The organism is Ruegeria sp. (genome assembly GCF_965221235.1).
Classification (GTDB): Bacteria; Pseudomonadota; Alphaproteobacteria; order Rhodobacterales; family Rhodobacteraceae; genus Ruegeria.
Genome location: NZ_CBDCRS010000004.1, coordinates 965,291 through 1,078,906 on the forward strand (window position 1 = coordinate 965,291; position 113,616 = coordinate 1,078,906).

The 113,616-nt window shown below is 58.3% G+C and carries 109 protein-coding genes, 3 tRNA genes, 1 pseudogene and 1 riboswitch (2 of these 114 only partly in view); of the genes and pseudogenes, 64 read left to right on the forward strand and 49 right to left on the reverse strand.

What is annotated here, in order from left to right:
* The 6 genes from ACOQOY_RS07865 to ACOQOY_RS07890 form a co-directional block, all read right to left on the reverse strand.
* Positions 1-19, reverse strand: partial view of a DnaT-like ssDNA-binding protein gene (locus ACOQOY_RS07865; RefSeq protein WP_420584906.1) — the 5' portion only. 500 nt of this gene lie to the left of the window's left edge; the window shows 19 of its 519 coding nt (coding positions 1-19); it begins with the start codon at positions 17-19; its stop codon lies off the left edge, out of view.
* 26 nt (positions 20-45) lie between these two features.
* Entirely contained in the window at positions 46-297 is a 252-nt protein-coding gene (locus ACOQOY_RS07870; protein WP_420584907.1) for a hypothetical protein, read from the reverse strand.
* Between the two features lie 7 nt (positions 298-304).
* The gene (locus ACOQOY_RS07875; protein ID WP_420584908.1) at positions 305-535 is read right to left on the reverse strand and encodes a hypothetical protein; all 231 of its coding nucleotides are present in this window, start codon (positions 533-535) and stop codon (positions 305-307) included.
* 67 nt (positions 536-602) lie between these two features.
* Positions 603-1,025 carry a hypothetical protein gene (locus ACOQOY_RS07880; protein WP_420584909.1) on the reverse strand — a complete coding sequence of 141 codons (423 nt, stop codon included), beginning with the start codon at positions 1,023-1,025 and terminating at the stop codon, positions 603-605.
* A 58-nt stretch (positions 1,026-1,083) separates the two neighbouring features.
* Positions 1,084-1,818 carry a phage major capsid protein gene (locus tag ACOQOY_RS07885; RefSeq protein ID WP_420584910.1) on the reverse strand — a complete coding sequence of 245 codons (735 nt, stop codon included), beginning with the start codon at positions 1,816-1,818 and terminating at the stop codon, positions 1,084-1,086.
* 146 nt (positions 1,819-1,964) lie between these two features.
* Positions 1,965-2,408, reverse strand: coding sequence for a hypothetical protein (locus ACOQOY_RS07890; protein WP_420584911.1), 444 nt, complete (start codon positions 2,406-2,408; stop codon positions 1,965-1,967).
* Between the two features lie 498 nt (positions 2,409-2,906).
* On the opposite strand from ACOQOY_RS07890, the gene ACOQOY_RS07895 reads away from it, so the two are divergent.
* Complete coding sequence (locus ACOQOY_RS07895; RefSeq protein ID WP_420584912.1) at positions 2,907-3,176, forward strand: helix-turn-helix domain-containing protein; 270 nt, start codon at positions 2,907-2,909, stop codon at positions 3,174-3,176.
* Positions 3,177-4,050: 874 nt separating this feature from the next.
* On the opposite strand, the gene ACOQOY_RS07900 is transcribed toward ACOQOY_RS07895, so the two are convergent.
* Positions 4,051-4,808, reverse strand: a protein-coding gene (locus ACOQOY_RS07900; protein WP_420583776.1) for an IS5 family transposase whose coding sequence is annotated in 2 segments (ribosomal slippage) — positions 4,051-4,472 and positions 4,472-4,808 — 759 coding nt in all. Because the reading frame shifts where the segments join, the coding sequence is not laid out codon by codon here.
* Between the two features lie 147 nt (positions 4,809-4,955).
* On the opposite strand from ACOQOY_RS07900, the gene ACOQOY_RS07905 reads away from it, so the two are divergent.
* Positions 4,956-5,906, forward strand: coding sequence for an SDH family Clp fold serine proteinase (locus tag ACOQOY_RS07905; protein WP_420584913.1), 951 nt, complete (start codon positions 4,956-4,958; stop codon positions 5,904-5,906).
* 233 nt (positions 5,907-6,139) lie between these two features.
* Positions 6,140-7,114: a hypothetical protein gene (locus tag ACOQOY_RS07910; protein WP_420584914.1), complete on the forward strand. Its 975-nt coding sequence runs from the start codon at positions 6,140-6,142 to the stop codon at positions 7,112-7,114.
* 64 nt (positions 7,115-7,178) lie between these two features.
* Here the strand turns inward: ACOQOY_RS07910 and ACOQOY_RS07915 are convergent, their stop codons facing one another.
* Complete coding sequence (locus tag ACOQOY_RS07915) at positions 7,179-7,364, reverse strand: hypothetical protein (protein ID WP_420584915.1); 186 nt, start codon at positions 7,362-7,364, stop codon at positions 7,179-7,181.
* 225 nt (positions 7,365-7,589) lie between these two features.
* Here ACOQOY_RS07915 and ACOQOY_RS07920 point away from each other — a divergent pair, with 225 nt between their 5' ends.
* From ACOQOY_RS07920 to ACOQOY_RS07980, 13 genes are all read left to right on the forward strand, one after another.
* Positions 7,590-7,898, forward strand: a complete 309-nt coding sequence (locus ACOQOY_RS07920) for a hypothetical protein (protein WP_420584916.1) — start codon at positions 7,590-7,592, stop codon at positions 7,896-7,898.
* Between the two features lie 478 nt (positions 7,899-8,376).
* A complete protein-coding gene (locus ACOQOY_RS07925; RefSeq protein WP_420584917.1) occupies positions 8,377-8,529 on the forward strand; it encodes a hypothetical protein in 153 nt (50 codons plus the stop codon).
* On the forward strand, positions 8,526-8,777 hold the full coding sequence (locus ACOQOY_RS07930) for a hypothetical protein (protein ID WP_420584918.1): 252 nt from the start codon (positions 8,526-8,528) through the stop codon (positions 8,775-8,777). Before ACOQOY_RS07925 ends, ACOQOY_RS07930 begins: the two co-directional genes overlap by 4 nt.
* Positions 8,774-9,484, forward strand: coding sequence for a ribonuclease H-like domain-containing protein (locus tag ACOQOY_RS07935; RefSeq protein WP_420584919.1), 711 nt, complete (start codon positions 8,774-8,776; stop codon positions 9,482-9,484). The genes ACOQOY_RS07930 and ACOQOY_RS07935 overlap by 4 nt, the downstream gene beginning before the upstream one ends.
* 2 nt (positions 9,485-9,486) lie before the next feature.
* Positions 9,487-10,134: an RAD52 family DNA repair protein gene (locus ACOQOY_RS07940; RefSeq protein WP_420584920.1), complete on the forward strand. Its 648-nt coding sequence runs from the start codon at positions 9,487-9,489 to the stop codon at positions 10,132-10,134.
* Entirely contained in the window at positions 10,134-10,640 is a 507-nt protein-coding gene (gene ssb / locus ACOQOY_RS07945) for a single-stranded DNA-binding protein (RefSeq protein WP_420584921.1), read from the forward strand. Before ACOQOY_RS07940 ends, ssb begins: the two co-directional genes overlap by 1 nt.
* On the forward strand, positions 10,640-11,113 hold the full coding sequence (locus ACOQOY_RS07950) for a hypothetical protein (protein WP_420584922.1): 474 nt from the start codon (positions 10,640-10,642) through the stop codon (positions 11,111-11,113). The genes ssb and ACOQOY_RS07950 overlap by 1 nt, the downstream gene beginning before the upstream one ends.
* Positions 11,110-11,493, forward strand: coding sequence for an HNH endonuclease (locus ACOQOY_RS07955; protein WP_420584923.1), 384 nt, complete (start codon positions 11,110-11,112; stop codon positions 11,491-11,493). Before ACOQOY_RS07950 ends, ACOQOY_RS07955 begins: the two co-directional genes overlap by 4 nt.
* Positions 11,494-11,619: 126 nt before the next feature.
* Entirely contained in the window at positions 11,620-11,892 is a 273-nt protein-coding gene (locus tag ACOQOY_RS07960) for a DUF2312 domain-containing protein (protein ID WP_420587224.1), read from the forward strand.
* A 3-nt stretch (positions 11,893-11,895) separates the two neighbouring features.
* Entirely contained in the window at positions 11,896-12,282 is a 387-nt protein-coding gene (locus tag ACOQOY_RS07965; protein WP_420584924.1) for a recombinase family protein, read from the forward strand.
* A gap of 12 nt (positions 12,283-12,294) precedes the next feature.
* Positions 12,295-12,585, forward strand: coding sequence for a hypothetical protein (locus ACOQOY_RS07970; protein ID WP_420584925.1), 291 nt, complete (start codon positions 12,295-12,297; stop codon positions 12,583-12,585).
* Between the two features lie 12 nt (positions 12,586-12,597).
* Positions 12,598-12,837, forward strand: a complete 240-nt coding sequence (locus ACOQOY_RS07975; protein WP_420584926.1) for a hypothetical protein — start codon at positions 12,598-12,600, stop codon at positions 12,835-12,837.
* A 253-nt stretch (positions 12,838-13,090) separates the two neighbouring features.
* A complete protein-coding gene (locus ACOQOY_RS07980; RefSeq protein ID WP_420584927.1) occupies positions 13,091-14,176 on the forward strand; it encodes a tyrosine-type recombinase/integrase in 1,086 nt (361 codons plus the stop codon).
* Positions 14,177-14,438: 262 nt separating this feature from the next.
* Here the strand turns inward: ACOQOY_RS07980 and ACOQOY_RS07985 are convergent, their stop codons facing one another.
* The 3 genes from ACOQOY_RS07985 to ACOQOY_RS07995 all read right to left on the reverse strand — a co-directional run bounded on the left by ACOQOY_RS07985 (position 14,439) and on the right by ACOQOY_RS07995 (position 17,339).
* The gene (locus tag ACOQOY_RS07985) at positions 14,439-14,939 is read right to left on the reverse strand and encodes a hypothetical protein (protein WP_420584928.1); all 501 of its coding nucleotides are present in this window, start codon (positions 14,937-14,939) and stop codon (positions 14,439-14,441) included.
* Positions 14,940-15,249: 310 nt separating this feature from the next.
* On the reverse strand, positions 15,250-16,206 hold the full coding sequence (locus ACOQOY_RS07990; RefSeq protein WP_420584042.1) for an IS1595 family transposase: 957 nt from the start codon (positions 16,204-16,206) through the stop codon (positions 15,250-15,252).
* 182 nt (positions 16,207-16,388) lie between these two features.
* On the reverse strand, positions 16,389-17,339 hold the full coding sequence (locus ACOQOY_RS07995; protein WP_420584929.1) for a GlxA family transcriptional regulator: 951 nt from the start codon (positions 17,337-17,339) through the stop codon (positions 16,389-16,391).
* Positions 17,340-17,474: 135 nt separating this feature from the next.
* On the opposite strand from ACOQOY_RS07995, the gene ACOQOY_RS08000 reads away from it, so the two are divergent.
* The 4 genes from ACOQOY_RS08000 to ACOQOY_RS08015 are packed head-to-tail and all read left to right on the forward strand — an operon-like array spanning position 17,475 to position 21,947.
* Positions 17,475-18,185 (forward strand): GntR family transcriptional regulator, encoded by a 711-nt coding sequence (locus ACOQOY_RS08000; RefSeq protein WP_420584930.1) that lies wholly within the window; start codon positions 17,475-17,477, stop codon positions 18,183-18,185.
* Between the two features lie 7 nt (positions 18,186-18,192).
* Positions 18,193-19,110: a dihydrodipicolinate synthase family protein gene (locus ACOQOY_RS08005; RefSeq protein WP_420584931.1), complete on the forward strand. Its 918-nt coding sequence runs from the start codon at positions 18,193-18,195 to the stop codon at positions 19,108-19,110.
* A 3-nt stretch (positions 19,111-19,113) separates the two neighbouring features.
* The gene (locus ACOQOY_RS08010) at positions 19,114-20,610 is read left to right on the forward strand and encodes an aldehyde dehydrogenase (protein WP_420584932.1); all 1,497 of its coding nucleotides are present in this window, start codon (positions 19,114-19,116) and stop codon (positions 20,608-20,610) included.
* Positions 20,607-21,947, forward strand: coding sequence for an NAD(P)/FAD-dependent oxidoreductase (locus ACOQOY_RS08015; RefSeq protein ID WP_420584933.1), 1,341 nt, complete (start codon positions 20,607-20,609; stop codon positions 21,945-21,947). Before ACOQOY_RS08010 ends, ACOQOY_RS08015 begins: the two co-directional genes overlap by 4 nt.
* Here the strand turns inward: ACOQOY_RS08015 and ACOQOY_RS08020 are convergent, their stop codons facing one another.
* From ACOQOY_RS08020 to ACOQOY_RS08035, 4 genes are all read right to left on the reverse strand, one after another.
* Positions 21,948-22,682, reverse strand: coding sequence for an SDR family NAD(P)-dependent oxidoreductase (locus ACOQOY_RS08020; RefSeq protein WP_420584934.1), 735 nt, complete (start codon positions 22,680-22,682; stop codon positions 21,948-21,950). It lies immediately after the preceding gene.
* Positions 22,679-23,410 (reverse strand): SDR family NAD(P)-dependent oxidoreductase, encoded by a 732-nt coding sequence (locus ACOQOY_RS08025; protein ID WP_420584935.1) that lies wholly within the window; start codon positions 23,408-23,410, stop codon positions 22,679-22,681. Before ACOQOY_RS08025 ends, ACOQOY_RS08020 begins: the two co-directional genes overlap by 4 nt.
* 68 nt (positions 23,411-23,478) lie before the next feature.
* Positions 23,479-25,026 (reverse strand): trimethylamine methyltransferase family protein, encoded by a 1,548-nt coding sequence (locus ACOQOY_RS08030; protein ID WP_420584936.1) that lies wholly within the window; start codon positions 25,024-25,026, stop codon positions 23,479-23,481.
* 149 nt (positions 25,027-25,175) lie between these two features.
* Positions 25,176-26,999: a BCCT family transporter gene (locus ACOQOY_RS08035; RefSeq protein ID WP_420584937.1), complete on the reverse strand. Its 1,824-nt coding sequence runs from the start codon at positions 26,997-26,999 to the stop codon at positions 25,176-25,178.
* 374 nt (positions 27,000-27,373) lie between these two features.
* Here ACOQOY_RS08035 and ACOQOY_RS08040 point away from each other — a divergent pair, with 374 nt between their 5' ends.
* The 7 genes from ACOQOY_RS08040 (at position 27,374) to ACOQOY_RS08070 (ending at position 34,163) form a co-directional block, all read left to right on the forward strand.
* The gene (locus tag ACOQOY_RS08040; protein ID WP_420584938.1) at positions 27,374-28,279 is read left to right on the forward strand and encodes a LysR substrate-binding domain-containing protein; all 906 of its coding nucleotides are present in this window, start codon (positions 27,374-27,376) and stop codon (positions 28,277-28,279) included.
* 99 nt (positions 28,280-28,378) lie between these two features.
* The gene (locus tag ACOQOY_RS08045) at positions 28,379-29,533 is read left to right on the forward strand and encodes an aromatic ring-hydroxylating oxygenase subunit alpha (RefSeq protein WP_420584939.1); all 1,155 of its coding nucleotides are present in this window, start codon (positions 28,379-28,381) and stop codon (positions 29,531-29,533) included.
* A gap of 33 nt (positions 29,534-29,566) precedes the next feature.
* Positions 29,567-29,806: a hypothetical protein gene (locus tag ACOQOY_RS08050; protein WP_420584940.1), complete on the forward strand. Its 240-nt coding sequence runs from the start codon at positions 29,567-29,569 to the stop codon at positions 29,804-29,806.
* 113 nt (positions 29,807-29,919) lie between these two features.
* Positions 29,920-31,392 (forward strand): flavin-containing monooxygenase, encoded by a 1,473-nt coding sequence (locus ACOQOY_RS08055; RefSeq protein ID WP_420584941.1) that lies wholly within the window; start codon positions 29,920-29,922, stop codon positions 31,390-31,392.
* A 312-nt stretch (positions 31,393-31,704) separates the two neighbouring features.
* Positions 31,705-32,748, forward strand: coding sequence for an IS110 family transposase (locus ACOQOY_RS08060; protein WP_420584942.1), 1,044 nt, complete (start codon positions 31,705-31,707; stop codon positions 32,746-32,748).
* Between the two features lie 329 nt (positions 32,749-33,077).
* Entirely contained in the window at positions 33,078-34,004 is a 927-nt protein-coding gene (locus ACOQOY_RS08065; RefSeq protein WP_420584943.1) for an alpha/beta fold hydrolase, read from the forward strand.
* A gap of 82 nt (positions 34,005-34,086) precedes the next feature.
* Positions 34,087-34,163: transfer RNA gene (locus tag ACOQOY_RS08070), tRNA-Met, on the forward strand.
* A gap of 129 nt (positions 34,164-34,292) precedes the next feature.
* On the opposite strand, the gene ACOQOY_RS08075 is transcribed toward ACOQOY_RS08070, so the two are convergent.
* Positions 34,293-35,219 carry a response regulator gene (locus tag ACOQOY_RS08075; RefSeq protein WP_420584944.1) on the reverse strand — a complete coding sequence of 309 codons (927 nt, stop codon included), beginning with the start codon at positions 35,217-35,219 and terminating at the stop codon, positions 34,293-34,295.
* A 556-nt stretch (positions 35,220-35,775) separates the two neighbouring features.
* Here ACOQOY_RS08075 and ACOQOY_RS08080 point away from each other — a divergent pair.
* Positions 35,776-36,516: an acyl-homoserine-lactone synthase gene (locus ACOQOY_RS08080; protein WP_420584945.1), complete on the forward strand. Its 741-nt coding sequence runs from the start codon at positions 35,776-35,778 to the stop codon at positions 36,514-36,516.
* A 290-nt stretch (positions 36,517-36,806) separates the two neighbouring features.
* Positions 36,807-37,928, forward strand: coding sequence for a response regulator (locus tag ACOQOY_RS08085; protein WP_420584946.1), 1,122 nt, complete (start codon positions 36,807-36,809; stop codon positions 37,926-37,928).
* Between the two features lie 14 nt (positions 37,929-37,942).
* On the opposite strand, the gene ACOQOY_RS08090 is transcribed toward ACOQOY_RS08085, so the two are convergent.
* Positions 37,943-39,277 carry a cytochrome P450 gene (locus ACOQOY_RS08090; RefSeq protein WP_420584947.1) on the reverse strand — a complete coding sequence of 445 codons (1,335 nt, stop codon included), beginning with the start codon at positions 39,275-39,277 and terminating at the stop codon, positions 37,943-37,945.
* Positions 39,278-39,542: 265 nt separating this feature from the next.
* Here ACOQOY_RS08090 and ACOQOY_RS08095 point away from each other — a divergent pair, with 265 nt between their 5' ends.
* Positions 39,543-40,994, forward strand: coding sequence for a sensor histidine kinase (locus ACOQOY_RS08095; protein WP_420584948.1), 1,452 nt, complete (start codon positions 39,543-39,545; stop codon positions 40,992-40,994).
* 402 nt (positions 40,995-41,396) lie between these two features.
* Here the strand turns inward: ACOQOY_RS08095 and ACOQOY_RS08100 are convergent, their stop codons facing one another.
* The gene (locus ACOQOY_RS08100) at positions 41,397-41,906 is read right to left on the reverse strand and encodes a ZrgA family zinc uptake protein (protein ID WP_420584949.1); all 510 of its coding nucleotides are present in this window, start codon (positions 41,904-41,906) and stop codon (positions 41,397-41,399) included.
* A gap of 237 nt (positions 41,907-42,143) precedes the next feature.
* Here ACOQOY_RS08100 and ACOQOY_RS08105 point away from each other — a divergent pair, with 237 nt between their 5' ends.
* The 11 genes and pseudogenes from ACOQOY_RS08105 (at position 42,144) to speB (ending at position 54,370) form a co-directional block, all read left to right on the forward strand.
* Positions 42,144-43,415 carry an imelysin family protein gene (locus ACOQOY_RS08105; protein ID WP_420584950.1) on the forward strand — a complete coding sequence of 424 codons (1,272 nt, stop codon included), beginning with the start codon at positions 42,144-42,146 and terminating at the stop codon, positions 43,413-43,415.
* Positions 43,416-43,540: 125 nt separating this feature from the next.
* Positions 43,541-43,618, forward strand: a pseudogene (locus tag ACOQOY_RS08110) ((2Fe-2S)-binding protein); the annotation flags it as partial.
* Between the two features lie 84 nt (positions 43,619-43,702).
* On the forward strand, positions 43,703-44,806 hold the full coding sequence (locus tag ACOQOY_RS08115; protein WP_420583443.1) for an IS4 family transposase: 1,104 nt from the start codon (positions 43,703-43,705) through the stop codon (positions 44,804-44,806).
* Positions 44,807-44,984: 178 nt separating this feature from the next.
* Positions 44,985-45,470 (forward strand): bacterioferritin, encoded by a 486-nt coding sequence (gene bfr / locus ACOQOY_RS08120; protein WP_420584951.1) that lies wholly within the window; start codon positions 44,985-44,987, stop codon positions 45,468-45,470.
* Positions 45,430-46,971: a di-heme oxidoredictase family protein gene (locus ACOQOY_RS08125; RefSeq protein WP_420584952.1), complete on the forward strand. Its 1,542-nt coding sequence runs from the start codon at positions 45,430-45,432 to the stop codon at positions 46,969-46,971. Before bfr ends, ACOQOY_RS08125 begins: the two co-directional genes overlap by 41 nt.
* A gap of 3 nt (positions 46,972-46,974) precedes the next feature.
* Positions 46,975-47,985, forward strand: a complete 1,011-nt coding sequence (locus ACOQOY_RS08130) for an imelysin family protein (RefSeq protein WP_420584953.1) — start codon at positions 46,975-46,977, stop codon at positions 47,983-47,985.
* Positions 47,986-47,988: 3 nt separating this feature from the next.
* On the forward strand, positions 47,989-49,071 hold the full coding sequence (locus tag ACOQOY_RS08135) for a DUF1513 domain-containing protein (RefSeq protein ID WP_420584954.1): 1,083 nt from the start codon (positions 47,989-47,991) through the stop codon (positions 49,069-49,071).
* 99 nt (positions 49,072-49,170) lie between these two features.
* A complete protein-coding gene (speA, locus tag ACOQOY_RS08140) occupies positions 49,171-51,060 on the forward strand; it encodes a biosynthetic arginine decarboxylase (protein ID WP_420584955.1) in 1,890 nt (629 codons plus the stop codon).
* Between the two features lie 14 nt (positions 51,061-51,074).
* Positions 51,075-52,286 carry a saccharopine dehydrogenase family protein gene (locus ACOQOY_RS08145; protein ID WP_420584956.1) on the forward strand — a complete coding sequence of 404 codons (1,212 nt, stop codon included), beginning with the start codon at positions 51,075-51,077 and terminating at the stop codon, positions 52,284-52,286.
* A gap of 75 nt (positions 52,287-52,361) precedes the next feature.
* Positions 52,362-53,531, forward strand: a complete 1,170-nt coding sequence (nspC, locus tag ACOQOY_RS08150; protein ID WP_420584957.1) for a carboxynorspermidine decarboxylase — start codon at positions 52,362-52,364, stop codon at positions 53,529-53,531.
* Positions 53,528-54,370: an agmatinase gene (gene speB / locus ACOQOY_RS08155; RefSeq protein WP_420584958.1), complete on the forward strand. Its 843-nt coding sequence runs from the start codon at positions 53,528-53,530 to the stop codon at positions 54,368-54,370. The genes nspC and speB overlap by 4 nt, the downstream gene beginning before the upstream one ends.
* Here speB and ACOQOY_RS08160 read toward each other — a convergent pair.
* On the reverse strand, positions 54,367-54,957 hold the full coding sequence (locus ACOQOY_RS08160) for an HD domain-containing protein (protein ID WP_420584959.1): 591 nt from the start codon (positions 54,955-54,957) through the stop codon (positions 54,367-54,369). The two genes, speB and ACOQOY_RS08160, sit on opposite strands and share 4 nt — an antisense overlap.
* Positions 54,958-55,058: 101 nt before the next feature.
* On the opposite strand from ACOQOY_RS08160, the gene ACOQOY_RS08165 reads away from it, so the two are divergent.
* Positions 55,059-55,886, forward strand: a complete 828-nt coding sequence (locus tag ACOQOY_RS08165; RefSeq protein ID WP_420584960.1) for a LysR family transcriptional regulator — start codon at positions 55,059-55,061, stop codon at positions 55,884-55,886.
* Here the strand turns inward: ACOQOY_RS08165 and lptF are convergent.
* Positions 55,883-57,022: an LPS export ABC transporter permease LptF gene (lptF, locus tag ACOQOY_RS08170; RefSeq protein WP_420584961.1), complete on the reverse strand. Its 1,140-nt coding sequence runs from the start codon at positions 57,020-57,022 to the stop codon at positions 55,883-55,885. The two genes, ACOQOY_RS08165 and lptF, sit on opposite strands and share 4 nt — an antisense overlap.
* A 193-nt stretch (positions 57,023-57,215) precedes the next feature.
* Between lptF and ACOQOY_RS08175 the strand changes: the two genes are divergently transcribed.
* On the forward strand, positions 57,216-57,428 hold the full coding sequence (locus tag ACOQOY_RS08175) for a DUF1127 domain-containing protein (RefSeq protein WP_420584962.1): 213 nt from the start codon (positions 57,216-57,218) through the stop codon (positions 57,426-57,428).
* A gap of 92 nt (positions 57,429-57,520) precedes the next feature.
* Here ACOQOY_RS08175 and ACOQOY_RS08180 read toward each other — a convergent pair.
* Positions 57,521-57,596: transfer RNA gene (locus tag ACOQOY_RS08180), tRNA-Trp, on the reverse strand.
* Between the two features lie 142 nt (positions 57,597-57,738).
* On the opposite strand from ACOQOY_RS08180, the gene ACOQOY_RS08185 reads away from it, so the two are divergent.
* Positions 57,739-58,443: a lysophospholipid acyltransferase family protein gene (locus tag ACOQOY_RS08185; protein WP_420584963.1), complete on the forward strand. Its 705-nt coding sequence runs from the start codon at positions 57,739-57,741 to the stop codon at positions 58,441-58,443.
* On the opposite strand, the gene ACOQOY_RS08190 is transcribed toward ACOQOY_RS08185, so the two are convergent.
* The 5 genes from ACOQOY_RS08190 to ACOQOY_RS08210 form a co-directional block, all read right to left on the reverse strand.
* Positions 58,440-58,685 carry a MoaD/ThiS family protein gene (locus ACOQOY_RS08190; protein WP_420584964.1) on the reverse strand — a complete coding sequence of 82 codons (246 nt, stop codon included), beginning with the start codon at positions 58,683-58,685 and terminating at the stop codon, positions 58,440-58,442. The genes ACOQOY_RS08185 and ACOQOY_RS08190 overlap by 4 nt on opposite strands.
* On the reverse strand, positions 58,678-60,933 hold the full coding sequence (locus ACOQOY_RS08195; RefSeq protein WP_420584965.1) for a xanthine dehydrogenase family protein molybdopterin-binding subunit: 2,256 nt from the start codon (positions 60,931-60,933) through the stop codon (positions 58,678-58,680). Before ACOQOY_RS08195 ends, ACOQOY_RS08190 begins: the two co-directional genes overlap by 8 nt.
* On the reverse strand, positions 60,933-61,412 hold the full coding sequence (locus ACOQOY_RS08200) for a (2Fe-2S)-binding protein (protein WP_420584966.1): 480 nt from the start codon (positions 61,410-61,412) through the stop codon (positions 60,933-60,935). Before ACOQOY_RS08200 ends, ACOQOY_RS08195 begins: the two co-directional genes overlap by 1 nt.
* A complete protein-coding gene (locus ACOQOY_RS08205) occupies positions 61,409-62,275 on the reverse strand; it encodes an FAD binding domain-containing protein (RefSeq protein ID WP_420584967.1) in 867 nt (288 codons plus the stop codon). Before ACOQOY_RS08205 ends, ACOQOY_RS08200 begins: the two co-directional genes overlap by 4 nt.
* Before the next feature lie 128 nt (positions 62,276-62,403).
* A complete protein-coding gene (locus ACOQOY_RS08210; RefSeq protein ID WP_420584968.1) occupies positions 62,404-65,616 on the reverse strand; it encodes a reductive dehalogenase in 3,213 nt (1,070 codons plus the stop codon).
* A 75-nt stretch (positions 65,617-65,691) separates the two neighbouring features.
* Here ACOQOY_RS08210 and ACOQOY_RS08215 point away from each other — a divergent pair, with 75 nt between their 5' ends.
* Entirely contained in the window at positions 65,692-66,594 is a 903-nt protein-coding gene (locus ACOQOY_RS08215; protein WP_420584969.1) for a LysR family transcriptional regulator, read from the forward strand.
* Between the two features lie 2 nt (positions 66,595-66,596).
* On the opposite strand, the gene ACOQOY_RS08220 is transcribed toward ACOQOY_RS08215, so the two are convergent.
* From ACOQOY_RS08220 to ACOQOY_RS08230, 3 genes are all read right to left on the reverse strand, one after another.
* Complete coding sequence (locus ACOQOY_RS08220; protein WP_420584970.1) at positions 66,597-67,868, reverse strand: NAD(P)/FAD-dependent oxidoreductase; 1,272 nt, start codon at positions 67,866-67,868, stop codon at positions 66,597-66,599.
* Positions 67,869-68,080: 212 nt separating this feature from the next.
* Positions 68,081-69,238, reverse strand: coding sequence for an acyl-CoA dehydrogenase family protein (locus ACOQOY_RS08225; RefSeq protein ID WP_420584971.1), 1,158 nt, complete (start codon positions 69,236-69,238; stop codon positions 68,081-68,083).
* Between the two features lie 97 nt (positions 69,239-69,335).
* Entirely contained in the window at positions 69,336-69,899 is a 564-nt protein-coding gene (locus tag ACOQOY_RS08230) for a TetR/AcrR family transcriptional regulator (RefSeq protein WP_420584972.1), read from the reverse strand.
* Positions 69,900-70,141: 242 nt separating this feature from the next.
* On the opposite strand from ACOQOY_RS08230, the gene ACOQOY_RS08235 reads away from it, so the two are divergent.
* The 7 genes from ACOQOY_RS08235 to ACOQOY_RS08265 all read left to right on the forward strand — a co-directional run bounded on the left by ACOQOY_RS08235 (position 70,142) and on the right by ACOQOY_RS08265 (position 78,562).
* On the forward strand, positions 70,142-70,621 hold the full coding sequence (locus tag ACOQOY_RS08235) for a DUF1348 family protein (RefSeq protein ID WP_420584973.1): 480 nt from the start codon (positions 70,142-70,144) through the stop codon (positions 70,619-70,621).
* An 11-nt stretch (positions 70,622-70,632) separates the two neighbouring features.
* Positions 70,633-71,253, forward strand: coding sequence for a pyridoxamine 5'-phosphate oxidase family protein (locus ACOQOY_RS08240; RefSeq protein ID WP_420584974.1), 621 nt, complete (start codon positions 70,633-70,635; stop codon positions 71,251-71,253).
* Positions 71,254-71,294: 41 nt separating this feature from the next.
* Positions 71,295-71,456 carry a hypothetical protein gene (locus ACOQOY_RS08245; protein WP_420584975.1) on the forward strand — a complete coding sequence of 54 codons (162 nt, stop codon included), beginning with the start codon at positions 71,295-71,297 and terminating at the stop codon, positions 71,454-71,456.
* 100 nt (positions 71,457-71,556) lie between these two features.
* Complete coding sequence (locus tag ACOQOY_RS08250; protein ID WP_420584976.1) at positions 71,557-74,034, forward strand: heavy metal translocating P-type ATPase; 2,478 nt, start codon at positions 71,557-71,559, stop codon at positions 74,032-74,034.
* Positions 74,031-74,420 (forward strand): Cu(I)-responsive transcriptional regulator, encoded by a 390-nt coding sequence (cueR, locus tag ACOQOY_RS08255; RefSeq protein ID WP_420584977.1) that lies wholly within the window; start codon positions 74,031-74,033, stop codon positions 74,418-74,420. Before ACOQOY_RS08250 ends, cueR begins: the two co-directional genes overlap by 4 nt.
* A 99-nt stretch (positions 74,421-74,519) precedes the next feature.
* Positions 74,520-75,392 (forward strand): NAD(P)-dependent oxidoreductase, encoded by an 873-nt coding sequence (locus ACOQOY_RS08260; protein ID WP_420584978.1) that lies wholly within the window; start codon positions 74,520-74,522, stop codon positions 75,390-75,392.
* Between the two features lie 107 nt (positions 75,393-75,499).
* Entirely contained in the window at positions 75,500-78,562 is a 3,063-nt protein-coding gene (locus tag ACOQOY_RS08265) for an aminotransferase class III-fold pyridoxal phosphate-dependent enzyme (RefSeq protein WP_420584979.1), read from the forward strand.
* Positions 78,563-78,621: 59 nt separating this feature from the next.
* Here the strand turns inward: ACOQOY_RS08265 and ACOQOY_RS08270 are convergent, their stop codons facing one another.
* Together ACOQOY_RS08270 and hemP are read right to left on the reverse strand one after the other, a co-directional pair.
* Complete coding sequence (locus tag ACOQOY_RS08270; RefSeq protein WP_420584980.1) at positions 78,622-79,098, reverse strand: hypothetical protein; 477 nt, start codon at positions 79,096-79,098, stop codon at positions 78,622-78,624.
* Positions 79,095-79,262, reverse strand: coding sequence for a hemin uptake protein HemP (hemP, locus tag ACOQOY_RS08275; protein WP_170332270.1), 168 nt, complete (start codon positions 79,260-79,262; stop codon positions 79,095-79,097). The genes ACOQOY_RS08270 and hemP overlap by 4 nt, the downstream gene beginning before the upstream one ends.
* Positions 79,263-79,487: 225 nt before the next feature.
* Between hemP and gph the strand changes: the two genes are divergently transcribed.
* Entirely contained in the window at positions 79,488-80,162 is a 675-nt protein-coding gene (gene gph / locus ACOQOY_RS08280; RefSeq protein WP_420584981.1) for a phosphoglycolate phosphatase, read from the forward strand.
* 350 nt (positions 80,163-80,512) lie between these two features.
* Here gph and ACOQOY_RS08285 read toward each other — a convergent pair whose 3' ends face one another.
* From ACOQOY_RS08285 to ACOQOY_RS08305, 5 genes are all read right to left on the reverse strand, one after another.
* Positions 80,513-81,268, reverse strand: coding sequence for an ABC transporter ATP-binding protein (locus ACOQOY_RS08285; RefSeq protein WP_420584982.1), 756 nt, complete (start codon positions 81,266-81,268; stop codon positions 80,513-80,515).
* Positions 81,269-81,277: 9 nt separating this feature from the next.
* Positions 81,278-82,033 carry an ABC transporter ATP-binding protein gene (locus ACOQOY_RS08290; RefSeq protein ID WP_420584983.1) on the reverse strand — a complete coding sequence of 252 codons (756 nt, stop codon included), beginning with the start codon at positions 82,031-82,033 and terminating at the stop codon, positions 81,278-81,280.
* 10 nt (positions 82,034-82,043) lie between these two features.
* Positions 82,044-83,249, reverse strand: a complete 1,206-nt coding sequence (locus tag ACOQOY_RS08295) for a branched-chain amino acid ABC transporter permease (RefSeq protein ID WP_420584984.1) — start codon at positions 83,247-83,249, stop codon at positions 82,044-82,046.
* Positions 83,250-83,252: 3 nt separating this feature from the next.
* Positions 83,253-84,284: a branched-chain amino acid ABC transporter permease gene (locus tag ACOQOY_RS08300; protein WP_420584985.1), complete on the reverse strand. Its 1,032-nt coding sequence runs from the start codon at positions 84,282-84,284 to the stop codon at positions 83,253-83,255.
* A gap of 95 nt (positions 84,285-84,379) precedes the next feature.
* Entirely contained in the window at positions 84,380-85,726 is a 1,347-nt protein-coding gene (locus ACOQOY_RS08305; protein ID WP_420584986.1) for a substrate-binding protein, read from the reverse strand.
* A gap of 551 nt (positions 85,727-86,277) precedes the next feature.
* Between ACOQOY_RS08305 and choX the strand changes: the two genes are divergently transcribed.
* From choX to ACOQOY_RS08330, 5 genes are all read left to right on the forward strand, one after another.
* Positions 86,278-87,201, forward strand: coding sequence for a choline ABC transporter substrate-binding protein (gene choX / locus ACOQOY_RS08310; protein WP_420584987.1), 924 nt, complete (start codon positions 86,278-86,280; stop codon positions 87,199-87,201).
* Between the two features lie 83 nt (positions 87,202-87,284).
* Positions 87,285-88,118, forward strand: coding sequence for a choline ABC transporter permease subunit (gene choW, locus ACOQOY_RS08315; protein ID WP_420584988.1), 834 nt, complete (start codon positions 87,285-87,287; stop codon positions 88,116-88,118).
* Positions 88,115-89,137, forward strand: a complete 1,023-nt coding sequence (gene choV, locus ACOQOY_RS08320; protein ID WP_420584989.1) for a choline ABC transporter ATP-binding protein — start codon at positions 88,115-88,117, stop codon at positions 89,135-89,137. The genes choW and choV overlap by 4 nt, the downstream gene beginning before the upstream one ends.
* 60 nt (positions 89,138-89,197) lie before the next feature.
* Complete coding sequence (locus ACOQOY_RS08325) at positions 89,198-90,121, forward strand: SMP-30/gluconolactonase/LRE family protein (protein WP_420584990.1); 924 nt, start codon at positions 89,198-89,200, stop codon at positions 90,119-90,121.
* A gap of 106 nt (positions 90,122-90,227) precedes the next feature.
* Entirely contained in the window at positions 90,228-93,413 is a 3,186-nt protein-coding gene (locus tag ACOQOY_RS08330; RefSeq protein WP_420584991.1) for an ATP-binding protein, read from the forward strand.
* Here ACOQOY_RS08330 and ACOQOY_RS08335 read toward each other — a convergent pair.
* From ACOQOY_RS08335 to ACOQOY_RS08360, 6 genes are all read right to left on the reverse strand, one after another.
* Positions 93,410-94,807: a Dyp-type peroxidase gene (locus ACOQOY_RS08335; protein WP_420584992.1), complete on the reverse strand. Its 1,398-nt coding sequence runs from the start codon at positions 94,805-94,807 to the stop codon at positions 93,410-93,412. The two genes, ACOQOY_RS08330 and ACOQOY_RS08335, sit on opposite strands and share 4 nt — an antisense overlap.
* Positions 94,804-95,520 carry a hypothetical protein gene (locus ACOQOY_RS08340; protein ID WP_420584993.1) on the reverse strand — a complete coding sequence of 239 codons (717 nt, stop codon included), beginning with the start codon at positions 95,518-95,520 and terminating at the stop codon, positions 94,804-94,806. Before ACOQOY_RS08340 ends, ACOQOY_RS08335 begins: the two co-directional genes overlap by 4 nt.
* A gap of 4 nt (positions 95,521-95,524) precedes the next feature.
* Positions 95,525-96,538: a catalase gene (locus ACOQOY_RS08345; RefSeq protein ID WP_420584994.1), complete on the reverse strand. Its 1,014-nt coding sequence runs from the start codon at positions 96,536-96,538 to the stop codon at positions 95,525-95,527.
* 122 nt (positions 96,539-96,660) lie between these two features.
* Positions 96,661-97,710, reverse strand: coding sequence for a patatin-like phospholipase family protein (locus ACOQOY_RS08350; RefSeq protein WP_420584995.1), 1,050 nt, complete (start codon positions 97,708-97,710; stop codon positions 96,661-96,663).
* A gap of 113 nt (positions 97,711-97,823) precedes the next feature.
* Positions 97,824-100,058, reverse strand: coding sequence for a CHASE2 domain-containing protein (locus ACOQOY_RS08355; protein ID WP_420584996.1), 2,235 nt, complete (start codon positions 100,056-100,058; stop codon positions 97,824-97,826).
* An 80-nt stretch (positions 100,059-100,138) separates the two neighbouring features.
* Positions 100,139-101,245: a FecR family protein gene (locus ACOQOY_RS08360; protein WP_420584997.1), complete on the reverse strand. Its 1,107-nt coding sequence runs from the start codon at positions 101,243-101,245 to the stop codon at positions 100,139-100,141.
* Between the two features lie 353 nt (positions 101,246-101,598).
* Between ACOQOY_RS08360 and ACOQOY_RS08365 the strand changes: the two genes are divergently transcribed.
* Positions 101,599-101,688 (forward strand) — tRNA-Ser (locus ACOQOY_RS08365).
* A gap of 260 nt (positions 101,689-101,948) precedes the next feature.
* On the opposite strand, the gene ACOQOY_RS08370 is transcribed toward ACOQOY_RS08365, so the two are convergent.
* Positions 101,949-102,350: a hypothetical protein gene (locus ACOQOY_RS08370; protein WP_420584998.1), complete on the reverse strand. Its 402-nt coding sequence runs from the start codon at positions 102,348-102,350 to the stop codon at positions 101,949-101,951.
* Positions 102,351-102,551: 201 nt separating this feature from the next.
* Between ACOQOY_RS08370 and ACOQOY_RS08375 the strand changes: the two genes are divergently transcribed.
* Entirely contained in the window at positions 102,552-103,613 is a 1,062-nt protein-coding gene (locus ACOQOY_RS08375) for a hypothetical protein (protein ID WP_420584999.1), read from the forward strand.
* A gap of 1,046 nt (positions 103,614-104,659) precedes the next feature.
* On the forward strand, positions 104,660-105,322 hold the full coding sequence (locus tag ACOQOY_RS08380; RefSeq protein WP_420585000.1) for a hypothetical protein: 663 nt from the start codon (positions 104,660-104,662) through the stop codon (positions 105,320-105,322).
* A 54-nt stretch (positions 105,323-105,376) separates the two neighbouring features.
* On the opposite strand, the gene ACOQOY_RS08385 is transcribed toward ACOQOY_RS08380, so the two are convergent.
* The 6 genes from ACOQOY_RS08385 to ACOQOY_RS08410 form a co-directional block, all read right to left on the reverse strand.
* Positions 105,377-105,514: a hypothetical protein gene (locus ACOQOY_RS08385; protein ID WP_420585001.1), complete on the reverse strand. Its 138-nt coding sequence runs from the start codon at positions 105,512-105,514 to the stop codon at positions 105,377-105,379.
* A gap of 129 nt (positions 105,515-105,643) precedes the next feature.
* The gene (locus tag ACOQOY_RS08390) at positions 105,644-106,123 is read right to left on the reverse strand and encodes a hypothetical protein (RefSeq protein WP_420585002.1); all 480 of its coding nucleotides are present in this window, start codon (positions 106,121-106,123) and stop codon (positions 105,644-105,646) included.
* A gap of 393 nt (positions 106,124-106,516) precedes the next feature.
* Positions 106,517-108,277 (reverse strand): AAA family ATPase, encoded by a 1,761-nt coding sequence (locus ACOQOY_RS08395; RefSeq protein ID WP_420585003.1) that lies wholly within the window; start codon positions 108,275-108,277, stop codon positions 106,517-106,519.
* Complete coding sequence (locus ACOQOY_RS08400; RefSeq protein ID WP_420585004.1) at positions 108,274-109,101, reverse strand: hypothetical protein; 828 nt, start codon at positions 109,099-109,101, stop codon at positions 108,274-108,276. Before ACOQOY_RS08400 ends, ACOQOY_RS08395 begins: the two co-directional genes overlap by 4 nt.
* A gap of 63 nt (positions 109,102-109,164) precedes the next feature.
* Positions 109,165-109,371: a helix-turn-helix transcriptional regulator gene (locus ACOQOY_RS08405; protein WP_420585005.1), complete on the reverse strand. Its 207-nt coding sequence runs from the start codon at positions 109,369-109,371 to the stop codon at positions 109,165-109,167.
* Positions 109,372-109,709: 338 nt separating this feature from the next.
* A complete protein-coding gene (locus ACOQOY_RS08410; protein ID WP_420585006.1) occupies positions 109,710-110,981 on the reverse strand; it encodes a tyrosine-type recombinase/integrase in 1,272 nt (423 codons plus the stop codon).
* 713 nt (positions 110,982-111,694) lie between these two features.
* Positions 111,695-111,908, forward strand: a riboswitch (cobalamin riboswitch).
* A gap of 98 nt (positions 111,909-112,006) precedes the next feature.
* Here ACOQOY_RS08410 and ACOQOY_RS08415 point away from each other — a divergent pair.
* The 3 genes in view from ACOQOY_RS08415 to ACOQOY_RS08425 are tightly spaced (each overlapping or abutting the next) and all read left to right on the forward strand, a layout consistent with a single transcriptional unit that may run on beyond the window.
* Positions 112,007-112,168: a hypothetical protein gene (locus tag ACOQOY_RS08415; RefSeq protein WP_420585007.1), complete on the forward strand. Its 162-nt coding sequence runs from the start codon at positions 112,007-112,009 to the stop codon at positions 112,166-112,168.
* Positions 112,168-112,926 (forward strand): metal ABC transporter ATP-binding protein, encoded by a 759-nt coding sequence (locus ACOQOY_RS08420; RefSeq protein WP_420585008.1) that lies wholly within the window; start codon positions 112,168-112,170, stop codon positions 112,924-112,926. The genes ACOQOY_RS08415 and ACOQOY_RS08420 overlap by 1 nt, the downstream gene beginning before the upstream one ends.
* On the forward strand, positions 112,919-113,616 hold the 5' portion of the coding sequence (locus tag ACOQOY_RS08425) for a metal ABC transporter permease (RefSeq protein WP_420585009.1). 205 nt of this gene lie beyond the right edge of the window; 698 of the gene's 903 nt are visible here — the first part of the coding sequence; it begins with the start codon at positions 112,919-112,921; its stop codon lies beyond the right edge, outside the window. Before ACOQOY_RS08420 ends, ACOQOY_RS08425 begins: the two co-directional genes overlap by 8 nt.

A 113,616-nucleotide genomic window follows, 5' to 3' on the forward strand; every position in this document is an offset into this window, starting at 1 on the left:
TCGTGACGTCGAGAGCCATCGTAGTTCCTCAGATAACCGCCGAACCTAATCCGCCGGGATCTGACCGACGGACAACATGATTGGCGGATGGATGGTGCCGTGCAGGGAAACGTGGATGGACGCACCGGCCTTGATTGCCGCGACCTCGTCGGGTGTAGGCTGCCAGGCGGTCAGCATCCGCGGGGTGCCCGGACCAAAAACGGGGCATTCGATAATTTCGTCCCGAATGGGCAGTCCGAGAAACCCCTGGGATTTCCCGATGAAGCGCGTTGCGTTTTCGATGCGGCCAATCAACATGGGCGGTTTACTCCGCCTTGGTTGATTTGTTTTCCAATGGGGCCTCATCCATCTTTTTGTCGGGTGCTGGATTGGCTTTTGCCTTGGCGGCTTTGCTGGGCGCTTTCTGCACCATCTTTTCTTTTTCCAGACCCGAAATGAGGTCGGCGGGAATATCCTCGAATTCACCTTCAACGGCCTCTTCCATCGTGAAGCCGTCGCGCGTGAACGGGAAGGATTTCAGGATTTTGCAGCGCATGATTGTCTCCCATCATGATTGGAAATGGACGGGCGTCCGCCTGATGCCCGTCACGGATCATTCAGCGTTAGACCGGAGGATTCGCGGTCGGTGCCGAAGACGGGTGACCGAGCAGCGCAACGGCCGCCAGCAGCGCCGCCGAGGCATTGGCCGCTGGCGTTACGGTCAGGCGCACATAGCGCTTGCCGCCCGAATAGCCGATCTTGCGGGTTTCATCGTCATCATCGAACTGGAAACCGGCCAGGGCCTCGGTTCCGATCAGGTCAACGTCCGCGACTGCGGCTGCATCGCTCAGTGCCGGATCGTCGCCTTCCTCGACCAGCACCGCGAATGTTGCGTCCGCGTCGCCGAGGGCACCGGTCAGAATGACGAAGGTCAGGGAGTCGTAGCCCTGCAGGTCGATGATTTCAGACACCTGGGCGGTGTCGTCGGAGACCGAAACCGGGCTGATCGCGCGGACCGGATGAATGTTGTTCATGAGATCTTGCATGGATCTGTTCCTTTGTGAGGAGTTCAGGAGGGAACCGGCCCGAAAGCCGGTTCAACGCTCATAAGGCTGCGCATTTCAGCTTGCGGAAGGCCTCGGCCAGAGTGACCTTGCCGCCGGTCCGCTTGCGGAACATGAACCGCACCATGCCGCCGGTGGCTTGGGTGTAGGGATCACGCAGCAGTTCCATGGTGATGCGGTCGAGCATGGTGTAGCCGCGGCGGAAATCGCCATAGGCGATGGGATAGGCACCGGCGCCTTCGTTCGGCATATCCGGGAACTCCATATACGGGTCACCGTCGATGGTGTTCGGTGCGCCGGTGGCAATACCGGGCATCCAGATATAATTGTTGTTGCCGTCCTTCAGCTTGCGCACCGAGCCGATGGTCTTGCGGTTCATCAGCCAGTTGGCATTGCGCGCGTAGGATGATTTCAGGTCATGCTTCAGGGTCAGAAGCCCATCCGCCTGGCCGTTGGCATCAGCAACGGTTGCCGCACTGCCCGAATTGTTTTCGGACACCTTGGCATTGACCAAAATGCCCTCCAATTCGCCAACACCGGAGCCGGAAACAAATTCCTGGCCTTCCTTCACGGCAAACTGTTCGGTCGCCTCGAAATCGACCTCTTCGGCGATATCAAAGGCGGAATCCTCAAGCATGTCGTTGGTGATGTCGATCAGTGCGTACATCTCCGGTGCGACCAGTTCCTCCAACCCGTAGGTCAGGCCTTCGGTTTCGGACTTGGTGCCCATCTCGTGGACCCGGCGCGCCGCGAACTGCCCCGTGCGCTTGAGCATTTCTCTACGAGCTCAGAAAGCTCGGATTGATTGCGACCGGACGCTTTTCCAATGGGGCGCGCACTATCGCTGGTCCGGTCGCGCCCACTCTGACGGGCATTCGAATTAGATAGCATTGAAATACTCCTTCTCGGGAACGCAGGCGTTCATCGGTTGGCCGACAGACTGTTTTCCATTTCGGTGATGCGCTGGCGAAGGTCTGCCAAGGCGGGCTTGAGCTTTGCTCTTTCTTGGTGGTCCAAGCGGCCATCCTCCAAAAACTCAGCCATCAGCCCGCTGGTGGGCAGGAGTTCGGTGAGAAGTTGGGGAGGAGAAATGTCGGTCGTCTCTGTAGATCGAACCTCAAAGGGCAGGTGTTTTATGGTTGCCGCAAAGAACGCCTGACCAAGCACAGAGCAAAGCGATTGATACCGCTCTAGCGAGTGCATCGCATCTCCCGCCTTGTAGCTTTCAATCGTACGCTTGCAGACACCGCTTGCAGCAGACAGCTCCAAACAGGAGTAACGTTTTCCCTGCCCCACAAAGAGGTTCAGGGCCGATTTAAATGATCGCTGCGCAGTTTCTTGCGAAACGACAAGGTCATTGCTCATTGGATTGCTCCTGCCGTCACGCCATGTTCAGAACATGCGAGTGAGTGAAGATTTGAGTACGAAAACATTTTCCCAGCGGGGGTCTTCTGTCCGAGGCCCCCGCCTGTTCGTTGCGAGCGCGCGATATCTCCGTCGACGCTCATTCGGCGGTCTCTGCGGATTTTTCGTGGATATCCAGAAGGCGTTGTGCCGAGATCGGAAACTCACGCTTCTTGGCTGCCTTGACGATTTTGGACATAAATTTCTGCGGAATTGCTCCGTTTTGCGCCCACTTGTGGACGCGATCAACCTTTACGCTTTCTTCGGGCGTGCTGATGTCGTCAGCTAAATCCGCCCGCGAAGGCCACATTGAAATGAGTTCATAAACGCTGCTTGGGTGTTCCATGCACCCTATATAATGGACATTTCTTCCATTTTACAAGATGGAAGTTTCTTCGATTGGCAATTTTTCCAATGTCACAAAGAATAGCACCAGCGAACCAACCACTTGAGTGCTCCATGGATTTGTTAGAAGTCGGGCGAAGACTAGACGCTTTACGTGCAGCGACTGGCCTGGAGAAAGGCGAGTTTGCTGACACAGTGAAAATAGACCGCTCGAGTTATTCCAAAATAATAAAGGGCACCAAACCTTTAAAAATAGAGATGGGGTATCAGGTGTCTGAGCGTTGGGATGTGTCTTTAGACTTCTTGTATCGCGGCCAGCTGGACAAGCTCCCTTCAAGCTTGTCTAAAACAATCATTGAGCACCTCAATAATCCCGAAGAATAAAGTTTATCCATGGACGCTCCGGTGATTTTGGCAACCCAGAAGAACCAGCGATCGCCCAAACTATAATTGCTCATACCCCCCCTATCCTTGAAATTTCGGCAGCAAAAACCCGCTGTGGCGGGAAAGGGATCGTGACAGGCGCTCAAGGACGAATCCGAGCTTTTCGACTCTCACATTGCACCTAAGCCATACCGGAACATTCAGAGAACATCCAGTCACGATATGTGGTGATCCGGCGTGGCGGGCATGACTATCCGGCCACCTGAAATACCAGATGTTGTGTTTCTTGCGCATTTTAGGCTTTGTTTCCCCTGGGGAATTTCTCAGTTTCTAGACGGTGAACTTGGGAAATGCCTAGGTCAAGAATTTTTGCCCTTTACTACCAAATACTACCGGATGCCTTGGCGGATACTCCAATTGGTAGTGAAGACGCTGGCATTGTTGGACAATCGGCCAATCAGTGATCCGCGAGATGCGAATCAAAAATGTACGCAGTCAAATGAACTGTCACGCCCCCGCTCGATCCGGTTAAACCTACAAACGTGTGCTTATTATAGAATATGTTCGGTTATTTGTAAGGGCGGCCTTTTGAATACCCGACCTTCGGCTTGATAGGCTGCGTTCAAATTAGGGTATTGACGGAGCATTCGAACGAAAACGGAACAAGAATCACCGTTACCAACAAAAAACTTGAGTTATCCACAGGAATAGTTGTCGCCAAATTATTGACACAAAGATGTAAATTGCCGCTTATTTAGGGGTGTGGGTACCCCCGAAGCACTAGATCCAACCCAAGTGCCTCGGGGTTTTGAAACCGATAAAACCGCGATGCGACGCGGTCCACCACTCACGTTTCGCTAGGGTCTGTTGACAATCAGCGTGCGGCGACGAGCATAGCGCAGAGGTGCCAGTTAGCAGCGTAACTGATGTCGGTCTTGTCGTATCGCGTTGCTATACCTCTGAATTCCTTGATCTTTGCGAAGTAATTTTCAATCAGATGACGCCACTTGTACATGTGGGTATCGTAGTCTCTCAGCATTTTTCGGTTCGATTTTGGCGGGATAACAGCAGTAGCGCCGCGCTCATCAAGGTCTTTCAGAAGCCAATCAGAATCGAAGGCTTTGTCGGCCAGCAAAGCTCCGAAGGAGACATCCTGGATCAGGGGAGCAACTCCTTTCATGTCGTGTGCTTGCCCCGGTAGAAGCAGAAAACGGAACAAGTTGCCGAGCGCATCGACCAGGGCCACAATCTTGGTCGTCAGCCCGCCGCGAGAGCGTCCGATGGCTTGATGCTGAGTCCCCCTTTTGCGCCCGACGCCTTCTGATGGACTTGCACAATTGTTCCGTCGATCAGAGCGTATTCGAGGTCGGGCTCTCTGCTTATAGCATTGAAAAGACTCTCAAACACACCGGCTTTGGCCCATCGACGAAAGCGTTTGAAAACCGAATTCCAGTTACCGAAATCCTTGGGTAGGTCACGCCATGGCGCGCCTGTTCGTACGCGCCAAAGTACCGCTTCCATGAACCGTCGATTATCCTGACCCGTCGCCCCCGGGTCACCGGCCTTGCCGGGCAGGAGCAGCGCCATCTTCTCCCAAAGATCATCCGAAATCACAAAACGGTTTTCGTCCATTCAAACCTCCATTTTGGAAACTTGAATCAGAGTTCAGACAAATTGTGAATCCCAAATGTCAACAGACCCTAGATGACCATGCTCATAATTGAGCTTTTCGGTCAAGCCGCGTCGCAGCGAGAAACCGCCCCAGGAGGGTCGAGCGACATGTCTGACACCAGAGATTACTTTCTCTATTCCGGGCCAATGGAACGATTGGTCGACTTCGATGTAATCAAATCGATTTCCGAAAACCAGAAATCTAATGCGGTTACGTTGATACTATGCACAGCAGGGGGCAGCCCGGACGCAGCCTACAAAATAGGGAAATATCTACAGTCAAAGTATGAGGACATCAGCATCCTCATTTCCGGAATCTGCAAGAGCGCAGGTACACTTCTCGCCATTTCGGCCAACGAACTGGTTTTCTGCCCATATGGAGAACTTGGCCCACTTGATGTTCAGATGTCCAAACAAGACAACCTGATGTCATTGGAAAGTGGCCTGAACATCACCGAAGCACTGAGCATGTTAGAGCAAAGATCTCGCGACACATTTCACACCGCCGTCAGAGAGGTTGTAAGTGGAAGTGGTGGCGTCGTTTCTTTTGCGACAGCTGCGCATAGTGCCGCAGAGCTGATCGAATCTATGTATGCTCCAATGTTCGGTCAGATTGACCCAGAGGAAGTAGGATCCAGATCTCGAGCCATGCGAGTTGGTGAATATTATGGCACGCGACTTAACCTAAAGTTTAGCAATTTGCGAGATGCAGACTCCATGGTTACGCTGTCAAGGAACTATCCTAGCCACGGTTTTGTGATCGATGAACATGAGGCCAAAAGCCTTTTTAATCGTGTGAGACCTGCAACAAACGAAGAGAAGCTACTAATTGACGCTCTCGGAGAAGCTTGCAGGTTTCCTAAACCACAGCTAGAATTCCTGCACGTTTCCCATATATATGAGGAAATCAACAAAGGGACCGCTGCGAATGGAGACACAGACCACGAGATCGCAGGGGAAGCCGATCAGGGAAAACCAAATGGAAGAGCTTCTTCGTCAAGAACAAGAAAAAATAAGGTTTCATCCGGCAACGACAGTATTGAAACCGGCCCAACCTAATAAAGGCCAACCTGCAGAACCTGCTTTGAATTTTTGACAAAACCCCGCTTCGGCGGGGTTTTTCATTGCCTGACCGATCTTACAGCCGCTTGTAAGAGCCCCGCCCCGGCGGGGTTTTTCTTTGCCCATAACGCGCCGTTCATCTTGCCTTCATTGCGATCCCGCAACACCCGCCCCGGAAATTAACCACCCTAATGTCTCGAAGTGATATTTCACTACAGAGCCAAAAAACTGTGGATTACAGATTTCATACGAAACAGAAAAACGAGGGATTCGAGTTGTTTAATTTCGGTAGATTTTTCACTGTGGCATTGCTGGCCGCAACACCAGGTATTCTTGCTGCGCAAGAGGTTACGGGTGCAGCAACTTTAGGTTTTGGCACGGGCGACATTTCTGGCGGTGGCGGAGATTTTGGAAGCTTCACCGCTGATGCCGTGGCCACCGTAAACTTCGAAAATGGTCTGTTCTGGGGGCTCGGCGCCAAATATGTCTATATCGACCCAGATGACGTTCCGGGCGATGAAACCATCTATGATTTCGACACCAGCCTGAACTATCAGTTCTCAACTGGCGCGGTTATCGGAGCTTACTTTGAATATGCCGATGACGAACTTGATACCGGTCTCGGCTTCGATCTGTCGGGCAGTACGACATCTTATGGCGTTTCCGGCGGATACGTAGCGGACGGCGTGGGGTTCGAAGCGTGGATTGGCCAAACAGACACCTCACCCAGCCTACCCGGTGGCGATGACTTTCTCGACTACGGTGCTCTTGTCCGCTACCAACCGACGGAAGAAGGCGTTTTTGGCGCGCATTTGGCACGCAGTGACGTTTCTGTAAGCGGCATAGATCTGGACCTTTATAGCCTTGGCTTTGGAGGTCGCTATCAATTCGGACCCGGCTGGGGTGCGTTTGGCGGCATATCGCACCAGTCCCTTGCAGACTTCGATGTAGACGCAACCACTTTCGGGGTCGGCGTCGATTACAACTTCATCAATGTGATCGACTTTCCGCTGCAACTTTCTGTGGAACTGTCCCGCACAAACCTGGATGCGGGCGGAGCGGACGCAGACATAGACACCCTGCGCTTTGGACTTACAGTGCCGTTTGATGGAAGAACTTCTGCAACACCGCTGAACAGTGTTGCGCGCGCCGCAATGGCTCCGCGTTACAACACCTATAATACGCTCGTCGATACAGCGTTCTAAAGAACAGATCCAAGCTAAACAAAAGGGCTGTCAGTTCGATCTGCTGGCCCTTTTCCTTTGTGTGTCACGCAGCCCCGGCCGCTTCATCATAGGATAGCTGCACAAGAATCCGGATGTACCCGCGCAGCTCCTCGCCTTCCAAGCCCTCGGCTCCGGTGATCAGCGCCGACATGTACATACTGTCTGACCATGCCTTTGCCTCAGGACTGATGCTGTCCAGTATTTTCTGGATGTCTTCCTCAGGGTCCATGTCAGTCTCCGTTTGGCTCAGCGTCACTCTATCTGACAATTGAATTTCCAAGGACAGCTATTCTTGCGCCCGGCCCCCCGCGCGACAGTTCCCCTGACATTTTCACGTTTAACTTGGTTGATTCTATTCTTGCGTGAAATTATTAATGGATATTTTTTCCATTTTAGTCTTGTAATGGACATTTCTTCCATTTATCTTCCCTCTTGTGACACGAGGGAGACGGACATGCTGACAGTCAATGACATCACTAGCCGATGCCCGGTTTCGGAGAAGCCCGCGTATCTGGTTTTTCGCCGTTCAACTGACAAGCAAAGTGGTCAAGCGTTTTGGCATGTAGGTGCTCTGCTTCGCGGTGCTCAGCGCGCGATTGACAACGCCAACGACCCTTCGGCGTACCCGGACGCCGCAAATGATGCCTTCGTTGTTGCGACCACCTTCAAGGAAGCGGTGAACCTGCAAGACGCGGACCCCCGCTTCACCGACGCGGAGGTTGCGATCTACCGCAGTCCGTACCCGTCACTGGCTGCGGAGTAACGGATATGTGGTCAATCCTCATTTACGCCCTTGCTGCTCTTTCCTGCATCTGCGGAACCACCGCCATCATTGTGATCCTTGCTAACGGCAGGCTGGACGATGGAGACGATCAGTGACCCACATCGCCTCCTCTCTTAACCCCGCGCCTATTGAGCAGGCGCAGAACCCGGCGGGTCTCACCGCTAAGGCCACCACTCGCTCCCCCGATGGTCGGACCTGCCGGGACGTATTCGACGCAAAGCCCGTTACCGAGTGTTGTTCGGTTGTTAACGAGTGCAGGGCAAGCGCGTCAGAGGCTTCTCCCCAGCCGCAGGAGGTGAAAGCCCTCCATACCATTCCGCAGACCTTTGAGTGCGTGAACGCGCCGCAGATCGAAGCGAACGAACTGGATGACGCCTATGGAGCGCTGCCTGTTCACGCTTCTGGTTGCGGACATCGCCTATTCGGACTTTTTCCAATGGATGACAGGAGTTTCGCTATGACCGCAGACTTCGGCTTTTTCTTCGTCATCCTGACAACCCTTTACCTATTCTCGCCCGGACCTCTGTCCCCCCGGTGCGAGTACGACCCCGGTGGGCGTCACCTGTCCACCCAGATAGCCACCGGGGTCACCTTGGAGGTGATGAAATGAAACACTCGATTCCGCAGCATTACCCAGACCCATACGGAAACGGTCAGGCGGTCGTTGCTCGTATTCACTTGAACCTGTCTGAGCAGGGAATGGCCAAGGCTGCGCCTGACGCATTCGACACGGGATACCAAAACCCGCTGTGGCGGGCCGCTAAACGCCGCATCTTCTACACAAACCGCTCCGACTACGAGCGCGCCAAGGCCATTTTGTCCGATCTGAACGCATTGCCGGAGGGATATACAGCATGAATATTCAAGCAAAAATGACCACGATCGAAGAACGCTATGCGTCTCAGCGCTTTGTCTATTTCGATCTTGAAACCATTCCCTGCCAAGACCCTGACTATGCTCAGGAGCTTGAGCGTAAGGTGAAAGCACCCGGCAATATCAAAAAGCCGGAAAGCATTGAAAAATGGCTGTCCGAGAACCGTAAGTCTGCGGCTCAAGACGCCATGGCAAAGACCAGCTTTGATGGTGGTCGGGGTCATATCTGCACCATCGCATGGGCCAAGAATGATGGTGAAATCAAGGTTTCACACGCCAAGAGCATCGGCACCGAGGCCAAGGTACTCGCCGACTTCTTCAACGATCTGGATGAATATCACAGCGAAACCCTGGTGGGCCACAACATCGTCGGTTTCGATGTTGGCTTCCTGCGCAAGCGCGCTGTTTCCCTTGGGATGTTCATGCCGGGACCGACAAGCTTCCCGCGCGACCCAAAGCCCTGGGACAAGAACGTCAACGACACCATGGCGATGTGGGCCGGTGCAGGCAACCGCATCAGCCTTGATGAGCTGTGCAAGGTTCTCGGGATCAAAGGCAAAGAGGGCTTCGATGGCTCAATGGTCGCCAGCGCCTGGGCCGAAGGAGACCATGACACCATCAAGGAATACTGCCGCGATGACGTCTGGCGTGTTCGCGAAATCCACAAACGTTTTCTGCAAGTGGGGTTTTGATCATGGATTGGGAAAAGGTCACAGCAGAACTCAAGAAGCCGTTGGACGCTTCGGCGGTTCGTCCACCAGCACCGGGCAAGTTCGGGGAATATGTCGATGGCAAACACGTCATTGACGAGGCCAATCGCATTTTCGGCCACGACGGCTGGTCCTACGAAGTCACCCGCCTGCAGCAGGTTTCCGAACAGACAGTAGAACACAGGGGCAAAGACCAATACCGCGTCGGCTATCTCTGTACCGTGAAGGTGAACATTGATGGCGTGATCCGTGAAGGGACCGCTGTTGGGTCCGGCGTTGGCAATCCCAACAGCGTTGCCGACCATCACGAAAGCGCGGTGAAGGAAGCTGAGACAGACGCCTTGAAGCGCGCGCTGCGCACCTTTGGCAATACCTTTGGATTAGCTCTCTATGAGAAGGACAAGGACAAGCGCGAGGTTTCCGACCCCAACCAAGCCATTGGTTTGCGCGATCAGCTAAAAGCAGCAGTAGAGAGCCGCGCAACTGCGGAAGATCTCGCTTCGGTCACCAATGACCCGAGATTCAAGCGCGATATGGAAAGCTTCAAAAGCATGGATGAAGCCAAGGCCAATGAGGTTTCCGCTCTGATCACCCAACAGGAAAACACCCTGAGCAACAGGAGCGCTGCATAATGGCTGGAAGCGTCAACAAAGTGATCATTGTCGGAAACCTCGGCGCCGATCCCGAGGTTCGGACATTCCAGAACGGTGGCAAAGTTTGCAATCTGCGCATCGCCACATCCGAGACCTGGAAAGACCGCAACACAGGCGAACGAAAAGACCGCACACAGTGGCACAGCGTGGCCATTATGTCCGAACCCCTCGCTCGCATCGCCGAGCAATATCTGCGCAAAGGCAGCAAGGTTTATATCGAAGGCCAGCTGGAAACCCGCAAATGGCAGGATCAATCCGGCCAAGATCGCTATACGACCGAGGTTGTGTTGCGCCCCTATCGCGGTGAGCTGACCCTTCTGGATTCGCGCGGGGAAGGTGGCAGCGGCGGTGGCTACGGCGGCGGTCAGTCAAGCGGCTATGGTGGTGGTCAGGCCGGTGGCGGCTATGGTGACCCCTATGGTGCGCCGTCCGGTTCCCCTGCCCCAGCATCCGGCGGAATCGACGACGACGAGATACCGTTCTAATGCCCCATCGCGTGATTGATACCGTGGACGACCTGTCCGACTTCACCCGGTTTCTTAGCAACCTGAAACTGCCGATCACCGTGGAGTGGGTTCAGGGTCGAGACCGGACTAAGGACCAGAATGCCTTGCAATGGCTCTGGGCGTCCGAAGTCGCCAAGCAGCTCGGTGACAGGGATGCTGCTGACGTTCAGGCAGATTGGAAGCTGCGCCACGGTGTTCCGATCATGCGAGAGGACAGCGCCGAGTTCCGTGAAGCCTATGACTCAATGATCAAGCCTCTGCCCTTCGAAGCCAAGCAGCGTGTCATGCGTGACCTAGACTTCGGAGTAACCCGGCTGATGAAGGTACGCCAGATGGTGCGGTACATGGACACGATCCAGCGCGAGTGCCTCCAGTTAGGCATTCACCTGACAGAACCCGATCCAGAGCTTTCTAAGTACCAGAACCGCTATCGCCAGAAGGACGCGGCATGACCGGGCGCAAGACAAGGGAATGGATCGGTGCAACGCCTGACACCCCCGCCCCGCCACGTGTTCGCCTGCGGGTATTCGAAGCCTATGGCGGCAAGTGTGGCATCACCGGGCGCAAGATCAACGCAGGTGATGCGTGGGACCTCGATCACATCCAGGCTTTGGCGAACGGTGGAGAGAACCGGGAAAGCAACCTGCAGCCTGCGCTGAAAGAGGCCCACAAGGCCAAGACCGCACGTGACGTAGCCCAGAAATCCAAGGATCGCCGTGTGAGGTCCAAGCATCTGGGAATTCACCAGAGCAAGACACCTCTGCCCGGCGGTCGCAAATCCAAATTCAAGCGCAAGATCGGCGGCGGCGTCGTTCGCCGGGACGAGGAATGAACGCCCCGCACGGTGCCGGGCGCCCCTTCCCGTATGTGAGCTTGCGGGGAGGCCGTATCGCACAACCCCGATAGGTGACAGATGAGCAACAATAAGGCCGGGAAAATGGGCCACAACAAGCCGCCAATGAAGCCAGACCCAGAGTTCGACGCCGCAAAGGACAAGGCCTATCGAGTGACTGCGGATGAGTTGCGCAGTTTCATCGAACGGCTCGAACGCCTGGACGCTGAAAAGAACGAACTAACCGAACATCAGAAGGCCGTCATGGCTGAGGCTAAGGCGCGTGGATACGACACAAAGGTCATGCGCAAAGTTATCGCCCTTCGCAAGCGCGACAAGGACGACATAGCCGAAGAACAGGCCGTGCTGGAACTCTACACCGAAGCGTTGGGGATGTGATCCATGACCTGTGGCGTCTGCGAACCAAACCACATGGCGACCGTACACGGCGCGAGTGACTGCGACACCAAAGTGGTGGGCTACGCTGTCCCCGCTTCCGGGGCCAAATTGGAAGACGAGGTCGCACGCCTGTACCTGCTGGGTGCCAGCATCGTCTTCTGGGACGAAACGACTACGTCGGGACACCAGATGTCGCGCCGCCCCAAGCTCAAAAAACTCCTGCCGCACCTGCGCCAAGGCGACGTTCTCATCGTGAATAGTCAAAATGCCATGGGTGACCGCCCATCACGCCGCGCTGCCTTCGTGGAAAAGTTGTCGAAACGAGGTGTCACAGTAGCACCCGCCAAAGAGGCCCGAGACGCAAGCCTTCGGGACTTGAGAGAAATCTGAATAGGACCACCAATGAGCGACCAGGACGCATACCGCCGCGAACAAGCCCGACAGACGCAGTTGCTGACGGAAGCCATCGACAAGGCGATAACCGACACCTCATCCGATTTCGCAATGCCGATGCTCAACGCTGTCGCTGGCGCTCTGGTGGCTGTGCAGGGCCACGTACTGGCATCCGCGCCCCGCAAGCACCGCAAGGCGCTTCAAGCGGCCATGGAGAAGCAACTGCCCAAAGCCATCGCTTCGGCCAAGGGCCGCGTCTCCACCGCCCAAACCGCCACCATCGGCGGCAAAGTTCACTGAGGATCACGGACCATGCAAGCCTTACGAATTTCAAATGCCACCCGCATTTTGGCCGAGGAACAGGACGAATATCACGCTCTGGCAATCCTTGATGAAGAAATCGGTGGCGTGAACCACATGACCAGTGTCTGGGAACCCACGCCCGCCGAATTGCAACAGCTCATCGATGGCGGCGCGGTCCGACTGACCATTCTCGGAACCGCACACCCTCCGATCATGCTGACCACTCAAGCACCGCATCCCTGTGAATGAATTTCGCTGACGATCTGTTTTCGAACATGAAATGACGAGGCAACCCGATGTCCATGATGCCACCCACCGGATCGTTTATCATCGACAACGGCAAATCGCCGGAACAGTGGTGCGACCTGCTGGCCGAACGTGGCATCGACATCAGCCCGCGCAGCCTGCGCGAGAAAGCCCGCAAACACGACGCTTGCCATATCATTGGCCGAGCGATGATTATCACACCGCAACAGCTTGATGTTATTTTGGAGAATTGCTTATGCCGCTCGAACCGTACCCAAGGGGCAAGGTCTGGTGGGTCAAAGGCCGCGTCGAATACAACGGGCTTGCCATCACAGACTACTACCGCTGCAGCACGGGCGCATCTACTGAAGCTGGCGCAAGGGACTGGATCAAAGCCGAAGAGGAACGGCAGATCCGTTGTCACATCCTTGGCGAAGAATCCGCGCTGACCTTTGCCGATGCGGTGACGCTTTACCAGGCCAAACCGGCTGAGGCCAAGTTCCTGTTGCCGATCCTAGACCAAATCGGCGATGAGTTTGCCCACAAGATCACGCCAGAGCAAGTGCGCGACCTTGGCCCGGTGATCTACCCCAACGCCTCCACCGATACATGGAAGCGCCAAGTCATTACGCCCGTGTCTGCGGTTATCAACAACGCCCATGACAGGGGCAAATGCCCCCCGATCCGCATTCGATCCTATACATCGCAACAGCGCTTGGACCAGGACAAGATACGCGGCAAGCAAAGCCGACCGGAACGCAAGGCGGGAAGCTGGGACTGGATCAGGGCCGTTCAGCCGCATGCCAATCCGTATGTGGCAGCGGGTCTCGAGTTCATGTTTGAGACCGGCGTGCGGGTGTCGCAACTGGTGGCTATTGAGCCAAAGCATTGCGATCTGCAAAACGGGCGCGTCAAGATCATCGCCTCAAAGGGCCACCCGGAACAGTGGGTATCCATCTCGACGGCGCTGGTGGTGACCATGGCCAATCTCAAGCCCAGAGAACCGCACAATCGCCGCCACCACTACAAGCTGCCCAAGCGCATGTTCGGCTATGCTGATCGATCCGGCTTCACCGCCGCGCTGCGCACCGCCTGCAAAAACGCGGGCGTGGACTATCTCAGCCCGCACCAGGCAGGGCGGCACGGGTTCTACACCGAACTCAGGGTGCGGCAGGGCGTTGATCCGGTCACCGCCGCCAAGGCGGGCCGCTGGTCGAACCCGGCGCTACCGGACAAAATCTACGCCCATGTGGAAGGCGATGACCGCGAAATGAGAGACCGGATTCGTACAGGGGCCGTACAGCCGCTGGATGCGAAACATATTAAGGGATTGAAAAAGTAACGGAATTTGGTGTTTCTATTTTCCCTTGGTAAGGGAGAGGTCGAGAGTTCAATTCTCTCCAGCAGCACCATCAGACTCCCGAATCCAGCGTATTCTCAGGACCCTCAGATGGTTCACTGTTTCCAATGGATTTTACTGCGCATACACCGAATTTTTCCGAGCGGTTGCGAAACTCAGACACCTGAAGACAACGCCACCCGCCGAAAACCGCTGGCTCCGGCTTTCAAAATTCAAGTCCAAGAGATTATAGAGTATGTACCGATCAATTGATCCGTGCGGACGCTGCCATTGCTCCGGTCAGTGCGTTTTGGATTTCGCCGGGCAACTCACCGCCTTTTTCATGTAAACCGGCGGCGACCCAACCAACTGTATGACCACGGCTGCCGATCTCGTTGGCGCGCACCAGCATCGGAGAAGTGCGTTCGATGCTGACCAGTGCCATCGCGCGCTCAATCTCTGTGTCTGACAACACCATCTTGACCGCACTGTAGATATCAACCGACACCTGTAGCGTATGATGCTCAAGCCGATGTGCCGCGTCGGTCAGCAGGCGGGTGCAGTACGCAGACAGAAAATACCAGCGGAAGATCGCAAACACGCGGTCCTGCAACTCTCCCTGCACGCTATTACCCACACTCTGCGCGATTCTCTCAAACGCTGCTTCGGCTGCTTTGGAGGCCTTACAGATTTCCTGTTCGCGCTTTGCGATGGAAATGACGCGCGGGGCAAACTCTGTGGCGGCTTCGTGAGAGTCCAAATTCATGACAATTCTCCAACATCTACTGCTGTTGGAGACATGGAAAGCTGCAAAGAAATCTCTTTGTGATCTAAAGCCATTTTTTGCCGAAACTGTCCGAATAGTGGCATAATAAAAATGTCATAAATCCGCGTTCAAGGCAAATGTAAGCGGTTTCCGACGTGGAAATTCTGGCTATATGTTGATTTTTTGCGCCATTCCGAATTGCGGCGCAAACTGAGTTTTTTCCCGCTCCCCACATAGAACTGACACGATCTTGTAATAGTTATGCCCATTTCAACATGTATGAATACTCAATCCTGCTAAATAGTTTGGCTCAGTTCGCAAATTGTGTGCATGAGGTCCCAATCGCGGTCGCGAGACAGGATCTGGCCGATGATTTCAGCAGGTCACACCGTTCGAACCATCGCAGGTAGTTTTCGAGGTATTTGCTCGAAACGCCGCGATAGCGGCGCAGGAAGTCCTTCAACCCACTGTGCCGATTGTTGGCTGTTTGTATGTGAGCCACCCCACGCACCCGTTCACCGGCGGACTGGTTCAATGCTTCGTGTCTGACCCCAAGTGACTTGGCGCAGGGCGGGTAAACGTTGTTTCCATCAGTGACCAGAAGGATGTCATCATCAATCCGGGGTTCCAGAACGCTGTGTATGCTGTCAGCTGTGACAGATGGAAGGACGGAACACGCCGTTGTGCCGCCTCGGTCCACGGCAACCAATATCGGAACCTGTTCGTCTGACAGACCGCGCTTGCTGGCCTTGCCGCCCCTGCGGCGCGCCTTGCGATCAAGTTTGCGATCGCCCTTGCGGCTCTTGAGAACATAGGTCTCGTCGGCTTCGACAATGCCCTTGAGTTTTGGAGGGTCCTGGTCCTTCGTGCCTAAAAATCGGTGCCGCCAACGAAACGCCGTAGAGACGGCAAAATTACAGCGCTTTGCAGACGCGCGAACGGTCAGCCCATCCGCAAGGCAGCCCCCAAAGGCGAGCCATCTGTCCTTCTTGTGCAGGCCCTGTAAAGCCGTGCCCGTTGCCGCGTTGAAAGTCTTGTTGCAGGCCTTGCATTGATACCGCTGTAGCCCTCGGGCTTTGCCCCGCGAAACCGCGCCAGGCGTGCCACAATGCGGGCACTCACGGTCCTCGGCGACGCGCGCTTCGATCGCTGCCAGCGAAGCGGATGGCTCAGTTTCCCCCAGCAACACAGCCTGTGCTTGCTGCCTCTGCGCCAGACTGAGACCGTCTATGCGGGATAACCACTCCTGAAACTGCTTGTGATCCACTGTCAATACCTCCTCGATTTTCCCAAGATCATATCAGAAACGTGAAGCTTGCATACGATTTACGAACTGAGCCAATAGTTTACGAGTTGGAATTTAACGAGGGGGTACGAGCGGGGACAGGGGGTGAGCGCCTGATCAGCCGGGCTCGCCGACGTCAGAGCAGCTCCCCCCGCTGCGCTAATTCAGTCGATTTTGTTTTTCTGCGCATGCGGCGTGACGCCGAAGGTAGACCGATACACGCGCGAAAAATGGCCCGGGCTTTCAAACCCGCAGGCCATGGCAACCTCAGTCACCGAGGCTTCGGTCTGTAACAGCAGTTTCTGCGCCCGCTCCAGCCGCAGCTCCATAAAGTACTTCTTGGGCGACGTGTTGAGGTATTTGCCAAACAACCGCTCTAACTGGCGGGTCGAAATACCAAGGTCTTCGGCGATTTGCGACGGTGAAACAGGTGCCTCGATGCAGTCCTGCATGACGTGGATCGCTTTGGCCAGATGCGCATTGCGCATTCCGTTGCGCGATTGCAGCGACACCCGCTGTTTGGCGGTGGCATTGCGCACCGCGTTATAGACCATCTGGTCCGCCACGGCGATGGCCAGTTCCTCACCGTGATCACGTCCGATCAGGTGCAGCAATAAATCCGCGGTCGCCGTCCCACCCGAGGCCGTGATGTGTTTTTCGTCGGCGACAAATACGCTGCGGACAAGGTTCACTTCGGGGAAGGCCTCCATGAAAGCGTCGTGATATTCCCAGTGAATAGCGGCCTGCATCCCGTCCAGAAAACCGGCTTCGGCCAATAGCCACGCACCGGAACACAGCGCACCTATATCCGTCCCTCGGGCGCGTTCCCGGCGCAAGGCAGCCAGCAAAGGGCGCGTGACATGGTTGCGCATGTGGATACCGGACAAAACGAACAACTGATCGGTTTTGGACAGCGCGTCCAGCCCGCCATGCACCAAGGTCACGGACCCGTTTGAACATACAGCCTGCGCGCCGTGCTCGGACAGGAAGGTCCAGTCATACAGCTCTTCGCCGCTGACCAGATTCGCGATCCGCAACGGCTCTACCGCGCAGGAAAACGCAAGGTGCGAGAACTCCTCGATCAGAATGAACGTGATGTGGCGTGGTTGAGGCATGAGCCGGTCCGTAAAGCTTGGTGCATTCGACAGCTTATGCTGCATCATTTTTTTCTGTATACAAGTTGTATTTTTGTGAAATACAGAAAGAGCACAAACTGCCAGTACGATTCGCACTTGATTGGGATGACCGAGATGAAAGACGACGCCAAATCTCGCAAGGACGCGCTGAGGGATCACCTGCGCGTGTCTATCCTGACCTTGCGCCTGCAACCCGGCACCGATCTGGATGAAGCACATTTGTCCGACGCGTTCGGCCTGTCGCGCACCCCTCTGCGCGAGGTGTTCCGGCAATTGGCAGGCGAAGGCTATCTGGACCTGCGCACCAACCGCAGCGCGCGGGTATCCGAGATGTCCTATACCACCCTGCGCGACTTCTTTCTGGCCGCGCCCATGGTTTATGGCGCAATCCTGCGGCTGGCCGCGCAGAACGCGACGCGAGCGCAGATTGATGACCTGAAGGACGCGCAGCAGGCGTTCAAGGCCGCGCTGCGCTCGGGACCTGCCGAGGACCGCGCGCTGGCCAATAACCGCTTTCACGACGTGACCGGAGAGATGTCTGGCAACGTCTACCTGCTGCCCTCGTTCAATCGGCTGCTGATCGATCACGCCCGGGTCGGGATGACCTTTTATCGCCCGCAAACGGCGAAGATGTCTGAAAACCTGTCCGAGGCCAGCACCCAGCATGACGCCATCATCGCCGCCATCGAGGCGGGCGATGAGGCGGCTGCTGCGCAGCTGGCCGAGGATCACTGGAACCTGTCACGCGACCAGATCGAGTTGTTCGTGATGCCTGACGCGCTGGATGTCCCAATGGGCCTCCCGCCCCTGTCGAAACCTGCATGAGGACGGAATGAACCCGATTTTCAAGTTTGAGGGGATCTACACCCCGGTGGTCACGCCTTATCACGCCGATGGCAGCGTGAATTGGGACGCCCTGTCGGATGTGATCGAATACCTGATCGAGAACGGCGTACACGGCCTCATCTCGGGCGGATCGACTGGCGAGAACTATGCGCAAACAGTCGACGAACGGCTGGAACTGGCTCGGTTCACGCATGACCGGTTGAATGGCCGCCTGCCTTTGGTCATGGGAACCGGGGCAATGCTGACGCCGGACTCGATTGCGCTGGCCGCTGGCGCGCGCGAGATCGGCGCGGAGGCGATCCTGCTGGCCAGCCCGCCCTATTCGGTGCCGACCGACCGCGAAAACGCGTTGAACGCGCTGGCCATCGACAAGGCCGCTGACCTGCCGGTGATGCTGTACAACTATCCGCACCGCACCGGAACGATGATGAATGAAGAATTCCTCGACCGCGTAGGCCGCAGCCGGAATTTCTGTGGAATCAAGGAAAGCTCGGGCGATATCAATCGGGTTCATTTGCTGGCGCGGGATTACCCGCATATCCAGCTTGGTTGCGGTATGGACGATCAGGCGCTGGAGTTCTTCGCCTGGGGTGCCCCGTTCTGGGTCTGCGGCGGGTCGAACTTCCTGCCTGCCGAGCATGTGGCGCTTTACAACGCCTGCGTGATCGAAGGCAATTTCGCCAAAGGCCGCCGGATCATGTCGGCCATGATGCCACTGATGCGGGTGTTGGAACAGGGTGGCAAGTTCATCCAGACGATCAAGCATGGCGTCACCATGAACGGGATCGACGCGGGCGCGATGCGGCCTCCGCTGAAAGGTCTGAACAAGGACGACAAGCGCGCACTGGAACAGGTGACCCGTGTGCTGAAGAAAACAATCGCAGATATCGTGGCGGAGGGCTGAGCAATGGAATTGCTGACACAGGACGAATACAAATCCATCGCCGCAGGCCTGACCCTGCCGACCGGTGCTTTCATCGACGGCGCGTACCGCCCGGCGATCTCGGGCGAGACGTTTGAAACGGTGAACCCCGCAACCGGCGACAAGCTGGCCGATATCGCGGCCTGCGGGGCGGCGGACGTGGATTTTGCCGTCGAAAAGGCGCGTGAGGCGTTTGACGATGGCCGTTGGTCGAAACTGCACCCGTCCGAGCGCAAGGACGTGCTGATCCGTCTGTGCAAACTGATGACCCGCAACGCGCGGGAACTGGCGGTGATGGAGAGCATCGACAGCGGCAAGACCATCTTTGACTGCGAAACTGTAGATGTGCCTGAAACCATCCACTGCCTGAAATGGCACGCCGAGGCGATCGACAAGATCTACGATCAGGTCTCACCTGCCAGCGACGATCACATCGCCATGGTGGTGCGCGAGCCCATCGGCGTTGTAGGTCTGGTCCTGCCGTGGAACTTCCCTTTGCTGATGCTGGCGTGGAAGATCGGGCCAGCTCTAGCAGCAGGGTGCTCGGTAGTGGTGAAACCAGCGGCTGAAACCACGCTGACGGCCCTGCGCATGGCCGAGCTGGCGATGGAGGCAGGCCTGCCCCGTGGCGTGTTGAACATGGTTCCGGGCGGTGGCGCAGAGGTCGGCGAACCGATTGGACGGCACATGGATATCGATATGGTATCCTTCACCGGCTCGACCGTCACCGGCAAGCGCTTCCTGACCTATTCCGCTGAAAGCAACGCCAAAGAGGTCGTGCTTGAGATGGGCGGCAAAAACCCCGCCATCGTGATGGACGACGCCGAGAACCTCGACCGAGTGGCTGCGCACGTGGTGAATGGTGCGTTCTGGAATATGGGCGAGAACTGCTCGGCCTCGTCGCGTCTGATCGTGCATAAGGATGTGAAGGCCGAACTGCTGGAGCGCATCGCACACCACGCCAAACAATGGAATATCGGCGACCCGCTGGACCCGGAAACCCGCATGGGCGCGCTGGTCAGCGAAGGCCACTACACCAAGGTTTGCAGCTATCTGGACCAGGCCGAGAATGTGGTGATCGGTGGCAAGGCCGCAGATGGCTTTGTCGAAGCCACCGTGGTCGAAGTTCCCGGCAATGACGCCACTTTGGCGCGCGAAGAAATCTTCGGCCCTGTCCTGTCAGTGATCGAGGTATCGGGCTTTGACGAAGCCATCAAAATCGCCAATGACACTGACTATGGCCTCTGCGCCTCGATCTTCACAGCCAACGCCAAACGCGCCATTCGCGGCGCTCGGGCCATCCGGGCGGGTACGGTAACGGTGAACAGCTTTGGCGAGGGCGACATCACCACGCCCTTCGGCGGCTACAAGCAATCCGGTTTTGGTGGGCGGGACAACTCAGTCCACGCTCACGACCAGTACACTCAGTTAAAAACCATCTGGATTGATTTGGCTGATGACGCGGATGAGGCCGTGGATTGAGCGCCTACTCTGCCAGGACCTTACCCGTCCATCGCGGGCCAGCGGCCTGGAGCGCCATCCTTGGCGCCCAACCGCCCGCGCAGAAGCTGGACAGGGACCAGACAGCAGATTTCGTGATCGTCGGCGCCGGCTTTGCCGGATTGTCGGCGGCACGACGGCTAAAGCAGTTGCAACCCGAGGCCCGCATCGTCGTACTGGAGGCCGGTCGGGTGGCCGAGGGCGCGGCCGGGCGCAACTCGGGCTTTATGATCGACCTGCCGCATGATCTGGCGTCGGTTGATTATGCAGGTACGGGTGACGGCAAGGCGATGGTTGCCTTAAACCGGCAGGCCATCGCCTTTGCGCGCTCGGCCGTTGAACAATACCAAATCAACCCGAACTTCTTTGACCCGGCGGGCAAAGTGAATGGCGCGGCAAGCGCGGCGGGGCAGGCCCATAACCTAAGCTATGCAAAGCACTTGGAAACACTGGGTGAAGCCAGCGAGATGCTGGACCCTCAGCAGATGCACGACCTGACCGGATCAAAGCATTACCGGTCCGGCCTCTACACGCCCGGTACGGTAATGCTGCAACCGGCGGGCTATATCCGAGGGCTGGCTGCTGGGCTGGTTGCGGCAGGTGTGGCCCTGTTCGAAAATTCTGCCGTGACCGGGTTCGAAAAACAGGGCAACGCGTGGCGGGTGACAACGAAAGGCGGCACCGTGAGTACGGGCGCGGTTATCCTCACTGTAAACGGTCATTTGGAAAGCTTTGGCATTGAAAGCGACCGCCTGATGCAGCTGTTTCTATTTGCCGCGATGACGCCGGAACTGGATAGCGATGCTCTGACTCGTCTGGGCGGACAGCCGCGCTGGGGGGTCACGCCGTCCGATCCGATGGGAACCACCATGCGACGGATAGACACCGGACAAGGCGGCAATCGCATCATCACACGCACCTGCGCGGCGCTGCGTCCTGGCATGGCCTCAACACAGCGCGATCTGGCGCGAGCCGCACGAGTCATGCAACGCAAATTCGACCAACGCTTCCCGCAACTGGCCGGAATGGAAATGCAATACCAATGGGCAGGCCATCTGTGCCTGAGTCTCAACGGCGTCTCGGTCACGCGTGAGATCGAACCCGGTGTCTATTCCGGTTGCGTTCAGAACGGACTGGGCATCGCACGCGGCACCCTGACCGGGATCGCGGCGGCGGAACGGGCTTGTGGTCACAGCTCGGACATTACCCGCCATTTCGAGGCCGAGGCCCAACCCAAACGCCTACCCCCACAGCCGTTCCGGGAAATCGGTGCAAACGCCGTGCTGCGCTGGAAAGAATGGCGCGCGCGGGACGAATGATCAGGGCAAGCTCAGCTTGGCCATGCGACCGCCATCGACTGTATAGACCTGCCCTGTGATGAAACTGGCGTCGTCTGAGGCGAGGAACGCCACCAATGCCGCGACCTCCTCGGGGGCGCCCGTACGTGCCACGGGATGGATGCGCTTGATATCCTCGTGAAATCCCGCGGGGTCGGGCATTGAGGCGATGAAATCCACATTCAGTTCGGTGTCGATCCACCCCGGCGCAACGGCGTTGCAACGGATGCCGTCCGCTCCGTGATCGACCGCCACCGCACGGGTAAGCCCATGCAACCCGGCCTTGGAAGCGCAATACGCTGCATGGCCGGGATTGCTGCCGAGCCCTTCGATCGAACCTGTATTGACAATGCAGCCACGTGTCTGGCGCAGGTGCGGCAGGGCCGCTTTGATCAACAAGAAAGGCGCGGTGAGGTTGACCATCAAAGTACGCTGCCAGTCGTCCAGACTCATATCTTCGACCGTGGCTTCCTGCATCATTCCAGCGTTGTTGATCAAGATATCCAACCGCCCTGCCCGGTCGATGACATGATCCAACACGGCTTGCGGGCTGCGCGGTTTGCTGAAATCGGCTTCAATCCCTTCAAAGTCCGGGTCGGCCCCGCGCTGCGCTGTAAACACGCGCGCGCCGTCGTCGCGTAACCGTTCAGCTATGGCGCGACCGATACCGCTGCGGCCGCCGGTAACAAGTGCGGTTTTGCCTTCAAATCGAGTCATGAGACCGGCTTGCCTCCGTTCACTTCCAATAGCGCGCCGCAAACATAACGCGATGCGTCCGAGACGAGAAACATGACCACATCGGCGATGTCTTCGGGTTCCGCAATGCGGCCAAGCGGTACGGTTTGGCCCAACTCGGCCACGGCGGTGTCTGGATCAAACCCGCGCTTTTCGAACCCGGATCGCAACATCGGCGTATTTACCTCATTCGGGCAGACGGCGTTGATGCGGATGCCCTGATGCGCGTGATCCATGCCCATACACTGGGTCAAAGACGCAATTGCCGCTTTGGTCATGCAATAGACCGCGTGGTTGGGGCCAGGGCGCAGACCCCAGCATGAGGCGGTATTGACGATGGCCCCTCCACCAGTCGCCGCCATGATCGGGATCGCGGCACGGCAGATGCGGAACGGGGCCTCGACATTCACCCCCAGCGACAGGGACCAGTCCTGATCTGTCGTCTCGGTGACCGAGCCGCGCGTTATGACGCCCGCATTATTAACCACGATATCCAACCCGCCCAGCGCATCCGCAACAGATTGAGGCAACGTGTCCGCATAAGATCCATCCAGCAGGTCACCGGGCAGATGCGCGTCCGCGTCAATGCCCTCGACCATGCGGTCAGCGACCGCCACCCTTGCACCTGCGTGGCGCAGGCGCTGCACTAGGGCCGCCCCAATTCCGCCCGCGGCTCCGGTCACAAGGGCTGTTTTGCCGTGTAAGTCCATTGATCCTCCGGCCAGAGTTGAAAAAGCCCGCCCGGTCGGCCGGGCGGGTGAGTTGCGGGGAGTTTGCGTTAATAGCTCTGGTTGAGTTCATCAGCCGCCGGGATTTCTCGTTCGCGTCGGGCGATGTAATCCAGCAAAGCCTCGTTCCTGGCCTCGTCCAGTTTAGGTTCCTCATATTCGGCCAACAGAGTTCGGGCGCGGTTCAGGGCGCGTTCGGTGATCTCGACCTCACCTTCAGCGACCCATTGCTCGATCGAGTTGTTGTCGAACATCTCGGGCATGAAGAAGGCGTCCTGGAAATTGTCCTGCGTATGCGGATGGCCCAGATAGTGCCCGCCGGGGCCGACATCCGGCACCGCAGCAATGGCCTGATCGAAATCGTGCCATTTCGGCCCCTCGGCCATGCGGTAGGCCATGGCGCATTGTTCGGCATCGACGATGAACTTGGCGACGGAACAGTGCATGCCCGCCTCGTTCCAACCTGCGCTGTGCCAGATGTAGTTGGCCCCGGCGTGGATCACCGCCTGCAAAGTCGTCGCGGATTCATACCCGGCCTGCGCGTCAAACGTCTTGGCCCCGCCCAGCGTGTTCGACGTCCGCCACGGCACATCGTAGTGCCGCGCCATTTGGCCGATCATGAAGTTCATCAGACTGATCTCGGGCGTACCCGCCATCGGCGCACCGGATTTCATCGAGACTGTCGACAGGTAATGGCCGTAGATCGCGGGCGCGCCCTTACGGATGACCTGAGTATAAGCCAGCGCGCTCAGCGCCTCGGCGTTCAGCTGCGCGACGGTAGCAGGCACAGACGCGGGCGTGTTGGCCCCGCCCAGCACAAAGGGTGAGCACAGCACCGGCTGATTGCGGCGGCAGAAGGCGCGCATTGCGCCCAGCATGGTTTCATCCCAGACCAGCGGAGAATTGCCATTGCAGTTGCCGGTGGTGACAGGGTGGCTCTCAAGGAACTCTTCTCCGAAGAGAATGGCGCACATCTCCATCACATCCTCAGCGTTCTTGGGGCTGGTGGTCATGCCCATGAACGTCTTGTCCGAATGCTTCATCGACGAATAAGTGATCCGCAGATGCCGCTGGCTGATCGGGTGATCATAGGGTTCCACAATGTGGTGCGCCGAAGAATGCAACGCGGGCATCATGTGGCTGATCTTATGGAACATCGCCAGATCGTCCAGCGTCGGGTTGCGGCGTACGTCGTCCAGATCACGCAGGAAAGGCGCACCCGTCATCGGGACAAAAATCGAATGCTTGCCGCCCAGCCGCACATTCTTTTTCGGATCCCGGGCGTGATAAGTGAAATCGCTGGGGATGGTGGAGATCAGCTCGCGCACCAGACCGCGATCCAAGTAGACCAATTCGCCCTCGACCTTGGCGCCGACCTTCTTCCAGTCTTCCAGCGCGATAGGGTCGCGGAATTGCACGCCTACGTTTTCGAGAATGTCCATCGAAGCGTTGTCGATCCGCTCAACCTGCGCGCCGTCCATCACCTCGCACAAGGGGATGCCACGGGTCAGGCCGGGCAGCATTTCAAAGTTCGGTGCGGTGCGCAGAGCGCGGCGGGCCGAGCGTCCGCCTGCGCGGGTCGCGGTTCGGATGTTCATCGGGCAATCCTCCAATCTTGTGTATCACATTGGGGGATTCGCGGCCGATTCACCTCACTGATAGCGATATCTGCTTGCAAGAAGCGACATGAGGAAAAAGGAAACGCCGCCCCCAGGCGGGGGCGGCGTTGGTGTCAGATTGGCCTGATTTACTCGGCGGCTTGTGTAGAAACGCCGTGTTTGTCCCGCTGGCCGTCGCGGAACAGCGCCTTACCCAACGCGATGCACATCAGGCCCATCACCATTGTGAATGGCAGCGCGCCAATGATCATCGCATTGCGCAGCGCGTCCATCGGGTTGTTTTCCCCGGCAGCAAGGATCAGCGCACCGATCACAGCGGTCAGGATCACACCCCAGATGATGCGATGCTTGACGCCTGTTTCCTGACTGCCGCCGGACATGATGGTGTTCATCACCAGAATTCCCGAGTCTGCGGACGTCACAAGGAAGGTCATGATCAGGATCACGCACATGACGTTCAGCATGGACAACAGCCCACCGTCAATCATGTAGGACAGGGTCACGAACAGCTTGTTGGTGTTCGACGCGCCGATGATTGCACCCTCGGCGGCACCTGCCAGCTCCAGATCAATCGCCGTACCACCAAGAACAGTCATCCACGCAAAGCAGACCAGCGCCGGTGCGAAAACACAGCCCAGAATGAACTCACGCACAGTACGACCTTTCGAGATACGTGCGAGGAACAGACCCACGAAGGGCGAGAACGCGATCCACCAGGCCCAGTAGAAGGTGGTCCAGCCCGCCTGCCAACCGAACTGACGACCCTGCTCACCTGCGGCATAGGCCGCGGCCAGCGTCTCGGCGTCCAGCTCGGCAGCGGCACCAGTCAGGCCCTCGCGAAAGCCCTCAAAGCTGCCCCACGCGTTGGTTGCGCCCCCCATCAAGTCCGCCGCATGCGCCTGTGCCTCGGCAGGCAGAGCCGCCGCGAACGCTTCGGTCGAAAGCGGGCCATAGGCGTTAAAGCTGAGCGACAGGAAATGCAGGATGTAATCCACCATCGCAGAGCCATAGGTGGTCATCGCAAAGACGAACGAACCGAAGACGACGAAGGTTCCCAGCAGGATGATCGACAGAACCAGGTTCAGGTTCGACAGGTATTTCACACCCCGGCCCACACCGGACACAGCCGAGATGATCGACAGGCTCATGATGACGACCAGACCGGTGATCAGACCAACTTTGCTGGGGGTCGGAACTTCTCCGCCCAGATCCATGACCCACTGCATGCCTGTAATGGCATAAACACCGTCGATAAACTGGCTGACGCCATACCCGATGGTCACGGACACACCAAGGATCGTTGCCACAACGCCCAGCACATCGACCACATGGCCGAAAAAGCCGTTGACGAAACGACCGAACAGCGGTGTCAGCGCCGAACGAATGGTCAGCGGCATGTCACGGGTATAGGCGTAGTAGGCCAGCGACAGGCCAGTGACGACGTAAATCGCCCAGGCGTGGAAACCGTAGTGCAGATAGGTAAAGCGATAAGCCGATTGCAGTGCTTCGGGCGAGTTGCCCTCGACCGCGCCGGACACGACCACGGGGTTCGACCCCCACAGGCCCAGCGGTTCAGCCGTGGCAAAGACCATCAGGCCAACACCCAGACCGGCACCGAACATCATCGAGAACCATGAGAAATTCGAGAACTCGGGCTTTTCACCCGGCGTGCCCATGATCCGGCGGCCCGTGGCCGGAATGATGGCGACAATGGCGAGAAAGAAGAAAAACGCGCCGACGATCAAAACGTAAAAGCTGTTGAAAATCTCAAGCAACTGACCGTTCAGAGACCCCAGCGTGCTGTTTGCGTTAGCTGGGAAAACAAGCGCCCAAAGCACCAGCCCGACCATGATGGCCTTACTGATCAGGGCAATGGGGACGCTGTAGTTTTCATAGAAACCGGCATCGGCCGTTTCTATCTCAACATCCGTAAAGGGTTCGGGTACCGACATCTTCTCCTCCGTGTTGACGGTATGCGTTGGGTTGAGCTCGCCTAAACGAGCCCCCCCAATTCTGGTCTTTTGTCTGGCCCGCTCCCTTGGTGCGTAGCACCGTTCCTCCAGCTGGGCAGGCATCTAAAAGCTATGTCAGGCGCAAGGCCCAGGCCGCCGTCAGAATGCGGCGGTTAATGGTTTTCTTGCGTATACTGCCAGTTTCTGGTTGATCGGGCTGGAACCGACGCATTCTGTACTTTTGCGACACGGGTCCGAAAACGTGCCCGGCAAATACACCTTCCGACCACATACCTCTGGTCTTCAACCGCAAAAATCTTAATACTCGGATGAGGTAAGCTCAACCGAACCCAAGTGAAGAATCCACAACCACTATGTCCAGACGCCACTACAACCTGCCGCCCCTGACCACTTTGTCGGCTTTCGAAGCTGCCGCGCGGCATCTGAGTTTCAAAAACGCCGCCGAAGAACTCTCGGTCACGCCGGGCGCGGTCAGCCACCAGATCAAGGCGCTTGAGGGCGATCTGGACACCACCTTGTTCCAGAGAAAACATCGCGGTGTCGACCTGACCGAGGACGGCAAAGCGCTGTACGAGGCACTGTCGTCCTCATTCAGCCGTATTTCGAAAGTTCTGGCGTCGATCCGGGACCGAAAATCAGGTGGCAAGGTTACGGTCGGCTCTACGATCGCTGTTGCGGCGCTTTGGTTGTCGCCTGCTGTGATCCGGTTCTGGCGCGAGATGCCCGAAGTGAATGTGGATCAGATTTCGCAGGACCGCCCGTTTCGTGATCGGCCCGATGTGGATTTTTTCATCCGATATGGACAGGACGCCGACCCGAGCCTGTCCCACACACCCTTGTTCCGCGACCACCTGATCCCGGTCGCCAGCCCAGAAGTGGCCGACCGACTTGCCGGAGCCAGCCTTGAAGACCTCGCTGCGGAACGGCTGATCCATCTGGATTCCGAAGATCGCAGCTGGACCACATGGCCGGAATGGTTTCGGCAACTGGGATACGGCGGGCAGGTCCCGATTGAATCCCGCGTCAACAGCTATTCGGTTGCGCTGCAACTGGCCCGCAAGGGCGCAGGGTTGGCACTGGGTTGGCGGCGCTTGATCCTGCCGATGCTGCAATCGGGCAAATTGGTGCCTATCGGCCCTCATCATGTACCGGCACCGAACCAATTTTATCTGGTCGGGCGCCCCGACGACGAACTCTCAGACAGTGCCCGCGCCCTAAAAGCTTGGATCATTCAAGAGGTTCAGGAAGGCTCGGTTTAGATTCAGTCACTCTGTGATGAGCTTTTCTGATATTGAGCGAAGACCGCGCCATCCGCCAATAGAGATAGGAAACCATCCAGCAACGCCCAGGAGAGCCCGATGAACAAGCACAGCCCGCTGAATTCCGTTCTGGCCGATGTGACTGTCGCCAACGGCCTGCCGAACGAACACTATATCGACCCGGCCATGTTCGCCGAGGAAAAGCGATCCGTGCTTTTTGCCAACTGGTCAGGCATCGGGTTCGGCAAGGATGTCCCCGAAGAAGGCGATGCCAAGCCAGTGGATTTTCTGGGTATGCCGCTGCTGATCGTCCGCGACCGGGATGGCGAGATCGGCGTCTTCCAGAACACCTGCCGTCACCGCGGCATGATCCTTGTGGACACGCCGCGCAAGATCGGCGGCGCGATCCGCTGCCCCTATCACAGCTGGTGCTACAGCCTGAAGGGTGAGCTGCGCGCGACCCCCCATGTGGGCGGCCCTGGCCAGAACAAGCACGAAGATGTCAACCGGGACGATCTTGGTCTGGTCCGCGTCCGCTCGCACGTCTGGCGCGATGTGATCTTTGTCAACGTGGACGGCAACGCGCCTGCGTTTGAGGACGCGCACGGCGCTCTGCTGGAACGCTGGAAGGAATTCGAACAGCCCCTGCATCACGGTGGCGAGACGTCGTCGTTCAAGCTGGAGGTCAAAACCAATTGGAAGCTGGCGGTCGAAAACTACTGCGAAAGCTACCACCTGCCTTGGGTCCATCCCGGCCTGAACAGCTATTCCCGGCTTGAGGATCACTATAACATCGAGGCGCGCGGACATTACTCGGGCCAGGGAACGCTGGTTTACCGCCAACTGACCGATCAGGACGGCGCTACTTTCCCCGATTTCGAGGGCCTCAGCGACAAATGGGATGAAGGCGCTGAATATATTGCAATTTACCCCAATGTCCTGCTGGGCGTACAGCGCGACCACGCCTTTGCAATTGTGCTAGAGCCGGTCGATCACGAAAATACGGTCGAACACATCGAACTGTACTATGCCAAAAGCGTCGAAGACACGCCCCAGCATGACGGTTTGCGCGCCTCGAACGCGCAGCTGTGGAAAACGGTATTCGAAGAGGACGTCTTTGTGGTCGAAGGCATGCAAAAGGGTCGTCATGGGATGCTGTTCGACGGCGGGCGGTTCTCTCCGGCGATGGATGGACCAACACATAACTTCCATCACTGGGTCGCCTCGCAGGTTGAGAATGGCCGCGCAGAATAGCATCGTGGGTCAGGGATTTCTGACGGAACTGCGATGAACAAAGAAGAGCTGGATCGTCTGCTGCTTGAGGCGCATGATCGCAACGATCATGCCGCCCTCATCCGCTATTATACGATTGCGGCAGATGAACAGGAGGGCGCAGGCGACATCGACGCGGCCTGTTTTTATCTGACCCATGCCTTTGTCTTTGCGCTGGAGGCCGGCGCGCCCGAAGCCAACGCTCTGAACGCGCGGCTGGCCGCTCATGATCGGGCGCATCGGCTGGACTTCTGACGGGATTGTCAGTGCATTTGCTCGTGGGCTGACCCTACGAAACCCTATTTGTACAGGCGCGCCCTCTTATATGCTCAAAGGACCATCACGGTCGCTTTGGGAGGGGCGGACGCATGGAACACAGCACGGACATGCTTATCATCGGTGCCGGCTTCTCGGGGCTGACCATGGCCATCGAGGCGCGCAAACGCGGCATCCGCGACATCGCGATCCTAGAGAAAGCAGATGATATCGGCGGCACATGGCGCGAGAACACTTACCCCGGTGTCGCCTGTGATATCCCCTCGCATCTGTATTCGATGGCCACCCATCTGAACCCGAACTGGAGCCGCGCCTATGCGGGTGGGGCCGAGATTCAGGAATATCTGCAAAAGGTCTGCCGCGACGAGGGGCTTTATGACCTGTGCCATTTCCACCAACAGCTCAAATCCGCCCACTGGGACGGCGCATGTTGGCAGGTCGAGACAGAGGGCGGGCAACGTTGGTCGGCACGATTTCTGGTTTCGGCCATCGGCGCGCTGCACTTGCCCAGCATACCCGACATCCCCGGGGCGGAAAGTTTCCCCGGCCCTAAGTTTCACTCAGCCCAATGGGATCATGAAGCAGATCTTGCAAACAAAAGCATCGCAGTGGTCGGCACCGGGGCCTCAGCCGTTCAATTCGTACCCGAAATCGCTAAGTCGGCAGCCAATGTCACGATCTTCCAGCGCACCGCGCCTTACGTCCTGCCCCGCCCGGACGGGCCGATTGCACCCTGGGTTCGCGATCTGTATCGGCGCGTGCCGGCCCTGCCTCGATTACGGCGCAAGCTGATCTATCTGATCTTCGAATACCGCCACCGGGTCTTTCGCGGCGAAGAGCGGATGGTGAACTTCGCCATGAAGATGTGGCGCAAGGCACTGGAGGCCTCCATTTCGGACCCCGAAGAGCGCCAGCGCCTCACCCCCGATTACCGAATCGGCTGCAAACGCATCCTCAGCTCGAACGACTGGTACCCGGCCTTGGCACGGGACAATGTGCACGTGATCCCTCATGGCGTCGCGTCGATTGAGGGCAACCGGATCATCGCGACCGATGGCAGCCAAACCCAAGCGGATGTGCTGATCTGGGGGACCGGTTTTCACGTCACCGATGTGGTGGACCGGCTGGATATCTCGGGGACTGACGAGCTGACCCTGCGCGAAGCCTGGGCTGATGGGATGAAGGCCAATCTGGGCACTGCCATCGCTGGGTTCCCGAACTTCTTTATCCTGCTGGGGCCGCACACCGGGCTGGGCCATAACTCGGTCGTGCTGATGATCGAAGCACAGGTGCGTCACATCGGTTGGGTGCTGGACCAGATGCAGCGCGACGGGATTCGGGCCATCACCCCTGACGCGGCCAAACAGGCGAGCTTTACGCAAGAGATGCAGAACCGCCATTCTGACAGTGTCTGGCAGGCAGGCGGCTGTAAATCATGGTATCAGGACGCCGAAGGCCGCAATACAACGCTTTGGCCCGGTACCGTATCAGAGTATGAAAAGCGTATGGCCCAATCCGGCATGGAGCAGTATCACCCTGCCCCATCCCAAGGCGGAGACCGCTGAGATGACCACGATCCTGACCCTTATCCTGCTGATCGGAGCCTTCCTTGTCGGCATGAACATTTGGACGCGCAAATTGACCCGAGACGGGCTTAAACGGGTGCCACAAATGGGAGAGGTCGTGCCGGTCAACGGCGGCAGCATTCACTACGTTGAGAGAGATACCGTAATGGCCCCGGCGCGAATCACGAACGTTTCGCTTGTTGCAGACGTGGAGATGCGGTGTCGTTGCCCCAGACACGCGAGGCGTGTCCGTCTCCACGGGATCATCCCCGAGGGGCGTCCCAGCAACTGAATACGAACAGGAGCAACGACGTGAGTGTTTTTATCGGAGTAGACGTGTCCTTGGCAAGCTCGGCCATTTGCATTCTTGGCGAAGGCGGCAAAATCATCAAAGAGGCCAAGATAGACAGCGAACCGGCTGCGTTTGTCGCCTTCATGCAGAACCTGCCCTACGAGATCACCGGGATCGGCATGGAGGCCGGTCCGCTGTCGCAGTGGCTGCACAAGGCTCTGGCCGATGCGGGGTTCCAGGTTGTGCTGATGGAAACCCACAGGGTGAAGAAGGCGCTGTCCGCCATGCCCATTAAGACCGACAGGAGGGACGCCGAGGGGATCGCGCACTTGCTCCAGCTCGGCTGGTTCAGTGCGGTGCATTGCAAGTCGGTCACCGCCCAGGAGACGCGCGCGGTTCTGACTGGGCGCAACGCACTGAAAAAAGCGCTCATTGCCATGGAACTCTCCATGCGTGGGATCCTGCGCAACTTTGGATTGAAGATGGGGCAGATCTCCAAGAAGGGCTATGAAGAACGGGTCCGGGAATTGATCGACGGCAATGACATGCTGAAGCAGATGGCGTTGCCGATCCTGGCGGCGCGGGCAGAACTGCGCAAGCAACTGGCTGTCTTTGAGCGGCAGGTACGCAGCATGGCCATGAAGGACCCGGTATGCCGCAAGCTGATGACCATGCCGGGGGTCGGGCCGGTTGTCGCACTGACCTACCGGGCGGCGATTGATGATCCGACCCGGTTCCGCAGATCGAAGGATATCGGCCCGTGGGTCGGACTGACGCCCAGTCGGGAAGAGTCCGGCGAGCGCTCTGTTGTAGGGGCAATCTCCAAGACTGGGGATGTCGGTTTGCGCTGCGCACTTTTCCAAGCGGCGAATAGCATGCTGAACTGCGGAAGCGAGAACTGGTTGAAAACCTGGGCGCAGCAACTCGCTGAGAAGTGCGGCAACAGACGGAAGGCTAAGGTCGCGTTGGCGCGGCGGATCGGCGTGGTCCTGCACCGCATGTGGATGGACAACACCGACTTCCGGTCCATTCGTGAAGAGGCGATGGCGCTGCGCGCTGCCTGAGAAACCGAGGCAATACACGATGAACGTAACACGAGCAAAAGGAGCAAACGGCGACGCCTGAAAGCGTCTGCCCAGCGGCGTCCCCAACCGGGACGCGGTCCCCGATGATGCACGAGACCCCCTGGTCGCCAGCCCTTGCAGGGTTGAGCACGTAGTGAAGATAGGCACTCGGGACTGCACTGGACAAAGTATCAAGTCGGCAACCACAGCAACGGCGTTGTGCGTTGACCACGAACGGAAGGCAGAGCCTGGTGGAGACATATCAGTTGCGCGGAACAGCACAGACGAAAGCCAAGCATGATGAACATAATCTTCTGAGAACCAGGGCCATGACACCTGTGTGCTCTGCATATGACCGACCCCGCGAAAACCAAATCGGTCTCGCGGCGCGCCCGGTTGCCAATGTAGCGCTTGACACGGAGAGGGCCATTACGGAAGGTGATCCGTCGAACCAGAGCATCGTCATGATCCACGGGCTGACAGGGCAGTTGCAGCATTTCACCTATGCGCTTGTCGATATGCTGGCCGATGACTACCACGTCATTGCCGTTGATCGGCCCGGTTGCGGATACTCGACCCGGGACAACCCCGATCTAGGCCGCTTGCCGGAACAAGCGCGCATGATCCAGGAGTTTCTGGACACCAAAGGTGTGACTGATGCGGTTCTGGTCGGCCACTCGCTTGGCGGTGCGGTGTCGCTGGCGATGGCGTTGGATCACCCTGACAAAATCAAGGCACTGGCCCTGTTGGCCCCGTTGACGCAAAAGATGCCGTCCCCTCCGCATGTTTTCAAACCGCTGGAAATTCGCGCTGAGTGGCTGCGCCGCCTAATCGGCAATACAATCGCCGTGCCGCTGGCCGCCAAAACTGCCCCTCATACGCTGAACGCCGTATTCACGCCCGATCCCGCACCCGCTGATTTTCTGGATCGGGCGGGCGGCGCACTGGGTTTGCGCCCGTCGGCTTTTGTAACCGGCTCGCAGGATGTCGTCGGCATTGACGCCAGCATCGAGGCGCAAGCGGAACGTTATGGCGACCTTAAGGTAACCGGAGGTATCCTCTACGGCGCGCAGGACGCGATACTGTCACCAACCACACATGGGGACTCGATGGAGCAGTTCGGCCTTGGCTGCGAAAACATCGAGGGCCTGGGACACATGATCCTGATCACAGCCCCGGAGGCATGCGCCACGTTTATCCGCAACATGGCTGCCCGCGCTATGGCTGATCCAGACACAAAAATTGAAACGGGCTAGAACGGGGCAAAAGAATCCTGTGGGGACCGTGTTTTCCCTCTTGACGCTAACTACCCCCTCCCTTAAATCGCCTCTCACTCATGGCGGAGTAGCTCAGTTGGTTAGAGCAGCGGAATCATAATCCGCGTGTCGGGGGTTCAAGTCCCTCCTCCGCTACCAAATTCCCCTTAATGAAGAAGCAGGCGCGGACGATGATGTGCGCAGCGTTTTCTCGTCTTTCAAAGGCTTTGGCCGCACGCGATCGGCGGCCATTACCGGCGATCGAGCAACTTCCAACGCCTTGATAGATCAGCCCGTTTTGACCGCCTGACCGACCTGCATCTCGACCAGCTCTACGGCTTTGTCGATCAGAAACAGCGCTTCCATCTTGGTTGAGGCTTCCAGAGTGATCTCTTCACCTATCTGGAACGCCAGTGCGTGATCTGTTGCGGCGCCGGTGATTGTTGGCACTTGCAACAGCGACGGCTCTGACTTCATTCCCGCTTGTTTGTCAAAAACGATCAGGAAAACACCATTGCCCCAATAGGTTGCGACCTTGCGCCCCTCTTGAGTAGCTCGAAGCAGAGCTGTACCCGCGGCTGCCATGGCTTCGCGGAATTCGCTTTTGCTGCTGGACCGGTACATGTGTTCTGCATCTGATACCCGGACCGCCACGATCTTGGCTGCGGCCGAGTGCATTGTCGCAAGCTGAATGACATAGTTTTCAAACTCGGCCAAACCGATGCATCCGGGCAAATCCCCGAAATACTGCGGCTCGCTTACCGAGTCGTCGGGATACAGTTCCGATTCCGGCCACGCATGTGCATCGGCCTCAAACACCTCGATCGCTGCCCGACGTTCTGCTGCCATCCTGTAGGCATCCGACAGGCGCTGCTTGAGGTCCGAAAACTCAAAGGGTTTTGTGACGTAATCTGTCGCCCCGGCCTCAAACGCTTCGTCGATATATTGCTTCTGCACCATGGCCGTTACCATGATGATCGGCGTGTACAGATATCCCGGCAGTTTGCGGGCCTCTTCGCACAACGCGATCCCGTTCATTTGCGGCATCTGCACATCAAGAAGCAAACAGTCGAACGCCTCGGACGGGTTCGACAGAATCTCCAGGGCTTCGCGACCGTTTCGGGCGGTCACAACATCCTTGTACCCGAATGCAGCGAGCACATTATGCAGCAACTCAAGGATGCTGGGGTCGTCGTCTACGGCAAGTATACGCATAACTTTTCACCAACCTCTTGCACCGAACCAATCGCTGGGCATTGCAGACTTAAGAGCAGCGAGCGGATCGGTGCGTAAAAACTCTTAGGACTGGACCATGATGCCGAACAAAGACGGCAAAAGGTTGACCCAAGATGGGCCACGTTATGTCTGCGCATCATTTCTCATTTGCGCAGGTTTAACGGGACGCCCCTGTTCTTGTCGGATTTGTTTTCTTTTGCCAAAGAAGGCCAGCTTTGCGGTGGAACCGGCGGGCTTTTACCCAGCATCTTCAGGCAGACCATCAGCCCAAAAATCGCGTTTCCAACTGGGAAAGCGCATTGCCTCTAAATCAAACCATTACAGCATCTTGGGACAAAAAGCGTAAAGCCAGCATGTGACCAAAGGCGAGTGCACATTCAGGCTCATTCAATGAGCCCGACTCAACCAGCGAAGAAAACACGAAAAAGGATGTGATTTGGACACAGTTTTGCGACAAATCCTGAAATTACCTCATTAGGTTGTGGACAGACCAGATTGAATCTTGTCATAAGTGTGCCGACATTATGAGTAAAATATGGACAGACCACTCAGGTATGAGCAGGCATTCCCAGCGTCGGAGATCTTTCCCGACCTAAGCCCTGCCAATGACGCTTCGGCCGCACCAAAGGCTGTGGAGCAACACGATTCGATCGCGCCCCAGCGCGATGTCGCGACGCCGCAGGGCGCGCTTGGAGACGTGCGCGCAACCACAATGAGCTTTCGTAACATCCACGAACACGGCACTTTGCTGGCGAAATACCTTGAGATGCGGAAAACCATCTTTATTGACCGGCTAAAATGGCAGGTCGGCCAAGCGGATGGGATGGAGTTCGACCAATATGACACTCCGGCCTGTCAATGGGTCGTATTGCATGAGTTCGGCGAGGTTCTTGGCGGCGTGCGGCTGTTACCAAGCACGGCGCAGTGCGGAATATACAGCTACATGCTGCGGGACGCGCAAAAGGGCATCCTGAAGGGGATGCCAACGGACATTCTGTTCTTTGATGCGCCGGTGAAACCAAATGTTTGGGAGGCGACCCGGTTTTTTGTAACTGACAACGTCTCATCCGCGCGCAGGTTACAGGTGCAACAGGAACTGTTTCACCAAATGACAGTCACGGCCAAAGAGGGCGGTGCCTCAAGCATACTCGGTATAGTTCCTGCCATCTGGGCGCGGTGGTCACGCAGACTGGGGGTTGAGGCCTCGCCTGTCGGCGCGAAATTCTCGATTGATGGCACGGCAAGCCAGTCGGTCCTGTTCAACATCGACAGGTAAGCGCGACCCTTCGCAATGGTCATATTCACATGAACCATGTTGCTTCGGGCAGTGACCCCGAAGCCCATCGGTATTTATAACACCGCTGGATCGCCGTAGTTTTTCCTTTTGACCCCCACCACAGAATCGGGCGCCGCCCCCTCTTAACCGTGGCATCAGCACGGCAAATGCCAAATTAAGGTCAAGAAAATACCGCGTTTGACGCGGTTTTTCTGCTGTTTTGCCGCTGTTTCGTCCCACTCGCCTCCTAATCTGCCCCTGTTAAACAGAGTAAACGTGGTTTATCAGTCATGAGACATTCGACCCTCGGCCATGATCGGTTTCAGAACAAACTGGAACTCCGCGCGCTGAGGCAAGTGACGCTCAACGTGCTGGTTGTCGATGACGAGCCAAGCATCCTGGAGCTTCTGCAATCCGCCCTGCCCGAGCTGGAAAACTGCGCCGTATCGGTTGCCGCTTCGGCTGATGCGGCTTTGCAAATGATAAAAACCGCCGAAGCCCCGTTCGACTGTCTGCTTTTGGATATTCAGATGCCCGGCACCAATGGGATCGAACTACTCAGGCAGCTGCGAAAAACTCCGGGCAATCTGGAAACGCCGGTCATCATGTTGACCGCGATGGACGATCAGAAACACATCGAAGAGGCGTTTCTGGAAGGTGCATTTGACTATATCACCAAGCCTTTCGACTTTTTCGAACTGCGCAGCCGGATGAACGCCGCCCATCTTTTGATGATGGAGCGGATTCGGGCCAAAACGTCTTCGGCCTCGATACAGGACCTGCGCAACGAACTGGAATTCAATCAGCAGTTCAGCTTTGAAGACCCTCTGTCGATCGAAGGGCTCGAACGCTGTTTGCGCTATGTCGAGTTCGACCACTATATTGATCAGCTTTCCCGTGGCCGCCGCAGCGACTCGTGGGTGACGGCGGTTAAACTGCAAGGTGCAGAATACCGTTTTGATCTGATCGAATTCGGTGCGTTCCGGCGCCTGATCTCTGACATTGCTCAACGCATAGACGTGATTTCACACCGGACAGAAGGCGTATTCTGTTACCGGGGAAGCGGCGTGTTTCTCATTGTTACGCATGGGCGTGGCTTGACCAGTCAGCTTCCCACTGAAGACATTCTGAACAGAGATTTAAAGCAGGCCGTCAGCGATGGCTGTCTGAGCGCAGTGATGAGTTCGCCGGTCTCCATGCGCTCGTTCTCAAAGTCCGGCGCGATTGCAGCGATGAATCAAGCATTGGAAAAAGTAAACAGCAGGGAGAGCGCGCTTGGCAAAAGCGCGGCTGTACACACACATATGAAATTGGAAAACACACCTATCCTCGAAGAAAAATCGACCGGCAGACTGTTTGATACGGTGCTGCGTGAAATGTACGGCGACACCACCTATCTTGATCGCAAATAAGCTTGGTTGCCTTTTCAGGCCTGCTCGACCTCAAGGATCAGTGGGCCGCTGGTGCGCATTGTAAAGGTCAGAACCGGTTCGGGCATTGGCGCGTCACCCAATGAGAAATTGACGCGGCGCAGAACCGACGCCATCAGAACCATGATCTCAGTTTCAGCGTATTGCGCGCCGATGCAAATTCTAGGACCGTCTCCGAACGGGATATACTGCCCACGCGGCAAAGCCGGACCCATAAAGCGTTCTGGCCGATACTGATCGGGCTCATCCCAGAGCTTTTGGTTCCGATGCAGCGAGTAGACGGGATAGAACAGCGCATCCCCTTTTTCGATCTTCACGCCCTTGATCTCGACGCTGTCAGCGGCGTCGCGGGCAAAGAAGGCGGCAGACGGGTACAGTCGCAGTGTCTCTTTCACATGGGCGCGCAGCAAGGGCATTGCCTCAAGGTCCGAGAACTCGATCAGTCCATCCGGGCGCGCTGAACGGATTTCAGTGCGAATTCGGTTTTGCATGTCCGGGTTCAGCGCTAGCAGGTAATACCCCCAGGCCAGCGCATTGGCCGAGGTTTCATGACCGGCCACAACGAAGGTCAGCAGGTTGTCGACCGTTGTTTCCTTGTCCTCGAAATCCGTTTTCAGCGCTTCGATCATGAAATCCAGAAAGTCGAGAGGCTCAGCGCGGTTTTCAGCCCGGCGCTGTTCGATCACCTGCCGCGCGAGGTCGCGCATCGTTGTGACCGGGGCTTTGCTGCTAAGCCACTTTTTCCTCGGCAGCCATTTCGGCAATCCCATCAGATCAAACAGCGACAGGTCCGAGATATAGTTGAAATAGGCGATCAGTCCTACCCGGATCTGTTCCGAGCTGACTTCTTTATTTCCCGAAAAGATCACCCGTGAAATGTTCGTCAGGGTCGATGCCGGTGCAACCTGCGCCATGTCGACTGGCCCCGGATGCTCGGCCAGCGACTCGGCCACTTCTGTGCCCGTTTCGGCAAAATGCCTGGCCATGACCGGCAGGTTTCTGGCCGCGAATAAAGGCGAGTATCTGCGGCGCTGCTGACGCCACTTGTCGCCCTCGGACAAGATCAGGCCATTGCCTACCGCCGATCCGATGATGTCTTTCGTGAACTTAGCCTTTGGAAAGGACCGTCCCTGCCCGACCAGCAATTCAGTGATCATTTCCGGATCACAGATATAATGAATATTCAGCGGGCCGCGCACGTAGGTCTCACGCAGGGTCTCAGCGGGAATGACCTCCAGCATGTTCCGGCCAGCGGATCGCGCAAACTGAATCAGGCTTACAGGTTTTTCCGCCAGTCGCGCCGATACCGGAGTGACGTCGAACTGCTTCATTTTCGTCATTCCAAACGCGGTCAAAGCGCTGTTCCTTCACGTGTTTTTGGCCTGCCTTGCCTTAATTTAGATACAAAAAAGCCACCTTAGCAACGAATTCGTGAAAATTTGGCGCAGGTGTAGGCACTTAGGCAACAAAAGACGGCAAAATTCGCCGTCATCAAACTCAACAATTGGCGGCAGCGTCCGAAACTATTGCCAAACTGTGAACCCAATTCCGACCAACTACGTCCTCATTGTTCGGATATGGCATTTCTGAGACGTCATGGAAAAAGACTTTGGGATGACCGCCACCGATCCAGCGCAGCCAGATCGCCCCAAGGGCGAGCCGGAAAACCGGTTGCTGCAAAACATCAAGGATTACACTGCCATGAGCTTTGCGCTCTTGTGGCAGCGGCAGGCTATTTTTCTGGCCACAACCATTCTGACCGGGTTCTTCTTCGACCCGATCAACGCCTTGCTGTTCTACGGCATCATTCTGGTTTGCGAGGTACAGGACCTGCTGCTCGCCAAACGTGTGCCGCGTCTCAAGCCGGAACAGCACAAGGCAATTGCCATGATGGTTGCCTGGATTCTGCTGAACACAATCCTCAGTGCGACTGCGATTTGCCTCTACGCCGTCTCGGTGGCCTTCAAACAGCCGACCGGAGGGCATTTCACCCCCTTGTTCTTCCTGTTCGCGGCGGCCCTGTTTGCGGCCATGAACAACCACCAGTTCGTCTGGGCCATGGCAGTGCGACTGGCCATGTATGGCGTGTCGTTCATGGTGATTGTCGTCAAAGACATCTGGGTCGAACGTCCCGAGTTGTCCTCAGACCTGTGGCTGCAATTCTTCACCGTCATCTTTGTGATGTATTTCCTGATCGACTGCTCACTGGTTTACCTGAGGCTCTATCGCAGAAACCTTGAGCAACTTGAAAAACTCAGGGAAGAGCATGAACGGACTAAGGCCGCTTATATCGCAAAATCCCAGTTTATTTCGACCGTCAGCCATGAGTTGCGCACGCCCCTGACGTCGATCAAAGGATCGCTGGATTTGATCAATTCCGGCGCATTGGGTCCGGTTCCCGAGTCCATGCAGAACCTTGTCGAACTGGCGGGCAAGAACAGTGAACGGCTTGCGTCACTGATCAATGACGTGCTGGACATTCAAAAGATGGAAGCCGGTGAGATGAATTACCGTGAAGGCATCATTGATGTCCACGAACTGGTGCGAGAGGCGATTTCCTGCAATCTGGGATATGTCAGCGCACATAACGTGGAAATCGCCGAAGATATTCGCGGCTCCGGCAAAGTGTATATCAAAGGGGACGCAACGCGGCTGTCTCAGGTTCTGGCCAACATGATCTCGAATGCAGCCAAATTTTCGTTTGACGGCGGCGAGGTCACTGTTGGCTGCGAAGAAGCCGGATCTCAGGTGCGCATCTTTGTGAAGGACGAAGGTGTTGGTATTCCTAAAGGCAGCCGGGCCAAGGTGTTCGACCGCTTCTCGCAAATTGACTCATCGGATGAGCGGCACGTGGGCGGCACGGGGCTTGGGATGAACATTTCAAAAGAAATTGTCGAGCATTTTGGCGGTAAAATTGACTACAAAAGCAAGCTTGGCGAAGGCACCGAATTCTTCATCGAACTTCCCATACTGCCCCGAAACGTTGCCCGTCCGGACGTTCGGGAGTTGCCCAGAACCGACCAGCACAGCGTTGCGAAAGCGACGTGATGAAAGTCATCCGATTGCTCAAACTGAATTTGGCCGGCTGAAAAAGAAATGTCGTCCCGGCGACACCACCGGAACGACATACTCGTTACCCAATACACTTCCGAAACAGCAGAACTTCCAACTCTTTCGGTTTACCGCGTCACCCGAAAAGGTGACTAACTCATGCAATTATATTTAGCTGATGTTCTGCCTGAACTGGAGAGTTTCCATCATTTGGCGCCCTTTACCCGCTCAAAGCGGCAAATATTGGAAACAAAGCATAAGCGAATAGAAAACTGTCATCCCGTTGAGGAAGATTCCGGGCGATTCGACGTCGCGAAGCGTAACTAAGGTCATTTGCCCGCAGACCGACAAAGCGGGTGTTTGTTTTGAACTGGGTCCGGTTACGGGCCGAAAGCCCTGTCAAAATGACAGGCTTGGGGTCGCACGGCTGACGTTATGCGTTTTCTGTGCTCCGGCACTCTCGATGAAAACTGTCAGTTTGTCGGCTCTCTGAAAACGCTCAAAATAAATGAACCGGATATGGTCGACCTCTTCGATCACCTGACATTGTATCTGATACTCGGCCCTAAATTCAGAGTGATATTCCTGGCTTCCCTCAGCCTCCGCCCCCGCCTGCGACAGAGTAACATTTGCCGAGACCGCAAAACACAGTGCCTCGTCGGGCGGCAGAAACAGGTCCAGCGGTTCGGACAGCGCCGATATCGCACCTGCAACCAGGGCGCGGTCTTCGTCGGTTTCCGCTTGATGCTCAAACCCTAAGATATCCGCAGCGGGGACCGTCAAAGACAACGAATATTCTGCCCCTGAGAACGTGATACCCAGCTGCCCGGTTCCATGTACATGGCTCTGTCCAGGCTGTGCGCAGGCCATCGCAGGAAAAAGGGTCGAGGCAAGGAACAGATGTTTCATAAAAACGGCACCAGAAAACTCAAACATATTAGGCATATCTTAATCTGTTTAGAACCGCTTTCAATCCGAACGGGCCTCTCCCTGCCCCGCCAAAAATGGGGAGGTTCGGAAATAAAATAAATTCCCGACAATAAAACTCAGGTTGACATAGCTGATTAATTCACTCAGTTATTCCGCAATATGCGCCGCCCCATGGTGGCACAGCCGGATATGTTTCTGACAGGAAAGCACCTCTCGATGACCAAAATCTTTGCCGCCTCCAGCGTCCTGACGCTTGGGATCGCCACAGCAGCCGCTGCGGCGGATGCGCCGTCCAAGGCCGAAGTTCTCACCACCTATGCCAACATTGCCGAGGCGAAATTCGACGACAGCCTGATCGCTGCGAAAGCGTTGCAAGAGGCCGTGAACGTCTTGATTGCCGAGCCATCCGACGCGACTTTGAATGCGGCCCGTGCTGCATGGGTCGCCGCGCGCGTCCCCTATCAGCAGACCGAGGTTTACCGCTTTGGCAACGCCATCGTGGACGACTGGGAAGGCAAGGTGAACGCCTGGCCACTGGACGAAGGCCTGATTGACTACGTTGACGCGTCTTACGGCGGCCCGACTGATGAAAACGAATTTGCCGCGCTGAACGTTATCGCCAACCCCAGTTTCGAGCTGTCGGGCAAGAGCATCGACGCCACCGAAATCACCCCCGAACTGTTGGGCGAGACCCTGCACGAAGCCGACGGGATCGAGGCGAACGTGGCAACCGGCTACCACGCCATCGAATTCCTGCTGTGGGGTCAGGACCTGAACGGCCACGGTGCAGGTGCAGGCAATCGTCCCTACACCGACTATGTTCAGGGTGACGCCTGCACGCACGGCAATTGCGACCGTCGTGGTCAGTATCTGAGCGCCGCGACCGATCTGCTGGTCAGTGATCTGGCATGGATGGCAGAGCAATGGCAACAAGGCGGTGAAGCCCGTGCCGCGCTGACCGAGAATGAGGCCGCAGGTGTTGCCGCCATCCTGACCGGCATGGGCTCTTTGTCTTACGGTGAACAGGCCGGTGAGCGGATGCGCCTTGGCCTGATGCTGAATGACCCCGAGGAAGAGCATGATTGCTTCTCGGACAACACCCACAACAGCCATTACTACGATGGTCTGGGCGTTCAGAACGTCTATCTGGGCAGCTACACCCGCATCGACGGCACACCAGTTTCCGGCGCATCATTGTCGGATCTGGTGCTCGCGTCTGACCCGACGCTGGACACCGAAATGAAGGCCAAGCTGTCGACCACGATGCAGGCTTTGGGCCGGATCAAATCGACCGCCGAAGCAGGGTTCGCCTATGACCAGATGCTGGAACGCGGCAACGAAGGCGGTGAGCTGCTGATCATGGGCGGCGTCAACGGTCTGGTCGATCAGACCAAAACCATCGAACGCATCGTGACCACGCTGGATCTGGATCAGATCGAGTTTGAAGGGTCCGACAGTCTCGACAACCCAAACGCGGTTTTCCAGTAACCCCCTCGGGGCAGGAGGCGTGGGCAATTTCACGCCTCCTGCCCAGCCGCGTCGCAACTTGACACTGGCCTTTTACGGAATAACTGACTAATTGACTAAGAAATGTAACTGAGCCCCGACTCACTATGATCGTCTGCCACTGTACGAATATCACAGACCACGACATCCGCGCCGCAATCGACTGGATGCGCGTCTCGGACCCATATGCTGCACGGTACACGACGCTTCTTGAAACGAGGGGCGAAAAGGATTCGAATTGAAGATTCTTCACTACAAGGATCTTCAGGATGTTCGGATTTCTCCTCACCCCTCTGATGACAACGCTAAGCCCACATTTTGATCTGAGCAAGACGCGATTGGAGACCCTGGCCATAATGCTGATTGGTCTGGCAAACGGTCGAACTGTGAACCTTGGTCATCTGGCGAGTCAGTTCCCCGGCAGCGCTCTTCATGCATCGAGTTATCGCCGCCTTCAGCGCTTCTTCCAGCATGTTCGATTGGATGGAGATGTGGTTGCGCGGTTGATTATCTGCCTGCTTGATCTGAAGGGTCCAAAGCTCCTTGCGCTGGACCGGACCAACTGGAAGTTGGGCAAGACCGATATCAACTTTCTGGTTCTGGCGATCGTGACACGCCGCTTCAAGGTGCCTCTGATGTGGTCGCTTCTGGGTAACAGCGGTAATAGCTCAACGCGGCAACGCAAGAAGTTGATCCGACGATATCTTCGAGTGTTCGGGGCATCTTCCATTGAGGCTCTGCTGGCAGACCGGGAGTTCATTGGGGATAAGTGGTTGGATTTTCTCGCTGAAAACAACGTTCCATTCGTCGTCCGCTTACGCGAAAACATGCACATCCACACCGAAGACGGACGCCGGTTCCAGTTGCGTTCGCTGCTGCGCAAACGCCGCAAGGGCCAATGGAAAGGCTGGCTGGGCGGCATGGCGCACACGCCCAAGAACCTATTTCGCTTTCAGGGGAAACGGATCAAAGGTGGCGAGTTGATTTGGGTCGCAACAAACATCGACGCCCCAAAAAACCCACTCAAACTCTATCGCAAAAGGTGGGGCATTGAATGCCTCTTCGCAGATGCCAAAACTCGTGGCTTCAATATCGAAGACACTCACATCACCGACCCGCACAAGCTTGCGACACTCCTTACGATCGTTGCGCTGGCCATGACCTGGGCATACCGATGCGCAAGTCAGGCGATGGGCCGACAGGGGATCCCGAAAAAAGCCCACAAGCGGCGGGCAACGTCATGGTTCAGGGTCGGGTTCGACGCGCTCCGACGTTGGATCTTATATAACCCGGAAAAGGCTCTTCAGGCCTGGCGACGAACCTGCCCAAAGCGGTCGCTTTCAAGCCCCAAAATGGAGCGCGTTTGGCCATGAGTCGTGTACCATGCATATGCTGTTATCACGCCTGGCAAAATCTACCATGCGCTTGGGAAATCCGCGGAATGCGGCGGATGTATGCCTCTTTTCCTAGACTCAATGCGATCGAGCGATAATCTGGAAGTCCCCACGCAGCTCCGTGCGCTTCGCACCCGAGCAACTCAGGAGAAAGCAGATGAAGGGCGATCCCAAGGTAATCGAATACCTCAACAAATCACTGCGGCATGAACTTACGGCAGTCAGCCAGTATTGGCTGCATTACCGCCTTCAGGAAGACTGGGGCCTTGGCCATATGGCCAAGAAAAGCCGCGAAGAATCCATCGAAGAGATGGGCCACGCGGACCAGCTGATTGAGCGGATCATTTTTCTGGAAGGCCACCCCAACCTTCAGAAACTCGACCCGCTGCGCATCGGCCAAACCCCCAAGGAAACACTGGAATGTGATCTGGCCGCCGAACACGACGCGCGTGCCCTATATGTCGAAGCACGCGACTATTGCCGAGAGGCGGGCGACTATGTCTCGATGTCGCTGTTTGAGCAATTGATCAGCGATGAGGAAGGTCATATCGACTTTCTCGAAACGCAGCTTGATCTGTATGAAAGGATTGGCGAAGCCAATTATGCGCAACTCAACGCATCGAAAATGGACGAAGGCGAATAGCCTTATTGCACTATCGGTGGCTGCTTTGGCAGCCACCCCATCCCATGCAGCCGATCTGCAGGATCTCCATCTGAACTTCACCCCCCGCACCGAAGATGAGCGCCTTCGCATTGAGCGAGTCACCGAGGCGCCTTCGGATTTCAGCGCACCGCAAAAGTTCGAAGACCTGCCCGCTGGCGCCGCCACGGTTCGCGTCCGCACTGACGCGGATGCGTTTTCGCAACCCTCTGGCAACCTGAGCTTTGAGCAAGAGCTGGACTTCAAGGTCGGCAACGGCTTGTTCAAGAAAATCTGGGTGTCTTCGCCCTCTTCTACACTGGCCTCCGACGGGCTGGGGCCGCTGTTCAACGCCCGCTCGTGCCAGCGTTGTCATATCAAGGACGGACGCGGGCATACGCCCAATGGTCCGGACGATAACGCGATTTCCATGTTCCTTCGGGTCTCGATCCCCGGCGGGGCCGAATATGATGAGATCGCGGACTACCTCGCCACCCAACCCGAACCGAATTACGGCGGGCAGATGCAGGACCACGCTCTGCCCGGCCATCCGGCGGAATACCGGCTTGAAATCGCCTATGAAGACGTCCCCGTCACCCTGTCTGACGGTGAGGTCGTGACCCTGCGCAAACCGACCTACACCGCCGCTGATCTGGGATATGGCCCCCTGCACCCTGACGCGATGCTCAGCCCGCGCGTTGCTCCGCAGATGATCGGCCTTGGTCTGCTTGAGGCGATCCCGGTCGAGGACCTGCTGGCCAATGCCGACCCCGATGATGCGGATGGCGATGGAATCTCGGGCCGTGCCAATATCGTCTGGTCGGTTGAGTATGGCGCACCGATGATGGGCCGTTTCGGCCATAAGGCCGGGATGCCGACGATTATGGAACAATCCGCGGCGGCCTTTGTCGGAGACATTGGCATCTCGAGCCCGCTCTATCCGGCGGGTCACGGGGATTGCACCCCGGCACAGGTCGATTGCGTGAACGCGCCGCACGGCGATGGCGATGACCGGGTGTTCGAGATCGATCAGACCGGAATGGATTTGGTTGCCTTCTACAGCCGCAATCTGGGCGTTCCCGAACGGCGGGATGCGGACGATCCTCAGGTTCTGCGCGGCAAGCAGGTGTTCCACGATAGCGGCTGCGCCTCGTGCCACACACCCGCCTTTGTCACGCACCGCATGCAGGACCGACCCGAGCAGAGTTTTCAGCTGATCTGGCCTTATTCCGACCTATTGCTGCATGACATGGGCGAAGCGCTCGCCGACAACCGCCCCGAAGCCCGCGCGACGGGTCGTGAGTGGCGCACCCCGCCCCTGTGGGGCATCGGGCTGACGCAGCAGGTCTCAGGCCACACGCAATTCCTACACGATGGCCGCACACAATCGCTGCTCGAGGCGATCCTGTGGCACGGAGGCGAGGCGCAGGCCGCCCGCGACACCGTCGTGTCGCTGCCCAAACCCGACCGCGACGCCTTGATCCGTTTTCTCGAAAGCCTCTGACTCATGCGCATCTTAGCTATTGCTCTTGTTCTGACCCTGCCGGTTTCTGCGCTGGCGCAGGATCGCGGACCGATCCTGACGGATGTGGTTGCGGGGCATATCCTGCCTGGCTTCGCGGCTCTGTCCGACACGTCCTCTGTGCTCGCGCAAACGGCGCAATCCAATTGCGCTGCGACGTCGCCCGAGTTGCGCGCGGCCTATCACGCGGCCTTTGACGACTGGATTACGGTCAGCCACCTGCGTTTTGGCCCGTCCGAGGTCGATGACCGCGCCTTTGCGCTGGCCTTCTGGCCCGACACCAAAGGGTTCACGCCTAAGGCTCTGTCCACTTTGATCGCCGCGGAAGACACCGCCGTTGAAAGCCCCGAGGCATATGCCGAAACCTCGGTCGCCGGACGCGGGTTCTTTGCGCTGGAGCAGATGCTATACGACCCCCGGTTTGCGGAACAGGGTAGCGCGCCCTATCGTTGCACCCTGATTCAGGCCATCGCCAAAGATATCGACCGCAATGCCCGCGCGATTGACAGAGGCTGGGAAAACTACGCTGCCGCACTGACCCGACCGGGCGACAACAGCCCTTATCGGTCGGACGATGAGGCCATGCAGGAACTCTACAAGGCTCTGATCACCGGGCTCGAGTTTACCTCAGACACGCGCCTGGGCCGACCGATGGGGACTTACGACCGCCCCCGTCCCAACAGGGCCGAGGCACGCCGGTCCGGGCGATCTCTGCGTCATGTGGAGTTGTCGCTGATCGCCCTGCGTGATCTGGCCGCGCGCCTGTCTGTGGACCACCCCGAGATTGCCACCAATCTGGACCACGCGTTCGACAAGGCCATCGCCCGTGCACAATCGCTGGACGATCCGGCGCTGGCTGGGGTCTCTACCCCTCAGGGCCGCTTGCGGGTCGAAGCTCTGCAACAGGCGATCAACGATATTCGCGCGATTGCCGCAACCGAACTGGGACCGACACTGGGTATCAGCGCCGGGTTCAATTCGCTGGATGGAGACTGACCCATGCCCAGCCGCCGCAACTTTCTGGCCGGTCTGGCCGCCACGACCCTTGCGCCGGTTCGGGGCTGGGCCGCGGTCGGCGCGCCGGATTATCTTGCCGCCGCCCTGTTCCCGGATGGCAGCTATCGGTTGGCGGGTCTGAACGCGGGCGGAGATATCCTGTTTTCCCTCCCTTTGCCCGCGCGCGGCCATGCTGCCGCGGCCCATCCCCATAAACCGCAAGCCGTTGCTTTTGCCCGCCGTCCCGGCACCTTCGCGGTCGTCATTGACTGCGCAACCGGGGCTGAGGTCAAACGGCTGACCGCCCCCGAAGGCAGGCACTTTTATGGTCACGGCGCGTTTTCGCCAGACGGCGCGTGGCTGTTTACCACTGAAAACAACTATGAGGCCGGGGATGGCGTGATCGGCATCTGGGACACGGCAAGCTATACACGCGTCGGAGAATTCCATTCCGGCGGCATCGGCCCGCATGACATGCGTCTTATGCCCGACGGCCAAACGCTGGTCGTTGCCAATGGTGGCATCGAAACCCACCCCGAGACCGGCCGCACCAAGCTGAATCTTCCCACCATGCAGCCCCGGCTGACCTATCTGAATCTGTCCGGAACTGTTCTGGAACAGGTGGAATTGCCACGCACGCTGCATAAGAACTCAATCCGCCATCTGGCCGTGCGGTCAGACGGTTTGGTGGGGTTCGCCATGCAATGGCAGGGTGACAAGACACAACATCCACCCCTGCTGGGCCTGCACACTCGCGGCAAAGCCCCGCGCCTGTTATCCGCCCCGGACGCTGACCAAAGCCGCCTGCAAGGCTATGCGGGCAGTATTGCTTTCGCGGGAGACGGTGAGACCATCGCCATCACCTGCCCGCGCGGCAACGCCCTGCATCGGTTTACCGTCGCGGATGGTCAATTGACCGGGGCGTTCGCGCTGGAGGATGTTTGCGGTCTGGGGGCCGGTCCCTCGGGGTATGTGTTCACAACCGGCACCGGACTCGTCGGCGAACTGGTCCCAGAACCCCGGATTTCAGCACGACCGGACTGCCAATGGGACAATCATCTGGTCCCAATTCGCACCTCTGCATAAATTCGGCAAATCCTACCGCATAGATTACACTTGGAAGAATCAAACTGCTGCCGTATTGGCGGGCGCGAAACTGGTACCCTACGTTAAGGACTGACTTGATTGAAACAGACGCCCGACGCACCGCATTCCATCTATGGGGTTGAGAAATGGGGCAAGGGCCTCATTGAGGTGACGGAGCAGGGCGAGATCGGTCTGCGCAATCCTCTGTCCCCCGAAGCCGAAGCTATCAGCCTGCCCGGTATCCTCAGCGATCTGGACGACCGAGGCATCAAGGCCCCGATGGTCCTGCGCGTGACGTCTTATCTTGAACATGAGATTGCCCATCTGAACGAAAGCTTCCGCGATGCCATTGCGCGCGTGGGCTACCGCGGGGCTTATCGGGGCGTCTTTCCCATCAAGGTGAACCAGCAGGCGCAGGTCGTCGACCGGATCGTCGAATTTGGCAAAAAATACAACTACGGCCTAGAGGCGGGGTCTAAGCCCGAGCTGGTGATCGCCTTAGCGCATCGTCTGGCCTCCGAAGCGCTGATCGTCTGCAACGGCGTCAAGGATACCGAGTTCATCCAGCTGGCCATCCTAAGCCGCAAGATCGGGTTCAACACCGTCATCGTTCTGGAAAGCCCGAAAGAGGCCGACACCGTGATCGAGGTCTACAATGAGCTGGGCATCGAACCCCTAATCGGTGTGCGCGTGAAATTGACCAACCAGATCAGCGGCAAGTGGGAAGAAAGCTCGGGCGACCGTTCGGCCTTTGGCATGAACACCGACCAACTGGTGGCGACGGTCGACAAGCTGAAAGCGGCCGGTCTGCTGCATTGCCTCAAGTTGCAGCACTCGCATCTGGGGTCTCAGGTTCAGGACGTCAACGATGTCCGCCGCGCTGTGGGTGAGGCCTGTCGCTACTACACCGAACTGACACGCGAAGGCGTGCCGCTGACCCATCTGGACCTCGGCGGTGGTATGGGCGTGGACTATACGGGTGAGAAAAAGGCCGCCGAAAACTCGATCAACTACACGGTCGAGGAATACTGCGCCAACGTAGTCGAAACCGTGGCCTATGCGATGGATGAGGCCGGGATGGATCACCCAACACTAGTGACCGAAAGCGGCCGCGCCGTCGTGGCAACATCCTCGATGCTCGTGTTCAACGTGCTGGAAAGCACGCTGTATGATGCACCCAATGGCCCCGAGGTTGAGGCTGACGATCACCATCTGGTCTCGGATCTGGCGGCTATCAATGGCTATCTCAGCAAGGATCGTTTGCAGGAATGCTGGAACGATGCCACCTTCTACCGCAACGAATTGCGCGCGCTGTTTCGACGTGGCTATGTCGACCTGCGCCAGATGGCCCGCGCCGAACGGATATACCTTTCCCTGATGGCCCGCCTCAAGGCGCTGGCCGCCAGCGATGATCTGGAAACCGATGTCGATGAACAGCTAGAGAAAGTGGCCGATATCTACCACTGCAACTTTTCGCTGTTTCAATCCCTGCCCGACGTCTGGGCGATCGACCAGCTGCACCCGATCGTTCCCTTGCAGGGTCTGAACCAGACACCAGACCGCCGCGCAGTCCTGTCCGATATCACCTGCGACAGCGACGGCAAGATCGACCGCTTCATTCTGGCCGACGGTGTTTCGCCCAGCCTGCCGGTGCATTCACTGCCCGAGGACAACGAATATTACATGGGCGTATTCTTCGTCGGCGCTTATCAGGAAACACTGGGCGATCTGCACAACCTGTTCGGAGACACCAACGTCGTCACCATCGACCTGCGCGCCGATGGCGGCTTTGACCTGCTGCACGAACAAGAGGGCGACACGATCAGTCAGGTCCTGTCCTATGTCGAGTTCGACCCGCAAGACTGTGTCGCCGCCTTCCGCAAAATGGTGGACGAGGCGATCTCGACCGGTACTCTGAAAGCCAAAGACCGCAAAACCCTGATGAGCGCCTATCGCGACTCGATCAACGGCTACACCTATTACGAATAAGAAGGAGACACACCATGGGCAAAACACTGGTTGTCGGCGCAGGCGGCGTATCCCACGCAGCCGTGCACAAAATGGCGATGAATTCGGACATCTTCACCGAAATCACTCTGGCCAGCCGTACGAAATCGAAATGCGACGCCATCGCCGCGGCCGTGAAGGATCGCGTTGGCGTGGAGATCAAAACCGCCGAGTTGGACGCCTATAAGGTCGAGGACACGGTCAAGCTGATCAAGGAAACCGGTGCCGAAATCCTCGTGAACCTCGCCCTGCCCTATCAGGATCTGGTGCTGATGGACGCCTGCCTTGAGGCGGGCATCCACTATCTCGACACCGCGAACTACGAGCCCGAGGATGAGGCCAAGTTCGAATACCACTGGCAATGGGCGTATCAGGAACGCTTCAAAGAGGCTGGCCTGACCGCCATCCTCGGCTCGGGTTTCGATCCGGGTGTGACCAGCGTGTTCGCCAAGTGGCTGAAGAAGCACAAACTGGACACCATTCGTCAGATCGACGTGCTGGATGCCAATGGCGGCAGCAACGATCAGGAATTCGCCACCAACTTCAACCCGGAAATCAACCTTCGCGAAGTGCTGGCCGAGGTGCGCCACTGGGAAGGTGGCGAGTGGAAACACTCCCCTGCCATGACCCACAAGGTCGAGTTCGACTTCCCCGCCATCGGCCCCAAGAACATGTACCTGATGTATCACGAGGAACTAGAGTCGCTTTCGACCCACTTCCCCGAGATCGAACGCGCGCGCTTCTGGATGACCTTCGGTGACGCCTACATCACTCACGCCAAGGTGCTGGAAAACGTCGGCATGACCCGCATCGACCCGGTGATGCATGACGGTAAGGAAATCATCCCGATCCAGTTCTTGAAAACCCTTCTGCCCGATCCCGGCGATCTGGGCGCTGAAACCAAGGGCAAGGCCTGCATCGGCGACATCGCGACGGGCCAGGCCAAGGACGGCTCGGGCGAGAAGACCTATTACATCTACAACATCTGCGATCACGAGGAGTGCTATGCCGAGGTCGGCTCGCAAGCGGTCAGCTACACCACCGGCGTCCCCGCCATGATCGGTGCCGCACAGGTGCTGAAAGGCAACTGGACCGAGCCGGGTGTTTGGAACATGGAACAGCTGGACCCGGATGATTTCATGGACATGCTGAACACCCACGGTCTGCCATGGCAGGTCCACGAACTCGACGGCCCGGTCGAGTTTTAACTTCATCTTTTCCTAAATACTCCGGGGGCCCGGGGGCAGCGCCCCCGGCCTCTCCATCACACGGAGACGCCGGTTATGTCCGACATGATGACCACACAAGCCGGAGACGCCGGTGCGTTCCGCAAATTCGACCTCACCCGCGTCCCCACGCCCTGCTTTGTGGTCGACGAAAAAGCCGTCGAGCGCAACCTGACCATCCTCGCCGATATCGGCACCCGCTCCGGCGCGTATGTCCTCAGCGCGCTCAAGGCGTTTTCGATGTTTTCGCTCGCCCCGTTGGTACGCCAACACCTCGGCGGCACCTGCGCCAGCGGCATCTACGAGGCGCGTCTGGGCCGTGAGGAATATGGCGGCGAGGTCGCCACCTTCTGCGCGGGCTACAAAGACGCCGACATGGACGAAATCCTGTCGCTGTCCGACCACATCATATTCAACAGCCCGGCACAGAAGAACCGCTTTCTCGCCAAAGCCCAAGCCGCCAATGTGCAGGTCGGCCTGCGTATCAATCCCGAGCATTCCGAAGGTGAAATTCCCAAATACGACCCCTGCGCCCCCTGCTCGCGCCTTGGCACACCTGTCAGCCAACTGACCGCCGAGGCCCTGACCGGCGTCGATGGCCTGCATATGCACACGCTCTGCGAACAGGGGTTTGAGCCCTTGCAACGCACGTGGGAAGCGGTGGAACCCAAACTCAAACCCTTCCTCAGCCAACTCGAATGGCTGAACTTCGGCGGTGGGCACCATATCACCCGCGACGATTATGACCGCGACAGGTTGGTCGATTTCATCAAGGCAATCCGCACCGAACACAACATCGACGTCTATCTCGAACCCGGCGAAGCCGTTGCGCTGGACGCGGGCATTCTGGTCGGCGAAATCCTCGACCTGCCGACCAACGACATGACCCTTGCGATCACCGATATCTCGGCCACCTGCCACATGCCCGACGTGATTGAGGCCCCCTATCGTCCTGCCCTGATGGATGAGGCCGAGGCTGGCCATACCTATCGTCTGGGCGGCCCCTCCTGTCTGGCGGGCGACGTGATCGGCGACTACACATGGGACAAACCGCTTGAGATCGGCCAGCGTTTCGCTTTCCTCGATCAGGCGCACTACTCGATGGTCAAGACCAATACGTTCAACGGCGTGCCTCTGCCCACCATCGCGCTGTGGAACAGCGAAACGGACGCGCTGAAAATCATCAAACAGTTCGGCTATGAAGACTTTAAGGACCGCCTCTCATGAGCATATTCCTAGACAGTGAACTGACCGCGTCCGAACGATCCGAGAGCGCAAGATTCCGCGTGATCCCGGTGCCGCTAGAGCGGACCGTCTCTTACGGATCAGGGACAGCGAAAGGTCCAGAGGCTATCATCGAGGCCAGCAACGAACTCGAACGCATCACCGGCCATGTCGAACCCTGCGTCGAAGGCATCTTCACCGAAGAGCCGCTGAACTGCGTTGGCCCCCTGCCCGAGGTGATGGAGCGCCTTGCCCAACGCACTGAGGCCGCCATCCACGCGGGTAAAGTGCCGGTCACATTGGGCGGGGAACATTCGCTCAGCTACGGCGCTGTCATGGGCGTCGCACGCGCGCTGGATCAACCCGTCGGCATTGTCCAGATCGACGCCCACGCCGATCTGCGAAATGCCTATCAGGGCGAGAAACACTCGCACGCGTCGGTCATGCACCTGCTGGCCGAGGAAGGCATTCGCCTCGCGCAGTTCGGGGTCCGCGCCTTTTCCACCGAAGAGGCCAAAAGCCGTCTGAAAAACCACATCTTCCACGTCGACGCCGAGGAACTGGTCACCGGCAATATCCACGCCGCAGACCTGCCCGAGGATTTCCCCGAGCTGGTCTATGTAAGCTTTGACGTGGACGGTCTGGACCCGTCCCAAATGCCTGCCACAGGAACACCCGTGCCGGGCGGTTTGGGCTATTATCAAGCGCTACGGCTGGTCGAACACGCCCTTAAAGGCCGCAAATGCGTCGGCTTTGACGTGGTGGAACTTGCCCCGGACGGCAATGCCGCCTGGGACTTTACCGCTGCGCAGATCGTCTATCGCCTGATGGCTGCCTGTTAACCCTCAGCTGTTTCGTTCAGTTCCATGTGCCCCTCGCCTTTGTTCAGGACGCGGCGCAGCATGGGCTCGAAGAACTCCAGCGGTTTGGTCGGATAATCCGGATCGAACGCTTTCTGATCGTATTCGTGGCAGAAATAGCGGCAGTCTTCCCAGTAGGGGCTGTCGCGGTACTTGTCGCGCACATTGCGGTCGCCGCCGAGATGGTGGTTGTAGTAGTAGCCCTGAAACACACAATGGTGCTTGAGAATCCAGTAAACCTTCTCGCTGACGTAAGGTTTCATCATCGCCGCTGACAGCTCACCATGATTGTAGGGCGACAGGATATCGCCCGTATCGTGGATCAGTGCGGCGACCACGAGTTCTTCATCCGCGCCGTCCTCATAAGCCCGCGTAGCCGCCTGTAGGCTGTGCTGGTAACGGTTCACGGGGTATGGCGTCCAATCCTCGTCCAGCGAACGTATGGCATCCAGAATCCGGTCTGGCAAAGCGGCGTTATACGCTTCTTCATACTCCATCACGGCGTCCCAATCGGCCTTGGTGGCTTCTTCAAAACTGGTCCAGGTGGGTTTGTGGCTTTTGTCCAGCATGTCAGGGTCCTCTGGCTGATCTGTCCCCACCAGACTAGCGCAGGGTAATTGCGTAAAAAAATGAATTGATTTTATCATATCAATCAAAAAATACTTTCAACATGCAACTCAAGGCCATCGAAACCTTTCTCTGTGTCGCCGAGACCAGAGGCTTTCACGCCGCAGCGCGCAAGCTGAACGTCACGCAGACGGCAGTCAGCGCGCGTATTCGCCTGATCGAAGAGGAAACCGGCCGTCAATTGTTCACCCGCGGCGCCGGCGGCACCAACTTGACTGAGTTCGGACGCCAATTCCGCCCCTATGCCGAACAGATGCTGTCACTGTGGTCTTTTGCAGCCCGCGACCTGCCTGCACAGACTCATAACCGCGTCGCCTTGCGGCTGGGCGCACAGCTGAGCATATGGGACCCGCTGCTGGTTGATCTGGCGGTGCAATTTGAGCAGCGGCTTGGGCAGCTGCTACTGACGCTGAACTATGACCACGATCTGAACATGATCAACGCGGTCGCTACCCATGTTCTAGACGCGGCGCTGACGCATGAACGCCCCAGTGACCCAAGGGTGCAGTCGCATGAGCTGAGCCCGGAGCGCCTGCGCCTTGTGGAAACCCCCGACACGCAGGACCCGGTTTTCGTCAATCTGGAACTGGGTGAGGTTTATCAGGACCATGTGCGGTCCACCGCGCGACGGGCGTCTGGGCAAACAGTGTTTCTAGGCAATTGCCTGATGGCGCTGCGCTATGTTCTGGGACGGGGCGGAACCGGCTATTTTCCGGACTATGTCGTCCGGGATCATCTGTCCGCAGGCGAATTGCTCCCGGTTCCCGGAGCCATCGACCTGATGCTGCCGCTTTATCTTGTGACCCGTCAGGGCAGTGCAATTGCCGAGGATATTCTGTCCTGTCTGACGGATCTGCGCGCGGAAGGCTAAGCCTGAGACAGACTGCCAGATGCTGCATTCACCCGCTTGCGTATCAAGGGCCGCCCGGCGACCAACAGGAACAGGCCGGAAATCGCGATGCCAATAATCGCTGGCAGATACAGTATCATCCACAGCGACGGGTCCTCGATCACGATCGGCGAAACAAATCCTCGCACGCCCTCAAGAAGGATCAGGATCGTAAATGCCCCCAAAATCTGTGGCCACAGGCCAAAGCGTGAAAAGCTGCCCAGCATCAGCGTCGCATAGCCGGCAAGGGCAACCGCAATACAGATGGCGATCCATGAAAACCTTTGGTGCAGCTCATCAATCAACTCGCCTTCGGTGAACCCTTCGGCGGCGCGGATCGCCGCACGATCCTGCATCAGCTCGATTGTGGGAATCGCCTCGAGGCTGCGGCTGGCGATGTCATCCGTGTTGGTCAGGGCAGAGATATCGTATGAGGCGTCCTCGAACAGGGTCGAGGACAACGTCCTGCCTTCTTCGTTCAACCGCAGCGCCACACCATCCACCATAACCAGATGAATGCCGGTGCCGTTGTTGACCAGATAAGCCGTTTTTGAGGAATAGCTGACCGGATTCAACCGATCCCGCCGGTCAGAGACAAACACCTCGTGCAGCGTACCGTCCAGATCAATGGTACCGATATACACCGCGACGCCTTGCGCAGGGTGCAGAAACTCGCCCTCATTCAACAGCTGCGCGGTGACATCTCCGGCAACCTCGGCCTGTCGCTGCTCCAGTTGTTCGACCGAGGCGGGGCGCAGAAACACACTGATCACCGCCATCATCATTCCGGCCACCAGGCCAAACAGAACCACGGCCCGCGCAAGCCGCCACGGGCTGGAGCCGGTGGCCAACATCACCGTCAGCTCGCTTTCCCGGCTGAGACGGTTGGTGGCATAGACGGCCGCTGCGAACACCGCCATTGGCATGACGGTTCGGATCAGAGTCGGCAGCGTCAGCGCGGTGAACTCCAGAAACACCATCGCCGATTGCCCGCCGCTGATCACGCGGTCGAACAGGCTGACCGATCGGGTGATCCAGAACACGCCCACCAGAACCAGGGTGAAAAAGCCGAACAGAATCAGCAATTGCCGCAGGAAGTATCCGTCAAAGCGCGACATGTGTCCTCTTACGCGTGTCCGTGATGGCCGGACCTTATGTCATTCCGCCGTCATAGGAAACCGGGATCGACCGAATAACGCGTCGCTCGAAGATGAAGGTAATTAAACAAACGTTAATTTCGCAATCAGGCGAGGTTCAGCCCAATCCCCAATCTGAATTGCAGACACAGCCAGTCATAAATAGGAGGATGATATGATGGCCTATGCAGATTTCATCACCGGGAACGGTCTTTTCTCAAACCTGTTTGCGTCTGCCGAGGACAGAAAAGCAAAGCGTGAAAAGAAGGCCGAATACAAACGGAAGCAGCGCGAAATCGACATGATGTCGGACCGTGAGTTGCTGGACCTTGGCTATTGCCGGGGGGATATGCACGAAATGCTCTACCGTCATCATTTCCGCGGTTAGAGATAGTGTTTTGCCTCTGAGGCGCTCGGCTTCTGGTGGCCGGGCGCAGAAACCTGGAAGCTACTGCGATCTGTTTTCAGTTTTGCGGGAAATGGCAGGGGCAGCAGGGTTCGAACCCGCGACCTACGGTTTTGGAGACCGTCGCTCTACCAACTGAGCTATACCCCTAAGGTGCGCCCCAGATATGCCAGCCACGCGGCGGACTCAAGAGGCTTTTTCAGATTCCGCACGACTTATGCACCCGACAAACAAGTTGCACGCGGCGTTGAGTTCTATAAGACACGGTTTGGTCAGTATGAGGGACCCATCCGTGAGTATCCGCAAAAAGATCGCCGACAGCGAAGCCGTGTTAAACTGGGCGGCGCGCCGTATTGCGAGCTATATTCGGATGGTAAACCGCAACACCAAATGGCAGCGTATCGGCTATGAAGAGCTGGACCAGCTGGCCGAACAGGGCGAACCGGTCATCGTCGTTCTGTGGCATCAGCGGCTGGCGCAGTCACCCTATTTCTTCCCGCTGGACAAAGCGCAGATCTGCTCGATCACGTCCTCAGCGCGGGCGGGCAGCATGGTGGGCCGGGTGCAAAAGCTGTTCGGTATGGACACGATTGCAATGGCCAGCAAGAAACGCCATGTCGCTCTGTCGCGGGAAGTGCTGGGTAAGATGAAACAGGGGATTTCCATCGGCATCGCCGCGGACGGCCCACGTGGCCCGGAACGGGTTCTGTCTACGGTTCCGCTGGTGTGGGCGCGGACCTCGGGCAAGCGGGTATTTGGGATCACGTTCTCGGCCAAACATGGGCGTGAGGCAGGCACATGGGACCGCCTGCTGATGCCGCGCCCTTGGCGCAACGAGGGTGTTTTCCTGTGCCGGGAATGGACTGAGTCCGTGCCGCGCAAAGCCTCGGAAGAGCAGATCGAGGCCCTGCGCCTCAGCCTTGAGCAACACATGAACGACATCACCGCCGAAGCCGACCGCATGGTCGGGCGCGAGCCGTGGTCGCCGGACGCCTAACCGCCCCTCAGACGCTGCATCAGGTAGACTTCGCTGCCCTCGGGGATCGGTTCCGTTAGCCCGCTGGCGATGACGCGCCCGTCGATGGCAACAGAAACACCTGCATCAATCGGGGCCTGAAGTTGCGGGTGCGCACGCACCAAAGCGCGTAGCAGTTCGCCGGTGGTTTTGGCCTCAACCTCCACCACCTCGCGACCCCCGGTCAAAGACCGGAGGCCGGACCAAAGGTGGACTTCAACCATCGTCCTTCAGCGCCGCCAAAATGCGCGGCGGTGACATAGGCAATTGCTTCATCCGCACACCTGCCGCGTTGGACACGGCATTGGCGATTGCAGCCAGCGGCGGCACAATGCCTGTCTCGCCCACGCCGCGCACACCAAACGGGTGACCGGGGTTGGGTACTTCGACAATCACCGTGTCGATCATCGGCAGGTCACTCGCGACCGGGATGCGATAGTCGAGGAAGATCGAGTTTTGCAGGCGACCGTCGTCGCCGTAGATATACTCTTCGTTCAGCGCCCAGCCGATGCCTTGTGCGGCACCGCCCTGATACTGACCTTCCACATAGGTCGGATGGATTGCCTTGCCGGCATCCTGAACAACCGTGTAGCGAACCACCGAGGTCTTGCCGGTTTCCGGGTCAACCTCGGCATCGACGATATGTGTACCGAAGGACACCCCTGCGCCTTCTGGAGTGGCCTCAAAATGGCCCGAGATCGGACCGCCAGTCCGTCCCATGTTGGCGGTGATGTCGGCCAGCGGCACCGGATCGAAATCACCTGCGTTCGGGCCGGACGGTACGGCGCAGCCGTTCTCCCATTTGACCGCGTCCACGGGGATACCCCACTTGGCCGCAGCCCGTTCGCACAGCTTTTCAACAGCATGTCTGGCGGCTTTGATCGTCGCAAGACCTGACGCATAGGTCACGCGCGAACCGTGGCTGACGTCGTTATAGCCCAGCGTCGCCGTATCGGCGATGGTCACCCGGATATTCTCGTAGGGAATGCCCAGCACTTCGGCTGCCATCAGCGCCATCGACGCGCGCGAACCACCGATATCCGGCGTGCCGACCATCAATTGCGCCGAGCCATCCTCGGACAGGGACAACGACACCGAGGTCTCGCCACCGTGGTTGAACCAGAAGCCACAGGCAATCCCGCGTCCCTGCCCCGGCTTCAGCGGGGCGGAGTAATGCGGATGAGCCTTGGCGGCCTCAAGCGTTTCGACCAGTCCAATGCGTTCGTAGGTCGGGCCATAGCTGGCTTTGGTGCCCTCATGCGCCGCGTTCTTCAGGCGGACGTCGATGGGGTCAAGCTCAAGCTTCTTACACAGTTCATCAATTACCGATTCAACGGCGAAGGCCCCCATCGGTGCGCCCGGCGCGCGATAGGCAGCTTGTTTAGGGCGGTTGGCCAAGACGTCATAGCCGATCTGCTTGACGTTGGTCAGATTGTACGCCGCGAATGCGCACATTGCGGTCATATCACCCGGAGCGCCCGGAAACGCACCGCCCTGCAACCGGAACTCACCGCGCGCGGCAGTGATGGTACCGTCTTTCTTCATTCCGATCTTCACGTCCATTGACGCAGAAGAGGTCGGCCCCGTGGCGCGGAACACTTCGGATCGGGTCATGACAACCTTGACCGGACGGTTGGCCTTGCGGCTCAGCGCCAGAGCGACGGGTTCGATGAAAACAGTCGTTTTGCCGCCGAACCCACCGCCGATTTCAGACGCGGTGACACGCAGTTGCGAGGTTTCAATGCCCAGCAATGCAGCACAGGTTTTCTGCGCGATCCAGTGGCCTTGGGTGGTGCACCACAGCTCACCCTTGCCGTCGTTGCCCAGCATACCCAGACAGGCGTGCGGTTCGATATAACCCTGATGGGTCGCCTCGGTAACAAAGCTGTCTTCCAGAACCAGATCCGCCTCGGCGAACCCGGCCTCGACATCGCCATGGCCGCTTTCGTGATAGCGCACGACGTTCGGGTGCATCCCCTCAGGCACGGAATAGTCTGCGGCCCCTTCGCGGATTACAGGCGCATCAGGGGCCATCGCCTTGTCCACGTCGGTGACGTGTGGCAGGACCTCGTATTCGACCTCGATCAACTTGAGTGCATCACGCGCGGCCAGCGCCGATGTCGCGGCGACCGCTGCCACAGCGTGTCCGTCATACAGGGCCTTCTCACCGGCCATGACGTTTTCCAACACGTTCCAGAACTCGCCTTCCAGACCGGGTTTGAACGGTACATCGGCAAAGTCCGCACGGGTCACAACGGCTTTGACATCCTTGTGCGCCTCGGCCTTGGAGGCGTCGATTTTGACGATCCGCGCATGAGCATGGGGCGAGCGCAGTATCGCGCCGTGCAGCATGCCGGGGGCCGACATATCCGCGCCGAACTTGGCACGGCCTGTCACCTTGTCCAGCCCGTCAGGACGGTTGGGGCGGGTGCCAACGAATGTGAAGTCAGATTTACGATCGTCGAGTGCCATTACGAAGCCTCCCGCAGCTCTTCCGCCGTTTCCATCACGGCACGAATGATCTTGTCATAACCGGTGCAGCGGCACAGGTTGCCCGCCAGCCAGTATCGGGTTTCCTCTTCGGTTGGGTTTGGGTTCTTCTCAAGCAGCGACTTGGCCGCGACCAGAATGCCCGGTGTGCAGATGCCGCACTGAAGCGCGGCATGTTCGATGAACTTCTGTTGCAGCGGATGCAGGACGTCGCCATCGGCAATGCCCTCGACGGTTTCGATCTGCTTGCCGTCGGCCTCAACGCCCAACATCAGACAGGAACAGACCAGTCGGCCATCAACGGTGACCGAACAGGCACCGCAGTCACCTGTACCGCAACCCTCTTTCGCGCCGGTCAGGTTCAGCTTGTCGCGCAGACAATCCAGCAGGGTTTCGCGCGGGTCACAGAGGTATTCGACCGTGTCTCCGTTCACAGTGGTAGATACGTGCAGCTTGCTCATGCGTTGTCTCCCTTGGCACGGGCATAGGCGATTTTCGCGGCGCGTTTGGCCAGAACGCCAGCGACCTCGGTACGGAATTCAATCGTGCCACGCTTGTCGTCAATTGGATTGCAGGCGGCTGAGGCCGCGGCGGCCAGCGCGTCCAACGCTGCGTCATCCAGCGTGCTGCCGATAATCGCGTTGGCACAGTCTTCGACAAGCAGAACCGTCGGGGCGACGGCTCCCAGCGAAACGCGCGCCTCAGTGACGGTATCGCCATCCAGTCGCAGGCTGACGCCAACGCCGACCACGGCGATGTCCATCTCGGTCCGCGGGATAAAGCGCAGATAGGCGTCACCGCCATTGTCCCCGCGTGCAGGGATGTTGACGGCCGATACCACCTCACCCTTGCCCAGAGACGTCTTGCCCGGACCAGTCGGGATATCTTCGACAGCCACCTTTCGATCGCCATCCGGCCCGGTCACTGTAACGGTAACACCAGCCGCCACCATCGCCGGAACCGAATCCGCCGCCGGTGAGCCGTTGCACAGATTGCCGGTCAATGTCGCGCGGCCCTGCACCTGTGTCGAACCGATCAGATCCATCGCCTCGACCACGCCGGGCCAGTCACGACCAAGTTCGGGATGCTCGCTCATTTCGGCACCGGTGGCAGCAACGCCCAGCGTCCAACTGCCATCAGCATTACGGGTGATGTCGCTGACACCCTCGATTTTCTTGATGTCAATAAGCGTATCGGGCGTCACCAGTTCCGAGCGCAGCTGCACCAGAACATCCGTGCCGCCTGCCAAAAACCGAGTAGTGCCCGTTGCGTTCGCGGCCAGAGCCGAAGCCTCGGCAAAGCTGGCGGGGCTGTGATAATCCATGAAAGTCCTCGCACCTGTTGATCAGGATTCACTGGGGTTCGAAGGGGACGTTAGTGCAGCAGATAGCCTGCGTCCATGGCTGTAACGACCAATTTTTGCGTTATCTGGTGTCGTTTCCTGACCTTACTTCACAAGTCGATCTCAATCACGCCTTCGGGCTGCGCAGCGCGGCTCTGGCAGAGGATCATTGCGCCTTTGCGCTGCTTGTTAGACAGGACGAAATCGCGGTGCTCAACTTCGCCGGAAATCACGCCGCATTTGCAGACACCACAAATGCCATCCGAGCATTTGACATCAACATGAATGCCTGCCTCGTTCAGAACCTGCGCTGCGTCTTTACCCTTAGGAACAATCAATTCCCGACCCGATTTTAGCAGCTTTAGCGTGAACGGGTGGTTCTCATATTCTGGCTGCTCTGGAACCGAAAAATACTCCAGATGCCGCGCGTCCTCGGGGAAGCCCTGCCGCTCGGCTGCCTGAATAACTCCATCCATGTAACGATCCGGGCCGCAGGTATAGACGTGCCAGCCGTCCAGATAGCCGGACAGGATCGCATCCAGATCGGCCCGTGTGCCCTCGTCCGAGAAATGGTAATGCACGCACTCTGCCCAAGGTGCGGCGGCCAGATCATCCAGATACCCCGCCGCGGCGCGGGTGCTGGCAGAGTAGTGCAGTTCGAACGGTTTACCCAAAGCGTGCAGGCGATGGGCAAAAGCGATCATCGGAGTGATGCCAATCCCGCCGCCCATCAGGAATGTCTTGGTCGCGGTCTCGTCGAGTTCGAAATGGTTGATGGGTTTCGAGATAAAAACCTTGCGCCCTTCATTGAAAATCCTGTGCAAAAGGGCCGAGCCTCCGCGCCCTTTATCCTCACGCAGCACACCGATCTGATAGGTCGACCGATCCGCAGGGTCGCCCGACATCGAATATTGCCGCAGAAACTCGGGCGCGACCAGCACATCCAGATGCGCCCCGGCGGTCCAGTCCGGCAAGGGTGTACCATCCAGGGGCGCGAACTCGTATTTGGTCACATCCGCTGTCATCTTGTCGACCTTGGTCACCTCGACCCGCATCACTGGTGCGTCGCCGGCGATGGAGTAGCGATGGATGACCGACATATCCCCCGCAGCCTTGCGGGCTTGATATTCCTCGGCTGTCACCATCGCCTGATATGCCGCAATCCCGGCCTCGCGGTCCATCGCAAAGGGATAGGGCCAGGGATGCGGGGCCAGATAGGCGGGATAGACCGCCAACGTCTGGTCTTCGTATTTCAGATCCAGATCAGTTTGCAGGCCACGGCTGTTCAGCGGATGCTGCGTAGGTCGATAGGCGCCGTCCGCCTGCAACTCCAGATCCCACCACCATTTCTTGACCTCATTCAGCCCGCCATTTCCGACGGCATCGTCCAGTCTCGCCAGCGCGGGTGCAGCAGACGGGATATTCATGGCCGCCCAGCGGAACGGGCGTTCTTTGAAGATACCTTCGAGGTTCCATGGGCAGGTTTTCATGCAGCGCCCGCACATTGCGCCTCCGGGCGTTGTGACGCGGTAGGTGGCGCATTTCTGACTGTCGGACTTCCAGATTTCATAGCCGTTGAACATCAACTTCGGCCCAGCGGTGATCGCACCCGAGGGGCATTCCCGCGCGCATTTGTTACAGCTTTCGCAGAATGTTTGCAGGCCGAAATCAATTGGTTTGTCGTGCGCCATCGGCATATCGGTCGTGACCGCACCGGACTTCAAACGCGGTCCGAGGTAAGGGTTCAGGATAACCTCGCCGATGCGGCTGACCTCGCCCAGCCCGGACAGCAATAGCAATGGTGGTTGCAGCACCTCGCCATCCATCACCGTATGCGCCCGCGCCTTATAGCCCAGATTGCGGATCTGCTGCGCGATCACGCCGCCCAGCAGCGAGAACCGCAGATAAGCGCGCATCGACTGGGCAACGCTGATCCAGTCATCACCACTGGCGCCCTCCATCGTTTCATAACCCTGGTCTATGATCATACTGATGGCCTGATCATGGGGCGGTGTTATCTCTGTGCCCGTCGAGTCGTGGGAATACCACGCCCAGTCCGGACAGCGGCTGAGGCCGACCGCGTCGACGCCCAGAAAATAGCTCGCGGCCTTGATGTTTGCAGCGTTGCGCGCGGCATCTGTTGGGGGCTGCGTGTCGGCGCTTTCGCCGTCCTGCAACAAAACAAACGCGCCCAGCGCGCGGCGTTGCGCGCTGCTTGGGGCCGCCTTGCGCACGTAATACCCACCCTTGGCCGCGTCCTGAAGCGGCTTGCCCATGTCCCCGAACTGCGCCCGCGCGAACATGTCGGCGCGTTTGGGGACGCGGGCGACGTTTTCCTCGTCGATATAGGTGGTAGGCGTCTCAACGCGCTTGAGCTTCTCGAACGGATGCGCTCCGTCCACATAACGTCGCTTGGCATAGGCATCCCGGTTCAGCGCGTTCTTGGCGAAACCGGTTCCCAACCACCACGCCGGACCTTGCGTCCGGAACCATGGCTGTTGCGCTATGGGCCGCAAGGGTTGGTCATGTGCGATCTCCAATTCTGTGGTGACGGCAGCCAGACCGAACCGCTTGCCCAGCCATGGCGCAACGATGTCGCCACCCTCGACCGTGGCCAACCCTGCCGCAACGGCCAGCCGCCCCAGATCGACCTCTGAGGACATCACTGTGTGCGCCCGCGCGTCAAAACCCAACAGCCGAATATAGTTTGCAATCACCACCGCATTTTCAGTGGCCAGCAGGCAGGCACGATGATCCTGCGCGTCCATGATCCACTCGGCCCCCGGCTCATCCGACTCAGGGTCGCGGTTGTACTCGTAGAGAAACACAATGGCATGGCGGTGGGTGTCCAGTGGCCGGGGCGTGGCCTCCATGCTTTCCTTCAGGTCGGCCATGATAAGGTCGATCCCCGAAGCCAGCGTCTTTGTCTGCCGCGTTTTCAGCGCATGGGCCAGACGGTCAATATCGGGGTTGCGGCGCGGTTTGGACAGCAGCGCCCCAGACGGCAGTGGGCCACACCCGATCATGGACGCGTCGTTAAAATAACCAAATGCTTTGAGGTGGTTGGCGCGCGTCAGAGCGTCCGCGGGGATTTCCGAGGCAACGGGATTCACAAATCCATCCCGGATCGTGTCCAGCATCGCCTGAAACTCACCCATCGCGTTGACGATGCTTTCTGGTCGGTCGGGTCGGTGGAAACTCAGCTCCGCCATAGGCGCAACTGAGGACAGGTCTGGCATTTCGGACTGCCGCGCCAGCCGCTCTAACGGATAAGAGCCCATATGGACCGGTCGGTTCTTATCCGAGAAAAAGCGGATTCCCATTGCGCGCCTCCTGTTGCTGAGTGTCACCTAATGCGCCGTGGACAGCAAATCCATTCATGACTAGTCATAAACAGTATGAGCAAAACTGATTTCACTGATCTCGACGGCAAGGTCCTGCGAACATTCCTTACGATTCTTGAGGAAAGCTCGGTCTCAAAAGCAGCCGACCGGCTGGGCGTGACGCAATCTGCCATCAGCCACACGCTTGCCAAACTGAGGCAGGTGCTGGGCGATCCGCTGTTCGTGCGCTCGGGTCAGGGTCTGACGCCGACCGAGCGCGCCCTTGCGTTGAAAGAACCGGTGCAGCGTGTCCTGGACGGGATGAGAGCGCTGACCGATGAGCGCCCGTTTGATCCGCAAGCTGAAGAGATCAGCATCCAGATTGCCACCAACGACATGCCGCGCGAGTTGCTCTTTCCACCACTGCTGCATGCGCTCCGGGCCGAGGGCGTGCGGTTACGACTGGGCTTCATTCCCTCGGGCGTCCCGGACCCGGACCTGTTGCGCAGCGACAGGTGCCAGTTGATGCTAACCCCGTTGCCCCCGGATGGGCCGGACATTTTCCAGAAACGCGTGCTGATCAGCCCTCTGATGATTTTCTACGACGCCCAACAGCGCACACCGCCCGAAAATTGGCAGGGCTACTGCCAGACCGAGCATGTCGAGGTGCGCTTTGCTGACGGACGCAGTTCTCGCGCGGTGATGCGCGGCGTGGATCAGAACCAGATCCGACCGCCCACTGTCACACTGCCGCATTTCAACGCCATTCCATCATTTGTGATAGGCAGCGACCTGATTTCGACCGACACCGCACTGATGAAACGCGGGCCGCTTGCGGCGCTGGATTGCGCCCCGCTGCCGTTCAAATGTGATCCGGTGTCGATCTATATGGTCTGGCATCAGCGCACCGCCAACGACCCGGCCCATCGCTGGCTGCGCGGACGGATCGAAGCCATCGCAGCCACGTTGCAAGATTGAACTCAGAACCGCGCCTTGACGAAATGTGTCAGCGCCGCTCCGGTTTCAAAGAACGCCTGTCGAAGGCCGGTCCAGCTTTCGCGATGTTCGTCTACTGCCGGAACGGGCAACAGCGCGGGATTATCCTGCAACAGGCTTTCCGCCATCAAACCGCCAAATACCGTACCCGGCCCGATCCCCCTGCCGGAATAGCCATGGGCCGACAGCGCGTTCGGACCTATCCGGGTAATTTTGGGAATATGGTCCGAGGTCATGGCAATTCGCCCATGCCATCCTTCGATCAGTGGCTGTTCCACAAGCTCGGGGAACAGTTCAGCCAATTTGCGTTTGATCCAGCCAGCGTGAAACGAGTGGCCCGCCTGCGCCAGATTCCCCATAGCGCCGATGATCAGCCGGCCCTCTGCATCCAGGCGGAACGAGGTCATGATCAAACCAGTATCCCACCCCCCTTCTCCACCGGGCAGGATGCGCGACCGCAGAGTTTCGGGCAGCGGAGCTGTGGAGAACTGAAAGTAATATACCGGCACGTAGTTGGTGGCCGTATCCGGAAGGCCCCGATGATAGGCATTTGTGGCCTGAATCAGCGCCTTTGCACGCACGATGCCCTGCCCTGTCTTAAGCGTCCAAACCCCATCCTCGTGGTGCATCGATACAACCGGGCAATGCTCGACAATCCGCGCGCCTGCCTCGACCGCCGCGCGGGCCAAACCGCGTACATAACTCAAGGGCTGGATCGTCCCCGCACGCGGATCAAAAAGAGCACCGTGAAATGCCGCACTGCCCGTTCGCTGAGCGGCCTCACTGGCAGAAAGTAGCTGTACCGGAGCATCCTTGGCCACCAATTGCGCGTGGCGGGTCTGCAAATCACGCAGGCCCGCAGGCGAATGCGCACAATGCAACGACCCACTGCGAACCGGATCGCAACGGATGTTATGCTGTTCGATCAAACCGAAAACCTCGTCCGGAGCCGCTGCCAGTAGCGAGATAAGCCTCTCGCCATCGGCATCCCCCAGATGTTTGCAGATTTCGGCTGGCGGCAACCATAGCCCGGCATTGACCAACCCGACATTGCGGCCCGATCCCCCAAATCCGATCTGCTCTGCCTCAAGCACGCACACCGAGGCCCCAGCCTTCGAAGCCGTCAGCGCGGCGGAACAGCCTGTAAAACCGCCCCCGATCACGGCCAGATCAACGGTCAGACCATCAGAAAGAGAGCAGCTTTTAGCATCTTCACGGCAGGTTATCCGCCAAAGAGATTGGTCGTGGTCTCGCACATCGGTCTCCTTGAATTTGGGCGGATCATTAGAGCGAATCCGACCGGATGCAAGCGTACTGCTGACCCATCCAATCTGCGCGGCCTTCGGCCTTGCGTCCTGCGGACGGCAGGGGCCAGGCAGGCGCGGGCTGTGCCCGCGCCTGCCTGGCCCAACTGGACGAGATGTTTCGAAAGAAACGGCGAGGACGGGCGGGAGCCCTGCCAGTCTGGTTATTTGTCCAAAGATCGGGCGATCAGTTCCTTCATGATCTCATTCGTCCCACCATAGATCATCTGAACCCGCGCATCCGCATAGAGACGCGCAATTGGGTATTCCATCATGAACCCGTAGCCGCCGAACAGCTGGAGGCATTCATGCATGATCTCATTCTGAACTTCCGAGCCCCAGTATTTCACCATCGAGGCCGTTGCCGCATCCAGCGTCCCGGCTTCAAGCCGCCCAATGCAGTCATTCACAAAACTGCGCAGAACTTCGGCCTTGGTCTTGCACTCGGCCAGTTTGAACCGCGTATTCTGAAAATCCATCACCCGCTGACCAAACGCCTTACGCTCCTGCGTGTATTTCACGGTCTCGGCAATGGCGAAATCAATTGCGCCCAGCGCCCCGATTCCGATGGTCAGACGTTCCCATGGCAATTGCTTCATCATCTGATAAAACCCTTGCCCCTCTTCCGCACCGAGAAGATTGGTCATCGGCACTTTGACGTCTTCAAAGAACAGCTCGGCCGTGTCATTGGCCTTCATGCCCAGCTTTTTGAGGTTGCGACCTTTGCGAAACCCTTCGGCCCCTTCGGTTTCAACAGCAATCAACGAAACGCCTTTGGACCCCTGCGATTTGTCCGTCTTGCAGGCCACAAGGATCAGATCAGCTGACTGCCCATTGGTGATGAATATCTTGGACCCGTTCAGACAGTAAGAATTCCCATCCTTATCCGCCGTGGTCCGAATGGACTGCACATCAGACCCGGTGCTGGGTTCGGTCATTGCCAGCGCTCCGACCATCTCGCCCGAGGCCAGTTTTGGCAACCACTTTTGCTTTTGATCCTCGCTGCCATAGGCCGACAGATAGTGGATCACGATGGACTGTATCCCCGCACCCCAGCCAGTATCGCCATGGGCCGCCTGCTCATAAACCGTGATCGCGTCGAAGCCGAGGCCACCGCCGACACCGCCGTATTCTTCGGGGATCGCCCCGGCCATCAGCCCCATGTCTCCGGCCTTGTGCCAGAAGTCACGGTCCACCACGCCATTCTCATTCCAGCGCTCGATATTTGGCACCAGCTCATCTTCAATGAACCGATCCGCCATTTCGGCAAACATCCTGTGCTCATCGGTGACCCAGGCTGCGGTGGTGGTGAATAGCGACATGCGGTGTCCTCCCCAATCATTATTCCCGTCAAGGTAGCGGGGGCATCCGCGCAATCCAATCAGCCTGAACCGACGTAACGCAACGTCCTTTCGACAGTCAGACCAGCGCTGCGTCCAGCAGGACCTGTGCTGCCGCCTTGGCATCGCGCGCCGGATCGCAGGATTTCAGAAAAACGGCGGTTACGATTGCACCTTCCTGCAACAGCAGGATTTGGCAAGCCAGATGCTCGGGGTCGCGCGCCCCGGCCTGACGCGCCAGATCGGTAAAATAGTCCAGCATGATCTGCTTGTGTTCCGCCGATTGCTTGTGAATCGGGTGATCGCTTTCCTGAAACTCTGCCCCGGCTTTGATGAACATGCAGCCGCGATACTCTTTCTCTTGAAACCAATCACTGAGCACGTCGAAACTGGCCAGAATACGCCCCGCCGGGCTATCCGACATCTCGCGGATGCGGCGCAGAAAATCCTCGCGAAAGCTTTCGTCTCGCAGCCGAAGCGCCGCCAGGATCAGCTCTTCTTTGGTGCGGAAATGCTTGTACATCGAGGTTTTGGACACACCCGTTTCAACCACCAGCTTATCCATTCCGGTGGCGTGAAACCCATCGCGATAAAAGACCTGCAAAGCCTTTTGAACCAGTTCATCTCGTTTGTTGGGGCGCATGTAACGGCTCCTGAGTGTACAGATCAGTACATAATCCGACAAAGCCTCAAATACAACCTTCAAGCGATCTGGGCGGTATTTCAAAATAAGACTTGCAAAAGTTTACCGATCGGTACACATTGAACTCAAGATGTACCGATCTGTCAACCTTGGAGCAATCTGATGCGACGCCATGCCAGCCTTATCTCTCCGCAATATGTCCCTGTCCTGTTGACCCTTGCGATGATAGCGGCGGCGTTGACATGAAGGACGCCGCACCCAACCGCCCGCCGCTGCCGCCCTTTACGCAGGAAACTGCGGTTCAAAAGGTCAGAATGGCTGAAAACGGCTGGAACAGTCGCGACGCTGATATCGTAACCCCGGCCTATACTGAGGACAGCCAATGGCGGAACCGGGCCGAATTCCTCAGCGGTCATGCCGAAATCCATGCCTTTCTGACCCGCAAGTGGAATAAAGAGCTGGACTATCGGCTGATCAAGGAACTCTGGGCATACTCGGGCAACCGCATCGCTGTGCGCTATGCCTATGAATGGCGCGATGACAGCGGTCAGTGGTTCCGCTCATACGGGAATGAGAACTGGGAGTTTGCCGAGGATGGGCGGATGGCCAAACGCCATGCGTCGCTGAACGATCTGCCAATCTCTGACGGCGACCGCCTGTTCCATTGGCAGCAAGGCCCCCGCCCTGACGATCATCCCGGCCTGTCTGATCTGGGGCTCTGAGAGGACACACTATGCCCCGCGCATTTTCCGAGCTGACCTTCACCCCCGCCGTTCGCGCACATCAGGAACGAATGGGTTCGGCGCGTACATATGCGAAATTCATCGAGGATGGACCAAAGCAGGGCCATCAGATCGGCTCGGCGGAAAAAGCGTTCATCGAGGCGCGCGACGGCTTTTATCAGTCCACCGTGTCCGAGACTGGCTGGCCTTATGTCCAGTATCGTGGCGGGCCGGTCGGGTTTCTAAAGGTTCTGGGGCCGCAGACCATCGGATATGCCGATTTCTCGGGCAACAAACAGTATATCTCGCGCGGGAATCTGGACGGGAACGACCGGATCGCCCTGATTTTGATGGATTACACCAATCAGCGGCGTCTTAAGATTCTGGGCCGGGTCGAATTTACCGAAGGTGAGGCCGCCGCGGCCAGCCTCTATCCCGAAGGGGCAGAAGCCCGCGCTGAGCGCGCCGCCATCATCCGTGTGGATGCGTTGGACTGGAACTGCCCCCGCCACATTACGCCGCGCTACACCGAAGCAGAGCTGCGCCCGCATCTGAACGCTCTGGGCCAGCAACTGGCGCAGTTGCAGGCTGAAAACGAGAAGTTAAAGCAGGAACTGGCCCGGCACACCTAACCATGGATGCACACGCGGCCCCCAAGACGAGGAACCAACCCATGATGCGTTCTGCGTTTAATGTTGCCAGCCTTTGTATTTTCGGCACCATACTTCTGAGCCTTGCGCTGATGGTCGCCTATTTCGTCTCGCCCCAAGCCGTACGGACCGCGCCGCCCGCCTCGAACAACTCGCTACTGCTTGAGCGGCTTTCACCCGACTGACGGCAACCGCGCATGTTTATGCGGAAAACGGGCGTGATCCCTTGACCTTCCCGTGACTGGAACCCCCATTTGGGACGGTAAGGAACTATAGGTGAGTCGGATGGCCACGCCGCAGACAATGCAATTGAAAATCACTGGTATGGGATGCGCCTCCTGCGTGGGGCGCGTGGAAACTGCGTTGTCCGATGTGCCGGGGGTGTCCGATGCTACGGTCAATTTCGCAACCGGAACGGCGCAGATCTCGTATGGCGGTCCGGCGCACGCTTTGACTGACGCCCTCAGCCGCGCAGGGTATCCGGCGGCCACTCGCCACACGACCCTCAAGATTGGCGGGATGAGCTGCGCCTCCTGCTTGTCAAAGATCGAACGGGTCCTGACGGCTGATCCTGCGGTGGTTGAGGCGCAGGTTAATCTGGCTACGGAAAGCGCGCGGATCACCTATCTCGAAGGCGCAATCGATCCACAGGCTCTGGCGAAACGCTGCGGAGATGCCGGGTACCCGGCGCGCGTATCTGATGAGGCCACGACCCGGCCTGATCCGGGCCCGGCTGACGAAGCCCGGGCACTGACCCGCGCGACGATCATTGCCATGGCGCTGGCCTTGCCGGTCTTTGTGCTTGAGATGGGCGGCCATATGGTCCCGGCTTTTCATCACTGGATACACGCCACTATCGGTATGCAGACCAGCCACCTGATCCAGTTTGGCCTGACCTCGGCCCTTTTGCTGGGACCGGGGCGGGTGTTTTACACCAAAGGCATCCCCTCGCTGCTGCGCGGAACCCCTGACATGAACGCGCTGGTGGCCTTGGGGACAGGGGCAGCCTACCTGTTCTCGGTCACGGCAACCTTTGCACCGGAGATATTGCCGCAGGGCAGCGCCAATGTGTATTTCGAGGCCGCCTCGGTCATTGTGGCCCTTATCTTGCTGGGTCGTCTGATGGAGGCTCGCGCCAAAGGCCGGACCGGCGCCGCAATTCGCAAGCTGATGGGGTTGCAGCCCAACACCGCACGGGTTGAGGTCGATGGCCGTTTTGTGGACCGCCCGATTGCCGAAATCGCCGTGGGCGAAACTCTGCAAATACGCCCCGGTGAACGGGTGCCTGTGGACGGAGATGTGCTGGACGGCACCTCATATGTCGATGAAAGCATGATCACCGGTGAACCTGTTCCAGTGGGCAAAGCGCCCCATGATCAGGTGGTTGGCGGCACGGTGAACGGGACAGGCGTGCTTCGGATACGGGCCACGCGAGTCGGTGCCGACACCGTTCTGGCGCAGGTCATTCGGATGGTGGAACAGGCGCAAGGGGCCAAGCTGCCGATTCAGGCGCTGGTCGACCGGATCACCGGGTGGTTCGTGCCGGTCGTGATCGGTGTTGCCCTGCTGACAATCTCGGTCTGGCTGCTTTTGGGCCCCTCTCCGGCGCTGCCGATAGCGCTGGTTGCCGGGGTCTCAGTCCTGATCATCGCCTGCCCCTGCGCTATGGGGCTGGCGACGCCGACGTCGATCATGGTCGGCACCGGCAGGGCTGCCGAACTGGGCGTGTTGTTCCGCAAGGGCGACGCGTTACAGCAATTGCAGCAGGCCCGTATCATTGCTCTGGACAAGACCGGGACGCTGACGCAGGGGCGTCCCGAGCTGGAACACATCGGCATCGAGAACGGGTTTGAGAAAAGTGACGTGCTGCGCTTGGCCGCGGCGGTTGAGGCGCAGTCGGAACACCCGATCGCCAGTGCAATCACCCGGGCGGGTCCGGCAGAACTTCCGCCGGTCGCGGATTTTCAATCCCTGACGGGGCTTGGAGTTCGGGCAAAGGCCGAGGGGCGTGACGTCCTGATCGGCTCACCCCGTCTGATGGCGCAGAACGGTGTCGACCTGACCGGGCTGGCCGCCGAAGCCGATCTGCGCGCCAGCGAGGGCACAACGCCTCTGTTCATTGCCATTGACGGTCGTGCAGCAGCGTTGCTTGCGGTGTCCGACCCGGTGAAACCCGGAACTCCGCAAGCGTTGGAGCACCTGCACGCGACGGGTCTGACGCTGGCGATGGTGACTGGTGACAATGCTCGCACCGCGCAGGCGCTGGCCGACCGGCTGGGCATCGACCATGTCACAGCCGAAGTTCTGCCGGATGGCAAACTGGCCGCAATCACAGCGCTGCGCGACCGGTTCGGCACGCTGGCCTTTGTGGGTGACGGCATCAACGACGCCCCGGCGCTGGCTGCTGCGGATATCGGCGTGGCTATCGGCACAGGCACCGATGTGGCGATTGAAACGGCGGATGTGGTGCTGATGTCCGGCGATCTGCGCGGCGTGGTCAATGCGGTCGATATCAGCAAGCGCACTATGCGCAATATCCGACAGAATCTGGGCTGGGCCTTTGGCTATAACATCCTTCTGATCCCGGTTGCCGCCGGTGTCCTGTACCCGGTCAGTGGCGTGTTGTTGTCCCCTGCTCTGGCCGCCGGGGCAATGGCGCTATCCAGTGTCTTTGTCGTCTCAAACGCGCTGCGCCTACGTCGGGTGCAAGCAAATCTGCCTCACGAACACCAAAGCCACACCAGCCAAACGGTGGCGACATGAATATCGGAGACGTAGCGACCCGCACCGGCCTGCCTGCCAAGACGATCCGCTATTATGAGGATATCGGCCTGATCAAACCAATGCGCGATGACAATGGTTATCGCCGGTTCCGTGATCAGGACGTACACAAGCTGAACTTTCTGGGCCGTGCCCGCGCGTTGGGGTTCACGATCGAGGATTGCCGCACCCTGATGGCGCTTTATGAGGACGAAACCCGCGCCAGCGCCGATGTCAAAAAGGTGGCCCGCGCGCATCTGGCGCAGATCGAAGCCAAAATCGCCGACCTCAACGCGATGCGCGACACGCTGGGTCATCTGATCGACGCCTGCGCCGGAGACGACCGGCCCGATTGTCCGATTCTGAAGGATTTGGGCGGCAAACCCTGAGCCGGGGTTGCTCTTTCGGCGCGGCTTTGCTTTGTCTGCGCTGAACCTTCCGGCCTGCTGCATTCAATGGCTACCGGACAGCAGAAAGGATGATGAAAAATGGCAAAAGTCGCATTCCTCGGTTTGGGCGTGATGGGCTATCCTATGGCTGGCCACCTGCAAGCTGCCGGACATCAGGTGACAGTCTACAACCGGACAACCGCCAAGGCCGAAGCCTGGGTTGCCGAACATGGCGGCGGGATGGGCGTGACCCCCCAAGAAGCCGCCCAAGGGGCCGAGATCGTTTTTGCCTGCGTGGGCAATGACGATGACCTGCGCGATGTCTGCACCGGCAGCGAAGGGGCGTTCAACGGGATGCCGAAGGGGACGATCTTTGTCGATCACACCACGGTTTCAGCGAAGGTCACGTATGAGCTGTGCGACACGGCAAAGGCGCAAGGCATCGCATTTGTCGATGCTCCGATATCTGGCGGTCAGGCCGGGGCGGAAAACGGGGTTCTGTCAATCATGTGTGGCGGAGATCAGGCGGCGTATGATGCAGCCGAACCGGTCATGGCCGTGTATTCAAAAATCTGCCGTCGGATTGGTGACAGCGGTGCCGGGCAACTGACCAAGATGAGCAACCAGATCGCTATTGCCGGTGTGGTTCAGGGCCTGAGCGAGGCGCTGCATTTCGCCGAAAAAGCCGGGCTGGACGGACGCGCAGTGGTTGAGGTGATCAGTCAGGGTGCGGCTGGCAGCTGGCAGATGGTAAACCGGCATGAGACGATGCTGGACGATCATTTCGACTATGGCTTTGCGGTGGACTGGATGCGCAAGGATCTGGGCATTTGCCTGGATGAGGCAAATGACAACGGGGCGTCGCTGCCGCTGACCGCGCTGGTCGATCAGTTTTACAAGGACGTGCAGAAACTGGGCGGCGGTCGGTGGGACACGTCCTCATTGTTCAAACGGCTGCGCGCGCTGGACTGATGGAAAAGGGGGGTGTCTGCCCCCTTTTGGCCCCTTGGCCAATTCATCCCCGAAGGTATTTTTAGCCAGATGAACAGGACCCCGATGACAGAAGGACAGAAAATCGGATGAGCGACATGACTGCATTCTGGGCAGACGCCCTGCGGACGCATTGGGGGCTGGACGCCAAGCTGACGCGGCTGGATGGGGAATATGATCTCAACTTTATGGTCCGGGCAACTAACGGTCAGGACTATGTGCTGAAGGTCATGCGCGCAGGATGTGAAGCCGAGTTTGTCGACCTTCAGGTCAAAGCACTGGAACATATCGCCTCCGAGGCTCCGGGATTGCCATTCCCAAAGGTCTTTCCTGATGTGAACGGCACTTTGCTGCCCGAGATTGCCGATCCGCAGGGCGCGGCGCGACTGGCTTGGTTGCTGGAATGCCTGCCGGGGCAGTGTTACGCCAAAGCTGCGCCGAAATCCGAGGAACTGATTTTAAAGCTGGGCCGCGTTCTGGGCGCGACCGACAGGGCGCTGGAACAGTTCACACATGAAGGACTGCTTCGCGACGAGTTCAAATGGGATTTGACGCAGGGCGGCTGGATCGCTGAATGGCTCACAGTTGTCGCCGATCCTGAGCAGCGCAGCTTGCTGTCGGATATCTGCGCTGAGTTCGAAGCGATCTCGGGTCAGTTGGCCGGTTTGCCGAAACAAGCGATCCATAACGATGCCAACGATTACAACATTCTGGTCGAGGGCGAGCTGGGTCAACGTCAGAGTATCTCGGGCCTGATTGATCTGGGAGATATGTGTGCGGCGCCGCGGATCTGTGATCTGGCGATTGCCGGGGCGTATATCGTTCTGGACCATCCCAAACCCGAACGTGCTCTGTCTGCTTTGGTGCGCGGCTATCACGCGGCAAACCGTCTGCGACCAGACGAGGTTGATCTGATCTGGCCGCTGCTGCGGATGCGGCTAGCTGTGTCCGTTGTGAACTCTACCCTGATGGCCGCCCAAAACCCGGACGATCCGTATATCACCATCAGTCAGGCCCCGGCCTGGCGGTTCCTTGAGAACAAAAGCGTGAACGGCGATCTGATGTCTGCCCGACTGCGCGTCGCGTGCGGCCTGCCCGTGACAGACGGGGCCGAGCGCATCCACGCCTACCTGTCCGAGCATCGTGGCCAGTTCGCCCAAATGTTCGAACAAGACCTGAGCGATGTACCCATGGGATCGTTGTCGGTTGAGAACTCGACCTGGCCACAGAACCCATTCCACATGCCGCTGGAGGAAGCCGCCCGTGTGGGTGAGGAATTTGGCGATCTGTGGTTGGGGTATTACAGCGAACCGCGCCTGATCTATGCAGAACCTGGATTCCGCAAAGGGCCATGGAAGGCCTCGGATCGGCGCACCGTGCATCTGGCGGTGGATGTATTTGCCCCGGCAGGCACCGTGCTGCATGCGCCGATGAGTGGTCGGGTTGAGGCGGTTGAGAACCGAGACGCCCATCTGGACTATGGCGGCGTGGTGATCCTGCATCACGAAACGCCCGAGGGTGATCCGTTCTATACGCTCTATGGTCATCTGGACCCCGAGGTCTGCGACCGCTTGAAACCGGGTGATCCCGTGGCGCAAGGTGCGGCATTTGCCCGGCTTGGTGACGCCAGCCAGAACGGCGGTTGGGCGCCGCATGTGCATTTCCAGCTGGCCCTGACCACAGACGGGATGCAAAACGACTGGCCCGGTGTCGCCGACCCGGATGAATTAGAGCTGTGGCACGCCGTCTGCCCCAACCCTACCGCGCTGTTGAACCTGTCGGATGATAAGGTGTTCTATCGCCCGACTGACAAACAGGCGATCTTGCAAGGACGGCAAGATCATTTCGGCGGCAACCTCAGCCTGACTTATGACGATCCGGTCATGTTGGTGCGCGGGTGGAAGCATCACCTGTTCGATGAATGGGGGCGGCCTTATCTGGACGCCTACAACAATGTCCCTCACGTCGGCCACGCCCATCCGCGGATTCAGGCCGTTGCGGCGGATCAATTGAAACGGATGAACTCGAACACCCGCTATCTGCATCCGGCGCAGACAGCCTTTGCCGATAAGGTGCTGTCGAAGCTGCCCGATCATTTCGAGGTCTGCTTTTTCGTCAATTCCGGAACCGAGGCGAATGAACTGGCGCTGCGGCTGGCCCGTGCGCATACCGGGGCCAAGGGGATCGTGACGCCGGATCATGGTTATCATGGCAACACCAACGCAGCTGTTGCGATCTCGGCCTACAAGTTCAACAAGCCGGGTGGTGTTGGTCAGGCCGATTGGGTTGAGCTGGTTGAGGTTGCCGACGACTATCGCGGCTCATTCCGGCGCGACGATCCCGACCGGGCCACCAAATTCGCGAATTTAGTCGACCCCGCGATTGCCGCCTTGCAGGACAGAGGACAAGGCGTCGCCGGTTTCATCGCCGAGACCTTCCCCTCGGTCGGTGGCCAGATCATTCCACCCAAGGGTTATCTGCCTGCGGTCTATGAGAAAATCCGCGCTGCTGGCGGTGTTTGCATTGCGGATGAAGTGCAAACTGGTCTGGGGCGTCTGGGCGAATACTATTTCGGCTTTGAACACCAAGGCGCGCTGCCCGACATCGTTGTTATGGGCAAACCCATCGGCAACGGGCATCCTCTGGGCGTGCTGGTCACCACCAAGGAAATCGCCGAGAGCTTCGATAACGGGATCGAGTTTTTCTCGACCTTCGGCGGATCAACCCTGTCCTGCCGGATCGGGAAAGAGGTGCTGGACATCGTCGATGACGAAGGGTTGCAGGACAATGCCCGCGACATGGGTGCGCGACTGATGGACGGTTTGCGCCAGATCGAAGCCGAGTTCGGATGCGTTGGAGATGTGCGTGGCATGGGCCTGTTCCTGGGGGTCGAGCTGGTTAACCCCGATGGATCCGAAGGCACCGAGATCTGTAAATACGTCAAGAACCGGATGCGCGACCACCGCATTCTGATTGGCAGCGAAGGGCCAAAGAACAACATCCTGAAAATCCGTCCGCCGCTGACGATCGAAGCAGAGGACGTGGATATGATCCTTTGGGCCTTGCGCGACGTGCTGACCGAGGTTGGCGACTATGCCCCTGCCCCGGTCTGCGACCACGACCATCACCACGCAGGGTGCGGATGCTGCTGATCTAACAAAAAACCCCGGCGCGAGGAGAGCGCCGGGGCTTTGCGCTGACGTGCTGCTGCCTAATGTAGCACGGCTGCGGGGGGTTGATGCCCGGTGGTGGGCAGTGGGACAGACGCGGTCATGCGACGCAGCGCCAGCCCAAGTTCTTCGGATAGTGAGGCTAAAGCGGGCGCGAAATCCGGCCGCACGATCAGCGACGCCATCATCATCGCGTCTTCGCGTGCGCCCTCAGATGCGGCGGCGATCATCTGAGCGAAACAGTTTTCGTCCGCACCCAGACAGGAACAACTCAGCCCATGCCGGATCAGGGGACGCCGTCCGTGATGCGCGCACAAAGAACACAGCCGGTCCAATGTCAGCATCGCCGCGCGTCCGCCTTCTGCGCCCAGCGCGATCTCAAAATCGCTGGCGGCATCCGCCCGACCCTGCGCCCCATCGCCCCAAAGCCGTAGATACATCACGGCTCCGGCCTCAACCGGGTCAAGGTCGGTCAGGCGGCCAACAGCCGCTCCGCCACGAGGGTTTGGTGCGCTCATTTTGTCAGGATCAGCTTACCCGCGCGGGTGATGCGCAGCGTATACAGTTGGTCGCCCAGTTCGATATGGGCAAGGTTTCCCCCTTTGGTCAGGTCTTCGGCCTTATGGGCGGGAAGCATGGATACGGCGTAGGACTGGCTGGGATTCGGGTTCTGCATATTCATCAGGACAACTCCAGAGGGTCTCGGGCGCGGGGCCTTGATCAGTTTGCGGTGTTTGGTGTTCTGGCTGACCCGGAGAAGGGTTGGCTGATGGCTTCTCGGATAATCTGATTATTTTAGTCAGGTATGTCAAGGCCGTTTCTTTCGCTTCCCCCAAATCTGTGTGATTGCACCAAAAACCAACGCGCGTTAGGTCTGGCACGGCCAATCAGACCAAAGGGAAAACCGATGAGCGCGACAATCATGTTTGATCTGGACGGAACGCTTGTGGACAGCCTGCCCGACCTTGCGGCTGCGACCAACAGAATGCTGGAGGACACCGGCACCGCGCCCCTGTCACAGGATCAGATCAAACAGTTTGTGGGCAACGGGCTGCTCAATCTGGTCGAACGTGTGATCCGCCACTGCGATCTGTCGATGGACCGGCACGCGGAACTGGCGAAGGCCACGCTGGCCCATTACAACGCGGCCTCGACCGCGCAGACGGTGGTTTACAACGGCGTACCCGAAGCGTTGCAGCAGCTGCGCGATATGGGCTGTGTGATGGGCGTTTGCACCAATAAGAACGAGGCCCCTGCGCGCCACGTGCTTGAGGCGTTGGGGCTGGCGGCATATTTTGACACCGTTATCGGCGGCGACAGCCTGCATACCAGAAAGCCGGACCCTGCGCATCTTGAGGCCAGCTTTGCCGCCGTCACATCCGCCGGGCCACAGATTTTTGTCGGCGACAGTGAGGTCGACGCGGAAACCGCGCAGCGCGCTGGCGTGCCGTTTCTGCTGTTTTCCGACGGCTATCGCAAATCCCCGGTTACCGAGATTCCGCACACGCATAGCTATGACCAATCGTCAGAGTTACCGGCGCTGGTCCGAAGCCTCATACGGGTCAGTGGCCAAAACGCGTAACGAAGGCGCGGGAAAGGATAGAAGGATCGAGTTGCTGAGGGGCCGGCCGAGGGGGTTAAGAAGCCAGCCCCTCACAGGGGAAAAGTGGTATGGTCCGTTGTGACCCTTCCAGTGATTTGAAATTAGCGAATCGGGCCTGAAGTCGGAATTGGGGGTTTCCCGTAGAGATCCGAAATGCGTTGAAATTGCTGAAAATTTTTCTGCCATTTTTTGGCACTTTCACGCGAACACACGGACGCGCCGCCGTCTGACACAGCCTCAGCCCCCAAAAATGCAAAAGACGAGGCGGATAACCACCCCGTCAATCGCCCCTCCCCGACTCTTGCGCGGGCCTTCCGGCCCGGCACACTTCAGATCGCCAGATACTCTTCGCGCAGCTGCGTATTCTCCAGCACTTCATTCGCCGAACCGTCAAATACGATACTGCCGGTATCCAGAATGATCGCCCGGTCCGCCAGTTCCAGCGCCCGGACCGCGTTCTGTTCGACAATGATTGTGGTCATGCCCTGTTGTTTGACGTGGACCAGGGTCTTTTCGATTTCATCCACGATCACCGGTGCCAGCCCTTCGTAAGGCTCATCCAGCAGCAGCACCTTGATATCCCGCGCCAACGCACGGGCAATCGACAGCATCTGCTGCTCACCCCCTGAAAGAGTGACACCCTCTTGCTTACGCCGTTCGCCCAGCCGCGGGAACAACTCATACAGGCGATCTAATGACCAGCCGATGGGCGGTGCGATTTGCGCCAGTTGCAGATTTTCCTCGACCGTCAGGCCGGGAATGATCCGCCGGTCCTCGGGTACCAACCCCAACCCGGCTGTCGCGGCCTCGTAGCTGGTCATGTTGTGCAGCGGCTGGTGATCCAGCCAAATCTCGCCATGCCGCACCTCGGGTTCGCCCACCCGCGCAATGGACCGTAGGGTCGAGGTCTTGCCCGCCCCGTTGCGTCCCAGCAGCGCCAGAATTTCGCCCTCGTGAACGTTAAAGCTGACACCCTGCACGATATAGCTTTCGCCATAGTAAGAGTGCATGTCCCACACCGACAAAAAGGCGGGGGCGGTGGTGGCCTGATTGGCGTTTTTCGAAAAGTCAGGTTTCTCGTTCATAGCTTTTCCTTACGCAGCCTCGCCCAGATAGGCCTCGCGGACCTTGGGATTCCCGCGGATGTTTTCCGGAATGTCTTCGACCAGAGGTGTGCCTTGCGCCAGAACCGTGATGCGTTCGGCCAGGCTGAAGACGACATGCATGTCATGTTCAATGATGGCGATGGTGATGTCGCGCTCGTCCTTGATCTGTTTCAGCAGGTCGATGGTGTTGTTGGTATCAGCCCGCGCCATACCTGCCGTCGGTTCGTCCAGCAGCAACAGCCGCGGGTTCTGGCTGAGGCACATGCCGATTTCCAGCCGCCGTTTGTCACCGCGCGACAGCGAGGCCGCGTTCATCTCACGCTTGTCGGCCATGTTCATCTCGACCAGCATTGCCTCGGCCTGCTCTACGATGTCGCGTTCATTGGTGATGGTTTCATAGGCGTGCATGCGGAAGGCCCCGTCGCGCATCGCGAAGATCGGGATAAGCATATTCTCCATCACCGACAGTTCGCCGAAAATCTCGGGTGTCTGAAACACGCGGCTGATGCCCATCTGGTTGATCTGGTACGGCGCAAGCCCCAGGACCGAGTTGTTGTCGAACAGCACCGATCCGGTATCGGGCATCAGCTTACCCACCAGACAGTTCAGCAAAGTCGACTTGCCTGCGCCGTTGGGGCCGATGATGGCGTGAACCGAGTTCTCCTCGACATTCAAGTTCACATCCGTCAGCGCCTTGAGGCCACCGAAGCGTTTACTAACGTCTTTGACGCGTAGAATTGCCATGATACGCCCCCTATTCCGCTGGCTCGGTTTTGCCCGACGGTGCGTCGTCGGTGCCTGTTTTTCTGCGTTTGAACCGGTTCAGCAAACGCTGCCCACCTTCGACAAGGCCCCCCGGCAGGTAGATCACCACCAGCATGAACAGGATGCCCAGCGTCAGGTGCCAGCCCTTGCCGATGAACGGGTGGATCAGGAATACGACCGCATCCTCCAACCCGTCCGGCAGGAAGGCAAACCAGCTGTGCAGGACGTTGTCGTTGATCTTCGAGAAGATGTTCTCGAAATACTTGATGAAGCCTGCGCCCAGAACCGGACCGATCAGCGTCCCGGTGCCGCCCAAGATGGTCATCAGCACGACCTCACCCGAGGCGGTCCACTGCATCCGTTCGGCCCCGGCCAGCGGATCCATCGCCGCCATCAGGCCACCGGCCAGACCGGCATACATGCCCGAGATCACAAAGGCCGCCAGAGTGTAAGGTTTGGAATTCAGACCCGTGTAGTTCATCCGCTGCTGGTTCGACTTCACCGCCCGCAGCATCATGCCAAAGGGCGAGCGGAAGATGCGGATCGACAGATAGAACACCACCATCAGGATCACCGCGCACAGGTAGTAGCCTGCGTTAAAATCAAAGCTCCACGCACCCACATCCATCGTGTAGGTCGCCCGCATCGGTATGCCGAACAGGTGCGGCAGGTCGGGCGCGTTGGCCCCTTGCAGGATTTGCGGATCGTCCGCGTATACTTGCAGACCGGTTTCCCCGTTGGTCAGGTTAAACTTGGGGTTCGACAGCACCGAATAGGCCAGCGCAAAGCTCATCTGCGCGAAGGCCAGCGTTAGGATCGAGAAGTAAATCCCTGATCTCCGCAGGCTGACAAATCCGATCAGAAGCGAAAACAGTCCGGCAACCACAACGCTCAGCGCGATGGCGGGGACGACGTTATAGCTGAGTAGCTTGAACATCCACACGGCGGAATAGGAACCCACGCCCAGAAACGCCGCGTGGCCAAAGGACAGATACCCGGTCAGGCCGAACAGGATGTTGAACCCGATGGCGAAGATTCCGAAGATCACGAAGCGCTGCATCAGATCCGGGTAGCCCGCATTGAACTGCGCCATGGCGCTGCCCTCGGGGAACGGATTCAGGATGAAGGGGGCCAGCAGGGTCAGGATCGCGACGATGATCAGCAGGCTGGTGTCTTTTTTGTTCAGTCCCAACATGGATTATTCCTCCATCACGCCTTTGCGCCCCATCAGCCCGCGCGGCCGCGTCAGCAGCACGATGATGGCGACAAGGTAGATGATGATCTGGTTGATGCCCGGGATCGTGGTGGTCGCCCAAGTGGTCGAGGCAAAGCTCTCCAGAATACCCAGCAGGAACCCGGCCAGCACAGCCCCCGGCAATGAACCCATTCCGCCCACAACAACAACCACGAAGCTGAGCACAAGGAAGTCCATGCCCATGTGGTAATTTGGCGGATTGAGCGGCCCGTACATCACGCCGGCCAGCCCCGCCACGGCGGCGGCGATGCCGAACATGATGGTAAAGCGACGGTCGATATTGATGCCCAGCAGACCCACGGTTTCCCGGTCCGCCATCCCGGCGCGCACGACCATGCCGAAGGTGGTGAATTGCAGGAACGAGAAGACCGCCCCTATGATCCCCACCGCAAAACCGAAATAGACCAGACGCCAGATCGGATAGATGATTGCGTTCGGATCGAACCCAACCATGATGCCCAGATCGACAGACCCGCTCAGCGCATCGGGCGGCGGGGTCTGGATCGGGTTGGCACCGAAGAAATACTTGACGATCTCCTGCAACACGATGGCCAGACCAAAAGTCACAAGGATCTGGTCGGCATGCGGGCGCTTGTAGAAATGCTTGATCAACCCACGCTCCATCACATAGCCAACAAGCAGCATGATCGGGATCGCGAACAGGATGGCCAGCGGGACGGACCAGTCGATGATGGTTGCGCCCACCTCGGGGCCGAACCACGCTTCGATATAAGGTGTTTCGACCTTTAGCGGATTGCCCAGAAAATCCTTTTGGCTCTCATCTATGGTCACAAAGCTCAGGTTCATGAGCTTTTGCAAGGTCACAGCGCAAAACGCCCCGATCATGAACAAGGCCCCATGGGCAAAGTTCACGACCCCCAGCGTGCCGAAGATCAGCGTCAGACCCAGAGCGATCAGCGCATAAGCCGACCCCTTGTCGAGCCCGTTCAGGATTTGCAGAAGAATGGCGTCCATTGTCCCCACCTTTGGCCTTTCATCGGACTCCCCCACAGGCGGGAGAGTCCGTTTTTAGGTCTGAGAATTTTCGTCGAAAATCCCAGTGCGCCCGGTTATGCGCCCGGGTTGCACTTGCCCAGTTCGCCACCGGCAAACATCGGATGTTCCGGATCGTATTCGACCTGCGCACGCGGTGTGATCTCGACGATCTCGAGCGTGTCATAGGCGTTGGTCGGGTTCTCATTGCCCCGCACAACCAGCACATCCTTGAAGCACTGGTGATCGGCGCCACGATACCAGGTCGGACCGTTGCCCAGCCCGTCAAACTCGAAGTCTTCCAGCGCTTCGACAACACCGCAGGGGTTGAACGTGCCCGCACGCTCGACCGCATCGGCATAGAGCAGAACTTGCGCATAGCAGGTCTGGGCCGAGTTGGACGGCGGCTTGCCGTATTTCTCGCCGAAGGATTTCACGAAGGCTTTGGTGCCCTCATCCTGCAACTGCCAGTTCCAGTTCATCGAACCCAGAACGCCTTTGATGTTCTCGCCCGCACCAGCGGCCATCAGCTCGGAGTACAACGGCACGACAATCTTGAAGTCCTTGCCGTTGGCCACCTTGTCGAGCAGGCCGAACTGAATCGCGTTGGTCAGCGAGTTCACCATGTTGCCGCCGTAGTGGTTCAGAACCAGCACGTCCGCGCCCGAGTTCAGAACCGGTGCGATATAGGACGAGAAGTCCGTCGACGCGAGTGGTGTCTTGACCGTGTTGACCGTTTCCCATCCCAAGGCTTCGGTCGAGGCGACGATCGACTCTTCCTGGGTCCAGCCCCAGTTGTAGTCAGCCGTCAGGTGATAAGCGCGGCGCTCCTTGCCCATTTCCGCGGCCAGCACCGGCGCCAGAGCGGCACCCGACATGTAAGCGTTGAAGAAATGGCGGAACCCGTTGGCCTTTTTGTCCTTACCGGTGGTGTCATTGGCGTGGGTCAGACCCGCCATAAAGATCACACCCGCCTCTTGGCACAGGCCCTGAACCGCAACGGCCACGCCCGAGGACGAACCACCGTTGATCATGATCGCACCGTCTTTTTCGATCATCGACTTGGCCGACGCGCGCGCGGCATCTGATTTGGTCTGGGTATCGCCGGTGACAAACTCGACCTTCTTGCCGAGGATACCGTTCCCCTTCAGCGCCTTCGACGTGAAGGTATTCAGGCAGCCGCCATCGCCTTCGCCGTTCAAATGTTCGACCGCCAGCTGTTGTGCCAGCAGCTCGTCATTACCTTCTTCGGCATACGGCCCGGTTTGCGGAACGTTGAAGCCCAGAGTGACGGACCCTCCGGTCGGTTCATTGGTGAAAGCAGCAGCCGACGAAGCCGTAAAGATCGTTGGCAGGGCCAGTCCGGTTCCTGCAACTGCACCAGACTTCAGCACGCCGCGGCGTGTGACAGATTTGTTAGTCATTCATTCCTCCCATTTCCCATTCTTTCGCTCTCTGGCTCCTCTTCCATCGGGCGAAAACGCGGTTAAACGCGATTTTGAGTATGGAGGCGGTTCTGAAAAATCACCAATAACCTATTCAAAATGAAAGAATGTTATGTAAACAAATGCACAGAAATTGATATTATTTTGTAAAGTTTTTCGAAGTTGATCGATTCAATAGACTTTAAAATATGTGTTTTCCTGAAATATCTGCGGCGCAGCAATTTTGAAAGCCAAGCGTAGATTATCAACACCGACTCTCGCCAAGTATCAAAATGGATGTACCGACGCCCCATTCCCATCCCGCCGGGCTGCGCGTTGCCAGATGCCAAGTGAACAAACACGCCCAGATTTCGACCATATGACAGAAGGCCGTACCCTCAGGCGCGTCATCACCTTTACATCCACAATCGGTTAGATAATGTCAGTGCTTGACCAAGCGCGTTGCCGGAACAAACCAGTTCCTCTACCGAACGTTACGGGATCGCGGCCGGATCAACAAAAAAACAAAAATGAACGACTGGGAGATTCAAATGCTCAAATCCACCATCTCAAGCCTTGCTTTAGGGCTGACCGCAACCGCCGCTTTTGCAGATTGCGGCACCGTGACATTCTCTGACGTGGGCTGGACGGATATCACAGCCACGACCGCCGCGACCACCGTTGTTCTCGAAGCTCTGGGCTATGAGACAGACATCAAGGTTCTCTCGGTTCCGGTGACATACACGTCGCTGGCCAATGGGGATGTGGACATCTTCCTCGGGAACTGGATGCCGACCATGGAGGCCGACATCGCCCCCTATCGCGAGGCCGGAACCGTGGATACGGTACGCGCCAATCTTGAGGGTGCGAAATACACTCTGGCCGTCAACAAGGCCGCAGCCGACCTTGGCATTGGCAACTTCGCCGATATCGCAGCGCAATCCGAAGCGCTGGAAGGCAAAATCTTTGGCATCGAACCGGGCAATGACGGCAACCGCCTGATCATGGACATGATCGAGGCCGATGCGTTTGGTCTGACGGGTTTTGAAGTGGTCGAAAGCTCTGAACAGGGGATGCTGGCGCAGGTCTCGCGCGCGGACCGGCGGGGTGAACCGGTCGTGTTCCTGGGCTGGGAACCCCACCCAATGAACGCCAATTTTGAACTGACCTATCTTGAAGGCGGCGATGACTGGTTCGGACCGAACCTGGGCGGCGCGACGGTGTTCACTAACACTTCTGCCGGATATTCCGAGACCTGCCCGAATGTCGGCACCCTGCTTGGAAATCTCGAATTCACGCTGGCGATGGAAAACGAGATCATGGGCGCGATTCTGGATGACGGCGCGGACCCGGCCGAGGCGGCCACCGCATGGCTGACAGCCAATCCCGGCGCTCTGGACGCTTGGCTGGCAGGCGTTACCACCAAAGACGGCGGTGACGGAATGGCTGCGGTCAAAGGCGCTCTGGGACTGTAAGGTGCATTGGCGGGGCAGCCTGCAAAAGGCTGCCTCGCGCACCCTCGCCCAAAACTTAAAGAAAAACGAAAGACCGGGACAGTATGGACTGGCTGACAGAGAACAAGATTCCGGTCGGGCGCGCCGCGGCGGATGTATTTGAATGGCTACAGATCAACGGAGCGTGGTTCTTCGACGGGCTGTCGGACTCGCTGGAAGCGCTGATTGACGCGATCCTCTGGGTGCTGCAAACACCTCACCCGCTGATCATCGCCGCTGTGTTTGTGGCCCTGACCTGGCTGCTGCAACGGAACTGGAAGACCTGCCTGCTGGTTGCGTTGGGCTTCCTGTTCATCCTCAATCAGGGATATTGGGAGGAAACGACAGAAAGCCTCACGCTTGTGCTGTCGGCCTGTGTGGTCTGTATGGGGCTTGGCATACCTATTGGCATCGCCGCCGCACACAGGCCGCGCCTGTTCCGCGCGATGCGCCCGGTACTGGACCTGATGCAGACCCTGCCAACCTTCGTGTACCTGATCCCGGCCATTGTGTTCTTTGGCATCGGCATGGTGCCCGGCCTGATCGCGACGGTGATTTTCGTCCTGCCTGCCCCGATCCGCCTGACGCATCTGGGCATCACGTCGACGCCAAAACCCCTGCTTGAGGCCGCGCAGGCCTTTGGGGCGACGCCACGACAAACCTTGATCAAGGTAGAGCTGCCTTATGCGTTCCCGCAGATCATGGCCGGGCTGAACCAGACGATCATGCTGTCACTGTCGATGGTGGTCATCGCCGCACTTGTGGGCGCGGACGGGCTGGGTGTCCCAGTGGTCCGGGCGCTGAATCAGGTGAACACGTCGCTCGGCTTTGAAAGTGGATTTATCATCGTGGTTGTGGCGATCATGCTGGACCGTATTCTGAGGGTTGACCGCTCATGACCGCTGTAGTTTTCGATACCGTGTCAATCGTTTTTGGCAACAAACCAAAGACCGCACTACCCCTGATGGATGCCGGCAAAAGCCGCAGCGAAGTTCAGGCGGAAACCGATCAGGTCCTAGGGGTGCATGATTGCTCACTGACCGTGGAAGAAGGTGAGATTGTTGTCCTGATGGGCCTGTCTGGCTCGGGCAAATCGACCTTGCTGCGTGCGGTTAACGGCCTCAACCCGGTGGTCCGGGGGGATGTCCGCGTCAATGCGGGAACCGAAATGGTCTCGGTCACACAAGCCAACAGCGCCCAGCTGCGCCAGATCCGCATGTCGCGCGTAGCGATGGTGTTCCAGCAGTTTGGTTTGCTGCCCTGGCGTACAGTGCAGGAAAACGTGGGGCTTGGCCTTGAGCTTGGCGGCATGAACCGGTCCGAGCGGCTTGAAAAGGTCAAAGAGCAGCTCGCGCTCGTCGGATTGTCGGACTGGGCTGATCGAAAAGTCGGAGAACTGTCCGGCGGCATGCAACAGCGCGTTGGACTGGCCCGCGCCTTTGTCACCGACGCGCCGATCCTGTTGATGGACGAGCCGTTTTCAGCGCTGGACCCATTGATCCGAAGCCGGTTGCAAGACGAATTGCTTGACCTGCAAGAGAGGCTGAAACGCACTATCATCTTTGTCAGCCACGACCTCGACGAAGCGTTCAAGATCGGCAACCGCATCGCCATCATGGAAGGCGGGCGCATCGTCCAATGCGGCACCCCGCGCGAAATCTTCTCGGCTCCGGCGTCGGAATACGTGGCGGATTTTGTGGCCGAGATGAACCCGCTAGGCGTGCTCTGCGCGCGCGACGTGATGGAGCCTCTGGCAGCGGAAACGCGCGGCGATGTCGCGGCCGACGCCAAGATCCGACACGTCATTGAGGTCGCCAGAACGTCCGACCGCCCCATCGCCGTAACCGACGGTGGCAAGGTTATCGGCCAAATCACAAAAGACAGTATCCTGACCAAACTTCTGGATACGCGCAGATAACAATCCGGTCCAAGCGTAATTTTGGTCGGCGAAAAAATGGCAGCAGCAGCGAGGACAGGAATGGCACTGGAACTGAAAGAGATGTGCAGCGGGCTGGGCTTTCCCGAAGGGCCGGTTGCAATGAACGACGGCTCGGTGCTGTTTGTGGACATCAAAGAACAGACACTGGCGCGCCTGTCGACGGACGGCACCGTCAGCGTGGTGGCCAAGATTCCAGGTGGCCCTAACGGTGTGGCCATTGGCCCGGATGGTGCCGCCTATGTCTGCAACAATGGCGGAGTATACAGTTTCGTTCCCTTTGGCCCGGATGAGATAACCGTTCCCGCTCCGATCAGGCCGCACTACCTAGGCGGCTCGGTGCACCGGGTTGATCTTGAAACAGGGGCCGTGACGCAGCTGTTCGACTCATATGAGGGCAAACGGCTGATCGCCCCCGACGATATTGTGTTCGATACTTCGGGCGGCTTCTGGTTCACCGACACGGGTATAGAAGACGCCGAATCCACACGCTATGGCGGTCTCTACTATGCTTCGATTGATGGCAAAACGCTGATCAAGGCCGCCACGATTCCGATGCCAAACGGGGTCGGCCTGTCGCCGGATGGCAAAACTGTCTATGTCTCAGACACTGTGTTCGGACGGCTCTGGGCGATGGAGATCACCGGCCCCGGACAGGTCAAACCCGGCCCGATTCCGGGGATGCCGGGCAATGTGGTGCAAACATTGCCGGGGTATCAGTGGCTCGACAGTCTCAAGGTCGAGGCGGACGGGCGCGTCTGTGTCGGGACGCTGTTCAATGGCGGGATCACGGTGTTCAGCCTTGATGGCACCACCGAGCATGTCGAGATCCCCGACATGTTCACGACCAATATGTGCTTTGGCGGCGAGGACATGCAGGATTTGTGGATCACAGCCTCAAGCACCGGCAAAATCTACAAAGCACGGTGGCCGCGTCCGGGTCTGAAGCTGGCCTTCACAGCCTGAGGTTTTGCAACCAGTGACATTTTCGTTGCCATTTGACTGCACCTTAACGTGATTTTACGTGCAAATACTGGCAGCCCCCGACGGCGTGATGTAAACCAATGCCGACATGGGGGAGATTTCGGATAAACCTTCGCAGGCAAACGCAGATCTGGAGCAGCGGCGCCAGGTCTCGGTTCTGTTTGCCGATATGGTTGGCTACACCGCCATCGTTGCAGCGCTTGACGAAGAAAAAGCGCTGCAATTTGTGCGCATGGTCTATGAAACACTGGTGCGTGCGGTGGAATCCCACGGCGGCGCAGTGCGCGATTTCGCCGGCGACAGCATCATGGCACTGTTCGGAATTCCCGAAGCTCTGGAAGACACTGCCCCACGAGCCTGTCGGGCCGCGCTGGCCATCCACGCGGCCTTTGACGCGGCCGCCGAGGATATCGAGGCGCGATTTGGCGTGCGCCCGAAAATGCGTGTGGGAATCAGCTCTGGCACCGTGGTGATGGCCGCGGTTCAGGGTGAAGGCAGCCCGCAGACCGCTGTTGGCAGCACCGTCAATCTGGCCGCCCGCCTTGAGAATCTGGCCCCGTCCGGGGGTACCCTGCTCTGTGACACAACGCGGGGTCTGGTCGAGTGGATAACCGAACTCAGCTTTTTTGGCGAACATCAGATCAAAGGCCTGACGGCCCCGCAAAAGCTGTGGCAATTGCAGGCGATCGAGTCCGATGCGACCCGGTTCGATGCATCGGTCGCGCGGGGGCTGAGCGGACATGTTGGTCGCACGCGCGAGCTTGATGCGATGTCCGTCGCGTTCGAAAAGTCCGCGACCGCCCGAACCATCGTGGATCTGGTCGCCGAACCCGGGCTCGGGAAAACGCGGCTGGTGTTCGAGTTTCTGCAACATCTGCCCTCGGACAAGGTTACGGTTCTGACCGGATATTGTTTCGCCGATGGGCAGCAGGTTCCATTCCTGCCGTTTCTGGAAATTATTCGAAAATCCTTCCGCATCGGTGACGCGGACAATCCACTGCGGGTTCAGACCAAGCTGGAAGCTGGACTAGAGGCATACGGTCTGCTGTCGCAGGAAAACCTTGGGCTGATCATGACCCTGCTTGGGCTCAACCCACCCGAAGGCGCGCTGGAGGGTCTGGACGGTGTCCTGATCGGCCTGCGCAGTCGCGAATTGCTGACAACGCTCTTGCGACTGGAATGCGAAAAAGGGCGGGTCATTTTGCTGATCGAGGACAGCCATTGGATCGACAGCGCCTCGGCTGATTTGCTGGCGATGATTGCCGAAGACTCTGGCCTGTCGAACCTGATGATCATTCAGACGCGTCGCCCGGAATACGAACCTGACTGGCTGGGTCAGGCAGGGGTCACTACGGTGGCGCTGCAGCCTCTGGGCGTTGCTGAGTTTGCCGATCTGGCACGTGGTCGTCTTGGCGTGGCCACACTGCCCGATGGGTTGGCGGAGCAACTGACAGAACGGGCCGGAGGCAACCCCCTTTTTGGCGAAGAGATTCTGGGCTTTCTGCTGGATCAGGGCGTATTACGTGTCGAGGACGGCACAGTCCACGCCAGCTCAGACATCAGCGAAAGCGGGCTACCGGTCACGATGCGCAGTCTGCTGACGGCCAGAATCGAAAGGCTGGACCCCGAAGACCGCGCCGTGTTGCAGGCCGCAGCAGCGATCGGGCGCCGCTTTGACCCGGGACTGCTGTCGCAGATCGTTGACAACCCGAACGCGACCGGAGCCACTCTGCAACGCTTGCAGGCGCAGGATGTCTTGTCGCGCGAGGCGAGCTCGTCGGATTATGTCTTCAAACATGCGCTGCTGCGCGATTCAGTGTATCAGAGCCTCATCGGCTCGCGCCGTGCTGAACTGCATCTGGCGGTTGCCGATGCTTTGGTCCACCGCAACGCGAACCGCTTGCAGGAGGCCGCTGAAATGCTGGCCTATCACTACAGCCAGACCGATCGCACCGATCAGGCATTTAAGTTCAGCGCCATGGCCGGTGAAAAGAGCCTGGGCGTTTACTCTCTGGATGAGGCCAACCGATATTTCGTTGCGGCGCTGGAGCTATATCAGAGCGACCCGAGTTGCGCCACAAATGAACAGTTTGCGCAGTTCATGGCCAGCTTTGCGCTGTGTTCGAATATCTCACTGCGGGTCAAAACGATCATCGAATTGGCGGGCGAGGTGCGCCCGATCCTGCATCAGGTTGGTGACAGTCAGGATCATGCCCTGTTCCTGCACCACTATGTGTCCTGTCTGGTCTGCAATGGCAAATACCACGAGGCACATTGGATTCAGCAGGAACTGACCGACATGGCCAAGCGCCTGAAGGATCCGGCGTCCAAGGCCTATGCCATGGTCAATGAGCTGTCCGTGTCCATCTATCACGCCCCTATCGACAACGAGAAATTCGAGGCCAAGAAGCGTGAGATCGAAGCGGTTCTGGAACAGATCGACGACGCCTATATCCACAACTTCTATCTGGCCACGGTGGGGTGGAACGAGCTGACCCGAGGCCGTGTAGCGCGGGCGCATGCGACGTCGGACCGGATGATTGCCCTCGGCAAAGCCAAGAACGACCCGCGCGCGCTGGGTTATGGGACGGCGATGAAGGCGCTGATTGCCATGGTCTCGGATGACAATGAGCTGGCGCTGAAGATGGCGGAAGAGGCCCGCAAAGCCTCAAAAGTTGAATTTGAACTGGCCATTGCCCAAGCTGCTTGCGTCGCGGCCATGGTGGCGCTGGAAAAACCCGGCGCGCAAGAGATGGTCCAGCGCCATATCAAGGCGTGCGACGAAAAGGGCTGGACCTTGTTCACTTTCGGCCCCGCGACCATGTTGGGTGTGTCTTACGCGCTGAGGGGGCAGGTCGCTGCTGGTCTGCGGCAGGTCGAATGGGCCATTCAAAAGCGCACGGACGAAGGGACTCAGGTCGCCGCCGACTGGGCGCGGCTATTCCTGTGCGAAATGTATCTGGCCATTCTGACGGGCGAAGGTGGAGCGTCTCTAGGTGTTCTGCTGCGAAACTTCCGGCCCATCCTTTGGGTCATGCTGTTTGGTAGGAAACGTCTGATTGAAATGATCGAGCAGGTGCGCAAGAACCCTCAGTTTGATGAAAAGGGGCACTATATCGCGCGCTGCGACATGATCGTGGGACTGCTCTACAAGGCGAAAAAGCAGAAGGCGCTGGCCAAGGATTACCTGACCCGCGCCCGTGTTATCGTGGAATCCGCCGGACGCTCACCTATGCTGACGCGCATCGATGCAGCCTTGTCGGAACTGGCTTAGGTCGTCAGCTCCGACAGGTATTTGATCGCGGTCAGGCTGGGCAGGAACGTGTAAGCTCCGCCGCGCGTCTGGATCAGGCGCGGAAACCCGTGCAGACGGATTGAGCCTCCATCCGGCAGGGTCAGATCGAACCAGCTTGTCTCTGGTGTGTTGGCCCCCAACAGCGGATCATTAGCACCGGTGATATTGGGGTCTTGCAGGCCAAGATTGATCCAATCGCACATCACTGCTTCGAACTGCGCCCCGATATTGGCGCCGATAAAGCTGCCCAGCAGGCCGCGTTCCTCGGAATCCGGGTTCTGCGGATCAAAGTCCGGACCGTAAGACATTCCGCGCCGGACCAACCGGCGGGTGTAATTCGCGATACGCTGAACGATCGGTCCGCCGCGCGGATTACCGCGCCGCAGGTGCGACCCCGCGGGGCAGCGCGATGCGTGCGTATAGTCGAAATTGGTCAGCGAGACTTCTTCTTCGGGCCATTGTGCATACGGCGACAGCTCGTACGGCACGCCATTGCGCCAGCGCCCGCACATCTGTGCGGCGACGACCTCGCGCAATGCGCCGTGCAGGTCGAGCCCCTTGCCGATCCGGTCGAGATTGTTGGGGTCGACCAACTGGTCGCGCTCGGGGTGCTGCATCAATTCATCGGCGGCCTTGTCCAGGTACGCCTCGAACCCCGCCGCATCCTGCGCCAGAATTCGGAACGCGTTGAACGATCCGTTGAACCCAAGTGCATTGGGTGACGGAACGCGGAACAAAACCCCTTCCTGCTTTGTCGGATAGCCAAGCAACGCAGTTCCGAGCGGGTCAATGGGTTCGTCCACGCCCTCTTGGTCGGGATCATAGACCTGCTCAAAACGCGGCTGCGAGATGCCGTCGACATAGCCAAAAAACACTTTGCCCTCAGGCAGATTGCGACCGTTGCGAACGCCCAGAACGGTGAACGCCTCGGCCACCTGTTTTTCGACCATATCCAGATGTTCGGGGTTATCGGAATGTACAGAGGCAATCAGATGCACCCGCTCGGGCTGATCAAACGGTGCGGGCCAATTCTCGGGGCCGCTGTCGCCGAAATCGCCCAGCTTCATAGCGCGCTGGGTCATGCCTTGCCGAAACTCGGTCGGGAAGGTGTTCAGGTGTTCGGGCGCAGCCCCAAGGGCGCGCAGACCTTCATAGGTGATGCCAATGTTGAAGCAGAAGGGCGGCTTGACCTCCCACAACACACCTCGGGTGATTTCGGGAACGGCTTCGCTGCCGCCATCAACCGAAGCGGCCAAAAACCGGCGCGCGGCTGAGCGGTCGGTGACTTCAAGGATCAGATGGCGCACAAATTCGCGGCGGTATCCGCGCAGAATGTTGCCCTGAATGTCGGCGAGATCGAGTTTTGTAGTCACCAGCCTTGTCCAAATTTCTGGCGCACCTGCGCGGCGGAAACTCCGGGGTAAGCGCGGTAGCCGCCCCCAAGCGAGATGTTGCGGTTCGCGTGCAGTTGCAGAACAAACTCACGCGGCAGCGTCGCCAGATCATGTGGCGGCTGGTTCGGCGGCAGTCCCTTGGCGGCATCCTGAAGGCCGAACAGATCGGTCGGGAAGTCGGCCGCCTGAAACAGGTCATGTGCATGAACCCAGTCGATGAACTCTTCGACGTTATGTTCGGTCGGGATCAGGTGTTCCGCCCCCTCCACTAGCGAGATGACATCGTTGAACACGCTGCCAATGGTGGTGATGAAGTCGCGAATATAATTGGTGAAATCGCCATCATAGACCGAGATCATGCAGATATTGTTGTCGATCAGCAGGAACCGGGCGAAATGAACGGTGCCGACATTGTCGAGCCCGGCAAAAATCTCATCGACATTCTGTGCAATCGCCAGCGTTGCGCGCGCACGTCCGGCGGGCGAAGGGTCCTTTAGCGGCATGATCAGGTTCATCATGCGCTGAACATTTTCACTGGGTTGCGGTGAAGGGCGCGGGCCGCCGGGCAATTTCGGCTTGGGGTCACGCCAGTGCCAATAGGGCACTACGATGTACCGCGACAGGAATTTGAACCATCCCCGGTCCGGCAGGCTGTTGACGTAGCTGTTGAACCAGCTGTTGCGACTGGTCATGGCCTTATCCTTCTGAGAACGGGCAAGGCGTACCGCCGCGCCATTCGCTTGAGATTTTGTACGAGTCGATGCGCACTTTCAGCACCGGATCGTCCGAGGTCTCAATCCCGTTGGTCAGCAAACCGGGATTGAAGCTGAGCTTTTCCGACTGCGCAATCTGATCCTCAGGCACCGCATCCAGAGTCAGTGTCCCCATCATGATTCGCTTGCGATGCGGCGGCCAGGGGCGGGAGGAGTTGTTGAAGTCGTCCCCTACCTCTCCGATCATCATCATCAGGGAAAACCGGGCGGGTTCTTTGGCCAGACGGTCTTTCAATTCGGCGCGCAGGTAGTCGTCAACAGGCGGTTCTTCGGCATTCGTCGTCAGAACCCCGGCGATGGGCTGCCATGAGAACCGAACCCAGCGACGCACCCCGTCAGGGCCGGTGACCACAAAGGTATGCACGGCATGATAAGCCGCCCGGACATAACTGGTAGGCGCGCCGATCTGGGCCGCCTGCATTACGCCCAGTTGCGAATAGGCGTTCTTGTCCGCAAATTCGATAGCCCCGTCATCGGGGCTGATGGTCTCGCCCGGATAGGGATCACGTTTGGGCAGGACCAGATGCAGATAGTTGAGGATTTTTTGCCACGGGGTCTCGCCCTCATATTCGCGGGGGGCGGCCTCTTCGGCGAATTCCAGAAAGGTTTCAGGGGTTGGGGCAAAGAATTCAGGCAACGTCATCGCGATCAGGTCGGTATCCGTCCCGTCGGACAGGTGAAACCGAACCGCCATACCCCGTACGTCCGACCAGCCATCATGCACAACAGCGCATCCCGACCCGTTTGAAAAGCGCACAATCACATCGGTTTTGCCCGCGCAGAAGTGATCGGCGACGCAAAAGTTGCGCGCAACCGGAGACGGCTCAAAATACCCAGTAGCACTGATTCCGATTGTGTGGACCGGGCGCAGGGCAGGATCACCATCCGGGCGATGCAAAACCTCAACCAGCTTCTCGGCAATGCCGGGATCGCTCATATCTTCTCCAACTCTGAGCTGAAAGTTCCCAAATTCGTCGCGTTAACCTTAATTAACGCGCTGACAAAGGCAACCGGGCGATCGCATAAGGGGCCGAAAAACCACGATTTTGTCAGAACCGGTCACCAATTGCGCAGCATCTGTACGGCGTGATCCCAATAGGCGCTTTGCTTGCTGGTCTGAAAGGCTTTGTCCATCAGGTGGTAGGATTCCGGCCGATGCGTGGCCAGCCCCACAACTTTGGGCAAAGGCGGATTGAGGCGCACCAGCCGATCCTTCAGGACCAGATTTGCCATCCAATACTGGTTTTCGGCGGATGTGGTCAGCAGCAGCTCGATCAAAGCTCCGCGCGGGGCGTTCGAGGTGATGCCGAACCACTTCAGCAGGCCCCAATCGTCAGGGTCCCGGATCATGTCCTCGGAAATATCCGTCGGTTGCTGTCCGGTGCCGATGGACAGCGCCTCGATATGTTCCAACCCCTTTGCCCGGCCAGCTGCAATTGCGACGTTGATGCCGTTCATTACCGGGTTGTTGGCAAAGGTTCCACCGTCAGCGAAATAACCGTAATCCACCCCATCGGCGTTGATCAGGTGAGGCGGGAAATAGGACGGCGCGGCCGAGCTGGCCATGGCAACATCCAGCAGTTTGACCGCGCTCATATCCAGCCAGGTTTCATAGTCCAGCGTCTGGTTGGTGATCGTGAACGGCGACCACCCGACCTTGTCGCTGCGATGCAGACAAACCGTGTTTACCGCTAGCACCAGATCAGACGAGAGCGAGTTGACCGTTCGGTCTCCGACCAGCGTCAGGCCGATCTCTTCCAGACCCGTGGCGTTGTATTGCGATGCCGTGATGCCCGGGCCGCCGCCAAATTTGAACCGTCGCAGCAAAGCGTCCAGCCCCTTATCCAGCGCGCTGCGCTCGTTTTCGCGAAAGATCTTGTCGGCGTCATCGCGGTAGTGCGCGGCCAAGTCGGCGACCAACGCACCCATATCCTTACCCTGCGTGCGGCCATCGGCCAGCGCCACTGCAATGAGCCCGCCGGTCGAGGTGCCCGCAAACCCGTCGGCCTTGTCCAGAAAGCCGGTCTCATCGTGCAGGCTTTGCAGCATCAGACAGGTCAGATACCCCCTGATCCCGCCGCCGTCGCAGGACACCAACTTGAATACCATTCGATGCGCCTCGTGTCTTTTTTGTATCCGTCACACTCATGGATGTGACCTTTTGCACATCATGAGGAAATCCATTCGTTTCGCAAGAAGGCTCTGCGCTGCTTTCGGCGGACCTAGGCCACGGGCGTTCTTTCCCGACGGTGATGGCTGAAAATCAGCTGGTTCGACTGGAAGTCCGACCGGAAATCCGCCACCCGGCCCGAGAGCGTGTAATAGAATCGTCGCAAGCCCGGCTCGATAAGTTCGGCAAGCGCGACGCAATCATCACTCATTCTGTCGATCCGTGCCTGAGACTGACGGTCCCGGATGGCCCGCACCAGATCGTTGTGTAGGGTTTCCAGCTTTTGGAACTCAGGAGTGTTCAGCACGTCCTGATTGCCGACCAGCACATAGACCGACTCCAGATCGCTTCGACCCTTGAGGTCGACATAGCCAGCTTCAAGCATGGCCATGTCCTGCTTGGTTTTCTCATAAACCGAACTGGAGACGAGGATATCGTATTGAACATGTCGGCAGCTTTGTTCGATCCGGGCGGCAACATTCACCACGTCCCCGATGACCGTATAATTGAAGCGGCTTCTGGATCCGATGTTGCCCACACAGGCCCGACCGGTGGCACACCCCGTGGCCAGAGCAATCGGCGGTCGCCCCCGCATGACGCTGGATGCGTTGAAATCCACCAGCGCCTGACGCATCAGCAAAGCGGCCTGTGCGGCGCGGCAGGGGTGGTTCTCAACCGGAAGCGGGGCGTTCCAGAACGCCATCACCGCATCGCCGATGAATTTGTCGATGGTCCCTCGCTCCAGCAGAATCTGATCGCCGACCTGCGAAAACAGCTCATTCAGCAAAGCAACAAGGTCCGTGGCCGAAACTGACTCGGACAAGGGTGTGAAGCCACGGATATCCGAGAACATCACGGTAATCTCCTGCGTCTCGCCACCCAGTTGCAGCTGGTGGCCCGACAGTTCCATCTCGTCCAGAATCTCGGGCGCGACATAGTGCGAAAAGATTTGCCGGATCACCCGCTTTTCACGCTCGGTCGAGACGAACAGATACCCAGCCAACAGTCCGAAATTGACCATGCCACCCAGCAGCGGAAAGGTGACGTCGAACAGGACAAGCTGGTTCTGAAAGGCGAGCCAGCTGATCCCAAGCACCACTGCCGCCGACACGCCGCCCGCCACGAATGATGCGACCGCCCCGAACCGGGCCATGACGGCCGTTACCACGACGCCCAGAATAACAAAGGACAGCAGTTCAAGCGCTGCAGTGACATCCGATCGGCTGAGCATTTCGTCAGACATGATCTGCTCAAGCAACTGCGCATGGATCGACACGCCGGGGACGGATTCACCCAGCGAAGTCTGGTGCATGTCGAACAATCCCGCCGCCGACGTGCCGATCAGAATGATCCGGCCCTCGATCTCGGCCCTCAGATCGGGATTGTCCGGCGGCTGCATGACGTCGTTGGCCGAAAGATACAGGTTGTGGTTCTCATGCCTGTACCTGAGCCACACCTCACCGCTTTCCGTCGTCGGCAGGCGGAAGCCGCCGATCTCGACGGCCAGCATGATGCCCTCTTCGTCCGCCGCGCCTTCGACGATAATGTTGGTTTCATCCATGGCGACCCTGAGCGCCTCGATCCCCAGGCCCGGCAGCGGTCCGTTCGGACCGTCCCACAGAACCGGCACCCGGCGCACGATGCCAGTCCCGCCAAGGGGCGAGACATTGACCCCGCCTATCCCCGCCGCAGACCGGTCTAAAGGTGGGGCGATCGGCGTCCAGTGTGGAACCGAGGTCAGACCCGCGATCGGGTTTTCTCCGAATTCAACGATGCCGGCCTTGGCGGCGAGGTGATTACCTTCCACAGACAAACGTGCCGCTGTGCCCAAGACCACCGGCCAATAGGCGATCTCCATCGCAAGTAGCAGGTCATTGTCCAGCTTATCGGCCCGTCGTTCAACGGTCAGGACACCTTCCAGAGATGGATCTTTCAAAAGACGCGCGGGGGAAAATCGGTCAGGTTCGGCGAACAGCATATCAAACGCGATGGCTGCGGCACCGTATTCGCCCAGATTTTGAACCATCTGCGCAACCAAGGTTCGCGGCCACGGCCATTGCCCCCAATCCGCCAACGAGCGCTCATCAATGTCAACAACCCGCACCGGAAGGTCGGGATCATACGCTCGTGGCAATATGCGTTGAAGAATGTCGAAATAAACCAGCCGCGTCATCTGCACCGGATACGGGTCAAGCACCCTGATAAAGCAACCGATCAGTATCAGGCCCAGCCCTACAAGCTGAAAGGCGCGTCGTCGCCCGGTCCGTTCCTTGGGCTTTCCGTTCACTTTTTCCTCCGAATGCCGTGGTCGGTCCTTTTGGTGCCACGACTTCGTTCGAACTGATGTCAGGTGCGGGGGCGTAGGGCTTAACTACCGCCGCTGTTACCGCCATTGCCGTTGGTGCCACCACTGCCAGCGCTACCGCCAAAGCCGCCGGTGCTACCGCCGCCAATCGTGCCGCCACTGCCGGGGCCGCCGCTGCCGGTGCCGCCCCCGATTGAGCCACCGCTGCCGTCACCACTGCCGCTGCCACCACCGATATTTCCACCGCCGCCGTTCCCGTCGCCGCCGGTTGTACCACCAATGTTGCCACCATTGCCGTTGCCGGTGCCGGTATTGCCCCCGATATTTCCGCCATTGCCGCTGCCGGGATTTGCTGCCGGACCGGGGCCGGGATCAGCGGGCGCAGGGGACGCAGGGGGATCACTGCGCGGTGCCGCGGCTTCGGCGCTTTTGACAGTGCCCGCTTCACGACGTTCACGAGTTGGCGTAGGGGCATCAGACCGTGGTGGAGGAACACGCAGCGCCTCGGTTGCGCACCCACCTATATCCACCTGCAATGGTGCCAATAGCTGTTCTTGCGATTGCACAAAGGGAAACCCGCTTTTCAGCGCCTTTTCAAATTCTTCCTGATCCACTGCACGCCCGACCGAGCCATTCTGCGTTGTCGCAAACAGGCTGCACTGACGCCCTGTGGCCCTGCATCCGCCGTTCAGGCTGCACATCTCGACCCGGCCTTCCAACACTAGCATCGCGCTTTGGGTACCCGAGGCCACCCACATGTCGAACGTGGTGCCGCGCACGGCCATGGTGGCGGTTGGGGTTTGGATGGAATAAGCGCGCTTTTTGCTCTTGCCGGAAATGAACCGGAAACTGCCGCCCAGCGCCTGAACCGCAAAGTTCTTGGCTTTTTTGTTGCCGCGCAACATGGTCACGTCCAGCGTCATCCGCGCATTTGGTCCGATGGCGATCTTTGTTTCATCGACAAACAACAGCTGCACCACACCGCTGCCGTCGGTCGAAATCGAGTCGCCCGAGACCACAGCCATGCCCGCGCGCAGCGTCTGTGACTTACCCTCACGCGTGACCTTTGCGCCCTGCTCGACGCCGATGACTTGTCCGATGTCAGAGAGAACCTGCGACGGCAGGATCAGAATGCACCACGTAACCAATAACAATTTAAACCAGGCCAAACCTACTTCCCTTCCCCCAAAGGTGCGTATTGAGCGCATGGCGCCCGCCGCTCGGTTTGTGCCTCTGATAAATTCAGTTTTCTGAATTTCTTTAAATAAATATAGACAAATATGCCTTAAAACGCGCTCTCTTGGCAAGTTTTACATCCGCAGCGCCTTGATGACCCAACCCAAGGGCCGCGCAACTTAGGACGGTGAACAAAGGCCAAAGGTGAAATTCCGGTGTGCTTCCGTTGCCTTGGGCTGTTTCGCAGGTCGAGTTTCAGGCCTTGTTGCGTCGGTTTCCAGAAAAATGCAAACGGCGTAGAAAATCGCCTTGTATCCGGGTGACATGCAGGGATATACCCGCCAGCGGAGACGTGGCCGAGTGGTCGAAGGCGCTCCCCTGCTAAGGGAGTAGGCGGGAAACCGTCTCGAGGGTTCGAATCCCTTCGTCTCCGCCACTTTACTCATAAAAACAATGAGTTGGTGAGCGTATATATCACCAGCCCCCTTATCTGCCCCCTTGTAGGATTTTACATAGTTCGGCTTCGGCTAAACTCCCTACTTACCCATCTGCCGAGTCGGAATGTCGCACCCCGACCCCCCGGCCTCACCCGAGCGCAGCGCAGTTTTGTTTATACCCCACGCATACCAAGCGCGGGGTTTCTGGACTTTTGACATAGCAGTCAGATGAGACTAGGGCAGTTATGACCCGCGTGCGTTACGCGTGGCTTTCTGCGGGTTGCGCCATCAGCCAAAAACCGAAGCCAGCCCAGCCAACAAACGGCACTAAGCTTGACACCATTTCCAGCGTGATAGCTTCCGCGTGAACGCCCTGTATGTAGGCTAGACCAACAATAGCCCCAACGAGAACCAGACCGACCACCCCCAAGAGAATTGGAGGCAAGGACAAATGTCTATGTCCCATAAAGCTGATCTGGGGCGCGAAAATGTAATAAGCAACTAACCCCGGTACGATTGAAATAATGGCGCGCAACGGGCCAAACCAACCAGAGTAGTCAGCACTCAGTCCCCAAACCAAATCCGCTATCAAATTTCCGCCAACGAAGCAGATACCGACCAAACCAAAACCGACGCCATAGCATCCAAGTTCTTTAAGCATTCTTCCCTCAAAAATTGTTTTCCACCGAGACAATACACCTGAAATCTTTCAAGGAAACCAATAGTCAATCGTTGTTCCGTGGAGTCGTCAGAAATAGAATCGCGCCAAGTACGGCGACGTCCGCCGGTAGTTCAAAGGAATGTTCTGTTGGCAAATTCACCGGCTCTTTACCCAAGCACAACAAAAGCAAGCACGGCTGCCATGCCGCCGTTGCCTGACGGCTTCACGCTGGACGCCGCGCCGAACGCAGGAGTGGGCCAGAAACCCGGTGCTACCAAGCCCGCTGCCGACTTCGATCTTTCGAAGATGCCCGGCTTACCTGACGGCTTCACGCTGGACAGCGACCCGTCCATTTCAAACCCGGCTGGTACGGCGCTCGGCCGGGCGCTGAAACGCGGTTTCCTGCGGACGCGTTCGACCCTGCCCGCCATTCAGGCGCAGAAGGGTGCGACTGTGCTGGCGGACGCTGCACTGTCCGAACCTGATTTGATCCGAAACGCGTTCCTTGAAACGACCCGCCTGCCGGACGTGCCGGAAGGCATGGACATTTCCACACCCGAACTGGCGTCCGCAGCGATTGCACGGATGGGCTACCCGGCAGAGTTCGCCAACACTTTTCGGCAGGCATATGACATTCGTGCCCGCGACGCGGGGGCAGCGCGCGGCAACGAAAGCCGAGTGGCGCAGCGCGCGATTGAAAACGTGCAGAAGGCACAAGGTCTGAACGACCAAGCTGCGGCTCTGCCGGGTAGCGCCAGCGCAGAGCAATTCAGGCAAATCCTTTCCGCTGCACCGGACACAACTTCGGACGTCCTGAAAGCTTACGCGCAGAACCCCGGCACCGCGCTCGCGTTTCTGGGCGAGACGGCCGCGGAAAGTCTGCCTCAAATGGGTGCGTCGGCTGTGACCACGTTGGCGACGCGCAGCCCCGCAGCTGGCGCTGCTGTGCTTGGTGGCGGTACTCTGACGCAAGAATTCGGGTCCAGCGTAAACGAGTTTTTCGCGGAACACGGCGTTTCCCCCAAGACGCCAGAGGAAGCCGAAGCCCTGATCCGTGACCCTGAGTTCATGGCCGCAGCATCCCGGCGCGGCGTCGGGCGTGGCGTGGTGATTGCACTAGCTGAAATGGCCGGGCAGGGCGTTGCGGCAAAGCAGCTGTTCAAAGGCGCAGGCAAAGAGTCCGTCAAGAACGTCACGGCGCAAATGGGTTTGTGCATGTGTACGACTGCATCAAGCACCACTTGCGTGACTCGCTTCATGTAAAGAGGACTGTCTTTTTCTGCCGCCCCAAAGCAAATTCTGTCCAAGAACGCGTTGACGAGAGATGGGCGGGCGTCCTTTAGCTCCGATCCCTCAAGCCGAACAACTGCTTCTGCTCGGTCAGAAGGGAAGTAGGAAGAACATATTATGCTTTCTAAGTTTTGAACCGCAGCCTTGCCTTGGCGCGGGTGCTGCGTAAGGACGAGAACCAGAGCATTTCTGATGTGTAGGCGCGCCAACTCAGCTGATGGTGTGAAAGGGATTGCGGATTTTGAGAACGTAGGGTGCGCACAACGGTTTCGGTCCTCTCGCAACCTATCAAGCTCATCGAATTCGTTTTTGCCGAAAAATTCGAATTTTTCTCTGAACGATTCCAGCAACCCGCGCTCAAATTTGAGCAGACCGTTGATTGCGCTAGGGTCGCCCTCGTCATGCTTTTCTTGCAACTTTTGAAGACGTTGTTCTTCAGCTTTTGCCGCTCCGTCACCAGCAGCAGCTAAGATTTTCACCTTTTCGATCAAGTCGAAGCAAACGGCGACGTAAGCATTTACGATTGCAGCGCGGTAAGCTCCGCTTTGGTAGCACTTGATGGCCTCACCAATATTGATACGCGCGTTTTCATCAGCACACCCAAGCGCCAACTCATCTAGATCTGAAATCATTCTCGTGCCCTAATCAACTTTGCCGAGTCTGCTAATGGTTGATCGAGGTTAGGGCAACGCAATTTTGCAGGTATGGCACCTTACAACTTCAACAAAAGTGTTATAAAATAACATCCCATGTAAGCTGCTGGGGTAATCGTCATGACGGCGCGAAAACACGGATCATTTGTTTCACTTGAACACGAGGCCAGTTTTCGTGAGGCGGGGCGGGGTTTTCGGCTCGGCTCGCCATCACTGCCTTTCTGCGGGGCGAAAGACCGTACAGGTTCCACGTGCCAAAAAGCCCCTATTGTCGAGAGCAAACAAGGCCGCTGCTTGCGTCACGCCGGGCCACATGCGGCACGCGCATATCGTGAGCGTCAGAAACGCCGGTTTGAGGCAGGTAGCGTGTCTGCCGAAGAATGGAACCGTGCCGAAGCCCGCCGTGCGGCCAACCGGCTAGGGGACCAATGGAAGAAAAACCCGTGGCTACGGGGCAGTACAATCGACCTGGGCAAGCATGAGTGCGCATTTCGTGACGCGCTGGGCGGGTTGGATGTAGATACCTTGCCCACTGCGGTTCTGGACTGGCTTCGGTGGCGGCACCGGCGGACACAAATCGACCGACAGGACGGCGCAGCTTGGCAAAGGGCGGTGGCGCAAGACTTGCCCCGGCGAGTCGCAGACGCGGGGCCACGTCCGGCTGATGCTGGCGGACGCGAAACAAGACCTTGCGCGCAACCCCGGACGTGGCGTGTCGATGCCTCAGAGCGGCGCGGTGCGTCCAAGCGAACCCTGCCGGATAAACCCAAAGCAGCCCGTGTCCAGCGCGGGAAAGGCTACGGACGTCGCGGACGTCCACGGACACAACCTGCCGGTGAGAATGAACAGGCAGAGTTGTCGCGGGTATACCGAGAGAATGCAGCCGTGCTGGAACCGATAATGGCAGTGGTGCCAGACGAGGCAAATCAGCTGGCAGTGCTGCGCACCTTACGGGACTATCTGGCGCAGCCTGCGGACTCAGAGGCGTGCAAACGCTGGCTGGCGGTGGTTGCGGCGGCGCGGGCGTAATGGGGTGTCAACGGCGCTGTATGCGCCGCCGATTGATATCTTTGCGGGCCAACTTCACTTGACGCCCATTTGTTTCACCGCCGCGTCGAACCGCGCTTGACCGTTGCAGGCAATCCAATAGCTGCACAGGCTTAGGGGGTCGTCCGTCGCAAAAGTCTCAGGAACGCCGGGGACGTAGTTGGATAGGTGCACGGCGTCCTCAATCAATGAGTACCGGGGCTTTGGCCCTTGATGCACCGACTGCCATTGCCGCCAGACCTTAGAGCCTGACCCAAAAGTCCCCGAGACCCTGATTTCGGGCCGATTTTGAGTGTCCCCGCATCAGTTCTCACTGCCTCCGTGTGTCTGTTGGGGCCAAATTCCGGTCACAAGGTCGGGGTTTTTGAACTCCTGAGACTTTTGGGTCAGGCTCTTAGGCTGCATATCGAAGTGGGGACGGGCCAACGATCCGAACAGGCTCAACGCAATGCGTTCTTCTTCCAGTTCCGTTGGTGGCAGAGACGAAATCGCGGCACCACCAATCCCCAAAGTGCATTGGTCGTTCGGAACCATCACGTAATCTAGCAGCCAGCCTTTTGGATTGCGGGGCGCTGACTTTCGGAAGGCAATGAACGCACTGAAAGCGGATGAGTGCGTGTTTTCTTTGATGATCCGCAGCCGAACCGTGCGGTCGGAGTGCTTGAGGAAGTATTCTTCATCGCCGTGCCGGTTCTGCCCCGGAAATAGGTCATGCCGGGTTGCGGTATCCAGCGCCATTTCGACGGCAGTTTCGTAAAAGCGGTTTGCTGCTGTGTTGGACATGCTCTGCCCTTTCAATTCAAAATGTATTCATCACAGACCGGGCGTTGCCTGTTTGTCGCGCTTGTTGCGCCTTGTGTGTATTTGCGCCCAGAGCGGGACAGCGGCCCCCGCGTGATTATCGCTGTGATTTTCGCTCTGATTGCTCGCGCTGCGTGCAATCAGAATGAATGGCACCTTCGTATCTAATACCCTTCAAAGCGCCCAAATTTGGCGCAATTTCCTTCAATTTTGCGCAGTCGGGTACGGCAACTGCGGCAATCAATTGGCACGGGGCATTTTTCCGCGCGCAGTAGTTGCGCCCTTAAGTAAAACAACTACTGCGCAGTTGTGCGCAGTTGAACTGCGCAACTGCGCACGACTTTTTCGGAACAGTCAGATTGAAGGACCGGGCGGTCATTGCTGACCCCCTTCGGCTTCTTTTCGAACTACTGCCGGTTCACCCGCTGCAACGCACTCGACTTCACGCTTTGCCCGTTGATCGAATTCCGAAACGGTGCGCAACCCGCCGTCCGCCAACCAACCGTCCAGCATGTCCGATACGGCGCTGAAAGCCCGTGCCTGTTCCGGCGTGCGGTCTGCTGCTTTGGTGCCGGGTGTGCCGACGTCCATGCCCAGCGCGTCGGAAATCAGGTAGCCCGCCCAAGATTGCGACCGCTTGTCTGCGCGGGGTTTGGACGTGGCGGACTGGATGGCGGCTTGGACGCGGTGAAGATCGCTAGGTGTACCGACCGTCGGGCCGGGCGGCGTCCAATCCTCGACAACCGCGACCGTGTCCCCAGCTGGGTATTCAGGCGTTCCGTTGTGCAGCTTAACCGAGACCAAACGCCGCCAGCGCGCTTTCGCGGCAGGCGCAAGGTTGGCCTTGCCGTTTTCCACGCGCACGAAATGGTTGCGTTCATCGTCAGCGATACCAAACTGCCGGGCTTCTTTTTCTGTCATGCGGACCAACTGACGAACGACCCGTGCGCCGTCTACGATGGCGGATGCGCCACGCGCTGCACTTGCCCCCGACGCGCTCATGTCTGCGCCCGCTGCTTTGCCGACATGGTGAACCGATACGATTGCTGCCCCGGTGCGGTCCGCGATTTGGCGCAGAGCGCCCATCAGGACGTTGATGGCCGTGTTGTCGTTCTCTGGCAGGCTGTGGATAGCGCCCAGAGGGTCCAAAACCAGCACGTCAACATTCACGTCCAGCATAATGTCCACCAACGCGTCCACTACACCCGGCACCACTTCTGGTCCATCACGCCCCATCCGCGCCAGACACAGGTGCAGGTCGCGTCCAGACGTCATGTAAAGCCGTCCGCCAATATCTGCGTCCGTGATGCCGTAGTGCGATTGTGCAGCTGCCAGGCGGCGCAACTGTTCGTCGTGCGGGTCTTCGGCGTTGTGGCTCCACACCTTCAACTGGCGGATTGGTTCATCGCCGCTGAAAAGCACTTTCCCGGTCGCCATTGCCAACGTCTCAGCGGTAGTAAGGGCGCTTTTGCCAGTGCCGCCGGGCGCAACAAGAACCGAAGGAAAGCCCGCGATGACATTTTTACCGTACAGCCAACGACGGGGCGGGATTTGCCCCGGTACTGGCGCTTTAGCGGGTGTCAGCGTGAACCCTGTCAATGCGTGTGCAATCGCGCTGCCAGCCGATACTTGCGCCGCCAGTGCGTCCACGTCCGCCGAATTGACAGGGCTTCCACCAAAAACGGCCACCGCATCAGCATGCGCTACACGCTCCCCCAACGCTGGGTCCAATCGCGTGGCATAGCCGCGCAGCCATGTCCAGCCGATTCGAGTGTCGCGGATCGTGTCGTAAAGCTGCGCGTCGTGCGTGGCATCGCCACCCCAAGCCCAGCGTGCAGACCAATCAAGAAACAGGGTGCGCCCTTCGGCTTCCAACCCTGTGCCTTCAACTGCGCCACGCACGGCGTGGGCAACGGCCACCTGTTCATCCCGACCGATGCGATCAGTGTTTGGAAGCCCTTCCATCAGCATCTTGAAGGGCTCAAGATAGGCGACTTTATCCGGCGCTGTGTCTGCGCTGGGCGATGCGGCTGCGGACGTGGACGCGCGGTTGCGTCCGGGCAATCCAAGCCGGGCAGCAAGTCCAGCAATAGTATTTCGGAGTTCTTCGGGGGTGGGTGCCGGTGCGTGCATCATGCGGCAAGTTCCTGTTGGTTAGCGGGTTGCTCTACGGGCACTGCAAGGCGCAGAACGGCCCCCCGCTGCCGCTTGCGTTCATTCGGAATGTTGAGCGTGTAAGGCAGCCGCATAATCCGGGCCGGGTCCGCAACCGCGTCCGAACCAAGCGCGGCAAGCGCGTCAGCCAATGAACCGACCGACGACGATTGCAACGCCTCGTCCCGTTGCTCTTGCGCCCGCAACCAAACTTGGAAGCCGTTACCGCTTTGGACTGTCATGGAAGGGTGCAGAGTGCTCAGCGCCTCTACGGTTCGCGCCCAGTCCGGGTCCATGTCGGGGGCGTCCTTAAAGTCCAAGTCCGCGACCAGATGGCGGCGGCAAGCTACGTCCTGCGCCTTGGCCCGGCGGCGTTCACCTGCCATGTGTTCTTTACGCGGACAGACGCCCAGGTAAAGATTGCGATGCCCGAACTGTGCATTGATGAATTCAAGCAAGGCCGTTCGGCCTTCTGAGCAGTCTAGCTTTTCACAGATAGCAACGACGCTGCCCTCCGTGCCGATGGCACAAAGTTCGATTACATCGCCGGGCAAGAATAGCGAGGCGACTGCATCAAGTGCGCGCTGAGCAATGCCGTTTGCTAGCAATGCGTCTCGTGTCGCTGCAAGTGCATCTTCAAAGGTAAGAGACCCGAAAGCGAACTGCGCGGCCAACTGTTCAAGCGTGGGTTCGCCGTTGTCTGTTAAGCCGGATATCTGCGCAACTTTAAGGACTTCAATGGCTTCTTCGGGTGAAGGGGATTGTTGCCCGCCGTTAGCGGGTTTGATAGTTTCTGACTGCATCAATAAGTACCTCAAACCCTGTTCCGCGTGTCCGTGCGGGCGGGGTTTTGTTTTTCTGATATTGGTTCAGGCGGCTAGCCGGTCTGCCAACTGTTCTTCAATCCAAAGCCCGATTTCATTGGCTGACCACCGAAGGCAACGTTCACCAATCAACGTCGGGCGCGGGAAATTCCCACGTTTTCGCATGCGGTCGATAGTCGCCCGGCTCAAACCTGTTCGAGCGGCAACTTCATGGATGTTCAGCAACACGTCGTGCGTAAGGGTCGTGGTCACGTTGAAACCTCTCAGTTATCTACGGTGTGCGGGCGTTGCGCAGCGGCGCTACCCGAGAATTGCGAAGCTTCTAGTGTTTTCCCTTCGCTGCCTTGCACCAGTTCGGTGTCCGTATGTGCTTAAGTATGGCGCTGTGTGAGCATACCCGCAAACGCTAAATTTACTTTAACTCATTGTTTTGTTTGACAAACCAGACAGAGTGCGGTCGGAAATTGTTGTAGTTCAATCACTTGGGCGGGCGGGATTGGGATGAATTTTCTTTCGCTCCTGCCAGCCGTTTGACATACCCGACAAATGGTTTCCCGGAAGGAGCGTTGCATGTTTCAAATTTCACCGGACTACCCGGCGTCGGGTTCAGGCATCCAGTCGCCATTCAAGTAGTCAGCCCAAGTCGCCAACAGTTTACGGCGTGCTTGGAAAGCATCGTCGCGCATATAGGCGGCGTCCACTTTGTCGGTGAGGGTGTGCGCAAGAGAAAGCCTAATCGCGCCGTAAGGTGCTGCGGCTGCGACTTCGGCCCAACCTCGAAAGCTACTGCGGAAACCGTGGGGGGTTGCGGGAACTTCCATACGACGCAGAACGTTTAATAGAGCCATGTCCGTTAGGGCAGTGCCCGAGCGTGGGCCGGGAAATACTACAGTTTCCTCGGACCCATCGATTTCGGGGCGCAGCTGTTCCACTTCGCGCAATATTTCAAGCGCGCGGTCAGACAGAGGAACCCTGTGCTGGCTACCTGCCTTCATCCGGTCACCCGGTATGGTCCACGTCCGAGTCGCGAAGTCAATTTCACCCCAAATTGCTCCCCTGACTTCGCCTGACCGAGAGGCACAGAGAATAGCAAACTCCAACGCACGCGCTGCGGTGCCCTGACGTCCGCGCAAGTCGCTAATGAAATCGGGCAGTTCGGACCAGGCCAAAGCGGCGTGTCCTTTTTGCTGTCGCTTCTTTTGCTGAGGTAGGATGAACTCCAGGTGCCCTTTCCAACGTGCCGGGTTTTCCCCTTTACGCATATCTAAAGCTTTGGCCGCGTCCAATATTCGTTCGATCCGCCCCTGTGTTCGCTTCGCGGTTTCCGGGTTTTGCGTCCATTTTGGGCGTAGTGCTTCTACCACTTGCTTTGTAGTGATTTCGTTTATCGGCAAGTTGCTTAGAGGCGCGGCGTATTTCGTCAGCGTCATGACCCATTGCTGTCGATGTTTTGGGTTGCGGAACCGGCTTAAGTTTTTAGCCATCCATTCCTCCGCAAATTTGCCAAACGTGGGCATGGGGGCAGCATCGCGTGCTTTCGCTTGTCTTTCCTTTGTTTCCCTCGCTCTTTGCTCGATGGGATCAATACGTTCACGAACTAGAGCGCGAGCTTTTTCGACCTCTTGCCGTGCGTCGGCCAGACTGACGCCGCCTTTCCCTGCGGGGCCAAGGCCCATTTCGCGCACCTTGCCTGTCTCGGGGCTCGTAAAGCGCCAAATCCACCGTTTCCCGCCGGTCTTACTGATCGTGAGTGCGAGGCCACCCCCGTCCAGGTGCCGCCCCGGAGTCTTGAGAGTTTCCACCTTGCGGGCATTCAGTCGGTTGGTGGTTCGGTCACGTGTTTTTGCCGGTTCTACGGACATGATGAGTTCCCTAGTGTTCGATTTTGGCGGGGGCGAATTGCTACCCCCGCCCGGAAATAGTTTTTCGGCGATCAGTGCAGCGTTGCACCTACTGGGACTTGATTTTGTCTGCGGGGGGCTATCGAAACGTACCCCTCAAGGAAATCGGATCTATGCTCGACTTGGCGCACGTTGTCTGCGCCCACTGCCTGTGCCAAATCCGCGACGATTTTGCGGAATTGGTCTGGGCAGCCTGCCGTGATCTTCACTGTCACGTTGGTAGTATTCTTTGTGATCTTCACTTGGTGTTCCTGTGTCGGTTGCGCTGAGGGGCGAACCACTCGCCCCTTTTCAGCCCCCTTATCTGCCCCCTTATTATCTGAGATTGCAAGATATGAAATGAGGACGTATGAAAACCTATACTTTCACAATAATATGTATTTTAATGATTTTTAGAGGTCACCTGAGGGGTTAAGAAACCTCATGAGGAACTAAAAGGGCGGACTTGGTCTCCGCCACCTATCACTGCTGTAGCCGCCGTATCTGGCCATCCCCTGCGGACCTCAACGCAGTGAATTGCCGTACTCCGGTACAGGTTTTGACCTGCTCGCCAGACAATCCTCTCGATTCCCGCGCAACGACGCCGCAGCCTGCTGTTGATGGCGTTCGCAATTCTTCCAACAACAAGTGACGCAACCGTTTCAGCGCCGACCCTTGTCGAATCAAAAAGTTTCGTATTTCGTCGCCGCGATGGTTCTCCGGCCTTGATTACGAGGAAGGGGATAAAAGGGAATACGGTGCGGCCTTGTTTTCAGGTCAAATCCGTGACTGCCCCCGCAACTGTAGGCGGTGAGCGACCCGAGATCGTCCACTGGGCAAATGCCTGGGAAGGATCGGGACAGCGTTGACCCGCAAGTCAGGAGACCTGCCATCCGACTATGAATGAACCTGGGCGGGGTGTCCCAGAGGGAGATGACAGTGTTTCAAGCGGTCCTTGCCGTTCAAAGCCTTGCACTCGCTTTGCCCTCGTCCGAACAAAGGAGGCGATGAGCTTGTCATTGCAGAGACCTGAGACCCAACGCGCGGCGGATTTTGACGCTGGATCGCAATGGGGGCGTTGTCTGACGGAACTCAGCCTGCCGACGCTGATCGCGGGTGCGCTGGCCGTGTCGGCGTTGCTGTGGCTTACCATTTACGCGGTGCTCTGATGTCGGCTGTACTGCAAATCCGCGACCTCACGCTTGGGTACCGCGACCTGACATTATTTCGCCGCCTGTCCATGGACATCGACGCAGGAACGACCTTGGCCGTTTTGGGGGCCAACGGATCGGGGAAAAGCACTTTCGTCAAGATGCTGCTGGGCCTGATGGACCCGCTCTCCGGCTCTCTGAACTGGCCACAGGGTCGCCCTGCTGAAATCGGCTATCTGGCACAAATGACCGAGTTTGACCGGCGTTTTCCCATTCGCGTGCGCGATCTGGCTGCAATGGGTGCGTGGCGCGGGTTTGGCCTCCGCTCGGGGTTGGATAGTGCCGCACGCGACCGGATGACAGCCGCGCTGGATGAGGCCGGAGTACTGGATATCGCCGACCGTCCCCTGCACATGCTGTCAGGCGGGCAACTTCAGCGCGCCCTGTTTGCACGTGTGATCATGCAGGATGCCCCTCTGATCCTGCTGGATGAACCCTTTGCCGCCGTGGATCAAAGCACCGAGGCACATCTGCTGTCGATCATCCGCCGCTGGCGCGACGAAGGTCGCGCCGTGGTGCTGGTGGTGCATGATCTATCGTCGGTGCTGGACCATTGCAGCCACGCGCTGCTGCTGGGCGGACAGGAAGCCACGCATGGCACAGTGAATGACGTCCTGACCCCCGACCGGCTGGTCGCGCAGGGGTATCTGTCCGAAAGTCAGGCGTCCTGGATGTTCCGGGGCAGCCCATCAGCCGTGGAGACCCCGCATGTTTGACCTCCTCTCTGAGATGTGGAACTTTGCCTTCATGCGCCGGGCCTTTGTAGCAACAACAGTGCTGTCGGCCTCGGTCGCGCCGGTGGGGGCTTTCCTCGTGCTGCGGCGCCTGTCCTTGGCGGGCGAGGCGATGGCCCATGCCATTACGCCGGGCATTGTCATCGGCTTTGTCACCGCGTGCCTTTCGGTCATGTCGCTGCTGATCGGCGGGCTGATCGCCGGGGTTGGCGTCGCCATCCTGACCGCGCTGCTGGCCCGTCGCACCATTCTGCGCAGCGATGCCAGCCTTGCCTCGCTCTATCTGATTGCGCTGGCGGTCGGGATATTCATCCTGTCGGCCGCAGGATCTGCCGTACCGCTAAAGAGCTTCCTCTTTGGTTCGATCCTGGGGATTGACGATGCCTCGATGCTGCTTGTGGGCGGGGTGGCAACCGTGACGCTGGTGGCGTTTGCCTTCTTACTGCGCCCGCTGATCGTCAGCACCTGCGACCCGGTGTTTTTTGAAACCCAGACGCGCCGTCCCTGGCTGGTCGATCAGGGTTTCATGTTGCTGCTGGTCCTGAACCTGCTGGCCGCTTTTAAGACTCTCGGGACGCTGATGGCGGTTGGCCTGATGATCCTGCCCGCAACGGCGGCCCGCTATTGGGCCAGCACGATCACCGCGCAGCTGGTTCTGGGCTTTGTCTTTGC

Excerpts from the sequence above, each read along its gene's own strand:
- ACOQOY_RS08370 (WP_420584998.1), bottom strand. The coding sequence starts at position 102,350 with ATGCTTAAAGAACTTGGATGCTATGGCGTCGGTTTTGGTTTGGTCGGT.
- ACOQOY_RS08165 (WP_420584960.1), top strand. The coding sequence starts at position 55,059 with ATGCAACTCAAGGCCATCGAAACCTTTCTCTGTGTCGCCGAGACCAGA.
- ACOQOY_RS08305 (WP_420584986.1), bottom strand. The coding sequence starts at position 85,726 with ATGACTAACAAATCTGTCACACGCCGCGGCGTGCTGAAGTCTGGTGCA.
- ACOQOY_RS07935 (WP_420584919.1), top strand. The coding sequence starts at position 8,774 with ATGAATATTCAAGCAAAAATGACCACGATCGAAGAACGCTATGCGTCT.
- ACOQOY_RS08090 (WP_420584947.1), bottom strand. The coding sequence starts at position 39,277 with ATGAAGCAGTTCGACGTCACTCCGGTATCGGCGCGACTGGCGGAAAAA.
- ACOQOY_RS07875 (WP_420584908.1), bottom strand. The coding sequence starts at position 535 with ATGCGCTGCAAAATCCTGAAATCCTTCCCGTTCACGCGCGACGGCTTC.
- ACOQOY_RS07980 (WP_420584927.1), top strand. The coding sequence starts at position 13,091 with ATGCCGCTCGAACCGTACCCAAGGGGCAAGGTCTGGTGGGTCAAAGGC.
- lptF (WP_420584961.1), bottom strand. The coding sequence starts at position 57,022 with ATGTCGCGCTTTGACGGATACTTCCTGCGGCAATTGCTGATTCTGTTC.
- choW (WP_420584988.1), top strand. The coding sequence starts at position 87,285 with ATGGACTGGCTGACAGAGAACAAGATTCCGGTCGGGCGCGCCGCGGCG.
- ACOQOY_RS08160 (WP_420584959.1), bottom strand. The coding sequence starts at position 54,957 with ATGCTGGACAAAAGCCACAAACCCACCTGGACCAGTTTTGAAGAAGCC.
- ACOQOY_RS08375 (WP_420584999.1), top strand. The coding sequence starts at position 102,552 with ATGCCGCCGTTGCCTGACGGCTTCACGCTGGACGCCGCGCCGAACGCA.
- ACOQOY_RS08065 (WP_420584943.1), top strand. The coding sequence starts at position 33,078 with ATGACACCTGTGTGCTCTGCATATGACCGACCCCGCGAAAACCAAATC.
- choX (WP_420584987.1), top strand. The coding sequence starts at position 86,278 with ATGCTCAAATCCACCATCTCAAGCCTTGCTTTAGGGCTGACCGCAACC.
- ACOQOY_RS08420 (WP_420585008.1), top strand. The coding sequence starts at position 112,168 with ATGTCGGCTGTACTGCAAATCCGCGACCTCACGCTTGGGTACCGCGAC.
- ACOQOY_RS07985 (WP_420584928.1), bottom strand. The coding sequence starts at position 14,939 with ATGAATTTGGACTCTCACGAAGCCGCCACAGAGTTTGCCCCGCGCGTC.
- ACOQOY_RS08085 (WP_420584946.1), top strand. The coding sequence starts at position 36,807 with ATGAGACATTCGACCCTCGGCCATGATCGGTTTCAGAACAAACTGGAA.
- ACOQOY_RS08105 (WP_420584950.1), top strand. The coding sequence starts at position 42,144 with ATGACCAAAATCTTTGCCGCCTCCAGCGTCCTGACGCTTGGGATCGCC.
- ACOQOY_RS07890 (WP_420584911.1), bottom strand. The coding sequence starts at position 2,408 with ATGAGCAATGACCTTGTCGTTTCGCAAGAAACTGCGCAGCGATCATTT.
- ACOQOY_RS07915 (WP_420584915.1), bottom strand. The coding sequence starts at position 7,364 with ATGGACCCTGAGGAAGACATCCAGAAAATACTGGACAGCATCAGTCCT.
- ACOQOY_RS07940 (WP_420584920.1), top strand. The coding sequence starts at position 9,487 with ATGGATTGGGAAAAGGTCACAGCAGAACTCAAGAAGCCGTTGGACGCT.
- ACOQOY_RS08005 (WP_420584931.1), top strand. The coding sequence starts at position 18,193 with ATGAACCCGATTTTCAAGTTTGAGGGGATCTACACCCCGGTGGTCACG.
- ACOQOY_RS07920 (WP_420584916.1), top strand. The coding sequence starts at position 7,590 with ATGCTGACAGTCAATGACATCACTAGCCGATGCCCGGTTTCGGAGAAG.
- ACOQOY_RS07925 (WP_420584917.1), top strand. The coding sequence starts at position 8,377 with ATGACCGCAGACTTCGGCTTTTTCTTCGTCATCCTGACAACCCTTTAC.
- ACOQOY_RS07955 (WP_420584923.1), top strand. The coding sequence starts at position 11,110 with ATGACCGGGCGCAAGACAAGGGAATGGATCGGTGCAACGCCTGACACC.
- ACOQOY_RS08000 (WP_420584930.1), top strand. The coding sequence starts at position 17,475 with ATGAAAGACGACGCCAAATCTCGCAAGGACGCGCTGAGGGATCACCTG.
- ACOQOY_RS07965 (WP_420584924.1), top strand. The coding sequence starts at position 11,896 with ATGACCTGTGGCGTCTGCGAACCAAACCACATGGCGACCGTACACGGC.
- ACOQOY_RS08210 (WP_420584968.1), bottom strand. The coding sequence starts at position 65,616 with ATGGGAATCCGCTTTTTCTCGGATAAGAACCGACCGGTCCATATGGGC.
- ACOQOY_RS08050 (WP_420584940.1), top strand. The coding sequence starts at position 29,567 with ATGAACAAAGAAGAGCTGGATCGTCTGCTGCTTGAGGCGCATGATCGC.
- ACOQOY_RS08330 (WP_420584991.1), top strand. The coding sequence starts at position 90,228 with ATGGGGGAGATTTCGGATAAACCTTCGCAGGCAAACGCAGATCTGGAG.
- ACOQOY_RS08265 (WP_420584979.1), top strand. The coding sequence starts at position 75,500 with ATGAGCGACATGACTGCATTCTGGGCAGACGCCCTGCGGACGCATTGG.
- ACOQOY_RS08410 (WP_420585006.1), bottom strand. The coding sequence starts at position 110,981 with ATGTCCGTAGAACCGGCAAAAACACGTGACCGAACCACCAACCGACTG.
- ACOQOY_RS07970 (WP_420584925.1), top strand. The coding sequence starts at position 12,295 with ATGAGCGACCAGGACGCATACCGCCGCGAACAAGCCCGACAGACGCAG.
- ACOQOY_RS07870 (WP_420584907.1), bottom strand. The coding sequence starts at position 297 with ATGTTGATTGGCCGCATCGAAAACGCAACGCGCTTCATCGGGAAATCC.
- ACOQOY_RS08145 (WP_420584956.1), top strand. The coding sequence starts at position 51,075 with ATGGGCAAAACACTGGTTGTCGGCGCAGGCGGCGTATCCCACGCAGCC.
- ACOQOY_RS08270 (WP_420584980.1), bottom strand. The coding sequence starts at position 79,098 with ATGAGCGCACCAAACCCTCGTGGCGGAGCGGCTGTTGGCCGCCTGACC.
- ACOQOY_RS08235 (WP_420584973.1), top strand. The coding sequence starts at position 70,142 with ATGAAGGACGCCGCACCCAACCGCCCGCCGCTGCCGCCCTTTACGCAG.
- gph (WP_420584981.1), top strand. The coding sequence starts at position 79,488 with ATGAGCGCGACAATCATGTTTGATCTGGACGGAACGCTTGTGGACAGC.
- ACOQOY_RS08285 (WP_420584982.1), bottom strand. The coding sequence starts at position 81,268 with ATGAACGAGAAACCTGACTTTTCGAAAAACGCCAATCAGGCCACCACC.
- ACOQOY_RS07905 (WP_420584913.1), top strand. The coding sequence starts at position 4,956 with ATGTCTGACACCAGAGATTACTTTCTCTATTCCGGGCCAATGGAACGA.
- bfr (WP_420584951.1), top strand. The coding sequence starts at position 44,985 with ATGAAGGGCGATCCCAAGGTAATCGAATACCTCAACAAATCACTGCGG.
- ACOQOY_RS08025 (WP_420584935.1), bottom strand. The coding sequence starts at position 23,410 with ATGGACTTACACGGCAAAACAGCCCTTGTGACCGGAGCCGCGGGCGGA.
- ACOQOY_RS08340 (WP_420584993.1), bottom strand. The coding sequence starts at position 95,520 with ATGACCAGTCGCAACAGCTGGTTCAACAGCTACGTCAACAGCCTGCCG.
- hemP (WP_170332270.1), bottom strand. The coding sequence starts at position 79,262 with ATGAATATGCAGAACCCGAATCCCAGCCAGTCCTACGCCGTATCCATG.
- ACOQOY_RS08295 (WP_420584984.1), bottom strand. The coding sequence starts at position 83,249 with ATGTTGGGACTGAACAAAAAAGACACCAGCCTGCTGATCATCGTCGCG.
- ACOQOY_RS08300 (WP_420584985.1), bottom strand. The coding sequence starts at position 84,284 with ATGGACGCCATTCTTCTGCAAATCCTGAACGGGCTCGACAAGGGGTCG.
- ACOQOY_RS08390 (WP_420585002.1), bottom strand. The coding sequence starts at position 106,123 with ATGTCCAACACAGCAGCAAACCGCTTTTACGAAACTGCCGTCGAAATG.
- ACOQOY_RS08100 (WP_420584949.1), bottom strand. The coding sequence starts at position 41,906 with ATGAAACATCTGTTCCTTGCCTCGACCCTTTTTCCTGCGATGGCCTGC.
- ACOQOY_RS08020 (WP_420584934.1), bottom strand. The coding sequence starts at position 22,682 with ATGACTCGATTTGAAGGCAAAACCGCACTTGTTACCGGCGGCCGCAGC.
- ACOQOY_RS08030 (WP_420584936.1), bottom strand. The coding sequence starts at position 25,026 with ATGAACATCCGAACCGCGACCCGCGCAGGCGGACGCTCGGCCCGCCGC.
- ACOQOY_RS08250 (WP_420584976.1), top strand. The coding sequence starts at position 71,557 with ATGGCCACGCCGCAGACAATGCAATTGAAAATCACTGGTATGGGATGC.
- ACOQOY_RS08175 (WP_420584962.1), top strand. The coding sequence starts at position 57,216 with ATGATGGCCTATGCAGATTTCATCACCGGGAACGGTCTTTTCTCAAAC.
- ACOQOY_RS08190 (WP_420584964.1), bottom strand. The coding sequence starts at position 58,685 with ATGGTTGAAGTCCACCTTTGGTCCGGCCTCCGGTCTTTGACCGGGGGT.
- ssb (WP_420584921.1), top strand. The coding sequence starts at position 10,134 with ATGGCTGGAAGCGTCAACAAAGTGATCATTGTCGGAAACCTCGGCGCC.
- ACOQOY_RS08260 (WP_420584978.1), top strand. The coding sequence starts at position 74,520 with ATGGCAAAAGTCGCATTCCTCGGTTTGGGCGTGATGGGCTATCCTATG.
- nspC (WP_420584957.1), top strand. The coding sequence starts at position 52,362 with ATGTCCGACATGATGACCACACAAGCCGGAGACGCCGGTGCGTTCCGC.
- choV (WP_420584989.1), top strand. The coding sequence starts at position 88,115 with ATGACCGCTGTAGTTTTCGATACCGTGTCAATCGTTTTTGGCAACAAA.
- ACOQOY_RS08325 (WP_420584990.1), top strand. The coding sequence starts at position 89,198 with ATGGCACTGGAACTGAAAGAGATGTGCAGCGGGCTGGGCTTTCCCGAA.
- ACOQOY_RS08345 (WP_420584994.1), bottom strand. The coding sequence starts at position 96,538 with ATGAGCGATCCCGGCATTGCCGAGAAGCTGGTTGAGGTTTTGCATCGC.
- ACOQOY_RS07975 (WP_420584926.1), top strand. The coding sequence starts at position 12,598 with ATGCAAGCCTTACGAATTTCAAATGCCACCCGCATTTTGGCCGAGGAA.
- ACOQOY_RS08045 (WP_420584939.1), top strand. The coding sequence starts at position 28,379 with ATGAACAAGCACAGCCCGCTGAATTCCGTTCTGGCCGATGTGACTGTC.
- ACOQOY_RS08230 (WP_420584972.1), bottom strand. The coding sequence starts at position 69,899 with ATGCGCCCCAACAAACGAGATGAACTGGTTCAAAAGGCTTTGCAGGTC.
- ACOQOY_RS08075 (WP_420584944.1), bottom strand. The coding sequence starts at position 35,219 with ATGCGTATACTTGCCGTAGACGACGACCCCAGCATCCTTGAGTTGCTG.
- ACOQOY_RS07880 (WP_420584909.1), bottom strand. The coding sequence starts at position 1,025 with ATGCAAGATCTCATGAACAACATTCATCCGGTCCGCGCGATCAGCCCG.
- ACOQOY_RS08245 (WP_420584975.1), top strand. The coding sequence starts at position 71,295 with ATGATGCGTTCTGCGTTTAATGTTGCCAGCCTTTGTATTTTCGGCACC.
- ACOQOY_RS08010 (WP_420584932.1), top strand. The coding sequence starts at position 19,114 with ATGGAATTGCTGACACAGGACGAATACAAATCCATCGCCGCAGGCCTG.
- ACOQOY_RS08035 (WP_420584937.1), bottom strand. The coding sequence starts at position 26,999 with ATGTCGGTACCCGAACCCTTTACGGATGTTGAGATAGAAACGGCCGAT.
- ACOQOY_RS08415 (WP_420585007.1), top strand. The coding sequence starts at position 112,007 with ATGAGCTTGTCATTGCAGAGACCTGAGACCCAACGCGCGGCGGATTTT.
- ACOQOY_RS07950 (WP_420584922.1), top strand. The coding sequence starts at position 10,640 with ATGCCCCATCGCGTGATTGATACCGTGGACGACCTGTCCGACTTCACC.
- ACOQOY_RS08125 (WP_420584952.1), top strand. The coding sequence starts at position 45,430 with ATGCGCAACTCAACGCATCGAAAATGGACGAAGGCGAATAGCCTTATT.
- ACOQOY_RS08240 (WP_420584974.1), top strand. The coding sequence starts at position 70,633 with ATGCCCCGCGCATTTTCCGAGCTGACCTTCACCCCCGCCGTTCGCGCA.
- ACOQOY_RS08115 (WP_420583443.1), top strand. The coding sequence starts at position 43,703 with ATGTTCGGATTTCTCCTCACCCCTCTGATGACAACGCTAAGCCCACAT.
- cueR (WP_420584977.1), top strand. The coding sequence starts at position 74,031 with ATGAATATCGGAGACGTAGCGACCCGCACCGGCCTGCCTGCCAAGACG.
- ACOQOY_RS08205 (WP_420584967.1), bottom strand. The coding sequence starts at position 62,275 with ATGGATTATCACAGCCCCGCCAGCTTTGCCGAGGCTTCGGCTCTGGCC.
- ACOQOY_RS08350 (WP_420584995.1), bottom strand. The coding sequence starts at position 97,710 with ATGGTATTCAAGTTGGTGTCCTGCGACGGCGGCGGGATCAGGGGGTAT.
- ACOQOY_RS08200 (WP_420584966.1), bottom strand. The coding sequence starts at position 61,412 with ATGAGCAAGCTGCACGTATCTACCACTGTGAACGGAGACACGGTCGAA.
- ACOQOY_RS08130 (WP_420584953.1), top strand. The coding sequence starts at position 46,975 with ATGCGCATCTTAGCTATTGCTCTTGTTCTGACCCTGCCGGTTTCTGCG.
- ACOQOY_RS08040 (WP_420584938.1), top strand. The coding sequence starts at position 27,374 with ATGTCCAGACGCCACTACAACCTGCCGCCCCTGACCACTTTGTCGGCT.
- ACOQOY_RS07895 (WP_420584912.1), top strand. The coding sequence starts at position 2,907 with ATGGATTTGTTAGAAGTCGGGCGAAGACTAGACGCTTTACGTGCAGCG.
- ACOQOY_RS08135 (WP_420584954.1), top strand. The coding sequence starts at position 47,989 with ATGCCCAGCCGCCGCAACTTTCTGGCCGGTCTGGCCGCCACGACCCTT.
- ACOQOY_RS08215 (WP_420584969.1), top strand. The coding sequence starts at position 65,692 with ATGAGCAAAACTGATTTCACTGATCTCGACGGCAAGGTCCTGCGAACA.
- ACOQOY_RS07960 (WP_420587224.1), top strand. The coding sequence starts at position 11,620 with ATGAAGCCAGACCCAGAGTTCGACGCCGCAAAGGACAAGGCCTATCGA.
- ACOQOY_RS08195 (WP_420584965.1), bottom strand. The coding sequence starts at position 60,933 with ATGGCACTCGACGATCGTAAATCTGACTTCACATTCGTTGGCACCCGC.
- ACOQOY_RS07995 (WP_420584929.1), bottom strand. The coding sequence starts at position 17,339 with ATGCCTCAACCACGCCACATCACGTTCATTCTGATCGAGGAGTTCTCG.
- ACOQOY_RS07930 (WP_420584918.1), top strand. The coding sequence starts at position 8,526 with ATGAAACACTCGATTCCGCAGCATTACCCAGACCCATACGGAAACGGT.
- ACOQOY_RS08395 (WP_420585003.1), bottom strand. The coding sequence starts at position 108,277 with ATGATGCACGCACCGGCACCCACCCCCGAAGAACTCCGAAATACTATT.
- ACOQOY_RS08055 (WP_420584941.1), top strand. The coding sequence starts at position 29,920 with ATGGAACACAGCACGGACATGCTTATCATCGGTGCCGGCTTCTCGGGG.
- ACOQOY_RS08080 (WP_420584945.1), top strand. The coding sequence starts at position 35,776 with ATGGACAGACCACTCAGGTATGAGCAGGCATTCCCAGCGTCGGAGATC.
- speB (WP_420584958.1), top strand. The coding sequence starts at position 53,528 with ATGAGCATATTCCTAGACAGTGAACTGACCGCGTCCGAACGATCCGAG.
- ACOQOY_RS08290 (WP_420584983.1), bottom strand. The coding sequence starts at position 82,033 with ATGGCAATTCTACGCGTCAAAGACGTTAGTAAACGCTTCGGTGGCCTC.
- ACOQOY_RS08225 (WP_420584971.1), bottom strand. The coding sequence starts at position 69,238 with ATGTCGCTATTCACCACCACCGCAGCCTGGGTCACCGATGAGCACAGG.
- ACOQOY_RS07885 (WP_420584910.1), bottom strand. The coding sequence starts at position 1,818 with ATGCTCAAGCGCACGGGGCAGTTCGCGGCGCGCCGGGTCCACGAGATG.
- ACOQOY_RS08095 (WP_420584948.1), top strand. The coding sequence starts at position 39,543 with ATGGAAAAAGACTTTGGGATGACCGCCACCGATCCAGCGCAGCCAGAT.